Origin of the sequence: Xanthomonas hortorum (assembly GCF_024339125.1) — a bacterium.
GTDB classification, from domain to species: Bacteria; Pseudomonadota; Gammaproteobacteria; order Xanthomonadales; family Xanthomonadaceae; genus Xanthomonas; species Xanthomonas hortorum.
Genome location: NZ_CP101417.1, coordinates 115,343 through 230,685, shown reverse-complemented (window position 1 = coordinate 230,685; position 115,343 = coordinate 115,343). Strand labels below are relative to the sequence as shown.

The 115,343-nt window shown below is 63.8% G+C and carries 88 protein-coding genes, 2 other RNA genes and 1 riboswitch (1 of these 91 cut by a window edge); of the genes, 53 read left to right on the top strand and 37 right to left on the bottom strand.

What is annotated here, in order from left to right; genetic code table 11:
* The first annotated feature begins 423 nt into the window (after positions 1 to 423).
* Both ggt and NMB96_RS00935 read left to right on the top strand, forming a co-directional pair.
* Entirely contained in the window at positions 424 to 2,133 is a 1,710-nt protein-coding gene (ggt, locus tag NMB96_RS00940; RefSeq protein WP_255085950.1) for a gamma-glutamyltransferase, read from the top strand.
* Between the two features lie 80 nt (positions 2,134 to 2,213).
* Positions 2,214 to 4,052, top strand: a complete 1,839-nt coding sequence (locus NMB96_RS00935) for a methyl-accepting chemotaxis protein (RefSeq protein ID WP_023905028.1) — start codon at positions 2,214 to 2,216, stop codon at positions 4,050 to 4,052.
* A gap of 9 nt (positions 4,053 to 4,061) precedes the next feature.
* On the opposite strand, the gene NMB96_RS00930 is transcribed toward NMB96_RS00935, so the two are convergent.
* Complete coding sequence (locus NMB96_RS00930) at positions 4,062 to 6,023, bottom strand: S9 family peptidase (protein WP_255085948.1); 1,962 nt, start codon at positions 6,021 to 6,023, stop codon at positions 4,062 to 4,064.
* A 199-nt stretch (positions 6,024 to 6,222) separates the two neighbouring features.
* Between NMB96_RS00930 and NMB96_RS00925 the strand changes: the two genes are divergently transcribed.
* Positions 6,223 to 7,203 carry an IS5 family transposase gene (locus tag NMB96_RS00925; RefSeq protein ID WP_183086593.1) on the top strand — a complete coding sequence of 327 codons (981 nt, stop codon included), beginning with the start codon at positions 6,223 to 6,225 and terminating at the stop codon, positions 7,201 to 7,203.
* 284 nt (positions 7,204 to 7,487) lie between these two features.
* Here NMB96_RS00925 and NMB96_RS00920 read toward each other — a convergent pair whose 3' ends face one another.
* Entirely contained in the window at positions 7,488 to 10,259 is a 2,772-nt protein-coding gene (locus tag NMB96_RS00920; RefSeq protein ID WP_043889871.1) for a TonB-dependent receptor, read from the bottom strand.
* A 304-nt stretch (positions 10,260 to 10,563) separates the two neighbouring features.
* Positions 10,564 to 10,661, top strand: a riboswitch (TPP riboswitch).
* A gap of 116 nt (positions 10,662 to 10,777) precedes the next feature.
* On the opposite strand from NMB96_RS00920, the gene thiC reads away from it, so the two are divergent.
* From thiC to NMB96_RS00900, 4 genes are all read left to right on the top strand, one after another.
* The gene (gene thiC, locus NMB96_RS00915) at positions 10,778 to 12,655 is read left to right on the top strand and encodes a phosphomethylpyrimidine synthase ThiC (RefSeq protein WP_023905023.1); all 1,878 of its coding nucleotides are present in this window, start codon (positions 10,778 to 10,780) and stop codon (positions 12,653 to 12,655) included.
* A 424-nt stretch (positions 12,656 to 13,079) separates the two neighbouring features.
* Positions 13,080 to 15,416 (top strand): winged helix-turn-helix transcriptional regulator, encoded by a 2,337-nt coding sequence (locus NMB96_RS00910; protein WP_255085946.1) that lies wholly within the window; start codon positions 13,080 to 13,082, stop codon positions 15,414 to 15,416.
* A 110-nt stretch (positions 15,417 to 15,526) separates the two neighbouring features.
* The gene (locus NMB96_RS00905; RefSeq protein WP_255085944.1) at positions 15,527 to 16,420 is read left to right on the top strand and encodes a helix-turn-helix domain-containing protein; all 894 of its coding nucleotides are present in this window, start codon (positions 15,527 to 15,529) and stop codon (positions 16,418 to 16,420) included.
* Between the two features lie 48 nt (positions 16,421 to 16,468).
* On the top strand, positions 16,469 to 19,357 hold the full coding sequence (locus NMB96_RS00900) for a TonB-dependent receptor plug domain-containing protein (protein WP_255085942.1): 2,889 nt from the start codon (positions 16,469 to 16,471) through the stop codon (positions 19,355 to 19,357).
* Positions 19,358 to 19,678: 321 nt separating this feature from the next.
* Here NMB96_RS00900 and NMB96_RS00895 read toward each other — a convergent pair whose 3' ends face one another.
* On the bottom strand, positions 19,679 to 20,827 hold the full coding sequence (locus NMB96_RS00895) for an HDOD domain-containing protein (RefSeq protein ID WP_043889416.1): 1,149 nt from the start codon (positions 20,825 to 20,827) through the stop codon (positions 19,679 to 19,681).
* A 113-nt stretch (positions 20,828 to 20,940) separates the two neighbouring features.
* On the bottom strand, positions 20,941 to 21,477 hold the full coding sequence (ppa, locus tag NMB96_RS00890) for an inorganic diphosphatase (protein WP_006449843.1): 537 nt from the start codon (positions 21,475 to 21,477) through the stop codon (positions 20,941 to 20,943).
* A gap of 196 nt (positions 21,478 to 21,673) precedes the next feature.
* On the opposite strand from ppa, the gene NMB96_RS00885 reads away from it, so the two are divergent.
* Positions 21,674 to 22,156 (top strand): hypothetical protein, encoded by a 483-nt coding sequence (locus NMB96_RS00885; RefSeq protein WP_023905018.1) that lies wholly within the window; start codon positions 21,674 to 21,676, stop codon positions 22,154 to 22,156.
* 195 nt (positions 22,157 to 22,351) lie between these two features.
* On the opposite strand, the gene NMB96_RS00880 is transcribed toward NMB96_RS00885, so the two are convergent.
* Complete coding sequence (locus NMB96_RS00880) at positions 22,352 to 24,379, bottom strand: sodium-translocating pyrophosphatase (protein WP_023905017.1); 2,028 nt, start codon at positions 24,377 to 24,379, stop codon at positions 22,352 to 22,354.
* Positions 24,380 to 24,630: 251 nt separating this feature from the next.
* Here NMB96_RS00880 and NMB96_RS00875 point away from each other — a divergent pair, with 251 nt between their 5' ends.
* Complete coding sequence (locus NMB96_RS00875; RefSeq protein ID WP_023905016.1) at positions 24,631 to 25,155, top strand: hypothetical protein; 525 nt, start codon at positions 24,631 to 24,633, stop codon at positions 25,153 to 25,155.
* A 288-nt stretch (positions 25,156 to 25,443) separates the two neighbouring features.
* Here the strand turns inward: NMB96_RS00875 and NMB96_RS00870 are convergent, their stop codons facing one another.
* Positions 25,444 to 26,700, bottom strand: a complete 1,257-nt coding sequence (locus NMB96_RS00870; RefSeq protein ID WP_023905015.1) for a 6-phosphofructokinase — start codon at positions 26,698 to 26,700, stop codon at positions 25,444 to 25,446.
* 157 nt (positions 26,701 to 26,857) lie between these two features.
* Between NMB96_RS00870 and NMB96_RS00865 the strand changes: the two genes are divergently transcribed.
* The 4 genes from NMB96_RS00865 (at position 26,858) to NMB96_RS00850 (ending at position 30,768) form a co-directional block, all read left to right on the top strand.
* Positions 26,858 to 27,421, top strand: coding sequence for an adenylate kinase (locus NMB96_RS00865; RefSeq protein WP_255085939.1), 564 nt, complete (start codon positions 26,858 to 26,860; stop codon positions 27,419 to 27,421).
* 352 nt (positions 27,422 to 27,773) lie between these two features.
* On the top strand, positions 27,774 to 29,141 hold the full coding sequence (gene mpl, locus NMB96_RS00860) for a UDP-N-acetylmuramate:L-alanyl-gamma-D-glutamyl-meso-diaminopimelate ligase (RefSeq protein ID WP_255085938.1): 1,368 nt from the start codon (positions 27,774 to 27,776) through the stop codon (positions 29,139 to 29,141).
* A complete protein-coding gene (locus tag NMB96_RS00855) occupies positions 29,141 to 29,737 on the top strand; it encodes an LON peptidase substrate-binding domain-containing protein (RefSeq protein WP_023905012.1) in 597 nt (198 codons plus the stop codon). The genes mpl and NMB96_RS00855 overlap by 1 nt, the downstream gene beginning before the upstream one ends.
* A 146-nt stretch (positions 29,738 to 29,883) precedes the next feature.
* Positions 29,884 to 30,768, top strand: coding sequence for a bestrophin family protein (locus NMB96_RS00850; RefSeq protein WP_043889870.1), 885 nt, complete (start codon positions 29,884 to 29,886; stop codon positions 30,766 to 30,768).
* 646 nt (positions 30,769 to 31,414) lie between these two features.
* Here the strand turns inward: NMB96_RS00850 and NMB96_RS00845 are convergent.
* The gene (locus tag NMB96_RS00845) at positions 31,415 to 33,502 is read right to left on the bottom strand and encodes a bifunctional DedA family/phosphatase PAP2 family protein (protein ID WP_023904997.1); all 2,088 of its coding nucleotides are present in this window, start codon (positions 33,500 to 33,502) and stop codon (positions 31,415 to 31,417) included.
* A 161-nt stretch (positions 33,503 to 33,663) separates the two neighbouring features.
* Between NMB96_RS00845 and NMB96_RS00840 the strand changes: the two genes are divergently transcribed.
* From NMB96_RS00840 to NMB96_RS00825, 4 genes are all read left to right on the top strand, one after another.
* Positions 33,664 to 34,323, top strand: coding sequence for a serine/threonine-protein kinase (locus NMB96_RS00840; RefSeq protein ID WP_006448836.1), 660 nt, complete (start codon positions 33,664 to 33,666; stop codon positions 34,321 to 34,323).
* Positions 34,324 to 34,451: 128 nt separating this feature from the next.
* Positions 34,452 to 35,267, top strand: coding sequence for an SDR family oxidoreductase (locus NMB96_RS00835; RefSeq protein WP_115040904.1), 816 nt, complete (start codon positions 34,452 to 34,454; stop codon positions 35,265 to 35,267).
* A 221-nt stretch (positions 35,268 to 35,488) separates the two neighbouring features.
* Complete coding sequence (locus tag NMB96_RS00830) at positions 35,489 to 36,469, top strand: YiiG family protein (RefSeq protein WP_255085936.1); 981 nt, start codon at positions 35,489 to 35,491, stop codon at positions 36,467 to 36,469.
* Between the two features lie 109 nt (positions 36,470 to 36,578).
* A complete protein-coding gene (locus NMB96_RS00825) occupies positions 36,579 to 37,523 on the top strand; it encodes a YiiG family protein (RefSeq protein WP_225970124.1) in 945 nt (314 codons plus the stop codon).
* 578 nt (positions 37,524 to 38,101) lie between these two features.
* Here the strand turns inward: NMB96_RS00825 and NMB96_RS00820 are convergent.
* Positions 38,102 to 38,974, bottom strand: a complete 873-nt coding sequence (locus NMB96_RS00820) for an ion transporter (protein ID WP_006451203.1) — start codon at positions 38,972 to 38,974, stop codon at positions 38,102 to 38,104.
* A 72-nt stretch (positions 38,975 to 39,046) separates the two neighbouring features.
* On the opposite strand from NMB96_RS00820, the gene NMB96_RS00815 reads away from it, so the two are divergent.
* Positions 39,047 to 40,273, top strand: coding sequence for an acetylornithine transaminase (locus NMB96_RS00815; protein WP_043889413.1), 1,227 nt, complete (start codon positions 39,047 to 39,049; stop codon positions 40,271 to 40,273).
* Positions 40,274 to 40,381: 108 nt separating this feature from the next.
* Here NMB96_RS00815 and NMB96_RS00810 read toward each other — a convergent pair whose 3' ends face one another.
* Positions 40,382 to 40,999, bottom strand: a complete 618-nt coding sequence (locus tag NMB96_RS00810; RefSeq protein ID WP_023904991.1) for an HAD-IA family hydrolase — start codon at positions 40,997 to 40,999, stop codon at positions 40,382 to 40,384.
* A gap of 284 nt (positions 41,000 to 41,283) precedes the next feature.
* Between NMB96_RS00810 and NMB96_RS00805 the strand changes: the two genes are divergently transcribed.
* From NMB96_RS00805 to azu, 6 genes are all read left to right on the top strand, one after another.
* Positions 41,284 to 43,578 carry a TonB-dependent receptor gene (locus tag NMB96_RS00805; protein WP_023904990.1) on the top strand — a complete coding sequence of 765 codons (2,295 nt, stop codon included), beginning with the start codon at positions 41,284 to 41,286 and terminating at the stop codon, positions 43,576 to 43,578.
* Between the two features lie 88 nt (positions 43,579 to 43,666).
* The gene (locus tag NMB96_RS00800) at positions 43,667 to 45,274 is read left to right on the top strand and encodes a flavin monoamine oxidase family protein (RefSeq protein ID WP_043889412.1); all 1,608 of its coding nucleotides are present in this window, start codon (positions 43,667 to 43,669) and stop codon (positions 45,272 to 45,274) included.
* On the top strand, positions 45,271 to 45,696 hold the full coding sequence (locus tag NMB96_RS00795; RefSeq protein ID WP_023904988.1) for a c-type cytochrome: 426 nt from the start codon (positions 45,271 to 45,273) through the stop codon (positions 45,694 to 45,696). Before NMB96_RS00800 ends, NMB96_RS00795 begins: the two co-directional genes overlap by 4 nt.
* Positions 45,697 to 45,724: 28 nt before the next feature.
* Entirely contained in the window at positions 45,725 to 46,228 is a 504-nt protein-coding gene (locus NMB96_RS00790; protein WP_023904987.1) for a RidA family protein, read from the top strand.
* A gap of 30 nt (positions 46,229 to 46,258) precedes the next feature.
* A complete protein-coding gene (locus NMB96_RS00785; RefSeq protein WP_023904986.1) occupies positions 46,259 to 47,461 on the top strand; it encodes a pyridoxal phosphate-dependent aminotransferase in 1,203 nt (400 codons plus the stop codon).
* Positions 47,462 to 47,551: 90 nt separating this feature from the next.
* Entirely contained in the window at positions 47,552 to 48,001 is a 450-nt protein-coding gene (gene azu / locus NMB96_RS00780) for an azurin (RefSeq protein WP_255085933.1), read from the top strand.
* Between the two features lie 84 nt (positions 48,002 to 48,085).
* Here azu and NMB96_RS00775 read toward each other — a convergent pair whose 3' ends face one another.
* A complete protein-coding gene (locus NMB96_RS00775; RefSeq protein WP_255085931.1) occupies positions 48,086 to 50,857 on the bottom strand; it encodes a winged helix-turn-helix domain-containing protein in 2,772 nt (923 codons plus the stop codon).
* Between the two features lie 250 nt (positions 50,858 to 51,107).
* Complete coding sequence (hemL, locus tag NMB96_RS00770; protein ID WP_255085929.1) at positions 51,108 to 52,397, bottom strand: glutamate-1-semialdehyde 2,1-aminomutase; 1,290 nt, start codon at positions 52,395 to 52,397, stop codon at positions 51,108 to 51,110.
* A gap of 307 nt (positions 52,398 to 52,704) precedes the next feature.
* Here hemL and NMB96_RS00765 point away from each other — a divergent pair, with 307 nt between their 5' ends.
* The gene (locus NMB96_RS00765; RefSeq protein WP_255085928.1) at positions 52,705 to 55,884 is read left to right on the top strand and encodes a TonB-dependent receptor domain-containing protein; all 3,180 of its coding nucleotides are present in this window, start codon (positions 52,705 to 52,707) and stop codon (positions 55,882 to 55,884) included.
* Positions 55,885 to 56,864: 980 nt separating this feature from the next.
* On the opposite strand, the gene thiE is transcribed toward NMB96_RS00765, so the two are convergent.
* Entirely contained in the window at positions 56,865 to 57,488 is a 624-nt protein-coding gene (thiE, locus tag NMB96_RS00760) for a thiamine phosphate synthase (protein WP_043889409.1), read from the bottom strand.
* Between the two features lie 23 nt (positions 57,489 to 57,511).
* Between thiE and NMB96_RS00755 the strand changes: the two genes are divergently transcribed.
* Entirely contained in the window at positions 57,512 to 57,751 is a 240-nt protein-coding gene (locus NMB96_RS00755; protein WP_023904980.1) for a rubredoxin, read from the top strand.
* A gap of 97 nt (positions 57,752 to 57,848) precedes the next feature.
* Here the strand turns inward: NMB96_RS00755 and NMB96_RS00750 are convergent, their stop codons facing one another.
* The 8 genes from NMB96_RS00750 to NMB96_RS00715 form a co-directional block, all read right to left on the bottom strand.
* On the bottom strand, positions 57,849 to 58,730 hold the full coding sequence (locus NMB96_RS00750; RefSeq protein WP_023904979.1) for a SirB1 family protein: 882 nt from the start codon (positions 58,728 to 58,730) through the stop codon (positions 57,849 to 57,851).
* A 40-nt stretch (positions 58,731 to 58,770) separates the two neighbouring features.
* On the bottom strand, positions 58,771 to 59,220 hold the full coding sequence (locus tag NMB96_RS00745; protein ID WP_043889868.1) for a DUF192 domain-containing protein: 450 nt from the start codon (positions 59,218 to 59,220) through the stop codon (positions 58,771 to 58,773).
* Positions 59,221 to 59,380: 160 nt separating this feature from the next.
* Positions 59,381 to 60,028 carry a ribose-5-phosphate isomerase RpiA gene (rpiA, locus tag NMB96_RS00740; protein ID WP_023904977.1) on the bottom strand — a complete coding sequence of 216 codons (648 nt, stop codon included), beginning with the start codon at positions 60,026 to 60,028 and terminating at the stop codon, positions 59,381 to 59,383.
* A gap of 101 nt (positions 60,029 to 60,129) precedes the next feature.
* A complete protein-coding gene (locus NMB96_RS00735; RefSeq protein ID WP_023904976.1) occupies positions 60,130 to 60,600 on the bottom strand; it encodes an EVE domain-containing protein in 471 nt (156 codons plus the stop codon).
* Entirely contained in the window at positions 60,597 to 61,187 is a 591-nt protein-coding gene (locus tag NMB96_RS00730; protein ID WP_043889408.1) for a 5-formyltetrahydrofolate cyclo-ligase, read from the bottom strand. The genes NMB96_RS00735 and NMB96_RS00730 overlap by 4 nt, the downstream gene beginning before the upstream one ends.
* 81 nt (positions 61,188 to 61,268) lie before the next feature.
* Positions 61,269 to 61,453, bottom strand: a non-coding RNA gene (ssrS, locus tag NMB96_RS00725) — 6S RNA.
* A gap of 95 nt (positions 61,454 to 61,548) precedes the next feature.
* Complete coding sequence (locus NMB96_RS00720) at positions 61,549 to 61,848, bottom strand: cell division protein ZapA (RefSeq protein ID WP_006451377.1); 300 nt, start codon at positions 61,846 to 61,848, stop codon at positions 61,549 to 61,551.
* Entirely contained in the window at positions 61,845 to 62,066 is a 222-nt protein-coding gene (locus NMB96_RS00715; RefSeq protein ID WP_043889867.1) for a TIGR02449 family protein, read from the bottom strand. Before NMB96_RS00715 ends, NMB96_RS00720 begins: the two co-directional genes overlap by 4 nt.
* 237 nt (positions 62,067 to 62,303) lie before the next feature.
* Between NMB96_RS00715 and NMB96_RS00710 the strand changes: the two genes are divergently transcribed.
* Together NMB96_RS00710 and NMB96_RS00705 are read left to right on the top strand one after the other, a co-directional pair.
* Positions 62,304 to 62,846 (top strand): YecA/YgfB family protein, encoded by a 543-nt coding sequence (locus NMB96_RS00710; protein WP_023904973.1) that lies wholly within the window; start codon positions 62,304 to 62,306, stop codon positions 62,844 to 62,846.
* Between the two features lie 13 nt (positions 62,847 to 62,859).
* Positions 62,860 to 64,191, top strand: coding sequence for an aminopeptidase P N-terminal domain-containing protein (locus tag NMB96_RS00705; protein ID WP_255085924.1), 1,332 nt, complete (start codon positions 62,860 to 62,862; stop codon positions 64,189 to 64,191).
* Between the two features lie 506 nt (positions 64,192 to 64,697).
* Here the strand turns inward: NMB96_RS00705 and NMB96_RS00700 are convergent.
* The 8 genes from NMB96_RS00700 to rph all read right to left on the bottom strand — a co-directional run bounded on the left by NMB96_RS00700 (position 64,698) and on the right by rph (position 72,360).
* Positions 64,698 to 65,096, bottom strand: coding sequence for an XVIPCD domain-containing protein (locus NMB96_RS00700; protein ID WP_255085922.1), 399 nt, complete (start codon positions 65,094 to 65,096; stop codon positions 64,698 to 64,700).
* 28 nt (positions 65,097 to 65,124) lie between these two features.
* Entirely contained in the window at positions 65,125 to 66,450 is a 1,326-nt protein-coding gene (gene pepQ / locus NMB96_RS00695; protein ID WP_255085919.1) for a Xaa-Pro dipeptidase, read from the bottom strand.
* A 69-nt stretch (positions 66,451 to 66,519) separates the two neighbouring features.
* Positions 66,520 to 66,867 carry a PilZ domain-containing protein gene (locus NMB96_RS00690; RefSeq protein WP_006451372.1) on the bottom strand — a complete coding sequence of 116 codons (348 nt, stop codon included), beginning with the start codon at positions 66,865 to 66,867 and terminating at the stop codon, positions 66,520 to 66,522.
* Positions 66,864 to 69,296 carry a DUF1631 domain-containing protein gene (locus NMB96_RS00685; protein ID WP_255085918.1) on the bottom strand — a complete coding sequence of 811 codons (2,433 nt, stop codon included), beginning with the start codon at positions 69,294 to 69,296 and terminating at the stop codon, positions 66,864 to 66,866. The genes NMB96_RS00690 and NMB96_RS00685 overlap by 4 nt, the downstream gene beginning before the upstream one ends.
* 179 nt (positions 69,297 to 69,475) lie before the next feature.
* Positions 69,476 to 70,633 carry a radical SAM family heme chaperone HemW gene (gene hemW / locus NMB96_RS00680; RefSeq protein WP_023902567.1) on the bottom strand — a complete coding sequence of 386 codons (1,158 nt, stop codon included), beginning with the start codon at positions 70,631 to 70,633 and terminating at the stop codon, positions 69,476 to 69,478.
* 16 nt (positions 70,634 to 70,649) lie between these two features.
* Positions 70,650 to 71,249, bottom strand: a complete 600-nt coding sequence (gene rdgB, locus NMB96_RS00675) for an RdgB/HAM1 family non-canonical purine NTP pyrophosphatase (protein WP_255085917.1) — start codon at positions 71,247 to 71,249, stop codon at positions 70,650 to 70,652.
* Positions 71,246 to 71,638, bottom strand: coding sequence for a VOC family protein (locus NMB96_RS00670; protein ID WP_023902569.1), 393 nt, complete (start codon positions 71,636 to 71,638; stop codon positions 71,246 to 71,248). Before NMB96_RS00670 ends, rdgB begins: the two co-directional genes overlap by 4 nt.
* Positions 71,635 to 72,360, bottom strand: a complete 726-nt coding sequence (gene rph / locus NMB96_RS00665) for a ribonuclease PH (RefSeq protein ID WP_005996762.1) — start codon at positions 72,358 to 72,360, stop codon at positions 71,635 to 71,637. Before rph ends, NMB96_RS00670 begins: the two co-directional genes overlap by 4 nt.
* 109 nt (positions 72,361 to 72,469) lie before the next feature.
* Here rph and NMB96_RS00660 point away from each other — a divergent pair, with 109 nt between their 5' ends.
* The 9 genes from NMB96_RS00660 to NMB96_RS00620 all read left to right on the top strand — a co-directional run bounded on the left by NMB96_RS00660 (position 72,470) and on the right by NMB96_RS00620 (position 82,468).
* Positions 72,470 to 73,330, top strand: a complete 861-nt coding sequence (locus NMB96_RS00660; protein ID WP_168958750.1) for a YicC/YloC family endoribonuclease — start codon at positions 72,470 to 72,472, stop codon at positions 73,328 to 73,330.
* A gap of 112 nt (positions 73,331 to 73,442) precedes the next feature.
* Positions 73,443 to 74,054 (top strand): guanylate kinase, encoded by a 612-nt coding sequence (gene gmk, locus NMB96_RS00655; protein ID WP_043888920.1) that lies wholly within the window; start codon positions 73,443 to 73,445, stop codon positions 74,052 to 74,054.
* A gap of 291 nt (positions 74,055 to 74,345) precedes the next feature.
* Positions 74,346 to 74,645, top strand: coding sequence for a DNA-directed RNA polymerase subunit omega (gene rpoZ, locus NMB96_RS00650; RefSeq protein WP_002812428.1), 300 nt, complete (start codon positions 74,346 to 74,348; stop codon positions 74,643 to 74,645).
* A gap of 127 nt (positions 74,646 to 74,772) precedes the next feature.
* On the top strand, positions 74,773 to 76,944 hold the full coding sequence (locus tag NMB96_RS00645) for a RelA/SpoT family protein (RefSeq protein WP_006451365.1): 2,172 nt from the start codon (positions 74,773 to 74,775) through the stop codon (positions 76,942 to 76,944).
* A gap of 72 nt (positions 76,945 to 77,016) precedes the next feature.
* A complete protein-coding gene (locus NMB96_RS00640) occupies positions 77,017 to 77,397 on the top strand; it encodes a RidA family protein (protein WP_006451364.1) in 381 nt (126 codons plus the stop codon).
* A 30-nt stretch (positions 77,398 to 77,427) separates the two neighbouring features.
* Complete coding sequence (recG, locus tag NMB96_RS00635) at positions 77,428 to 79,572, top strand: ATP-dependent DNA helicase RecG (RefSeq protein ID WP_176339179.1); 2,145 nt, start codon at positions 77,428 to 77,430, stop codon at positions 79,570 to 79,572.
* Positions 79,573 to 79,695: 123 nt separating this feature from the next.
* A complete protein-coding gene (locus NMB96_RS00630; RefSeq protein WP_023902575.1) occupies positions 79,696 to 80,634 on the top strand; it encodes a nucleoside hydrolase in 939 nt (312 codons plus the stop codon).
* Positions 80,635 to 80,706: 72 nt separating this feature from the next.
* Positions 80,707 to 80,949, top strand: coding sequence for a type B 50S ribosomal protein L31 (locus NMB96_RS00625; RefSeq protein WP_043889669.1), 243 nt, complete (start codon positions 80,707 to 80,709; stop codon positions 80,947 to 80,949).
* Between the two features lie 229 nt (positions 80,950 to 81,178).
* Positions 81,179 to 82,468 carry a citrate synthase gene (locus tag NMB96_RS00620; protein WP_023902577.1) on the top strand — a complete coding sequence of 430 codons (1,290 nt, stop codon included), beginning with the start codon at positions 81,179 to 81,181 and terminating at the stop codon, positions 82,466 to 82,468.
* A gap of 103 nt (positions 82,469 to 82,571) precedes the next feature.
* On the opposite strand, the gene NMB96_RS00615 is transcribed toward NMB96_RS00620, so the two are convergent.
* Together NMB96_RS00615 and NMB96_RS00610 are read right to left on the bottom strand one after the other, a co-directional pair.
* Positions 82,572 to 83,222 carry a hypothetical protein gene (locus NMB96_RS00615; RefSeq protein WP_023902578.1) on the bottom strand — a complete coding sequence of 217 codons (651 nt, stop codon included), beginning with the start codon at positions 83,220 to 83,222 and terminating at the stop codon, positions 82,572 to 82,574.
* Between the two features lie 207 nt (positions 83,223 to 83,429).
* On the bottom strand, positions 83,430 to 85,856 hold the full coding sequence (locus tag NMB96_RS00610; protein WP_074058177.1) for a penicillin-binding protein 1A: 2,427 nt from the start codon (positions 85,854 to 85,856) through the stop codon (positions 83,430 to 83,432).
* Between the two features lie 215 nt (positions 85,857 to 86,071).
* Between NMB96_RS00610 and NMB96_RS00605 the strand changes: the two genes are divergently transcribed.
* The 13 genes from NMB96_RS00605 (at position 86,072) to tkt (ending at position 102,568) form a co-directional block, all read left to right on the top strand.
* On the top strand, positions 86,072 to 87,130 hold the full coding sequence (locus NMB96_RS00605; RefSeq protein WP_043888921.1) for a pilus assembly protein PilM: 1,059 nt from the start codon (positions 86,072 to 86,074) through the stop codon (positions 87,128 to 87,130).
* Positions 87,130 to 87,897, top strand: a complete 768-nt coding sequence (locus tag NMB96_RS00600) for a PilN domain-containing protein (RefSeq protein WP_023902581.1) — start codon at positions 87,130 to 87,132, stop codon at positions 87,895 to 87,897. The genes NMB96_RS00605 and NMB96_RS00600 overlap by 1 nt, the downstream gene beginning before the upstream one ends.
* A complete protein-coding gene (locus NMB96_RS00595; RefSeq protein ID WP_006451354.1) occupies positions 87,894 to 88,559 on the top strand; it encodes a type IV pilus inner membrane component PilO in 666 nt (221 codons plus the stop codon). Before NMB96_RS00600 ends, NMB96_RS00595 begins: the two co-directional genes overlap by 4 nt.
* Positions 88,556 to 89,089: a pilus assembly protein PilP gene (locus NMB96_RS00590; RefSeq protein ID WP_023902582.1), complete on the top strand. Its 534-nt coding sequence runs from the start codon at positions 88,556 to 88,558 to the stop codon at positions 89,087 to 89,089. The genes NMB96_RS00595 and NMB96_RS00590 overlap by 4 nt, the downstream gene beginning before the upstream one ends.
* A gap of 19 nt (positions 89,090 to 89,108) precedes the next feature.
* Entirely contained in the window at positions 89,109 to 90,986 is a 1,878-nt protein-coding gene (locus NMB96_RS00585; RefSeq protein WP_043888922.1) for a type IV pilus secretin PilQ, read from the top strand.
* 160 nt (positions 90,987 to 91,146) lie between these two features.
* Complete coding sequence (locus NMB96_RS00580) at positions 91,147 to 92,166, top strand: AAA family ATPase (RefSeq protein WP_023902584.1); 1,020 nt, start codon at positions 91,147 to 91,149, stop codon at positions 92,164 to 92,166.
* Between the two features lie 22 nt (positions 92,167 to 92,188).
* Positions 92,189 to 93,151 carry a DUF58 domain-containing protein gene (locus tag NMB96_RS00575; RefSeq protein WP_183086667.1) on the top strand — a complete coding sequence of 321 codons (963 nt, stop codon included), beginning with the start codon at positions 92,189 to 92,191 and terminating at the stop codon, positions 93,149 to 93,151.
* Between the two features lie 2 nt (positions 93,152 to 93,153).
* Entirely contained in the window at positions 93,154 to 93,615 is a 462-nt protein-coding gene (locus NMB96_RS00570) for a DUF4381 domain-containing protein (RefSeq protein ID WP_023902586.1), read from the top strand.
* On the top strand, positions 93,612 to 94,619 hold the full coding sequence (locus NMB96_RS00565; RefSeq protein WP_183086668.1) for a vWA domain-containing protein: 1,008 nt from the start codon (positions 93,612 to 93,614) through the stop codon (positions 94,617 to 94,619). The genes NMB96_RS00570 and NMB96_RS00565 overlap by 4 nt, the downstream gene beginning before the upstream one ends.
* A complete protein-coding gene (locus NMB96_RS00560) occupies positions 94,616 to 96,454 on the top strand; it encodes a tetratricopeptide repeat protein (RefSeq protein WP_023902589.1) in 1,839 nt (612 codons plus the stop codon). Before NMB96_RS00565 ends, NMB96_RS00560 begins: the two co-directional genes overlap by 4 nt.
* Positions 96,451 to 98,208, top strand: a complete 1,758-nt coding sequence (locus tag NMB96_RS00555) for a BatD family protein (RefSeq protein ID WP_183086669.1) — start codon at positions 96,451 to 96,453, stop codon at positions 98,206 to 98,208. The genes NMB96_RS00560 and NMB96_RS00555 overlap by 4 nt, the downstream gene beginning before the upstream one ends.
* Positions 98,209 to 99,023: 815 nt before the next feature.
* Entirely contained in the window at positions 99,024 to 100,304 is a 1,281-nt protein-coding gene (locus tag NMB96_RS00550) for a dicarboxylate/amino acid:cation symporter (RefSeq protein WP_183086670.1), read from the top strand.
* Positions 100,305 to 100,567: 263 nt separating this feature from the next.
* Entirely contained in the window at positions 100,568 to 102,568 is a 2,001-nt protein-coding gene (gene tkt / locus NMB96_RS00545; RefSeq protein ID WP_115040865.1) for a transketolase, read from the top strand.
* Between the two features lie 107 nt (positions 102,569 to 102,675).
* Here the strand turns inward: tkt and NMB96_RS00540 are convergent, their stop codons facing one another.
* Entirely contained in the window at positions 102,676 to 103,734 is a 1,059-nt protein-coding gene (locus NMB96_RS00540; RefSeq protein WP_425520901.1) for an alpha/beta fold hydrolase, read from the bottom strand.
* Positions 103,735 to 104,218: 484 nt separating this feature from the next.
* Here NMB96_RS00540 and fhuE point away from each other — a divergent pair, with 484 nt between their 5' ends.
* Positions 104,219 to 106,408 carry a ferric-rhodotorulic acid/ferric-coprogen receptor FhuE gene (gene fhuE / locus NMB96_RS00535; RefSeq protein WP_023902594.1) on the top strand — a complete coding sequence of 730 codons (2,190 nt, stop codon included), beginning with the start codon at positions 104,219 to 104,221 and terminating at the stop codon, positions 106,406 to 106,408.
* A 139-nt stretch (positions 106,409 to 106,547) separates the two neighbouring features.
* On the opposite strand, the gene NMB96_RS00530 is transcribed toward fhuE, so the two are convergent.
* Positions 106,548 to 107,525: a LysR family transcriptional regulator gene (locus NMB96_RS00530; protein WP_255086911.1), complete on the bottom strand. Its 978-nt coding sequence runs from the start codon at positions 107,523 to 107,525 to the stop codon at positions 106,548 to 106,550.
* A 158-nt stretch (positions 107,526 to 107,683) separates the two neighbouring features.
* Between NMB96_RS00530 and NMB96_RS00525 the strand changes: the two genes are divergently transcribed.
* Entirely contained in the window at positions 107,684 to 108,445 is a 762-nt protein-coding gene (locus NMB96_RS00525; RefSeq protein ID WP_255085911.1) for an SDR family NAD(P)-dependent oxidoreductase, read from the top strand.
* Between the two features lie 60 nt (positions 108,446 to 108,505).
* Positions 108,506 to 108,582, top strand: a non-coding RNA gene (locus NMB96_RS00520) — sX9 sRNA.
* A gap of 64 nt (positions 108,583 to 108,646) precedes the next feature.
* Here NMB96_RS00520 and NMB96_RS00515 read toward each other — a convergent pair.
* The 5 genes from NMB96_RS00515 to NMB96_RS00495 form a co-directional block, all read right to left on the bottom strand.
* On the bottom strand, positions 108,647 to 109,366 hold the full coding sequence (locus tag NMB96_RS00515) for a peptidoglycan DD-metalloendopeptidase family protein (RefSeq protein WP_115040863.1): 720 nt from the start codon (positions 109,364 to 109,366) through the stop codon (positions 108,647 to 108,649).
* A gap of 2 nt (positions 109,367 to 109,368) precedes the next feature.
* Positions 109,369 to 110,286, bottom strand: coding sequence for a L,D-transpeptidase family protein (locus NMB96_RS00510; protein WP_183086788.1), 918 nt, complete (start codon positions 110,284 to 110,286; stop codon positions 109,369 to 109,371).
* Positions 110,287 to 110,656: 370 nt separating this feature from the next.
* Positions 110,657 to 113,371, bottom strand: coding sequence for a TonB-dependent receptor (locus NMB96_RS00505; RefSeq protein WP_255085910.1), 2,715 nt, complete (start codon positions 113,369 to 113,371; stop codon positions 110,657 to 110,659).
* A 137-nt stretch (positions 113,372 to 113,508) separates the two neighbouring features.
* Positions 113,509 to 114,684 carry a phosphatidylinositol-specific phospholipase C1-like protein gene (locus NMB96_RS00500; RefSeq protein ID WP_255085908.1) on the bottom strand — a complete coding sequence of 392 codons (1,176 nt, stop codon included), beginning with the start codon at positions 114,682 to 114,684 and terminating at the stop codon, positions 113,509 to 113,511.
* A 140-nt stretch (positions 114,685 to 114,824) separates the two neighbouring features.
* On the bottom strand, positions 114,825 to 115,343 hold the end of the coding sequence (locus tag NMB96_RS00495) for an acetyl-CoA hydrolase/transferase C-terminal domain-containing protein (RefSeq protein WP_255085906.1). Its footprint extends 1,440 nt past the window's final position; only the last 519 of its 1,959 coding nucleotides appear in the window; the start codon falls outside the window, past its right edge — the gene reads right to left on this strand; it ends in the stop codon at positions 114,825 to 114,827.

The window sequence follows — 115,343 nt, the reverse complement described above, 5'->3', positions numbered from 1 at the left end:
CCGGTGCGGGGTCTGATCGAAGCCTTGTGTGTCTGTTGCCTACACGAAGTCTCGTCCCGCAGCGGTTGGCGAGGTAATAAGTACGAGCACGAGAAGCGACGCTGCCGTCGCGCCGAAGGGCGCGGACACTGGGGCGTTCGAGGTGGTGTGGCGGTGCGGCATGGACTGAGATAACCATCGCCGCAGGTGAGGTGTCAACCCTTGCGCGTGAAACGGCCGCGTCCATGTGCAAGTTGCCGTGGGAAACCCCATCGCAGCAGCATGGTTACCGCTGAAACCGGATCGATGCAGGGCAGTGAGGATCGATGCAGGTCACTAAATGCGCGGCATTCGGCGCTGCCGCGCGATGGTGATCGAACGAGGCGGCATGCGCCGCTGGTATGGTTGGCGACTCATTCTGCTGTGTCATGGAGGCCGCCTGTCATGCGTCGCGTACCTGTCCTGTTGGTGTCTGCTCTGGTGCTGCTCGCGCCGCCTCTCATCGCCGCCGACCGCATCACCGGGCAGCCGTTTGCGACCCGTTCGGAAGTCATCGCCCCGCATGCGATGGCGGCGACCTCGCAACCGCTGGCCACCCAGATCGCGCTGGATGTGATGAAGAACGGCGGCTCGGCGGTGGATGCGGCGATTGCCGCCAACGCCGCGCTGGGCCTGATGGAGCCGACCGGCAACGGGGTGGGCGGGGATCTGTTCGCCATCGTCTGGGACCCCAAGACCAACAAGCTCTATGGCTACAACGGCTCGGGCCGCTCGCCCAAATCGCTGACCCTGGCCGAGTTGCAGCGCCGCGGGCTGAAGGACATCCCGCCGACCGGCCCGCTGCCGGTGTCGGTACCGGGCGCGGTGGATGGCTGGTTCGCGCTGCACGAGCGCTTCGGTCGCAAGCCGATGGCACAGAACTTGGCCCCCGCCATTCGCTATGCCCGCGAAGGCCATCCGGTGGCCGAGACCATCGCCTATTACTGGGACCGCTCGGTGCCGCGGCTGTCGCAATACCCCGGCATCAAGGAGCAGTTCACCATCGACGGCCACGCACCGCGCAAGGGCGAGCTGTGGAAGAACCCGAACCTCGCGAACACGCTGCAGCAGATCGCCGACGGCGGCCGCGATGCGTTCTACAAGGGCGACATCGCGCGCACCATCGGAAGCTATTTCAAGGCCAATGGCGGCTACCTGAGCTATGAAGACCTGGCCAGTCATCAGGGCGAGTGGGTGGAGCCGGTGTCCACCAACTATCGCGGCTACGATGTGTGGGAGTTACCGCCCAACAGCCAGGGCATCGCCGCGCTGCAGATGCTCAACATCCTGGAAGGCTACGATTTTTCCAAGATTCCCTTCGGTTCGGCCGAGCATGTGCACCTGTTCACCGAGGCCAAGAAGCTCGCGTTCGCCGACCGCGCGCGTTTCTATGCCGACCCGGCCTTCCAGCCGGCGCCGCTGGCCAGGCTGGTCTCCAAGGACTACGCCGCCCAGCGCCGCGCGCTGATTTCCATGGACAAGGCGCTCAAGGAAGTGCAGCCGGGCACGCCTAAACAACTGGAAGAGGGCGACACCATCTACATGACCGTAGCCGATGCCGACGGCATGATGGTGTCGTTGATCCAGTCCAACTACCGCGGCATGGGCAGCGGCATGGCCCCGCCGGGGCTGGGCTTCATCCTGCAGGACCGCGGCGAGATGTTCGTGCTGAAGAAGGACCACCCGAACGGCTACGCGCCGGGCAAGCGGCCGTTCCAGACCATCATCCCCGCCTTCGTCACCAAGGACGGCAAGCCATGGCTGAGCTTCGGCGTGATGGGCGGGGCGATGCAGCCGCAGGGGCACGTGCAGATCGTGATGAACTTGGTGGACTTCCATATGAATCTGCAGGAAGCCGGCGATGCGCCGCGCATCCAGCATGAAGGTTCCACCGAGCCGACCGGCCAGGCCACCGCGATGAGCGATGGCGGCGAGGTCAATCTGGAAACCGGCTTCTCCTACGACACCATTCGCGGGTTGATGCGCAAAGGCCACCGGGTGATCTTTGCCGACGGGCCGTACGGCGGCTATCAGGCGATTGCGCGCGACCCGGCCAACGGGGTGTATTACGGCGCCTCGGAAAGCCGCAAGGACGGGCAGGCTGCCGGTTACTGAGCAAGCGCTTGCGGGTGCGTCGCGCTGCTCAACTCCAGCCGCAGCGGGCCGCTAATGATCGTGATGGATTAGGAACTGCCATGAGCTCGATGCAACCGCCTGACCTGCCGTCGCAAACCCGCGCGGCGCTGCTCCCCGATGCGCCGGTCGCCCTGCTGCGGCTATCGGCCGAGGCGTGCGTGGTGGCCTGCAACCGCGCCGGCCTGGACGTCCTGGGCAAGACCGCCAGCGAGCTGCAAGGCGTGCCGGCGTCGGTATTGTGGGGCTTGAGTGCAGCCGATCTGGTCGGCGAAGAGGGCGTGTGGGCCGCCCCAGGGGACGATCCGGCCCGGCGCGTGCGCTATGTGCGCGACCGCGAGCACGGCGGCTGGATGCTGTCGCTGCCGCATGTGGAAACGGCCATTTTGCTGCGCGAAGCCACCCGCCTGGCCGAAGACAGCCGGCCGGTACCCATCTCGCCACTGCTGCAGCCGCTGGTGGCGCGCCTGCAGGCCGAACACGAAGACCGCACCGTGCTGGAGCGCACCGCCCAGGCGCTGGCCGGCTGCGAGCTGGAACTGTTGTTGCCGCCCGGTCTGGCAGAGACCGACATGGGTCGCCGGCTACAGGCGGGCTTCGGCAATCTGGCCGAGGCGATCCGCCAGGCAGTGGCGTTGTCGGTGCAGATCGCCGCCGAAGTGCCGCCGCTGGTGGCCGAGAACGACGAGATGGTGCGCCAGTCGCAGGCACAGACCGAAGCATTGGACGGCGCCCGCACCGCAGTGGAACGGCTGTCGGCTAGCCTGCAGGACGTCAACGCCGATCTGGCACAGGTCATCGCGCTGGCCGCCAGCGCCGACGAAAGCGCACGTCAGGGCATGGCCGCCGCACATGCGCTGGGCCAGGCCATGCACGAAGTGGAGCGCCGCGCCGCGCGTGCCGGCGAGGTCATCGAAGTCATCGACTCGGTGGCATTCCAGACCAATATCCTGTCGATCAACGCCAGCATCGAAGCGGCGCATGCCGGCGATGCCGGACGCGGGTTTGCGGTGGTCGCCACCGAGATCCGCCGCCTGGCCGAACGCGCCGCCGCTGCAGCGCGCGATGTGCGCGCGATCCTGGCCGAAACCAGCGCCGCAGTGGGCGAGGGCGCCGCCTCCGCACGCGGCACCGAAGCGGTGCTCGATGGCATCACTCGCGTGCTCGGCCAGGCCAGCAGCGCGATGACCACGGTGGCCGGGCGCATCCAGGCGCAGGACAGCGAGATTCGCGGGATCGAAAGCGCCGTGGATGGCGTTGTCGCGTTGGGGCGCAGCAACTTGCAGCACGCCGCACATGTGGCCGAACGCAGCGAAGCGTTGGAGCGCGGTACCGAAACCCTGCGCGATTGCGTGGGCCTGTTCCGCTTGCCGGCCGACCCGCTGAAGGTGCCCAGGCACGCCCGCGTCAAGGAACTCGCCGTGGCAACGGCTGGCCGCATCGGCACCGCATTGGCGCAGGCCATCGCACGCGGTCAGATCGATGAAGCGTCGCTGTTCGCACGCAGCTACACGCCGATTGCCGGCGTGGAGCCGCCCAAGTTCAGTACCGATTTCGACGCGCTGTGCGACGAGGTATTACCGGCCTTGCAGGAGCCGCTGCTGGATGCGCATCCGTGGATCGTGTTCGCCATCTGCGCCAATCCCGACGGTTACGTGCCCACACACAATCTGCGCTTCACCCAGCCGCTGACCGGCGATCCCAAGCGCGATCTGGTCGGTAACCGCACCAAGCGCAAATTTACCGACCGCGTCGGCCGCAGCGTGGGCGCGCACACCGACCCGTATCGCCTGCAGGTGTATCGCCGCGACACCGGCCAGATCATGTTCGACCTGTCGGCGCCGATCTTCGTCGGCCGCAAGCACTGGGGCGGTCTGCGGGTGGGCTACACGCTGGAATAGCTCGCCTCGCTACTGGGGCGCGGCCGAAACAGCGGAAGCCGCTGCCGCGCCACCCAATTGCTCGCCGAGAAAGCGTTCGAGAGTGCGATAGAACGTCACCTGGTTGGCGTCCTTGTAGAAACCGTGTCCTTCCTTGGGAACAGCCATCCATTGCGGCGCGTTGCCGCTGCGGGTCAGTGCCGCGCGCAAGCTCTTGGCCTGGGCGAATGGTGCGCGCTCGTCTTCTTCGCCGTGCACCAGCAGCACCGGCACCTTGATGCGATCGGCCAGCATCACCGGCGAGTGCGCGGCCAGCTCGGCAACGTCGCGGCCGATGGCGCGTTCCAGATAATGCATGCCGTAGTCGCTGCGATTGATGTCGCCCTTGCTGTACATCATCTGCAGATCGTAGATGCCGGCAACACCGACAGCGCAGCGGAACGCCGGTGCCTTGACCTGCACCATCATTGCCGCATACGCACCGAAGCTGGCGCCATAGCTGCAAATGCGCGACTGATCGGCGAGCCCCTGGGCAACCGCCCAGCGCACGCCGTCGATCAGGTCGTCCTGGATACGTTCGCCCCACTGGCGATAACCAGCACGCTCGAACCGATTGCCGCGGCCAAGGCCGCCGCGGTAATTGACCTGCAGCACCAGATATCCGCGGCTGGCCAGGAACTGGGCGTCGGTATCGAAGGCCCAGCCATCTCCCTCGGCATGCGGGCCGCCGTGCGGCAGCAGGATCATCGGCAATGGCACACCCTTGGCGGCAGCGCTGGGCACGGTGAGTACGCCGTCCAGGGTCAGGCCGTCGCTGGCCTGAAACGTCACCATGCGGCGCTCGCTCATCTGCGCCGGCTGCAATGCGTTGCGTGCCCTGATGACGAGTTTCAGCGTGTTGCTCGGCCGGTCGAACACGTACCACGCTCCTGCATCGCGATCGCTGTAGGCCTTGAGCAACAGGCCATTGCCGTCCTCGGTGAAGTTGATGAAATCCACGTACTGACCGGACAAGGTCTGGCTCAGGCTACGGTGCAGTTGCGCTTCGGCAGCGTCCTGCTCGACATACCGCAGCGTTGGCCGCCCCGGTCCCAGCCGTGCGGCAAACGGCGTTTGCGGCGCCGAGCCCCATTGCAGGTCGTCCACGTCGTAGAACGGGTCCGAGGCGAGCACGCTGCGTTGCTGGCCATCGGGGTCGCTGGCGACCAGAGCCGTAGGGCCACCAGCCTCGTTGTACCAACCATAGACGCGCCCCGGCTGTCGCGCAAAGGCGATCGGGCGCCAGCTCGCCTGCACCTGGGGCATCGGCGACCAGCCGTTGCCTGCACGCCGGAACAACAGCGAGTTGTCGTTGTCGTCGGTGCCATATGCGTACTGCGGCACGCCATCGTGGTCGAGGACGAACCTCAGATCGGGCACGTCGATGTCGGCCATCAAGCGATGCGTGGTCGTGGTCGCGTCGACGTCGTAGAGCATCGAGTGGCGCGAATCCAGCGACAGACGCCGCATGTAGAAGTGGCCGTTGCGACGACTGGGCAGGCCCTCGATGTAGCCGAACCCGCGCTCCAGCCCCGCGTTGCGGGTGCTCTGCAGATAGCCGTAGACATAGCGCTGATTGCTGCCGTCCAGGTCGGTGGCGATGATCTCGCCCATCGGCATGGGCTCTTCCAGCGAGCCGAGTTTGCGCCCCTTGCCGATCACCAGGCGACGCTCACTGACCCAGGCGATGCGCACCGGCAGTTCGTAGCGCGGCAGGCGCAGCATCGTGGTGGATTGCATGTCGGCGATGCGGTAAACCACCAACGCGTAATTGCCGTCCCCTAGATCCGCACTGACCGCCAGATGCTTGCCATCGGGCGACATGGAGGGCGAGGAGATCGGGCCCGACTCGACGAAAGCTTCCACCGGCGGCGGGGACGCAGCCAGTGCGCCATCGCTCAGCACTCCCAGCAGCATTGCCGCTGCCCAGGCACACCATTGCATCCGTTGCATTTGCATCGTCCGTTTTATTTCACTGAACGATAACGAAACGGCACTGGCGGTGACAAGTGGGCAACGAAAAAAAAGCCGCCGAAAATCGGCGGCAGGGAGAGAGAGCAGGTTTCTTGTTTTAGTGACTGCAGGCTAGGGAACCTCTGAACAACGCACCACAGATACGCGACACTACCCGCCTGATGTTGAGGAGTGATCCATGCAACTGACGTTCGGTGACGCTGAGGGCCTGGGCAAGCGCAAGCAGACCCGGCGCGAGATCTTTCTGGCCGAGATGGAGCAGGTGGTTCCGTGGCAGCAACTGCTCGGTCTGATCGCGCCGCACTATCCGGTATCGGGCCGGCCAGGTCGGCAGCCGTACGCACTGGCGACGATGTTGCGGATTCATCTGCTGCAGCAGTGGTATGCGCTGAGCGATCCGGCGATGGAAGAAGCACTGCACGAGATCCCGACCTTGCGGCGGTTTGCCCAGCTCGGTGGCTTGGACAACGTTCCGGACGAGACCACGATTCTCAACTTTCGGCGCCTGCTGGAGACCCATGGCCTTGCCGCGCGGATGCTGGAAGCGGTCAACGCGCATCTGGCGCGCAAGGGCCAGAGCCTGCGGTCGGGCACGATCGTCGATGCGACGCTGATCGCGGCGCCCAGTTCGACCAAGAATGCCGACAACGCGCGCGACCCTGAGATGCATCAGACCAAGAAGGGCAATCAGTGGTATTTCGGGATGAAGGCGCACATCGGCGTGGATGAATTTTCCGGGTTGGTGCACCACGTCCATTGCACAGCCGCCAACGTCGCCGATGTCACGGTGATGCACACGTTGCTGCATGGCAAAGAAGACAGCGTGTTCGGCGATAGCGGCTACACCGGTGCGGACAAACGCGAAGAACTGCAGGCCTGCAAGGCTGCATTCTTCATCGCCGCCAGGCCCTCGACGATGCAAGCCCTCGGCAACAAACGCGAGCGTGCTCGGGAAAGACGTTGGGAACACTTCAAGGCCAGTGTGCGCGCGAAGGTGGAGCATCCATTCCGGGTGATCAAGCGCCAGTTCGGCTACACCAAGGTCCGCTATCGCGGCCTGGCCAAGAACACCGCGCAGGTGCTGACCTTGTTTGCGCTATCGAACCTGTGGATGAAGCGAAAGCAGTTACTGCCGACGATGGGGAACGTGCGCCTGTAACCCGGGCAACACCCTGCAAACGCGCCGGAAACGGCAAAAAAATCGAGGATCTGAGCGCCGTCAGCCTGGTCGATGTGGTTAGGCTCATCCTCCGATGCCGTTGATCAGACCATCCCTAGCGGTGCGATGTGCCGTGGAAATGTCCTCGCATGCCGCCATCGCCGTGCTGCGTGCCAAGCGGCCGGGTACGTGTCAGCACTGGCATAAACACAACGACGCCGGAAGGCGGCCGTTGTGACGACACACATGTCCAGACAGCGGATTAGCGCATCAACGACGGCGGATCAGAAGCGCTGGGTGTATTGCAGGTAGCTGTAGTGCCCCGGAATGGCATAGGCCGAATCGAACGAGTTGGCAGAGGCGCTGAGCGCTACCGGCGGGTCGCGGTCGAAGACGTTGTTCAAGCCCACACGCACGGTGGCATTCCACGGCAATTGATAAGACACCTGCATGTCGTTGAAGGCAGTGGCCGCGACGTGGCGATAGTTGCCGTTGTCATCCAGCTCCGAGCCGTCGTCCTGCATGCCCGAGTAGTAACGCACGGCCCAGTTGGCGGCCAGATTGCCGTAGCTCCAGTCCAGGGTGAGCGTGCCGCGCGTGCGCCAGTTCGGGTTGTCGGTGTGATAGATGCCGTTGTAGCTTTCCCACGCCGAGGTGTCGTCCTGCTTCTGCTCGTTGACGGCCACGTAGGTCGAATCCAGCGTGAGCATGAACTGGCCGATCGCCGTTTCCGGCAACTTGTAGCGCGCGGTGAAGTCGTAGCCCTGCATGCGCTGCTCGCCGACGTTCACCGGCTGGATCACCAGGCCGGTGATGGTGCCGGTGGCATCGCGTGTGACCAGATCGCAGAAGGCCGAGACGTTGAACTCGTAGCATTGCGACAGGATTTGGTTGGCGCTGAATTCGGTGATGGCATCGGTGATCTTGATCTTCCACCAGTCCAGCGACAGATCCAGGCCTTGCACCGCGGCGGGGCTGTAGACGAAACCGAGTGTGGTGTTCTTGGATTTTTCCGGCTGCAGGTTGGCGTTGCTTGTGTAGGTGAACGGATAGATGGTCTGGCCGGAGTTGCCGTTGGCGCTGTTGTATTCGGCGACGTAGTTCGCCGGCACACCACCGCTTGCACATGCCGCGGCAATCGCGCTGGTATATGAAGTGCTGTTGGTCGAGCAGGGATCCGAATACGTATCGAAGCTGTCCGACGCGCCCAGGTAAAGATTTTCGATCGATGGCGCGCGGAAACCGGTGGCGTAGTTGCCGCGAATCAACAGGTCGGCGACAGGTTTCCACTTGAAACCGAACTTGCTGTTGGTGGTGCTGCCGAAGGTGTTGTAGTCGGAGTAACGCACCGCTGCGCTCAACTCCAGCAATTGCGCACCGGCCATATCTTTCAATAGCGGAATCGCCACTTCGGTGTAGTAGTCGTTGAGCGTGTACGCGCCGGAAGTCGGGGTGAACGCATTGCCCGAGGTATAGCCGGCCGAGATCAACGCATCGGGCGAGGAGAAGCCGCTCTCTTCGCGGTGTTCGACGCCGGCCGCAAAGCGCATCCAACCAGCGGGAAGTTCGAACAAGTCGCCGGTGATGTTGGCGGTCACGCTGCTGTTCTTGTACTGATAGGTGTTGTGGGCGGTGAACAGGATGTAGTCCAGCATTTCCTGGGTCACGCCACCGGCCGGCGACAAGGGATTGAACGGCACGCAGCCGGTGATCACCGCGCCACCACTGTCCAGGCACGACAAGGTGCCGTTGACGATGCCGGATGCACCGAGTGCATTGCCGAGGTTGAGCAGATTGACATCGCCATACTGCGTTTCGGTCTGGTCGGTCTGGTTGTGTGCAAAGCCCACGTCCCAACTGAACTGCCTGTCCGCGAATTGGAAGTCGCCTTCCAGTCCGGTATAGACGTGCGAGGTCTTGACGTCCTGCTGATAGGTGCGCGCGAACTCGGTCAGCCGGTGCGACCAACCCACAGCGCGGCCATCGCCGTCATAGGCGCTGTTGTACGGGTTGTAGTAACTGTCGCCGCTCATCAGGATGCCGGTGTTGACCGAGGCCAGCGGAAAGCCGGCCAACTGCTGCGAGGATTGGCGGCGGTTGTAGAGCCCGTCGAACTTGAAACGCACGTTGTCGGTGAGTGCGTAGTTGCCTTGCACATAGAGCGCATCGCGCTTCTGCGGCGTGACCAGATAATTGTCCTTGGCGTAGTTGTAGCCGTACTCGGAGGTGTTGAAGGCGGTGTATTGATCCAGTCCGTAGCGTGGGTAGTTGCTATCGCCGCTGGCGGTCGCGCTGCCGGGGAGCACCGTCCACGCACCGCTGTTGCCATCTGCACGTAGACGGCCGCTGGCCGAATAGCTGCTGTAGGCGGACGAACCGGCGCCGTACACCGGCTCTGCCGAGATCTCGCGGTCGCCTGCCATCACCGCATCTTCGGTGACGCTGGACAGTCCGATCACCAGATTGCCGCGCTCGCTGGTGGCGCCCACGGTGGCATCGAACGAGGTGCGCTGACCGTCGCCCTGGCCGTACTGGCCGACATAAGCATTGACTTCGGCACCATCGAAATCGCTGCGCGTGATGATGTTGACCACGCCCGCAATCGCATCGGAGCCATAGATCGACGAGGCACCGTCCTTGAGCACCTCCACGCGTTCGACGATTGCCGAGGGAATGGTGTTGAGATCTACCGAGCCGGACAGGCCCGACACCCAGCGCCGCCCGTTGACCAGCACCAAGGTGCGCGATGCGCCGAGATTGCGCAGGCTCACCGTGGCCGAGCCATCGCCGCCGTTATTGACGGTGGAGTTCATCGTCGCGCCGTTGGAGGCAATGCGCTTGAGCACATCGGCCACCGAGGTCAGGCCCTGTTTTTCGATGTCCTGTCGCGTGAGCACCAGCACCGGTTGCGAATTTTCCACATCGACCGAGCGGATGCGCGAGCCGGTGACCTCGATCTTGTCCAGGTTGGTCGGACTCTTATCGGTCTCTTCCTGGGCCACCGCACTATTGGTGACGCACAGGCCAATGGCGATCGCGAGCGAGCCCCGACGCAGGGTCGGGTGGAGCATGGGCATATTCATGTGTACGGCGGTTCCCAGTAGAGGAAGAGGCGAGGCGATTCCCGTTGAATGACACCGCCGTGGCATGCGATTTCATCTGCATGACACGAAGGCTTAGCGGGAATTTAACGAGCGGGTGTCACCACCGTTTTTCGCGAATCGGCGCCTTGTTGCGGCGCAACGCGCGCAATGCGTGGACGCGCCATGCAGTGCCGGCGCATCGATGCGCGTGTGCCGTGTTGACTTGCGATGACGGGCGCGGACACATGCCGCGAGCGGGTGCGATGTGGTTTAATCGCCGCCGAAGTGGGGGTACCGCAGCGCGCTGCGGTTGAGATAGTCCCTTCGAACCTGATCCGGTTGATACCGGCGTAGGGAAGCTTCGTTAGATGCGATGGTCCGTGCGCTGCACGGGCACTCTGCCATTGAGCGCCGCCGCTTCGTCCGCACTGCGAATCCTTCGCAGAGCCAGCGCCGTTGGTGCTGGTTTTCCAGCACACAGGACGAACGCCATGAATGCCGCGCCCACCGTTTTGCAGCAACAAGCCCAGTCGCTGTCCGAGGCTGTGACCCAGCCGATTCCCGGGTCCCGCAAGATCTTTGTGCAGGGCTCGCGCGCCGACCTGCAGGTACCGATGCGCGAGATCGCATTGACCCGCACACCGACGCTGTTTGGTGGCGAAGACAACGCGCCGCTCAGCGTCTACGACACCTCCGGGCCGTATACCGACCCGCACGCCGCGATTGATCTTGCCGCCGGCCTGGCACCGCTACGCGCGCGCTGGATCGCCGAACGCGGCGATACCGTGGCGCTGGATGACCTGAGTTCCAGCTTCGGGCGCGGCCGTGAGCACGATGCGCGCCTGGATGCAGTGCGCTTTCCTGCGCGGCACTTGCCGCGGGTGGCGCGCGAAGGTGCCAATGTCACCCAGATGCACTACGCACGGCGCGGCATCATCACCCCGGAGATGGAGTTCGTGGCGATTCGCGAAAACCAGCGTCTGGAAGCGGTGACCGACGCGATCCTGCGCAAGCAGCATCCAGGCGAAGCCTTCGGTGCGGCGATCCAGCAACGCATCACACCGGAATTCGTGCGCGACGAAATCGCCCGTGGTCGCGCGATCCTGCCCAACAACATCAATCACCCGGAAAGCGAGCCGATGATCATCGGTCGCAATTTCCTGACCAAGATCAACGCCAACATCGGCAACAGCGCGGTGTCTTCGGGCATTGCCGAAGAAGTGGAAAAACTGGTGTGGTCGATCCGCTGGGGCGGCGACACGGTGATGGACCTGTCCACCGGCAAGCACATCCATGAAACGCGCGAGTGGATCATCCGCAACTCGCCGGTGCCGATCGGCACGGTGCCGATCTATCAGGCGCTGGAAAAAGTCGATGGGCGCGCCGAAGAACTCACCTGGGAGATCTTTCGCGACACCTTGATCGAGCAGGCCGAACAAGGCGTGGATTACTTCACCATCCATGCCGGTGTGCTGTTGCGCTACGTGCCGCTCACGGCCAAGCGTGTCACCGGTATCGTCTCGCGCGGTGGGTCGATCCTGGCCAAGTGGTGCCTGGCCCATCACAAGGAAAACTTTCTCTACACCCATTTCGAAGACATCTGCCAGATCATGAAGGCCTATGACGTGGCGTTTTCGCTGGGCGATGGCTTGCGCCCGGGCTGCATTGCCGATGCCAACGATGCGGCGCAGTTCGGCGAGCTGGAAACGCTGGGCGAGCTGACCAAACTGGCGTGGAAGCACGAGGTGCAGACCATGATCGAAGGGCCTGGGCATGTGCCGATGCAGCTGATCAAGGAGAACATGGACAAGCAGCTGCGCGAATGCGGCGAAGCGCCGTTCTATACCCTGGGGCCGCTGACCACCGATATCGCGCCCGGCTACGACCACATCACCAGCGCGATCGGCGCGGCGATGATCGGCTGGTTCGGCACCGCGATGCTCTGCTATGTCACGCCCAAGGAGCATCTTGGATTGCCCAACCGCCAGGACGTGCGCGACGGCATCATGGCCTACAAGATCGCCGCGCATGCGGCCGACCTGGCCAAGGGCCATCCCGGTGCGCAGGTGCGCGACAACGCCTTGAGCAAGGCGCGGTTCGAATTCCGTTGGGACGACCAGTTCCATCTTGGCCTGGATCCCGAAAAGGCCAAGGAGTTCCATGACGAAACCCTGCCCAAGGATGCGCACAAGCTGGCGCACTTCTGTTCGATGTGCGGCCCGCACTTCTGTTCGATGAAGATCACCCAGGATGTGCGCGATTACGCGGCCGAGCATGGCGTGGGCGAAGCGCATGCCTTGTCTGCTGGCATGGAAGAGAAGTCGGTGCAGTTTCTCGCGCAGGGCGCGCAGGTGTATCGCGCTTTGTGACACCTGTGTGCAGTGAGTTTCGGCGGCGTAATCTGAAGGCTGCTTAAGAAAAATTCAGCTTCGCATTAGACAGAACGCGTCGCGGTACGCAAGTGCCGTGGCGTGGCCTGCCTGCAAGCGGTTACAGCGAATCAACATTTCAGGGCATTTACCTGAACCGCAGATAAAAAAATCGCGCCAGAGGCGCGAAGGGGAACGTCGTAATTATTTGAATTCGTCGGCGAGAGAGAGAGAGCCTGACGTCGCCACCTGTCGTAGGAAGCAACGAGGCATAGCGTAAAATTTGCACCAATTGGATGCATGACACAGTTGGTCGTGGTCCTTTGCTGAATTTGGCGTTTCGCGCGATATGCGTGATGCGTTCTTTGTCGTCCTTGCATGCCGATGCGTTCTGTTGCCGATGAGTGTTTCTTCCGCTAATGCAATGTCATCGGGCCGGCTGCGTGTCGGTCAGTGCGTGGTCGATATCGCCTCGCGCGAAGTGCACGCTCCTGGTGCGAAGAGGCCGCCACGTCTGGCGCCGAAATCCGTGGCGGTGTTGCTGACCCTGGCCCGGCAGCCAGGGCAGGTGGTGACGCGCGAGCAGTTGCTCGCCGAGGTCTGGCCCAACACCTTGCCGAGCAACGATGTGGTGACCCAGGCAGTCACCCAATTGCGCAAGGCACTCGCCAGTCACGGGGGCCAGCGCTCCGAGCATATCGAGACCATCGCCAAGACCGGCTATCGCCTGATGGCGCCGGTGGTGTGGGAAGCGCCCGAGGATGTTCCAAGGCATGCGGTTGCAAGCGCGCTTGCTGCAGTGCCGTCGAGCGGTCTACAGACCGATGTCGATGCGTGCCCTGCGGTCAATGACATGGCCTCGTCGCGGCAACCTGAGGCTATCAGCGAGCGCTACGCAGCACCGTCGGCCATAACGCCAGATGCATCGCGCAAACGCCGCCGGATAGCGTTGCTGATCGCCGCGGTGGCCGTGGTGGTGCTGCTTGGACTGGTTGCGCACACGCTGTGGCTGCGAGCGCCAGCGGAGGGCGCCACGGCGGCGTCCGCCGTGCTGGGCAGCCCAAAGCGCCCGTACCAGATCATCACCGCAGGTGGCGGTTTCGATCTCACCCCAAGCTTGTCGCCGGACGGCGCGATGGTGGCCTACGCCTCGCTGACCAGCGACCGCGCCGGCACCTCGATCCTGGTCAAGACCACCAATAACGCCTATCCGCGGGTGCTGGACACGCCGGCAGCGGGCATCTCCGATCGACTGCCGGCCTGGTCGCCGGATGGTCGCGAAATCGCCTTCTCGCGGCAGGCGCCGGATGGCAGCTGTCGCATCATGATCGCCGCCGCAAACGGCCCGGCTGCCGCACGTGAAGTGGTGCGTTGCGATGGTGCCGACATGCTGAGTTTCAGCTGGTCGCCAGACGGCCGCGGCTTGTTGTTCGGCAGCATGACCGGCGCGCAGGGCGCACCGCGCATTCGCCGCCTGGATCTGGAAACCGGGCAGTGGCAGCCACTGGTCTACAGCGCGCAGCCGCAGGATTTCGATTACGCACCGCGCTATTCGCCGGATGGGCACTGGATCGTGTTCCTGCGGAATCCACAACTGGGCGATCTATGGCGCATCCCCGCAACCGGCGGCACCGCCGAGCGCCTCACTCACGACAACGCCGATATCCGTGGCTGGAGCTGGTTGCCGGATGGAAGCGGATTGATTTTCGGTCGCCGTGTGGACAGCGAGGCGCGCTTGTATCGACTCGACCTGCGCGACCGCAGCCTGCACGACCTGGGCGTGGACGATGCCCAGGCGCCGGACGTGGCACACAACCATCTGGTGTTCGTGCAACGCAAACCGCAGTTCGGCGTCTACCAGGTCATTCGCGACCCGATGAATGGCGGTTACATCCGACGCCGCCTGTTCCCCTCCAGCGGTCGCGATGACCAGCCGATGATCGCGCCGGACGGACGTCAGCTGATCTTCGCCTCCAATCGTTCCGGGGCGTATGGGCTGTGGTGGGGCGATGTCGGCAAGCCCGGTTCGGTGCGTTTGATCGAAGGGCTGCGGCCGGATTCGCGCCAGGCCGCCGATTGGTCGGCCGATTCGCAGCACGTGCTGGTCAGCGGTAGCGATGCGGACGGGCATGCGGCGTTGTTCGAGGTCACCCCGAGCAGCGGCAAGGTGGTGCGTCTGCCGGTGCCGCAACCGCGGCCGTTGCAGGCGATCCACCTTCCCGATCCCAATCAATTGCTGGTGCTCGCTGCGGCAGAAGACGGGCACACCTTCGCCACCCTGTACGACAGACGCAGCAGTCCGTGGCGTGCGATCGCATCGCTGCAGGACGTCTCGCAGTTGCGCCTGGACCGCATCACCGGGCAGGTGCTGCTGACGCGCCTGACCGGTGGCGGCTTATGGCAGATCGCGCCCACCTTGGCAGCCCAGACCTTGCAGTCGATCGATCCCCGACAGCCATCGCGCTGGCGTTATCGCAGTTGGGCACCGGGAGCGCACGGCCAACTGCATTACCTGTCGTCCAACGACAGCTGTGCCACGCATGACAGCGACTTGCGCAGCGGGCACGGGCAGTGTCTGGATGTGAGCAAGTTCACCACCATCAACGGCTTCAGCGTGGACCAGCGCAGTGGCGCGATGTACGTGACGTTGGCAGAAGAAGACGGCAGCGCGATCGCCTTCATGCCATTGCCGCAACGTACGGCGGTGACCACCGGTTTCATCTCCAACGCATTGTTCTTACTCAGGAAACTGGCTTCGTAAGTTTTTCGGAAAGGCTTCGTGTCAATTTCGGCACACCTTCGTCATAACTTCCTGACTCGCGCCAGATTCGGCAAAACACTACGCCCTCTTTCGTACAGGGGGCTGCCAGCATGCAACAGGTCATCACCGCAGATCGCGGGCTCGCACTTTCACTGGATGGTGCCAGCGAGTCGACATCGACGACCTGTTTGGCGGTCTCGCGTCTGGGCAGCATCCGCACGCTGGCCACCACCTTTACGTTGTGGGTGCAGTTGCGTGGCCGTGCATGGGTGGAATCCAAGGAAGGGCGCTTCCGTCTGCGCGCTGGCGACTGGATCGCCTTCGACAAGGACTCCCATCCCACGGTACAAGCGGACCGCAACGCACTCTGTGTTGGAGTCAGCCTAGATAGTGAAAGCCTGCAATCGTTGTCCGAGTTGACCGATGCGACCTTGTATCCAGGTCGCAGCCAGCTCTCGCGTAGTGATCTGCGCATTGCATTGCGTCTATGGCGCAATGCGTCCGCACAAAACGGCAGTGCGCCGGCGCGTCCGTTGCTGCTGCACTTGGCGGCGATGCAGCGCGATTTCATCGAGCAGGAGCAGCGCTGCCCGGGTCGCTCGCGTAGCCGTCGCCGTCAGGTGTTTGGCCGCATGCAGCGCGCACGCATGTATCTGGAAGGCAACAGCGACCGCGTGGTGCGCATTGCCGAGCTGGCGCAGCTGACCAATTTCTCCAGTTGGTATGTCTCCAAGACGTTTCAGAGCCTGTACGAAGAGAGTCCGCAGGCCTTGTCGGCACGTCTGCGCCTGGAGCGTGCATCCGATTTGTTGCGCGATACCTCGATGATGATCGGCGAGGTTGCGGCGGCAAGCGGCTTCGACAATTGCTGCAGCTTCGCACGTGCGTTTCGTGCGCGCTTCGGTGTCTCCGCATCGCGTTATCGCGACCAAACGACAAATCCGCCAGATTCGGCAAACCCACGGAACGTGACGCGCAAAGCGACGATGTTCACGCAATCGTAATTTGCACGGGGGCGCTTAACGCGCCACTAACGAACCCTGGAGAGATTGATGAACCTTCGCACCTCCGCAGTGCGGCTGGGCCTGTTGCCCGCCGGTATTGCGATCGCGTTGACGCCGGCTTTTGCCGCCAATGCACAAGAGCAGTCCGCCCCGTCGACCACGACGCTGGACCGCATTGAAATCACCGGCTCGCGCATCCGCTCGGTCGACGTTGAAACCGCACAGCCGGTGTTCACCGTCACCCAGCAGGACATTCAGAAGTCGGGTCTGGTCAGCGTTGGTGACATCCTCCAGAACCTGTCGATTGCCGGCACCCAGACCTACAGCAAGGCTGCAGTGCTGACCTCCGACCCGGAGCAGGGCGGCCAATACGTCAACCTGTATAACCTTAACGAGAACCGCACCCTGGTGTTGGTGAACGGCAAGCGTTGGACCAGTAGCCTGAACGGCCTGACCGACATGTCCACCATCCCGAGCTCGTTGATCGAGCGCATCGAAGTGCTGAAGGACGGCGCCTCGGCGATCTACGGCTCCGACGCCGTGGCTGGTGTGGTCAACATCATCCTGCGCCAGAACTACGACGGTGCAGAAGCCTCGGCGTATTTTGGCCAGAACGGTCGTGGCGACGGTTCCAAGGAGCAGTACTCCTTCACCGCCGGCACCACCACCGACCGTGCGTCGCTGGTGTTCGGCGCCAACTACACCAACGAAGATCCGGTGTGGGCCAAGGATCGCGCGCTGACCCGTTACTCGGCCGGCCCGAACCACATCGAAGACAGCCTGAGCGCGACCGGCCCGTGGGGTCGTTTCACCTCCAATGGTGAAACCTACATCCTCAACCACACCGGTTCGTTCGACGGCCGTGGCGTGGGTGCGGATTCGCGCAACATCGCCAACTACCACAACGACATCACCACCGACGACTATTACAACTCCGTCGACCAGATGATGTTGCAGCAATCCAGCCGCAACAAGTCGATCTTCACCACCGGCAGCTACAACATCACCGACAGCATCACCTTCAAGTCGACGGCGATGTACTCCGAGCGCGACTCGAACCGTCAGATCGCCGGTTACCCGCTGCAGGCCTCTTCGCAGCCGCAGTTTCCGGTGGCGATCAGCGGCAGCAGCTACTACAACCCGGTCGGCCAGGACATCACCAGCTGGTTCCGTCGTACGGTTGAATTGCCGCGCACCACCGAAAGCAACGTCAAGACCCTGCATTTCGATGCAGCGCTGGAAGGCGTGTTCGACGTGGGTAGCCACGGCTGGAACTGGGACGTGGGCTTCAACTACAACAAGTACGATGTGACGCAGGTTTCGCGCGGCAACATCAACCTGTTGGCGTTGCAGAAGGCGCTGGGCCCGTCGTTCCTCAATGCACAGGGTCAGGTGCAGTGCGGTACGGCTGCCAGCCCGCTGCCGCTGGGCACCAGCAACGCGTTGGGCCAGTGCACCCCGTTCAACATCCTGGGTGGCCCGTCGGCCTCCACACCGAACGCGCTGCAGTACATCAATGCATTGGGCCAGTCGACGCAGCAGAGCCTGAGCAAGCAGTGGACCGCCAACGTCACCGGTGGTCTGTTCGATCTGCCGGCCGGTGAGCTGGGCTTCGCCGCAGGCGTCGAGCACCGCGAAATCAGTGGCTACGACTACCCGGATCAGCTGTCCAGCGCCGGTTACACCACCGACCTGGCTGCGCAGGCCACCGAAGGTCGCTACCAGACCAACGAAGCCTATCTGGAGCTGTTGATCCCGGTGTTGAAGGATCTGCCGGGCGCCAAGGAACTGTCGTTCGACGTGGCCGCGCGTTACAGCAACTACAGCCGCTTCGGCGATACCACCAACAGCAAGTTCAGCTTCACCTGGAAGCCGATCGACGACCTGCTTGTGCGCGGTACCTACGGCACCGGGTTCCGTGCGCCGACCCTGTCGGACACCTTCGGTGGCGGCTCGCAGACGTTCGATACCTTCACCGATCCGTGCGATGCGACCTTCGGGTCGCTGGGCAATGCGGGTGTGGCAGCACGCTGCGCCGGCGAAGGCCTGCCGGCTGGTTTCCGTCAGACCGACACCGCAGGCAATCCGGTGACGCGTCGCGACGTGCAGGGCAATGCGCCGTTCAATTCGGGCGTGGGTAATGCCGAGCTTGAGCCGGAATACAGCATCACCCGCACCGTGGGTATGGTGTATAGCCCGCATTGGGTGCAGGGCCTGGACTTCTCGCTGGATTGGTACCGCATTTCGATCTCCAACATCATCACGTCGCTGACGGCCAATGATGTGTTGAACAACTGCTACCTCAACAGCCTGGCCAGCTACTGCGCCGACTACGGTCGCGACGCGGTCACCGGGCAGGTCACCACGCTGAGCCGCGGCAACGTCAACCTGGGCCGTCTGGAAACCGAAGGCTACAACTTCGGTGTGCGTTATCGCATGCCGGAAACCGCGTACGGCAAGTTCGCTGTCAACCTGGACACCAACTACCTGGCGACCTACAAGTCGCAGGCAGAAGCCGGTGCCGAGTGGGCAAACTCCGCCGGCTACTGGAACTTCCCGCGCGTGCGTGCCACCTTGGGTCTGGACTGGTCGCTGGGTGCGTTGTCGGCCAACTGGAACCTGCGTTACTACGGTGGTTTCCGTGATTACTGCTGGGATGCAGCGGCAGGCATCGAGTGCAACAACCCGAACTACCAGACCCCGAATCCGGGCTGGGGCGGTGGCACCGGTTCCAACAAGAAGGGCTCGATCTCCTACCAGGACGTCTCTGTCACCTGGCAGGCTCCGTGGGATGGCAGCGTGACCGTTGGTGCCCGCAACATCTGGAACAAGCAGCCGCCGGTGACCTACTCGATCACCAACAGCAGCACTGCGGCGATCGATCCGATGCTGGATTACGACCGCTTCCTGTTCGTGCATTACAACCAGCGCTTCTGATCATCGAAGCGTCGTAAGGTGAAAAAAAGACGGGCCGAAAGGCCCGTTTTTTTGTCTATCGTTTGTCGATTGCCTTGTCTTGACTGCAGGTAGCGTGAGGCCTGCGATGCAGGCAACTACGTGAGTCATGGAGTGCGTATGGATGTGTTTCGATGCGCGAGCAATGCGCGGCGAGCGACAGCTATATTCGCTGTGTTTTGTAGCCAGTTGTTCAAGAAAATGGCCTGGGAAAACAGCTGGAAACAGCCAAAGAAAAAGGCGCGACCATGTCGCGCCCTTCTTGTTATATCGGCTTGCTACATCAGCAGTAGCGCCTTGGTTTTAAGCCTCGGCGAGCCCCAACAACGTCTCAGCCTGCTCGCGCCACTTCGGCAGGCGCGTGATCACGCCCACCTTGGACAGATACTCTTCGTCTACGGCTTCGCCGCTGGCCAGTGCCGTGGCGACATGCACCGCGCCGGTCACCCAGAAGCTGCGCAGGCTGGAACGCTGCGGGTGGCGATGGAAGGCCACCGCTTCGATGATCGGCATCGGCAGGCCCCACAGGCCGAGCAGGTACGCACCGGCTTCAGTATGGCCCAGGCGCTCGTCGCCGCCTTCGGCCGGCGGTTCGCGCTCGTCGCGCACGCCGGGCAGCAACAGGCCGATATCGGCCAGCAGCGCGGCGGTGGAGCCGAGTTCTGCACTGGTCGGTGGCAACACTTTTGCAGCCAGACGCGAAGAGAGCAGGGCGCGGCGCTGCATCGCATTGCGCTCGGCCGGGGTCAGGGTCTGCACCGAAAATACTTCGCTGGCCAGCACCAGATCGCGCAGCGTCGCCACGCCCAGACGGGTCACCGCCGTGCGCAGATCGGTGATGCTGCGGCCACCGGAGAAAAACGCCGAATTGCACAACTGCAGCACTTTTGCCGCAATCGCCGGGTCGCCGGCGATCAGCTTGGCGATATCGGCCGCGTCGGCGCCTTCGTCTTCTTCCAGCGCGTGCATCAGGCTCAGATACAGATGCGGCGGCGACGGTAGCTTCTCGATCCGCCCGATCGCGGCGCGCAAGCGCGGATTGGTGAGCAGGTCGCGCAGCTCTTCCAGGCTGGTGACCGCCTCAAGCAGGACTTCCGGCGCCAGCGGCATCGGCAGGAAGCGATGGGCCACCCCGATGATGCGGGCCGGCGGGGTGCGCTGGCCATCCTGCGCATCGATCAACGCAATACGAATGGTGTCCGGGCGCAACGTACGGATTTGCCCCAGCAACGTGGCGGCAGTGAGATCGGGCAGCACCGGTGCAACGATGACGGCATCGAACGGCGATAACGCGGCAGCTTCGATCGCCGAATTTCCGTCGGCCACTTGCTGCGCCTGCCACTGATCGCCCAGATCAGAGACATAGTCGCTCAGGTCGGACGGAAGACTGGCTTCGTCCCCAACAAACAGAATACGCAAGACACTTCCCCAAGAGTCACCGGCGACAGACACCGGCCATACGCTGTCGGCAATGTACCCAATCTGCCGACGGCGGTCACCGGGATCACGCGGAAAGCGTGATCCCGATCGCCCTGCGTTTGCAGGACTGCATCACGCTCGATCGATCAGGCTGCGTCGGAATTGTAGCGTTCCACCGACTCCACCAGGATGCGCTTGGCCTCGGCCGCGCCGCCCCAGCCATCCAGCTTGACCCACTTGCCCTTCTCCAAGTCCTTGTAATGCTCGAAGAAGTGGCCGATGCGCTCCATCCAGTGGCTGGACACCTGATTGATGTCCTCGATGTGCGCATAGCCGGAGAAGATCTTCTCGATCGGCACTGCCAGGATTTTTTCGTCGCTACCGGCTTCGTCGCTCATGCGCAGCACGCCCACCGGACGGCAACGCACCACCGAGCCAGGCACCAGCGGCAGCGGCAGCACCACCAGCACATCGGCCGGGTCGCCGTCGCCACACAAGGTGTTGGGCACGTAGCCGTAGTTGCAGGGGTAACGCATCGGGGTCGACAGGATGCGGTCGACGAAGATCGCGCCGCTGGCCTTGTCCACTTCGTACTTGACCGGCTCGGAATCCTTGGGGATCTCGATGACGACGTTGATTTCGTCCGGCAGATTCTTGCCGGCGGTGACCAGTTCCAGTCCCATGCGCGTAGCTCCGAGGCTTCAGCAGTGTGTGGAGCGCGATTCTACGCGTTCGGCTGTTGCGGTGCAGCGACACTGAATGGGCAATGCGCCGACCCCGGCACGCGGCATAGTCCGCATTCATCATGAGCAGCTCCCCGATCGTTGCGGCCAAAGGCGCGGCGCACGCTGCAGGCTCATCCACTGCAAGGGAATTGCCATGTCCAAGCTCGCACGTTTGCTCGTTGTCCTGCTGCTGTCTGTGTTCGCCCAGGTTGCCGCCGCGGCAACACCGCCGCCGACCTTCGTCGACGCGGTGGACTGGCCCGCCAATGGCGAAGGCTGGGAGGCGTTCGTCGATCTGGAGCAGCGGCTGGAACGCGATTTCGACAATATTTGCGGCGACACCTTTTGCGGTGGCGAATTCAGCGACTACCAGCCGCTACGCTTCCGCTGCTCGGTGCATCGGGTGACCGGCGTGGTGCGCAGCTGCATCTGGACCTTCGGCGCCAGTGAGGTCAGCGTCGATCCCCGCAGCGGGTACCTGCGCTCCGATAGCCGGGTCTGGCGTTGCACGGCGCCGTTGAAGGCCGGGACCGGTCTGGACGAGATGTATCGCACCTTGGCGGTGACCAACCCGCTGTTCGAGCCGCTGCCGAACGGCGCGCCGCCGATCTATGACGGCCTGATCGGCTGCCTCTGAGCATGTGACAGGTGGAGCTGCGCATCTCGCGCAGCTCCACCTGTCGCCGGCCCGGCCGCATGCCAATGGCAGCGGAGCGCGCTGCGATGACCGCATCAGCCGCGCTCTACTCCGTCATCCGTCGTCACCGGCCGAGATGCTGGCGGCCTGCGTGCTTGACGCCGGGTCGCACACGTTCAGAAGGCATGGAACGCATCAAAGCAGGGGCACCAGCAGCAAGGCCACGATGTTGATGATCTTGATCAACGGATTGATCGCCGGCCCTGCGGTGTCCTTGTAGGGGTCTCCCACTGTGTCGCCGGTGATCGCGGCCTTGTGGGCTTCGCTGCCCTTGCCGCCAAAGTGGCCGTCTTCGATGTACTTCTTGGCGTTGTCCCAGGCACCGCCACCGGTGGTCATCGAAATCGCCAAGAATAGGCCGGTGACGATCGTGCCGATCAACAGACCGCCCAGCGCACGTGGCCCGAGCAGCAGGCCGATCACGATCGGCACCACGACCGGCAGCAGCGAAGGTACGATCATTTCGCGGATCGCCGAGCGGGTCAGCATGTCGACTGCGCGGTCGTATTGCGGTTTGGCAGTGCCGGCCATGATTCCCGGGATCTCGCGGAACTGGCGGCGGACTTCCTCGACCACTGCGCCTGCCGCACGCCCCACCGCTTCCATCGCCATCGCCGCGAACAGGTAGGGGATCAACCCGCCGATCAACAAGCCGATGATCACCGTGTGGTCGGACAGATCGAAGGCGAAGACTTCGCCAGGATTGGCCGCCTGCAGATTGTGGGTGTAGTCGGCAAACAGCACCAAGGCAGCCAGCGCTGCCGAGCCGATCGCATAGCCTTTGGTCACCGCTTTGGTGGTGTTGCCCACCGCATCCAGCGGGTCGGTGATGTTGCGCACTTCCGGTGGCAGCTCGGCCATTTCGGCGATGCCGCCAGCGTTGTCGGTGATCGGCCCATACGCATCCAGCGCCACGATCATGCCAGCCATCGACAACATCGCCGTCGCTGCGGTCGCAATGCCGTACAGCCCGCCGAAATAAAACGCACCCCAGATCGCCGCACACACCGCAATCACCGGCAGCGCAGTGGATTTCATCGAGATGCCAAGCCCGGCGATGATGTTGGTGCCATGGCCGGTGGTGCTCGCCGCTGCCACGTGCTGCACAGGCTTGTATTGGGTGCCGGTGTAGTACTCGGTGATCCAGACGATCAGGCCGGTGAGCACCAGGCCGATCAATGCGCATACATACAACGACGTCGCGCCATGGATGTTGTCGCGCATCAGCGTCTGGGTGATTGGCCAGTAGGCGAGTGCGGCCAGCACGCCTGAGACGATCACGCCTTTATAGAGCGCGCCCATGATCAAGCCACCGGCTTTGACCTTGACGAAGCCCGCGCCCACGATCGAGGCGATGATCGACACGCCACCGAGTACCAGCGGATACAGCACCGCATGCGGCCCGGTGTCGGCCAGCGTCAGACTGCCCAGCAACATCGTGGCGATCACGGTGACGGCATAGGTTTCGAACAGATCCGCCGCCATGCCTGCGCAGTCGCCGACGTTGTCGCCAACGTTGTCTGCGATGACCGCCGGATTACGCGGGTCATCCTCGGGAATGCCGGCTTCGACCTTGCCGACCAGATCCGCACCCACGTCCGCGCCTTTGGTGAAGATACCGCCACCCAGGCGCGCGAAGATCGAGATCAGCGAAGACCCGAATGCCAGACCCACCAATGCGTGGAGGTTTTGCTCCAGCGGCAGGCCCATCGCCTGCAGCACCGCGTAATAACCGGCCACGCCGAGCAATCCCAAGCCCACCACCAGCATGCCGGTGATAGCGCCGCCGCGGAAGGCCACATCCATTGCCTTGCCGATGCCATGCCGCGCGGCCTCGGCGGTGCGCACATTGGCGCGTACCGACACGCTCATGCCGATATAGCCGGCCAGCCCCGACAGCACCGCGCCGATCGCAAAACCCACCGCGGTGTACCAGCTCAGAAACAGCCCGACCAACACGAACAACACGCCACCGGCGATTGAAATCGTGAGGTATTGCCGGTTGAGATAGGCGCGTGCGCCTTCCTGGATCGCGGCAGCGATCTCCTGCATGCGTGCGTTGCCACTCGGCTGCGCGATCACCCAGCGTGCCGACACAATTCCATAGACGATTGCCAGGACCGCACAACCCAGTGCAAGCAGTAATCCGTAATGTTCCAGCATGACCCCTCCCAAGAGAATGGATGTCGTCCGGTCGGGACGAACCAAGGGCGATGCACGCAGCGAGTGGACTGGCGAATACGGACTCGACGGTCACAATGACCGTAACGCGCGTCGCGATGTTCATGTGGCCGGATCGCGGCCGAGTATGCGCCGCACCTTGTGAGGCTGCCACCACTACGGCTTTGGCATGTTGTTCAGTCGCGGCGTGACAGCCTGCGGCCCAACGTGATCGACCCGATCCAGGAGTGTGTATGTCGAACTATGCCGCGTCGAAGTCTGCCGTGACGATTGCAGCCTTGTTGCTCACCAGCTACGCGCTTGCTGCTGAGCCAACGCCGGAGTTGAAACAGCGCGATGCCGGCACCGCGCAAGCGGTCGGTGCCGTGCACACCTTGCGCCAGATTCCCGAAGCCTGCGCTCGCCTAGAAGGCGTGTTCACCGGTAACGCTGCGCAGCCATACACCTTCTCGGTCGTGCGTAGCAGCCCGACCTGCCAGCCACGCGCGCGCTTCGTGGATTTCGCCAAGGCCACGCCCAGCGTCGCATCGGGTTGGATCTTCAACGACGTGATCCGCGTCCCGAGCGCCGCCTGCCCGGCGCAGCAGGCCGTGGTGCGCATCTGGCGTAAGCCTGTGGAGGCCAAACCGCAACTCGATGGCCAAGGCCAGTCGCGCATCTATCTGGAAGACGCCAAGCAACAGGCCGCAGCCGGAAAGATGCCGCAGGTGCCGATGTTTGCTGCGCAGATGACGGTGGAAGGCAAGGCTTGTCAGTAAACGAGCCATTCTGTTTCGTTTCGAGATATTAAAAACAGCGCACCCCGGCAATGTTGGGATGCGCTGTTTTGTCTTTTAGTCGACCTCGAAAGCCGACGATGTAGCGCTTAAGTGATTGCACAATCAAGCGAGTTCTTGCTGCCAGGTTGTATTGGCGGAATCAGCTAATCCACCATGCCTTTTGCTCTCGGCTATCTGCAACAGGATGCTGAGAAGGCTAGGGACGGGTTGCGCATGCGGTCCTCTCGATGGAAGCGACGGATTCTTCTGCCTGGCAATACCTGAAGCTCAGCCCTCCCAAGCCGGCAACTTCTTCGCCACCGCCACATTCTTCAAGGTCACATACTTCGGCAACCCATCGCTGCCGTAGGCCAGCGGCGCTTCGCCCTTGATCAGTGGGGCGAAATAGCGGCGGGCGCGTTCGGTGATGCCGAAGCCGTCCTTGCGCAGGAAGCTGGGCGGCATCTTCTTTTCGTGGTTGGCCACCTTGTGCAGCGGGGCGGGCACGATCTTCCAGCGATAGGGGGCGTCGCTGACGCGTTCGATCACCGGGATCACCGCGTTCATGCCCTTAAGCGCGTATTGCACGGCGGCCTTGCCGACGGCCTGAGCCTGCTCCCAGTCGGTTTTGGAGGCCAAGTGACGTGCGGAGCGTTGCAGGTAATCGGGCAGTGTCCAGTGCACCTTGTAGCCGAGTTCCTGCTTCACTTGCGCGGCGAGGAATGAGGCGACGCCGCCGAGTTGCGCATGCCCGAACGAGTCGGTGGCGCCGCCTGCGTCGGCGACGAACGTGCCCTGTGCGTCCTGGATGCCTTCGCTGGCGACCACCACGCACCAGCCGACTTTTTCCACTACCTGCTTGACCTTGGCCAGGAATACCGCCTGGTCATAGGCGCGTTCGGGCAGCAGGATGATCTGCGGTGCATCGTCCGGACCTTGACCGGCCAGACCTGCCGCGGCGGCGAGCCAACCGGCGTGGCGGCCCATCGCTTCGTAGATGAAGACTTTGGTCGAGGTGTCGGCCATCGCGGCGACATCCAGTGCGGCTTCGCGCACCGAGACCGCGGTGTATTTCGCCGCCGAGCCGAAGCCGGGGCAGGTGTCGGTTACTGCGAGGTCGTTGTCGATGGTCTTGGGCACGCCGATGCAGTGCAGCGGGTAGCCGTAGGCCTTGGCCAGCTGCGAGACCTTCCACGCGGTATCGGCCGAGTCGTTGCCGCCGTTGTAGAGGAACCAGCGCACGTCGTGCGCACGCAGCACGTCGAGCAGGCGCTCGTACTTGGCGCTGTCTTCTTCCAGCGACTTGAGCTTGTAGCGGCACGAGCCGAATGCGCCGCCGGGGGTCTGCGCCAGCGCGGCGATCGCGGCGGCGGATTCTTTCGAGGTGTCGATCAGCTCCTCGCGCAATGCGCCCAGGATGCCGTTGCGTGCGGCCAGCACCTTGATCTTGCGCGCGCGCGCTTCGGTGATCACACCGGCGGCGGTGGCATTGATGACGGCGGTAACGCCGCCGGATTGGGCATACAACAAGTTGCCAGTAGACATAGGGGGACGGGCTCCTCAATGGGACATGGCGCAGGGGACAGTGCCGGGACATTCCCCGGATGCGGTAAGCTGCACGACCAGACGGTCAGCGCTGGCGAAGACCTGAGTCTAACGCCGCCAACCGCAACGCGTTTTTATTCGAAAGTGGAGTCCACTGATGCGATTGGTTCTGTTGGGACCGCCCGGTTCGGGCAAGGGCACCCAGGCGACACGGCTCAAAGACACCTTTGAGATCCCGCATATTTCCACCGGCGATCTGCTGCGCGCCGAAGTGGCTGCTGGCTCGCCGCTGGGCCTGAAGGCCAAGGAAGTGATGGCACGCGGCGATCTGGTGTCCGACGAAATCCTGCTCGGCATGTTGGAGGCGCGGCTCGGTCAGGCCGACGTTGCGAAGGGTTTCATTCTCGATGGCTATCCGCGCAACGTGGCGCAGGCCAATGCGCTGGATGGGCTGCTCAGCAAGATCGGCCAGCCGTTGGACGCGGTGGTGCAGTTGGATGTCGCCAGCGAGTTGCTGGTCGAGCGCATCGCTGGTCGTGCCAAGGCCGAGGGCCGCGAAGACGACAATCCCGAATCGGTGCGCAAGCGCCTGCAGGTCTATACCGATTCCACCGCACCGGTGATCGGCTTCTACGAGCAGCGCGGCAAGCTGGCGTGCGTCGATGGCGTGGGTTCGCTGGACGAAGTGCTCGAGCGCATCAGCAAGGCGCTCGGTCGCTGAGTCAACTGGGCCGGGCGCAACGTCCGGCCCGGCGACAAAAGCCGCGCGCCATCAGGCAGCGCGGCTTTTTTTCGCGTTTGCGATGCCGCAAAGAAAAACCCCGGTCATACAAGACGACCGGGGCGGAATAACGCCAGTGATGGGCTTGCTCAGAGCCCCGACAGCATGAGCTCCCTGGGGATTTTGGCCACTTGGGGAGTAGGACCAAAAGGGTGCTGCGACTGGCGTTCAGCATGGTGGGATATGTGACGAAGTTCGCATATAGGGAAATTCCCGACAGTACGGTAGGAGTTTCCTGACAGCGCCGTTGGCGATGGATCGGAATGTCCCGTAACTCCGGCGATCGGCGACAATGTGCGGCATGACCAAACTCCACATCCTCGGCATCGCCGGGACCTTCATGGGCGGTGTCGCCGCTCTTGCGCGCGAGCTGGGCTGGCCGGTAGAGGGCAGCGACCAGGCCATCTATCCGCCGATGTCCACGCAGCTGGAAACGCTCGGCATAGCGCTGGCGCAGGGCTACGCGCCGTCCAATATTTCGGCCGATACCACCGATGTGGTCATCGGCAATGCCTTGTCGCGCGGCAACCCCGCCGTGGAAGCGGTGCTGGACGCGGGGCGTCGCTACACCTCCGGTGCGCAGTGGCTGGCCGAGCAGGTGCTGCCGGGCCGCGACACGCTGGCGGTCGCCGGCACCCATGGCAAGACGACCACCACCACCATTTTGAGCTTTTTGCTTGAGGCGGCCGGGCGTGCGCCGGGCTTTTTGATCGGCGGGGTGGCCGAAGACTTCGGCGTGTCGGCGCGGTTGGGGCAGGGGCGCGAATTCGTGGTGGAAGCCGACGAGTACGACACTGCGTTCTTCGACAAGCGCAGCAAGTTCGTGCACTACCGGCCGCTGGTGGCGATCCTCAACAACCTGGAATACGACCATGCGGACATTTTTCCCGACGTGGCGGCGATCCAGCGCCAGTTTCATCATCTGGTACGCACGGTACCGGCACGCGGGCGGCTGATCGTCAACGGCGAAGATGCGCGCCTGGCCGAGGTGCTGGCGATGGGCTGCTGGACGCCGGTGGAGCGCTTCGGTTTCGATGCGGCGTTGGAGTGGAGCGCACGCTTGATCGCCGCCGATGGCAGCATGTTTGCAGTGCTGCATCGCGGTGTGGAGATCGGCCAGGTGCACTGGCCGCTGGTCGGGCGGCATAACGTGCTCAACGGGTTGGCGGCGCTGGCCGCCGTGCATGCAGTGGGCGTGGATCCGGCGAGTGTGATGCCGGCGCTGGCGCGCTTCCAAAGCGTCAAACGGCGACTGGAAGTGCTGGGGCAGGCGCGCGACATCACCGTGTACGACGATTTTGCGCATCACCCCACCGCGATTGCGACCACGCTGCAGGGCTTGCGTGCGAAGGTCGGCGCTGCACGCGTGCTGGTGGCGATGGAGCCGCGCAGCAATTCGATGCGGCTGGGCGCGCATGCGCAGGCGTTGGCGCCATCGTTACAAGATGCCGATGCGGTGGTGTTCCTGCATCGGCTCGAATTGGCCTGGGATGCGACGCCGATCGTTGCGCAGGTGCGCGGTGATGCACATGTGGCGCACGACGTGGATGCATTGCTGCACACGCTGGGCGAGATTGCGCAGCCCGGCGACCATGTGGTGTTTATGTCCAATGGCGGCTTCGACGGCGCGCCGCGTCGCTTTCTGGCGCAGCTGTCCTGATGAACGAAATGACCACCACTGCCGACAGCAGCGCATTACCGCTGTTTCCGCTGCACAACGTGCTGTTGCCGGGCGCCGCGATGGGCTTGCGCGTGTTCGAGCGCCGCTATCTGGATCTGGTGCGCGAGTGCGGCCGCACCGACACCAGTTTTGGGGTGTGCCTGATTCTGGATGGGGCAGAAGTCGGCGTGCCGGCGACACCGGCGGCGTTCGGCACCGAAGTGCGTATCGAGGATTTCGACGTTGGTGCCGACGGTGTGCTGGTACTGCGTTTGCGCGGGACGCGGCGCTTCCATGTGCAGCGTTCGCGTATCCGCGACAACGGGCTTGTCGTGGGCGAGGTAAGTTGGTGCGAGCCCGACAGCGATGACGAGTTGCGCCCCGAGCACAGCCTGCTGGCCACCGTGCTCGAGCGCATGCTCGAACAGGTGGGTGGCGAATTCGCATCGGCCGGACCCGGCCTGCTGGATCAAGCGGCTTGGGTAGGTTGGCGGCTGGCCGAGTTGCTGCCGCTGACCGAGCAACAACGCCTGTCGTTGTTGCAGCAGGACGACCCGCATCGGCGCATGGATCAGTTGCTGGCGTGGATGCCGTAACGCGGTGATGCTGTGGCGTGGGTGACCCATCACCGCGCTTGCACCGCTGCAGCGGCACACTCGCCATGCTTGAGTGCGCTGACGATGGCATCCATGCACTGGATGCGCGCAACGGCGTCACTCGTTATCGATCCATGGAGTGTGCCTTGATCATCGATGTCAAACCGCGTGTATCCGATGTGTTCGACCAGGTCTGGCGGACCCTGGCGGTGTTGTTCGTCTGGGACGTGTTGATCACGATCATCTACTACGTGCTGCCGTTCCGCGCGCCTGCGTTGCCGCTGACCATCTTCGGTTCGGCGTTGGCGTTGTTTCTGGGGTTTCGTGCCAACTCGACCTACCAACGCTGGTGGGAAGGGCGCGTGCTGTGGGGCCAGATGATCAATGCATCGCGCAACCTGGTACGTCTGAGCATCAGCGTGTTGTCTGCGCCGGAAGCCGCAGCGCTGGGGCGCACGATCGCGTTGCGCCAGGTAGCGTACGTGTATGCGTTGCGCTGCCAGTTGCGCCGATTGCCAGTGGATGCGGTGCTGGAATCGCGGCTGGATGCCGATGAGGTGGCTTCGGTGATCACGCGTACCAATGTCGCCAATGGCCTGCTCGATAACACCGGGCGCAGCGTGGAGCAGGCGCGTCGCGATGGCTGGATCGACAGCATTCAGCAGGCCAGTGTCGAGCGCATTCTGGTGGACATCGCCAACGCACAAGGCGGTATGGAACGGCTGAAAAATACGCCGCTGCCGTATCAATATCGCTTCTATCCGAACCTGTTTACGCGGCTGTTCTGCGTGTTGCTGCCGATCGGCCTGGTGGAAACGCTGCAATACGCCACACCGGTGGGTTCGACCGTTGCGGGCTTGATGTTTTTGGCAGTGCTCAAGATCGGCGACGAGTTGGTCGATCCCTTCGCCAACACCATCCACGATCTGCCGCTGGATAGCATGTGCCGCACGGTGGAAATCGATGCATTGCAGGCGATTGGCGAGCAGGCGCCGGAGCCGATGCAGCCGGTGGATGGTGTGTTGTGGTGAGTGCATCGCGCCTTTGACCAATGCGGCTTGTGCACATCCAAACGGCGCTAAACACCCGGAATCTTGTTTATCTTGAAGTGATTGGACAGGGTGGATAGATCACTTGCGGGGCGACTGATCTGTGGCTTGGCTGCAGGGCCCTTGCCCGCCCACCATCGCAGGACACGCCGCAAGTACGTCCGTGTAGGCTCTTACGCGGCATCCATGCCGCGTAAGGTCCCGCGACGGTGGGCGGGCAAGGACCGGCCGAGATGGTCGGTGTGCATGGTGCAAGCAATGCATGATGTGCCTCTACTTCGCTAGCTCACTTGTAATTCTGCGACCCGCATCAGCAGGCCAATGCAACTCGCAAGACGGCCAGCTTTTACGCAGCTACCGACCAACTGTCTGGCGCGGTGGCCTCACCGATTGCGGGACCGTGTGGCGGCATGGATGCCGCCACCGAGCCTCCACGGACGGATTCACGGCGTGTCCCGCGAGCGGTGAGGGCACCGCGCACTCGACCAATCAGGCTGTTGACCTAAACATTCGACTGCGTCCAAGTGACGCGAACGCGTTGCCGCCATCGATACAGCGTTCAAGACGTTTTATTAGCAGCTCTTATCTACAGGACTGCGCGTTCGCCGGACGCTGACCAATCGATCGATCAACGAGGCTGTTGTGACGGATCCGATGCAGTCGAATCGGACCCTGTGGTTTCCGTCTGTGGTGCGGCGTTGTCTTTGTCCTCTCGTCGCACCGCATTTCCGGAAGTGCTGTCGATCAAGATCACTGGTACCTGTGAGCGCCGACGCTGTTCGACGCGATGCGGCAATGGGCCGAGTGCTTCACGCAAAGCGCTCAGCGCCGGGTCCACGCCACGCAGCGGATACCACAGCCCGATCAGGCTGAAATGGCGGCTGTAGCGCAGCGTCTGGGTGCTGCCTACCCACAGCGGTTGTGCACCTGGTTGCAGGCGAGCCGCTGCCGGCCACAGGCGCAGCACATGCACATGGCCGGGCGCGGCATGACGCACCATCAGCAGCGCTTCGACCTGTGTATCCAGGGTGGCCGGCAGGATCGGCACCTCATCCGGGCGGCCGCTGACGTCGAGCAGATGCAGCGCTTGCTCCCAACCGGCCTGCGGTTGCACCCGCCACCCGCGCGCTTCGAGTTGGCGCTGCAGGGGTGCGAGCGGGCCGGCCAGTTGCACGTCCAGCGGCCAGCGCTGGTCGTCGTCGAATTCGTTGCGGCGCGCCGGCAGCAGGCGCCACTGGCCATTCCACCAGTCGCTGGCCGGCAACTCCATCAGCAGCGGCGGCGGCGGTTCGAACTTGGCCAGTTTGGCTTCCAGATTGCGCGGGGCAAACACGATCGCGCAGGTCAGGAACACGCCGTAGAACATCCACGACACCGGCTTGACCCAGAACGCGCGCGTGGCGCGGCGTCGGTAAGCGATGCCCAGCACCAGCAGCCAGAAAATGCCGAACAACATGCCGCCGACCACGTCGCTGAGCCAATGCGCGCCCAGGTACAACCGTGCAAATCCAATGAGCGAGACGATTGCGCCGCTGACCAGATACGGCCACACCCGCCGCCGGCCGGGCAGCTCGCGCGCGATCAGCAATGCGAAGAAGCCGAAGCCAATCGTGGCCATGGTGACGGCCACCGACGGAAACCCGAATCCGCTGCTGGCCGCAGGCGGGCGCACCACCTGCACGGTGGCGCCCAGCAACTGGGTCAACGCCAAGCCAAAGGCCAGCGCGATCACCCAATGCGCCACCGCCATCCAGCGTCGGCGCCAGGCCAGGTAGCTCATCGCTGCGGCGATCGCCGGCAGCAGTACCTGCCAGTCGCCCAGCGAGGCCAGCGCCACCATCGGGTAGTCGGCCAGCGGGTTGCGCAGCGCCAGCATCAGATCGTGCACGGCCAGGTCCACGCGCAGCGGCTCGCCATGCGCCAGCACCACCATCAACAGCACGAACCAGCCCCAGCCCAACAGCAGCAGCATCAACGCCATCATCGCCAGCGGCACCGACTCGCGACGGCGTGGGTCGAACACGCCCACCGACCAGTTGCCCAGCACCGGATGCCGATGCGACCACTCCAGCAGCCGCGCAAGCAGCGCATCCAGATGGCCAGCCGACCAGCGATACGAGTACAGCACCACCGCCCAGGCCAGCCCGATCACCGCGACCAATAGCGTAACCACCACGAACAAACGCCCGGCCACTGCCGCAACCGCATCGTAAGCGGTGCCCAGCACCCAGCCCGGCACCAGAAACAGCAGCGCCCACGAGATGCAGGCCAGGCCGCTGGCAAACAGATAGCGCTTGAACGGCATGTGCGACATGCCGGCGATGGCCGGCACGAACGGCCGCACCGCGCCCACGTAGCGGGCGATCAGAATGCTCTTGAAGGCATTGCGCCGGAACAGCAGCTCGCCGCGTTCCAGCAATTGCGGGTAGCGGCGAAACGGCCAATAGGTGTGCAGCTGGTGACCCCAGCGATGGCCCACCCAAAAGCTCAGCGCGTCGCCGACGAAGGCGCCCAACGTGGCGCAGACCACCGCATACGGCCCGTTGATCTGGCCGAGCCCGATCAACACGCCGATGGCGAACAGCAACGGCAGCGCCGGCACGATGGCGCCGAGCACGATCACCGCATCGCAAAATGCGATGGCAAAGATCACCACGCCAGCCAAGGTGGGGTGGTGTCCGATCCACTCCAGCGTGGCGTCGATCCATGAGTTCATTGCCGAATTATAGGTGGGCATGGCGACGAGGGGACTTGCGCCGTCATCACATCGGCCTGCCTGCTTCACCTCAGGTTGCGAGCGGGCAACGTTGACGCTTGTGTGACACGCAGGCAACGCGCGCTGTGTGGCGAGGCGGACGGCCCGCCTACAATGCAGGGATGAGTGACGATCCCGCCGGCCATCTGCCGCTGAAGTCCGATACCTTCGGGCGCATCCTGTTGATCCGCGAAGGCGATCGCGTGTTCGTGCGGCGCGACCTGAGCGTGGCGCCGTGGTTGTTGCGCGGCGTGGCCTGGTGGTTGGCGCGACGCGAAGCCCTGGCCTTGCGTCAGCTGGATGGCTTGCCGCGGACGCCACGGCTGCTGCGCTGGGATGGACGCCAGCTGGATCGCAGCTATCTGGCCGGCGATGCGATGTACCAGCGCCCGCCGCGCGGCGATCTTGCTTACTTCCGTACCGCACGCAAGTTGCTGCAGCAGCTGCATCGCTGCGGGGTGGCGCACAACGACTTGGCTAAAGAGGCCAACTGGCTGGTGCAGGACGACGGCAGCCCGGCGGTGATCGATTTCCAGCTCGCGGTGCGCGGCAATCCTCGCGCGCGCTGGATGCGTCTGCTTGCACGCGAGGATCTGCGCCATCTGCTCAAGCACAAGCGCATGTATTGCCCGGCCGCCATCACCCCGGTGGAACGCCGCGTGCTCAAGCGCACCTCCTGGGTGCGCGAGCTGTGGTTCGCCACCGGCAAACCGGTCTATCGCTTCGTGACCCGCCGCGTATTGCATTGGGAAGACAACGAGGGGCAGGGGCCGAAGCCTTGAAGTGCTGGTAATCGGGAATCGGGAGTAGGGAATCGGTAGGGCGCATCGCAGCAGCTGATCGTGCGTCGGCTGCTGAACGTTCAAGGCGCTAAGCTTTTGCGATTCCCCATTCTCGATTCCCGATTCCCATGACCTTAAACGGCAAAACCCTGTTCATCACCGGTGCCTCGCGCGGGATTGGCCTGGCGATTGCGTTGCGGGCGGCGCGCGATGGCGCCAATGTGGCGATTGCGGCCAAATCGGCGGTGGCTAATCCCAAGTTGCCGGGCACCATCCATAGCGCTGCCGAGGCGGTGACTGCGGCCTGTGGGCAGGCGCTGGCGCTCAAGTGCGATATTCGCGAAGAAGAGCAGGTGCGTGCGGCGGTGGCCGCGACTGTCGAGGCGTTCGGCGGTATCGACATCCTGGTCAATAACGCCAGCGCGATCTGGTTGCGCGGCACGCTGGACACGCCGATGAAGCGCTTCGATCTGATGCAGCAGGTCAATGCGCGGGGCAGTTTTTTGTGCGCACAAGCGTGCCTGCCGCATCTGTTGCAGGCGGCCAATCCGCACATCCTCACCCTGGCGCCGCCACCGTCCTTGAACCCGGCGTGGTGGGGCGCGCATACCGGCTACACCCTGGCCAAGATGGGGATGAGCCTGGTGACGCTTGGGCTGGCCGCCGAGTTCGGCCCGCAAGGCGTGGCGGTCAACGCGCTATGGCCACGCACCGTGATCGCCACCGATGCGATCAACATGATCGATGGCGTGGATGCCGCTGCATGTCGCCGGCCGGAGATCATGGCCGACGCGGCGCATGCAGTGCTTACGCGCGAGGCGGCAGGATTTCATGGCCAGTTCCTGATCGACGACGAGGTGCTGGCCCAGGCCGGCATCACCGACCTGAGCGGCTATGCGGTCGACCCGTCGCGTGCGTTGCTGCCGGATCTGTTTCTCGACTGAGTGCGGCGAACATCGCAGCGCGCTTGGCTGGATACGGAGGGCGGCCGGGGAATCGGCGTGCGGGGTACCGCGATTCGAAGGATGGTGGATGTGGCAGACACGCGGTCGCGTTTTGGAGTGTCAGCCAAGGCATGCGCGTCCTGTCAGTGAGCACAAAAAGTTCACAGTAGGGTTTGTTATCGTGCGCGGCTGAAAACGTTTCCAACAGGGATGTACCGCGCGTGTCTCCGAAGTTCCGTGTGCTTGTCCTGGTGGCTTGCGTGTCCGTGCTGGCGACCGCCTGTGGCGGCAAGTCGCAGCAGCCTGCAACCGGTGCCGATACCAAGACGACCGAAAGACAGCTGGATTCCTTGCAAGGCGTCAACGCCAAGCTCGGCGCCTACATCGACTGCTTCAACCGCGTCAACGCAAAAGTGCACGCCGGCGCCAGGTACTACACCGGCTGGATGCAGGACCCGTTCGCCGGCCCGACCGGTCGCGAATCCGGCATGACCGGTCCATACGATATCGACCACGACGACATGAAGCAGTGCGATGCGCCGGTCAGTGCGGCCGCTGCGGCGAAACCATCGCTGTCTGCGTTGGACAAGGCGGCACGCGACTATCGCGCGGCATTGAAGGCGCTGCAGCCGATCAGTCACGCGGTGGCCGATTACTACACGCGGCAGGACTACGAAGACGACCAGTTCGCCAAGGGCAAACAGCTGCATCCGGAGTTGATGGATGCGCTGGCGACCTACGCCGATGCCAGTACCACCTTCAGCGCCGAACTGGACCTGCAAAACGACGCGGCGCAACGCGAAAAACTCAAGATGCTGGAGCGAGGCGAGGGCCGCACGCGCGAGTACTACCGGCTGGCGATGATGCTCGACGCCAAGAAGATTGCCGATGCACTGGAAGAGGATCAGTTCGACGTGCTACGTGTCACCGCGCTGCTGGACGGCTTCAACCGTCTCTCCGATGAGGCGCATGCCAAGGTGGCCGACCAGGAGCCGGGCAGGCTGACCTGGAACAGCTTCGAAACCGCTGCAGAAACCTTCCGCAGACAAGCCAAGGCGCGGGTGAAACGCGTAGTCGAAAAAACGCCCTATAGCAAGCTGGAACAGGGCTGGTTGAATAGCCCCTCGCTGGCGCCCGAAGGCTCGTCGCGCAAGTTGCTCAACACTTACAACGCACTGGTGTCCGAAAGCAATCGTGAGTAAGCACTGCTGTCCTAAGCCATCGTTCGTGTGCCGGGCGATCGGCTGCGCCAGATGTCATTCGGCCGCACGCTGCGGCGCCACCTTCTTCAACCCATCAATGGAACGCAAGATGACCCATCAACTTCGTTATGCGCCGCTCGCCGCGGCGATGGCTTTCGCTGCGCTGCTTGCCGGCTGCCAGAAAAACGCACCCGCCGCCGCCGCGGTGGAAGGCGCCGACAAGATCAACGCCTACATCACCTGCTTCAACGGCGTCGAGCAGCCGATCCATGAGAGCTATCAGCAATATATCGGCTGGATGCAGGACCCCGAGGCTGGTCCGACCGGCAAGGAAAGCGGTATCCATGCACCGGGCACGGTGCTCTCGCATCACGTGGACGAATGTGGCGCGCCGATGACTGCGGCGTTGGCGCAAACGCCGGCCAACCCCGAGCTCGACCCGGTGGCCAAGACCTATCAAGAACGTTTCACCACGCTCAACGAACGTATCGGGGAAGCGGTGCGCTACTACGACCGCGAGGATTATCTGCGCGACGACGGCAAGGGCATGAAGGCGCTGCACGCGCCGCTGATGCAGGCCTATCAGGCATTCTTCGAAGCCGGCGCAGCCATGAATACCGCGCTTGAACATAATGAAGACACGCGTCGCCAAGCCCAGATCGATGCGATCGAAAAGGAAGAAGGCCGCAGCGCTTCCTGGTATCACTTGAAGATCATCGGCGAAGGCAAGCAACTGGTGCAGGTGCTCGACAACGACACGCCGGACCTTGCCGCAGCGCAGTCCCAGCTCGCGCGCTACCAGGGCATTCTGGAAGAGGCGCAGAAGGCCAAGATCGGGCAGGGCGATGCGATGTGGGGCCATATGGAACGTTCCGCCGACAAGCTTGCGCGCGAGTCGGGGCGGCTGGTCGAGCGTATCCGCACCAAGACACCATTGAACAAGAGCGAGCAAATGCTGCTGGAAAGCGGCTCGATGCCGCCGGGTGGCACACGCCAGGCAGTGCTGGCCAGCTACAACGATCTGATCGACATGAGCAACCGCATGTCGCATTGATGCTGTGCACGCGTCTCTGTCGCGTTGTGGAAGCGCATCGAACAGGTGATTGTGCAAGTTCCGAAGGCACCGCTATTTCGAGTGGTAGCTGAATTCAGATGTAGTCAAAAGTCCAGTCGGTCGAGAGCGCGGTGTCCTCACCGCTCGCGGGACACGCCGTGAATCCGTCCGTGGAGGCTCGGTGGCGGCATCCATGCCGCCATACGGTCCCGCAATCGGTGAGGACACCGCACCAGGACATTGGTCGGTAGCTGCGTAAAAAGCTGGCCGTCTCGCGAGTTGCATTGGCCTGCTGATGCGGGTCGCAGAATTACATGTGAGCCAGCAAAGTAGAAGCACGCCATGCATTGCTTGCACCACACACACCGACCATCTCGACGGGTCCTTGCCCGCTCACCGTCGCGGGACCTTACGCGGCATGGATGCCGCGTAAGAGCCTACACGGACGTACTTGCGGCGTGTCCCGCGCCGGTGAGCGGGCAAGGACCCTGCAGCCAACCTACAGATCAGCCGCTCCACACCTGATCCACCCGCACTGCCCAACCACTCCAAGCCACTCCAAACTACTCCAAGACACTTTAGCCGTTGGAGAGTTCCGGCAGCGGCTCTGCACATTGCCGGCAATACCGCGCATCCGGCGCATGGCCTTCCAGCCCGCAACGCGGGCAATTGCGGACATCGCGCTTGCCGGCGTGGCCGCCTTCGCGCAGCGTGCTGGCCAGTTCGGCGGTGTAGATGCCGGTGGGCACCGCGATGATGCTGTAGCCGATCAGGATCAGGGCCGAGGTGACGAAGCGGCCCAGCGTGGTCTGCGGCACCAGATCGCCGAAGCCCACCGTGGCCATCGTCACGATGGCCCAGTACATGCTGGTCGGGATGCTGGTGAACCCGTGTTGCGGGCCTTCGATCACGTACATCGTGGCGCCGGCGATCACGGTGATGGTGAGCACGCTGAACAGGAACACCAGCACCTTGCGCCGGCTGCGCCACAGCGCGTCCACCAGCTGCCCGCTCTCTTCGATGTAGCGGGTGAGCTTGAGGATGCGGAACAGGCGCAGGATGCGCAGCACGCGCACGACCAGCAGCGTCTGCGCACCGGGCACGAAGAACGACAGATAGCTGGGCAGGATCGACAGCAGATCGATCACCCCCCAGATGCTGAGCGCGTAATGCAGCGGGCGCCGTACCACTGCCAGACGCAATGCGTATTCGACGGTGAACAGCACCGTGAACGCCCATTCCAGCGGCACCAACCAGTGCGCCGAGTGCGAGTGGATGCGCGGCACGCTGTCGATCATGATCACCACCACGCTGGTGAGGATCGCCACCACCAGCATCAGATCGAAATTGCGCGACGGGCGGGTGTCGTGACGATAGATGATGTCGAACCAGTGCCGGCGCCAGCCGTCGTCGGTGGCAGGGGTAAGCTGAGGATCGGAGAAAGGGCGCATGCGCGCATTGTGCCGCAGGCCGGCGAATGCGCGAGAATGCGGGTTCTCCCTCCGCTTCTGCGACCCACCATCATGAGCACCGCTGCCGATTCGCCCCTGTCCTTCGCGCATTACTACCTGCCGGTCTACCGCCCGCGCCAGGTGGTGCTGGAGCGTGGACAGGGCAGTCGCGTGTGGGACGACCAGGGCCGCGAATATGTGGATCTGTCCGCAGGCATCGCGGTCAGCGGGCTGGGCCATAACGATCCGGATCTGATGGCTGCGCTCACCGAGCAGGCCGGCAAGTTGTGGCACACCAGCAACGTGTTCTTCAGCGCACCGCCGCTGAAGCTGGCCGAGGAACTGGTCACTGCTTCGCGTTTCGCGCAGAAGGTTTTTCTCTGCAACTCGGGCACCGAGGCCAACGAGGCGGCGATCAAGCTGGTGCGCAAGTGGGCCAGCAATCAGGGCCGCCCGGCCGACAAGCGCGTCATCGTGACCTTCCGCGGCAGCTTCCATGGGCGCACCCTGGCCTCGGTCACTGCGACCGCACAGCCCAAGTATCAGGAAGGCTACGAGCCGCTGCCCGGCGGCTTTCGCTATGTGGATTTCAACGATGTGGCGGCACTGGAAACGGCCATGGCGGCCGGCGATGTCGCTGCGGTGATGCTGGAGCCGATTCAGGGCGAGGGCGGAGTGATGCCGGCCGAGCCGGGCTTTCTGAGCCGCGTGCGCGCGCTGTGCGATCAGCACGATGCACTGCTGGTGCTCGACGAGATCCAGTGCGGCATGGGCCGCACCGGCACGCTGTTTGCGCACTGGCAGGAGCAGGTGACGCCGGACATCGTGACGCTGGCCAAGGCGCTGGGTGGCGGCTTCCCGATCGGTGCGATGCTGGCCGGCCCCAAGGTGGCCGAGACCATGCAGTTCGGCGCGCATGGCACCACCTTCGGCGGCAATCCGTTGGCCGCGGCGGTGGCGCGCGTGGCGCTGCGCAAGCTGGCCTCGCCGCAGATTGCAGAGAACGTGGCGCGTCAGTCGGCTGCGTTGCGCGCCGGTCTGGACGCGCTCAACGACGAGTTCGGCGTGTTTGCGCAAATCCGCGGGCGCGGCTTGATGCTGGGCGCAGTGCTGGCCCCGGCGCATGCCGGGCAGGCCGGGGCGATCCTGGATTTTGCAGCCAAGCATGGTTTGCTGTTGTTGCAGGCGGGGCCGGATGTCTTGCGTTTTGTGCCGGCGCTCAATTTGACCGATGCCGAGCTGGCTGATGGGTTGGAACGTTTGCGCCTTGCGATTGCCGAGTACGTCGCGCAGCAGTGATGCAGAGCTGCGCTTTCTGCGCCATCATGGCCGGCACCGCGCCGGCCATGATGGCGAAGGAAGATTCGCCGGCGATTCCCGATTCCCCAATCTCGAATCCCGGCTCTCCTACGCCACCCCATACCGCTTCAACACCCGCCGCAACGCACGCGCATCGCGCACCGTATCCGCGTGCAGGCCGGCTGCACGCGCGCCACGCACGTTGACGAACAGGTCGTCGAGAAACAAGGTGCGCGCGGCAGTGGCGTCCAGCTGTGCAAGCGCGCGCTGATACACCTGCACGTCGGGCTTGCGGCCGCCGAGTGCGCCGCTGCACAGCACGCGGCCCTGCAATAGCGGGAACAACGCAGGCACGATCCGCTCGATTGCCTCCACCATCAACGGCCCATTGTTGGTGAGTACCGCCACGGCCGTCGTCGCCGATACCGCCAGCACCTGCGCCACCACGGATGGATCTGCGCGGCATGCCGCCACGCGCGCGTCGATCCAGGTGGCGTGATCGATTACGCCGCCCAGCCCCCCGCTCAACTGCGCCAGGTAGTCCTGCGTGTCGATAAGCCCAGCATCGTAGGCAAGTTCCAGACCTTGCTCGAACAACACCTGCTGCACCCGTTGCGGCGTGCAGGCAGCTGCTGCAGCAAGTGCAGCCACGCGGCGCGGCCGTGAGTAGCTGGCCAATACGCCATCGAAATCGAGCAGTAACAGAGAGGGTGCTGCAAGCGGCATGCGCGGACTCGTGATGCGGCTGCGCAGCGTTGTCGATCTGCGACGTCATGGCAAGCATGCGAGAGCTGGTATGACCGTATGTGCGCAGGTGGGTGGGGACAGTACCTATTCAGATCGTTGAATTCGGCGGCAACCTACCCACCCGCGCTGCCCCTACCCTCCGCGCGGGGCTTGCGGCGGAACTGCGCTGGTTATGGTCGATGCATGCCGCATTTGCGGTGTCAGCCGGTCTGGGGGAGCGGCCCGGTCACTCAGCACGCCACACGCATCCAGGGGTCGATTGCATGCCTAAGCGCTTCAAAACCGATCAGCTGGCGGCCTCGGTCGCCGCCATTCTCACCACCGCCACGCGTCGCCACACGCTTGCCTCGATGACCTTGTTGCTGGCCGGCGCACACAGCCTGCCTGCACTGGCACAGGAAGCGCGCACGCTCGATGCGGTCAGCGTGGTGGGCACCGGTTCCACACGCACGACCGCGTCGATCTCGGTGGCCGAAATCCAGGCCCAGGTGCCCGGCGTGGCGCCGCAGCAGTTACTGGCGAGTCTGCCCGGGGTGAATGTGCAGACCACCGATCCGTTCGGGCTGTACGAGTTCGGCGACTCGATGACCATCCGCGGCTTCTCTGCCAACCAGATCGGCGTGACCCTGGACGGCATTCCGATCGAAACCTTCGACACCCGCGAAGGCGGGCCGATCACCCGTTACGTGTCCAGCGAGAACCTGCTCGACGTCACCGTGTCGGCAGGCTCCGGAGATGTCACCCAGCCCTCGTATCACGCACTCGGCGGTGCGATCCGCTACACCAGCCTGCCACCGAAGGGGGGCGATAGCTGGAGCGGCAATCTCACCCAGACCATCGGCTCGGACGATCTGGTGCGCAGCTTCGTGCGCCTGGATACGCCGGATTGGTGGGAAGGCGGCCCCAGCGCGTACCTCTCCGCATCGCGCACGCAGGGCGGGGTGTGGGACATGGAACCGGCCACGCAAAAAAGCGACCACTTCGAAGCCAAGATCCGCCAGGCCTGGGATGCGGGCAGCCTGACGCTGGGCTGGATCTACAACAACCGCAAGGACTATGACGTGCAGTCGTACAACTCCGACGGCTCGGTGTCGTGGGATCTGCACGAACGCATCACCGGCAATCCGGAAGTGGATGCAGAGCACTACAGCGAATGGCAGAACGGCCGACGCGATTCGTTGCTCAGCCTGCACGGCGATTTCCTGTTCAACGATGCGATCGGCTTCACCTTCACCGGCTACTACGAAAACAAGCATGGTTACGGCGTCGGCGGCACCCCGCCAAGCACCGCCACCGGTTTATACAACGATGCCATCGCCGGCACGCCGGGGCGTACCGATATCGCAATCAACGACCCCCAGATCGTGGATGCCAACGGCAATGTCACCAGCGTCGGGGCGATGACCCGGCGCGAAGAAATCATGGGCGGCGATCGTTATGGTGTGACCACCGCAGTGTCGTGGGAGACCGAGCACAACAAGCTCGAAGTGGGCGCCTGGTACGAGAACTACGACTTCGATCAGGTGCGCCCGCTGTACAACCTGGACCCGGCCACTGGCGCGTTGCTCAAGGGCTCGCTGCCGATCGTCATCTACTACGACAACCACTTCTCCACCGAGGTGAAGCAGCTCTACATCAAGGACACGCTGCGCCTGCTCGATGACCGGCTCACCATGGAATTCGGCGCCAAGGGCCTGGATGTCAAACGCGATTACAACGGCATCGCCAATCTGGACGACTTCAATGTCGGTGTGCGCCGCGATGTCACCATCAAGAACAGCGACTGGTTCCAGCCGCAGGTCGGCGCCAGCTTCCAGCTTGCCGAGGGCGTACAACTGTTCGCCAACTACGCAGAAAACTTCAGCTCCGCCCCGCGGCTGGCGTTGACCTCCGGTGCGTTCAATCCGGATATCGCGCCGGAAGAATCCACCAACATCGACATCGGCATCCGCGCCGAATCCAGCCAGTGGAGCGGCTATATCGCCGCTTACAAGATCGATTACGAAAACCGCATCATCGCGCTGACCGATCCGGATCCATTGGTGGTGGCACCCACCGTCTATGCCAATGTCGGCGACGTGCAGACCTATGGTGCGGAAGTGTCCGGCATGTGGAAGCCGGCGCCGGGCTGGCGGCTGGGCGCCTCGTTGACCTGGAACAAATCCGAATTCCAGGACAACTATTTCGGCCCAGTCAGCGGCAACCTGGTGCAGGTGGAAGGCAACGAAGTGCCGGATTCGCCCAAGGTGATGTTCAGCGTCAACGGCGGTTGGGAAGGCGAACATTTCTTCGTCAACCTCGATACCAAATACACCGGCAAGCGCTACGGGGACACGCTCAACACCGATCAGGTGGATGCCACCTTCATTGTCAACGGCAGCGTGGGTTATCAGGGCGAGGATGCAGGGTTTCTTGCCGGTGGGCGACTACAGTTGTCGGTCTACAACCTGTTCGACAAGGACGATGCGATCGGTGCGGTGTTCCCGAACGAAAGCTCCGGCTCGTATCAGTTGATCGCACCACGCCAGCTGTTCGCCAGCCTGGCCTACAAGTTCTGAGCCAGTGATGCGGCCGGCGTCGCTGCCGGCCGCGCCACTGTTTTTTGTCGGTCGTACTTGATCCATGACATGCAAGGACTACGCGTTGATGCAAGGCAACCACTCTGGGGCGATGACGCGGCGGCAATTGCTGGCGCGTATCGGCATGACCGCTGGCGGCGCGATGATGTATCAGGCGATGAGCAGCCTGGGCATGGCAGCCGAATCAAATTTCAAAGGGCCGCTGCAACTGGATGGCGACCCGAAGGGCGCCTCCGTGCTGATTCTGGGCGCGGGGCTGGCCGGCATGGCGGCGGCCTTCGAACTGCGCAAGGCCGGGTATCGCGTGCAGTTGCTGGAATACAACGACCGCCCCGGCGGCCGCAATTGGACGCTGCGTGGCGGCGACCGTTACACCGAACTGGGCGGGGCAACGCAGCACTGCCAGTTCGACCAGGGGCTGTATCTCAATCCCGGGCCGTGGCGCATTCCGCATCACCACAAGGCGGTGCTGAGTTACTGCAAGCAATTCGGCGTGGCGCTGGAAGCCTTTAATCAGGTCAACTACAACGCGCTGCTGCATAGCGAAAAGGGCTTTGGCGGCAAACCGCAGCGCTTTCGCGCAATCGATGCCGATTACAAAGGCCACGTGTCCGAGCTGCTGGCCAAGTGCACGCAGCAGCAGGCCCTGGACAAGAGCGTGAGCCGCGAAGACCAGGAAGTGTTGCTGGAATCCTTGCGCACCTGGGGCGCGCTGGATCACAAGTTCGGCTACGTCAAAGGCAAGGACAGCAGCGAGCGCCGCGGCTTTGCGCGTTATCCCGGCGGCGGTCTGTCCGGCAAGCCGGAATTCTCCGATCCTTTCAGCGTGCAGGATGTGCTGCGCTCGCGCCTGTGGACCACGCTGGCGGCCGGCAACAACTACGAAATGCAGACCACCATGTTTCAGCCGGTGGGGGGCATGGACCAGATCGGCAAGGCATTCGCGGGCCAGCTCGGCGATGCCATCACCTACAACGCCAAGGTCACCAAGATCGATCAGGACGGCAGCGGCGTGCGCGTGTCCTGGCAGGATGCCGCGCACGGTGGTGAAGAACGCATTGCCAGTGCCGATTGGTGCATCTGCACGATTCCGTTATCGGTGCTCAGCCGGATTCCAGTCACCGCCAGCGACGCAATGGCCACCGCGATCGGCCAGGTGCCGTATGCGGCATCGGTGAAAGTGGGCCTGCAATTCAAGCGCCGCTTCTGGGAAGAGGACGAAGCCATCTACGGCGGCATCAGCTACACCGATCTGCCGATCACCTTGATCAGCTACCCCAGCACCAACTATCACAGCCCAGGCAAGGGCGTGCTGCTCGGCGCCTATGTGTGGGGATTGGACGCTTACCAGTTCACCTCGATGACCCCGGAGCAGCGCGTGCGCAAGGCGGTCGAATACGGCACGCAATTGCATCCGCAATATCCACGCGAATTCGAGAACGGCATTTCGGTCGGTTGGCACCGCGTGCCGTTCACGCATGGCTGTTTCGGCATGTGGAGCGAGCAGGCGCGTGCCGAGCACTACACGCCGTTGTGCCAGATCGACGGGCGCCTGGCGCTGGCCGGTGAGCACGTGTCCTATATTCCGGCCTGGCAGGAAGGTGCGATCTTGTCCGCGCACGATGTCGTGGGCCGTCTGCATCGCAAAGTGCTGGCCGGAGGAGGGCGCGCATGAGCCTGTTGTCACGCTTGGCCGCTGCCACGTTCGCCGTTGCGATGGCTGCATTGCTGCTGCCACCGGGCGCGTACAACGCGCAGGCGCAGAGTTCCGATGCCACGCAGTTGTTTCCGCAACAAGGGTTTGCCAAGGCATCCGGCCAGGATGTCTATCAGGCGATCTGCCAGGGCTGCCATATGCCGGCCGGGCGCGGCGCGCAAGGTGCCGGCGAGTATCCCGCGCTTGCAGGCAATCCCAAGCTCGCCGCCGGCCCCTACGTCACCATGATGGTGCTCGACGGCCACGCCGGCATGCCCGGTTTCGGTGAGATGCTCAACGACCGCCAGGTGGCCGAAGTGGTGAGCTATGTGCGCACCCACTTCGGCAACGATCACGCCGAGGTCGTCACCGCCGACGACGTCAAATTGCTGCGCCATTGATTCTTTCTTTCTCATGCAAGGAGTTGCCATGTTCCGTCCAGTGACCGCCGTTCTCACCGCCGCCATGCTGTGGTCCGCAGGTCTCACCGCCGCGCATGCTGCAGAGGTGATCCGCCACAAGATTCCCAATAGCGATTTCCCCATCGCTGCCGCAGTGGAAATTCCCGCCGGCAAGGCCACCGTCTACGTCAGCGGCAAGGTGCCGGCCGTGGTGGACACCAGCGCGCCGAAAGACTCGGCCGCTGCGTATGGCGACACCAAGGCGCAGACGGTCAGCGTGTTGAATCAGATCAAGCAGCAACTCGCAGCGCTGGGCTTGGGCATGGGCGATGTGGTGAAGATGCAGGTGTTTCTGGTCGGCGATCCAGCGATGGGCGGCAAGATGGATTTCAACGGTTTCATGGAAGGCTACCGCCAGTTCTTCGGCACCAAGGAGCAGCCCAATCTGCCGGCGCGCTCGGCATTCCAGATCGCCGCGCTAGGCAATCCGCTGTATCGGGTGGAAATCGAAGTGGTCGCCGTTCGTCCTTGAATCCGCATTGCCATTTTGTTGGAGGTTGTCATGAAAACTGCTCTTTCGCGCCGCACGTTTCTACGTGACTCCGCGCTGTTTGCCGGCGCTGCAGGCGCAAGTGCGCTGCCGCTGTTGGCCAGCGCCGCCGAACGCTCCGCCGCCATCGTGCCGACACCGGCGAGCGCGTTGTCGCCGGTGATGATCGGCTCCAATGAATTCCCGGATGGCCCGTCGGCGGCAGCGGTGAGAGCCATTGCGCAGATCGCACCGCAAGGTGGACGCTACCTGCGCGATGTGCAGATGGAACTGATGAATACCTTGGCCGCCGAGCTCAAGCTGCCGGTCGATCACCTGATGGCCTACGCCGGTTCCACCGAGCCGCTGGACTACACGATGCTGGCGTTCACCTCGCCCAGCGCCGCGCTCGTCACCGCAGATCCCACCTACGAATCCGGTTGGCGCGCCGCCACCCGCAATGGCGCCAATCTGATCAAGGTGCCGTTGCGCAAGGACTTCTCGCACGACGTGCAGGCGATGTGCGCCGCCGACGCCAGCCCGGGCGTGATCTACATCTGCAATCCCAACAACCCCACTGGCTCGGTGACTGCGCGCAAGGATCTGGATTACGCACTGGCGCACAAGCCCAAGGGCAGCGTGCTGGTGGTGGACGAGGCCTACATCCACTTTGCGAACAGCACCAGCAGCGTGGTCGACATGGTCGCCGCAGGCGAAGACGTGGTGGTGTTGCGCACCTTCTCCAAACTTTACGGCATGGCCGGCATTCGCCTGGGCTATGCAGCTGCACGCCCGGACCTGCTGGCCAAGCTGATGTTCTACAGCGTCAACAGCCTGCCGGTGACTGCCGCTGCTGCAGGCCTGGCCAGCCTGCGTGATCCGGCATTGGTGCCGCAGCGCCGCGCACGCACGGCGGCCACGCGCAAGGATGTGATGGCGTTTCTCGCCAAGCAGGGCTACGCCTGCACCGCATCGGAGAGCAACTGCTTCATGGTCGATGTGAAGCGCCCGGCTGCCGGCTTCAAGGACGACATGGCCACCCATGGCGTGTTCATCGGCCGCAGCTGGCCGGTGTGGCCGACCTGGTCGCGGATCACGATTGGCACCGAAGCGGAGATGGCACGCTTCAAGCAGGCGTTCGTGCAGGTGATGGCCGGCAAGCGCGGCCCATTGCCGCTGACGGAAGCCACCGCCGATGTGCAGGATCCGATGGATGCTTTTTTCCGGTACGCATGAGGCGTTACTCTGGTCACACCGGCGCATGCGAACGCGTTGGGGTGACCAGGCGCGCTGGGTGTCGCGCATCTTTATCGCAGGAGTGTTCCTTTGAAGCTGTTTTCGACGATTGCGGTGCTTGGACTGGTGCTGCTGGCACCTTCGGCATGGGCGCGTACTTGCGCGGTGACCATCACTGGCAACGATCAGATGAAGTTCGACCAGAACGCGATCAAGCTGGCGCCCGACTGCACGCAGGTGGACCTCACCCTCAAGCACTCCGGCAAGATGGCCGCCACAGTGATGGGCCACAACTGGGTGTTGACCAAGGCTACCGATTTTCAAGCCGTCGCCAATGCCGGCGTACGCTCCAGCATCGCCGACAGCTATCTACCCAAAGCCGACCCCCGCGTGATCGCGCATACCAAGGTCATCGGCGGCGGCGACAGCACCACGGTGAGCTTTGCGACCAGCAAGTTGAGCAAGGGCGGCGACTACACCTTTTTCTGCTCATTCCCGGGTCATTGGGCAATGATGAAAGGCACGCTGAGTTTTGGCTGATGGGGTCTGCGACATCGCCTGACAGGCGATGTCGCAATGCGCGCAGATGCGCGTGCAGCGCAGGCAGTGATACGCGCGCTCGGATCAGTTCGGTGCCGCATCCGAGCCAGTATGCGGATCGGCCGCCCGCAATAATCCGCGCTGCAAGGCCTGCGCCAAGGCGCTTTCGCGACTACGCGCGTCGAGCTTGCGATAGAGGTTTTTCAAATGGAACTTGACGGTGTTTTCTGAGAGGTGCAAACAGCGTGCGATCTGTTTGTTGGAATAACCACGCGCCAGTTGTGCCAGCACTTCCAGTTCGCGTTCGCTGAAAATATCGCCGGCCGGGTCTTCGTCGCCACTGAGGCGTTCGAGCAAGGCTTGAATGGTGAGCGCACGCGTGGTGCCGCCAACGGTATGCGGGTCGTGTTGACGCAGCGAGCGCAGCATCGCCTTTGCCGGCAGGCCGAGTTCGACGATCGCCTGCCAGCTTTGCGTCAGCGCCACATGATCCAGCGCGCTGTACAGATGCGGCAGGGCGGCGACCAGTTCGCCGCGCTGCTGCAGCACCAGGGCGATGCGCGCACGGGTGCGGGCGAGATGACACAGGTTGTCGTTGGCGAGGCAGGCGTGTTCGATCTGGCCCAGGATGGTCAGCGCCGCGCTGCTGCGGCCGGCCAGGCGATGCCAGCGTGCCAGCGCAAAGCCCATCGCCGCGCGGTCGCGCCAACGGTGCGCCGAGCGCAGGGTATGCGCCAATCCGGATTCACCGCCGGTGCGCGCGATCAGGACGTCGATGGCGGCATTGCCTGGATGCTCCAGCAACAGCATCAGGCGCCAGGCTGCGGCCAGTTCCGATAGCCGCATCAGCTTGCGCCCATGCGCGATCTGTTCGATGTGCTCGAGCAGCGCCAAGGCACTGCGCCCGCTGTGATCGCGCACGCGCTCCAATCCCAGTGCGGTGTCGTAAGCGGCCGCCAGCACATCCATTCCGCCGTCGTGTTGCTCCAGCAATTCCAGCGCCGGATGCAGCAGATCGGCCGCATCGTCGTGATGCCCGCGTTCGTAATGCAGTTGCGCCAGCAGGCAGTTTGCGGTTGCTTCCAGCACGCGATCCAGTTGCGGCGTGCGTGCGCAGCCACTCAGTGCCTGTTGGTAACAGGCCTCGGCGTCGCTGAGGCGACCGCGATAGAAAAAACTCTGGCCCAACGACAACAGCGCCTGGCTCGCACCCAGTTCGCTGCCGCCACGCTGCATCGCATCGCGTGCATTCAAGGCGTAGCGTTCGGCTAGTACAAAGGCGCCTTGCGCAATGGCGGTGGTGGCACAGATGCACAGCAGCATGCCGCGTCCGAGATGGTCGTCTTCGTCCAGCGCGGAGGCTTGTGCGGCGATCTGGGTCAGGCCATGCGGATTGCCGCAGATCTCATCGAGGCGATCGCGCAGTGCCGCCACCACCACGGTGTAATCGCGCTGCAAGGGCTCACGCAGTGCAGCGGGAAAGTCGCGGAAACGTTCCAGCAACAACCGCGCGTGGCTGAATTCGCCAAGCTTCGCATGCAGATGCGCTTGAGTGAGATTCAGCGCCGGGGTGTCGCGGATGGTGCGGTGTTCGAAGTGACGCAGCAGCGCGCGCACTGCATGCGTGCCGTGGGTCAGCAACAATTGCCAGGTGCCGGCGCGCGCGATGTAGCTGGCCGCCAGGTCGCCGCAATCGCCGCGCGATGCGTGCCGCACCGCTTCGGCCAGATACTGATGATCGCCGAACCAGCGCGCGGCGCGTTGATGCAGTTGCATGGCCTGGCCGGGATGCTCGCGATCGAGCAGCTGCTGCAAAAAGTCGGCGAACAACGGGTGATAGCGAAACCACTCGCGCTCGCCATCCATGGGCACCAGCAGGCCGTGGAAATGTTCCAGCCGCGCCAGCAGCCGGCCGCTGTCATCGCGCTGGCGCACCGCATCGGCCAGCGCGGCGTTGACGCGCTCCAGCACACTGGTGCGCAACAACAGATCGCGCGTGTCGGCATCCAGATCGTTGACCACCTGCTCGGCCAGGTACGCGGCGATCTGCGCGCTGCGCCCGGAGAAACGCGCGGCTACTTCCTGCTGACGTTGCGCGCCGCCTTCCAGCCACAGTCGCGCCAGATGCAGCGCCACCGGCCAGCCTTCGGTGTAACGCAGCAATTCTTCCACGACCGGCGCGGGAACCTGCGCCCCCAGCAATGCCTGCGCTTCGCGCTCGTCCAGCGCCAGTTGCGCGCTGCCCACGCGGCTGAGCAGCGCCTGCAGATCCAAGCGCGCCAATGGCAGCGCCGGTATGCGTCGGGTAGCCAGCAACAGGTGCAGACGTCCGCCGCTGTGTTCGACCAGGCGCAACACCAGCTCGTCGACGATGCCGCTGCCGAGCCGGTCGTAGTCGTCGAGAATCACGCTGATGCGCCGTGGCGCGGCGCGCAGCGCGCGGATCAGCACCGTCACCGCCTCGCGCGGGTCCTGATCGCGGTTATGCAGCACCGCTGCGCACAGTGCCTGATCCGCCCCTGCGCTCTGCAGCGCCAAGGCCAGATGGCCGAGGAAGCGCGCGGGGTCGGCGTCTTCTTCATCCAGCGACAGCCACGCCACAGCGGCGTGATCGCGCCCGCACAGCTGCGCATGCCACTGCGTCAGCAGGGTGGTCTTGCCAAACCCTGGCGGTGCCAGCAACAGCGTGAGCGGGCGGGCGTGTGCCTGATCCAGCGCAGCCAGTAACGCGCCACGCACCACCGCACCAGGGCGCGACAGCGGCGGCTCCAGCTTGCTGGCAAGCAGCCAATCGGGAAGAACGGAATCGCGCGACGGTGACGGGCGCGGAGTAAGCAACGCAACAGGCTTGAGCATGAGGCGAGGGCGGCCGTGGCAAGCGTCGGCAGCGCGCCGACTCGACGCACTGCAGATCGTGATGAAACAGCGGCGACGCACTAGCCGTCACCGTGACCGGCGACGACGACACATCCGCTGCTTCGAGGGTCCCCACCCATGCCCGTCCGTGGACACCTTTCAGAAAGGTATGACAGCCACAAGACAAAAGCAAAGTTTGCGGTGGTCGCTGCGCAAAATCACATCCAGCAGCGACCCGCATGAATGCGCCTCAGCGCGCCACTTCCGCAAATGCCTCGCGTGCCGCTGCAAGCGTGGCTTCGATCACCGCAGCGTCGTGCGCGCTGGACATGAAGCCGGCCTCGTACGCCGACGGCGCCAGATACACGCCCCGCTGCAGCATCGCGTGGAAGAAACGGTTGAAGGTGGTGATATCGCAGGCGGTGGCTTGCGCGTAGCTCTCCACGATCTCGTCGGTGAAGAACAGCCCGAACATGCCGCCGACCTGATTGGTGGTGACCGCGATGCCGGCCGCGTGGGCGGCATCTTCCAGGCCTTCGCACAGCGCGCTGGTCTGCGCGCTCAGACGTGCGTGGAAGCCCGGCTCCTGCACCAGCTCCAGCATCGCCAGGCCCGCCGCCATCGCCACCGGATTGCCCGACAAGGTGCCGGCCTGGTAGATCGGGCCGGAAGGTGCGATCTGCTCCATCAAGTCGCGCCGGCCGCCGTATGCGCCCACCGGCATGCCGCCGCCAATGATCTTGCCGAAGGTGCTCAGGTCCGGGGTCACCCCGTAATGCGCCTGCGCGCCACCGAGCGCGACGCGGAACCCGGTCATCACTTCGTCGAAGATCAGCAGCGCGCCGTGCCGCGTGCACAGCGTGCGCAGGTGCTGCAGATAACCGGCCTGCGGCGGAATGCAGTTGGCGTTGCCCACCACCGGTTCGATGATCACCGCCGCCACATCGGCGCCGATCTCGTCGAACAGCGCCGTGGCGCCTTCGAAGTCGTTGAAGGTGAGGGTGGCGGTCAGCTCGCTCAGGCCGGGCGGCACGCCGGGCGAGGTCGGCACGCCCAGAGTGAGCATGCCGCTGCCGGCCTTGACCAGGAACGAGTCGCCGTGGCCGTGGTAACAGCCTTCGAACTTGACGATGCGATTGCGCCCGGTGGCGCCGCGCGCCAGGCGCACCGCCGACAGCGTGGCTTCGGTGCCGGAATTGACCATGCGCACCATTTCGCAGGAGGGCACCAGTCGATTGATCGTCTCGGCCATGGTCACTTCGGCCGCACACGGCGCACCGAACGACAGCCCATCGCGGATCGCACGCTCCACCGCCTCGCGCACCGCCGGGTGATTGTGGCCGGCGATCATCGGCCCCCACGAGCCCACGTAGTCGATGTAGCGGTTGTCGTCCACGTCATACAGATACGGGCCATCGGCGCGCGCCACGAAGAACGGCTCGCCGCCCACCGACTTGAACGCCCGCACCGGTGAGTTGACGCCGCCGGGCAGCAGGGTCTGCGCCTGGGCGAACAGGGCGTGGGAGCGGGAGTGGTTCATGCGCGTAGATCCTTGAGTGATGCCGATGGGGCGGCGCTGCCCAACCACGGGCAGCGCACGCGCCATTGTCAGGCTTGCGGCCCCTATCCGCCTACCCACCGTGTGCCTGCCTACCCGTCGGAGCAGGCGGGTAGGGCAACGCAGCTGCCTATGATCGAACGGGACGGTATCGATGGTTTGGGGCATGAGCTGATGGCGGGTGGTCATTGGCGCTTCGATCCGGATGTTCAGAAAGTGTGATTCCGGTAGCCATTGGCGCCGTTCATTTTTGTCGCGTTGCCGACAGTTCCAGACTTGGGGAGAAAGCATGAACCGTAGTATCCAGAAGCGTGCCTTGGCGTTGGCGCTGGTCGTGGCGATGGGGAGCGTCCACGCGCAGTCCACCAGCGGCAGCATCGTCGGCAGCGTGGGGCAGAGCAGCGGCACCAGCGTGCTGGTGGAAAACAACAGCGGTTTTACCCGCGAGGTGCCGGTAGATGCGCGCGGCCGTTACACCGCCGGCAATCTGCCGCTGGGTACCTACAAGGTCACGGTCAAGCGCGATGGCACAGCGGTGGAAACCCGCGAAAACGTCGCGATCACCGTTGGCGCCAACACCGATGTGTCGTTCGCCGCCGCTGCGGGGAGCGGGATGCAGACCCTGGATAGCGTCACCGTCACCGCCGCGGGCCTGACCACCATCGACGTCAGCAGCGTGGACACGCGCACCGTGGTCACCGCCGAGCAGCTGCAGCAACTGCCGCTGGGCCGCACTGCCGAAGCCATCGCCTTGCTGGCGCCGGGCGTGGTGGTCAACAGCGGTGGCTTCGACAACGGCCCGCTGGGCGGTTCGCTGCCCAGCTTCGGCGGCTCGGCCGCCAGCGAAAACGCCTATTACCTCAATGGCTTCAACACCACCACCATCAGCAACAATCTTGGCGGTCTGACCCTTCCGTACGGCGCCATCGACCAGCAGGAAATCTTCACCGGCGGCTACGGCGCGCAATACGGCCGCGCCAACGGCGGCGTGATCAACCAGATCGGCAAGCGCGGTACCAACGAGTGGAAGTTCGGCGCAGCGGTGATCTGGGAGCCGAACGGCCTGCGCGCCAATCAGCGCGACATCTACTGGCGCCCGGATGCGCAGGCCAGCACCGTCAACAACGCCGCCTATCGCTATGCGCGCGCAGCCAACGGCCTGTACCAGCCGGCCAGCGAGGCCGAAGCCAACCAGACCACCTACAGCGCCTATGTCGGCGGGCCGATCATCCAGGACAAGCTATTCTTCTTCCTGGCAGCAGAGCAGGTGGATTCGGACGGCGTGCGCGTCGGCACCAATCGCGACACCGACAACGGCCGTACCGGTGGCCTCACCGACTACGACTACAAGCAGAAGCGCTGGTACGCCAAGGTGGACTGGAACATCACCGACAATCATCTGATCGAGGTGACCGGCGCCAGCGACGAGGCCGAAACCAACGGCTCCATCTACCGCTACGATTACCTGGCACGTGAGCGTGGCAGCTATATCACTAACGACGCGACCTGGAAGACCGGCCCGACCCTGTTCACCGGCAAGTACACCGGCTATCTCAGCGACAACCTCACCGTGACCGCGCTGTACGGCAAGATGAAAACGCCTGACGAGCTGACTCAGTACAACTACAACGCTGAGGATGGCCCGTTCATCGACAGCACCGCATTGCAAAATCCTGCCTACACGGGCGGTACTCCCATAGAAGGACGGCAGCCGGTAAATACGGCGATCACGTCGCCTGACCGTGCCTACAAGAAGGACAATCAGCGTCTGAACCTTGAGTGGCGCATCGGTCACCACACGCTCAACTTCGGTATCGACAACCAGAAGTCCGAGGGTATCGATGTTGGTTCCCAATTACGTGGCCCTGGATACTCGTGGACTTACGGCCAGACCGATGATCCTAACGGTGTAGGGACGGGCGGACTGGTCAGCCAGTCTGCCAACGAAGCTGGCGGCATCGGTGCGCCGAGCCCGGGCCTGGTCGATCCGGTCAACGGATCGAGCGGTTATTACGTGGTGCGCAACATCAATACCAGCCTGTATTCGTACGAGGCCAAGCAACGCGCCTATTACATCGAAGACAAGTGGCAGGTCACCGACAACGTGTTGCTGAGCATCGGTCTGCGCAAGGACGAGTTCACCAACTACACCCCGTCCGGCGACCCCTACATCGAAGTGGACAATGCCTGGGCGCCGCGCTTGGGCTTCAGCTGGGACGTCAACGGCGATTCCAGCCTGAAGGTGTTCGGCAACATCGGCCGTTATTATCTCGGCCTGCCGCTGTCGGCAGTAGGTCTGTTCACACCTCAGATCACCACAGATACCTATTTCACCTACAGCGGCATCAACGCCGACGGCACGCCGATTCTTGCGCAGCAGCTGGGTTCGGCCGTGTCGGCCAACTCGCGCTTCGGTCGCATCGCCGATGTACGTACCGCGGTGGTCAAGGACATCGAAGGCGAGAACCAGGACGAGATCATCCTTGGTTTCACCAAGCAGCTGGATACGGGCTGGGTGCTGGGCGTGCGCGGCACGCATCGCCGCCTCAATGCGGGTATCGACGATCAGAACTACGACGTCTCCAACACTGCGTTGATCGCTGCCGCCGCCGCGCAGGGCGTGACCATCGACTTCTCGCAGGTTGCCGGTGCATCGCTGATCAATCCCGGCCAGACCAACACCTGGGGCGTGATCGGCACCGATGGCCAGTTCCATGAAGTGGCGGTAAGCCGCGAGGCGGCGGGTTTCCCGAAGTTCAAGCGCAATTACTCGGCAGTCGAATTCAACCTGGAGCGTCCGTTCGACGGCAAGTGGTACGCCAAGGTCAACTACGTCTGGTCGCATAGCTACGGAACCACCGAAGGTCAGGTACGTTCGGATCTGTGGCGCACCGGCGGAGCACTCGGCAGCTATCAGGGCCAGGCGTCGGTCTCCACCACGCAGAGCTGGGATCATGCGGCGCTGATGGAACACTTCAACGGCGATCAATCCAACGATCACCGCCATCAGCTCAAGTTGTTCGGCTTCTACCAGTTCAATCCGCAATGGGGCGCGTCGGCCAACTTCAGCCTGATTTCGGGCGCGCCGCATAACTGCCTGGGCAACTACTACGGCGACAACTACCCCGGCACGGATCCGGCCGGCTACGGTGGCAGCGCGATCACCGGCGGGCCGTACCACTACTGCTACAACCCGGAAACCGGTACCGGCGTGGCATCGCCTCCGGGTTCGCAGGGGCGTCTTGGCTGGATCGCGCAGCTCGACATGGGGGTGACCTACAAGCCGGCATTCGCCGCCGGCAAGCTGGCACTGCGCTTCGACGTGTTCAACATCACCAACGAGCAGACGGCAACCAACATCTACCCGTTCTCGCAGCTGCCCGACAACACCACTAACCCGCTATGGGATCAGGTCGTCGCCTATCAGGCACCGCGCTCGGGCCGGGTGACGCTGAGCTACGACTTCTAATCGCGTTGGGCGATGGAGTCAAAACCGGCAGCGACGCGTGATGGCACGCGTCGCTGCTTTTTTGGGTGATCGGGCTCTAACCAGCTTCAATCGTCTGAATAAGGCGCGCGACCCGCGCGACTTTTTACCGGATCACGGCCAACGCTCTGGTGCAGCGAGGGCAGCGCGCCCTCGGCCCACTGAGCTTTTGCCTGCATCTATCCGATGCGACGACTCGATCACTCGGTTGTCTTGAGTGGGGTGGACGATGCGGATAGATCAGGTGTAGAGCGGCTGATATGCGGCTTTGCTGCAGGGCCCTTGCCCGCCCACCGTCGCGGGACACGCCGCAAGTACGTCCGTGTAGGGCTCTTATGCGGCATCCATGCCGCGTAAGGTCCCGCGACGGTAGGCGGGCAAGGGCCAGTCGAGATGGTCGGTGTGCATGTTTTCAAGCAACCAGCAAACTGTCTGGTGCGGTTTCCTCGCCGATTGCGGGACCGTTGGCTGCAAAGATGCCGCCATTGAGCCCCCAGGGACGGGGTCACGGCGTGTCCCCCGAGGGGCGAGAGCAGCGCGCACTTGAGTTCTTTGCGTTTGCTGCAGGGTCCTTACCCGCCCACCATCGCGGGACACGCTGCAAGTACGTCCTTGTAAGCTCTTACGCGGCATCCATGCCGCGTAAGGTCCCGCGACGGTGGGCGGGCAAGGACCAGTCGAGTTGGTCGGTGCGCATGGCTTTTAACAAAGCAGCCAGGAAACTCTCTGGTGCGGTGTCCTCACCGATTGCGGGACCGTGTGGCGGCATGGATGCCGCCACCGAGCCTCCAGGGACGGATTCACGGCGTGTCCCGCGAGCGGTGAGGGCACCGCGCCCTCGACCAAACAAGCTTTTGACCTGAGCTTGCGACTGCATCAAACATCGCTACGACTCGAAATCCTGATGGTCTTGCGTCTTGGACAGCACGTGTCGCCGGCAACTCTGTCGTCTGCCAGCAGCGCTACTGCGCAAACCCGGCCCGATATGCCTGCACTGCTGCGACCGGATCCGGCGCGGCGTACACGCCACTAACCACCGCAATCAACTCGGCGCCTGCTGATACCAACTCCGGCACCTGCGCAGCCGCGATGCCGCCGATCGCCACGCGTGGCACTCCCAGCGCAGCGGCCTGCTGCAACAGCGCAGGCGAGGCGCGACGTGTCGTCACCTTGGTCGTGGTCGGGAAGAACGCACCGAAGGCCACATAGCTCGCACCGGCCGCCACCGCCGCCTGCGCACGCGCGATCTCGTCGTAGCACGACACCCCGATGATGGCTTGTGCGCCCAACAACGCGCGTGCCGCTGACACCTCGCCATCGTCTTCGCCCAGATGCACGCCCTGCGCGCCCACCTGTAACGCCAACTGCGCATCGTCGTTGATGATCAACGGCACACCGTGCGCAGCGCAGGCCTCGCGCAGCGCGCTGGCCTGTTCCAATCGTAGCGGTGTGGTGGCCTGCTTGTTGCGGTACTGCAGCCAGGTGACGGCAGGCAGCAGCGGCCGCGTGCGCGCGAGCAGGCGCGCAGTGTCGGGCTCGTCTGGAGTGATCAGGTAGACGCCGCGGGCGTTGTGCAGGTCGGGCATGGCAGCGCTTCCGGAAGCGGTGGGTGGGATGGGACAATGCAGTCCCACCGTTGCGTGACCGCGATTATCCGATGAGCGAGACATCCACGACCACCTACCGCACCTGGATGTGCGTCGTCTGCGGGTTTCTCTACCACGAGGCTGACGGCATCCCCGAAGAAGGCATTGCCCCGGGCACCAGCTGGCAAGACGTCCCGGAGACCTGGACCTGCCCCGATTGCGGCGTGACCAAGGACGACTTCGAGATGATCGAGATCGGCTGAGGCGCTTGCAGCGCAGTTGAGTGACTGCGTTTTTCGCGCCAGAACCTCGCCTGCGCCCGCTCGCGCGACGCCGACGAACGCGCAGTTGGCAGTGATTTCAGTGCGCGTGCGCGCGCTGACCGTTCAGCTCGACCAGATGCTCATGCAGATTGCCCGCATCCTGCGCACCGGGATTGAGCACCAGATAGCGCGACAGATCGTGGCGGGCGCCGTTGCGGTGGCCCAGATGCAGATAGGCCATGCCGCGGTCGCGCAGCGCTTCTGGCTGATCCGGCACCAACTTCAATATGCGATCTGCGCTACGGGCGGCACGGTCCCAGTGCTCGGCATCGGCGTACACACCGTGCAGATTGCGCAGGATGCGGATCAGGATCGCGCGGTGCGGCGCCGGGTCGAGAATCTGCGCCAGGGCGCGGTCGTCGGGAACCTCGCCACCCAGATGCGGACGCGCACGCTCGCGCAACTCGTCCACACCCAGCGGGCGACCGCCGTTGAACGGGTCCATGACCAGCACACCGTCGTCCACCGGCAAACGCACCAAGAAATGCCCGGGAAACGACACCCCCGCCAGCGGAATGCCCAGCCGGCGCGCGACTTCGATCTGCACCATCGCCAGCGAGATCGGGTTGCCCAGGCGGCGCTCGAAGACCTGATTGAGGTAGCTGTTGCGCGGGTCGTAATACTCGTCGTGATTGCCCGAGTACCCCAGCTCGTCGAACAGATAGCGATTCACGGCGGCCATCTTCAGCGGCCACAGATCGATCGCCTCTACCTCGCGGCGCAGGTGCTCGACGTGGCTTTGCACCAGCGTGTCGTACAGCTCGGCATCCAGCTGCGGATACTCGTCGCGCGCGATCAGCAGCGCGGTGGACATCAACGGCACTGCGTCGTCGTCCAGGCTGGCGAGCGCGGTCCAATGGGGAAGTGGGAGCATGTCGACCATGCTGCCAAGAGTGTCGGCAAGCGGCGCGTGGTTCAAGTCCGGTGCTTCCTGACAGGAATGGCCTGTGGGGTGAGATTTACTTGAGCTTCGGGATGTCCGGGCTGACGTTCAGCGTGGCGCCGTCCTGCAGATTGAGCTTGGCGGCCTGGCCGGCATTGAGCTCCAGCACGTAACGGGCGGGCTGCTTGCTGGGGTAGGGCGGGCAGGCATCGCCGGCCGAGCAGGGCGGCACGTCGCGCTGCTGCGATACCAGCCGGCGCTGGTTGTCGAAATACAGGATATCCAGCGCGATCTTGGTGTTCTTCATCCAGTACACCAGCGGTTCCTGACGGTCGTGAATGAACAGCATGCCGTGATCGTCGGCCATGGCATCGCGGAACATCAGGCCCTTTGCGCGATCGGCGTCGTTCTGCGCCAGTTCCACCTGGTAGCGCGTGCCGGCCAGTTCCACCCACGTGCTGCCGGCGCTGGCGCAGCCGCTGAGCAGGATCAGACAGGCGAGGGCGAGAAAGCGAACATGGCGCATGCGGCGTACCAACGGACGGGAATGGCGCACCATCTGCCAAGCGGCCGCGTGCGTCAAGCCGGCGTGGTGGGGCCGGTCATTGCGTGCAATAGGTGGCCGGCCCGCAGTGGCTTCGCGCCGCAGGCCGGAAATGCGCGCGCGAACGCGCGCTTGTCACCGCTTAGATCACGCGCGGCGGTTCGCCACCGACGATCACCACATCGGCCGGGCGACGCGCGAACAGGCCCACGCAGACCACGCCAGGAATCTGGTTCAAACTGCGCTCCAGCGCCACCGGGTCGGTGATCTGCAGGTTGTGCACGTCCAGCACCACATTGCCGTTGTCGGTGATTACGTTATCGCGCCACACCGGCTGGCCACCGGTGAGCGCCAGGATCTGACGGGCCACCAAACTGCGCGCCATCGGAATCACTTCCACCGGCAGTGGGAAAGTGCCCAGCACCGGCACCTGCTTGCTCGGGTCGATGATGCAGATGAAGCGCTCGCTGGCCTCGGCGATGATCTTCTCGCGCGTCAACGCCGCGCCGCCGCCCTTGATCAGGCAGCGGTTCGGGTCGCACTCGTCGGCGCCGTCCACATACAGCGACAGGTTGCCGGTGTGATTGAGATCCAGCACCTCGATACCGTGGCGCTTGAGCTGCGCGCTGCTCTGCTCGGAGCTGGACACTGCCCCCTTGATGCGATGGCCGATGCGGCCCAGTGCGTCGATGAAGTAGGCCACCGTCGAGCCGGTGCCCACGCCGACGATCATGCCGTCTTCCACGTAATCGATCGCTTTTTCGGCAGCCAGGCGTTTTGCTTCGGACATGGGTGAGAGCTCGGGATTGGGGAATCGGGATTGGGGAATCGCGAGAGCGGCTGGGCTGAGCCGGGATTTGCAAATCTCAAATCCCGAATCTCTACTCCCGGCTACTCCATCGCCAGCAACAATTTCCACTGCGCGGCGGTCACCGGCAGGATCGACAGGCGGTTACCGCGGGCGATCAGCGGGAAGCCTTCGCCCAGCGCACCGGCCTGCTGCTTGATTTCGTCCAGCGCAATCGTGCGCTTGAGTTTGCGCTCGAAGGCCACGTCCACCAGCATCCAGCGCGGATCTTCGCGGCTGGCCTTGGGGTCGTGGTAATCGGATTTGGGGTCGAACTGGGTGTCGTCCGGGTACGCCGCGCTGGCGACCTTGGCGATGCCGACAATGCCCGGCACCTTGCAGTTGGAGTGGTAGAAAAACACCCCATCGCCCACATGCATGCCGTCGCGCATGAAATTACGCGCCTGGTAATTGCGCACGCCGTTCCACGGCTCGGTGCCGACGCGCTCCAGATCATCGATGGAAAACGTGTCCGGCTCGGACTTCATCAACCAATAGCGCTTGCGGGCAGTCATACGGACACGGTGTCGTCTTTCAGGAAGATGGCGCGTTCGGTGCAGACGGCATCCACCGCCACGTCCCACGATTCTGCGGGCAAGGCGGGAACCTGTTGCGCAGCGAAGCCGACGCCGACCAGCCAGGGCGGCGGCGCCTGGCGATGCCGAAACGCGAAGCTGCGATCATACCAGCCGCCTCCCATGCCTAGCCGCCGGCACTGCGCATCGAAGCCGGTCAGCGGCGTGATCACCAATGCCATCTCTTCGGGTGCAAGCAGCTCGGCGCGCTCCACGTCCGGCTCGGGGATGCCGTAGCGGTTGCTGACCAGGCCCTGGCCTGGCCGCCACGGCGCGAAGCGCAGCACGCGGCCGTCCAGCACCGGCAGGCAATAGCGCACGCCGGCCGGCAGGCTCAGTTGCCAGCGGTGCAATGCGATTTCGCCATCCATCGCCCAGTACCCGGCCACCGCACCGGTCTGCGGCGCGAACGGTAGCGCCAGCAAGCGTTCGGCCAGCGCATCGGCGGCCGCCAATCGCTGCGTCGCCGGCAGGCTGCGGCGCTGCGCACGCAACTGCTGGCGCAATGCATCTCGGTCGTCGGTCATGGGTGTCTCATGGCGGAAGGGATGATGCATTGTTTCAGACACACAAAAAGAAACGACGCCCGAAGGCGCCGTTTCAGATTTGCATTCTCCGCCATGAACGATGCGGGCGAAACGACCTTGAACCCGGGGTTCAAGTGGGGACGTTGTGAGGCCATCGGGCTTCCCGCTACAAGGCGGACTTGCACTCCCGGCTTCGTCGCGCCCCCGTGGTCGTAATTAAGGGACAAGGCGAATGTTTTGCACGCTGTCGTTTACAGCAGAGAACGCAGGTGAAGTATAGACCTCTGCTGCGCGTTGGCTAGCCCATTCGTCGGTCGGCACGATTGAAAATTCATATTTGCGACGACAGTGCGAATTGCACTCAACGCGGTGTGTCGGCCACGCTGTCGAGACGACGATTCAAGTTGTCCAGCGTGTTCGCCAACTCACGCTCGTAGAGCGCTTGCTGTTCGCGCAGTTGCTGCAATTCGTGCGCCAGATTGAGCGCAGCCAGAACTGCAACGCGATCCACCGCCGCCATGCGATTGCTGCCGCGGATCTCGCGCATGCGCAGATCCAGCAGGCGTGCCGCGGCAGTGAGACTCTCGCGTTCGTCTGCGGTGACGCCAACCGTGTATTCACGATCCAGAATACGCACGCTGACCGGCTCGTTGTTGCTCACGTGTGTTGCTCCAGTGACTTCAAGCGCACGATCATCGCTTCCACGCGCGAGCGCGCCTGTTCGTTCTTGGTCAACAACTGCGCACGCTCGCCGATCAACTGCTCCTGCTGATGACGCAGGCTGCGGTTCTCGTCGGTCAACCGTTGGGTGCGCTCGACCAACGCCTCCACGCGGGCGGTAAGTGCGCGGAGTTGGGCGAGGGCGGCAGCGTTGTCCATGCGCTCACGATAGGGGCGCGTGCGCGCGGCGGTCAAGCGCGCGATCACGGCCCGCTCACCCGCCGTCAGGCCAATCCAGACAAGGGCTGTCGCTGACCTGAGCTAAGCCGGCGTCGTGCGCGTGGAACGCTGCATGGAACGCGGCAGTAGCAGCCGGGGCGGGGTGCCTTGATACACTGGGAAGTCTGATCGCCGGCCGGTGTGCCGGACCCTTCTGTTCTTAGCCTGGATGACCTGATGGATTTGCCTGACGTAACCGCTGTGCAAAACGAGAGTCGCCAGTTGGCGCTGGCGTCCTCTGCGGCGGAGTTGCACGGTGGGCTGTGCGGGTGGCTCTCCGGTGGTGGCGCCGACAGCAGCGACTGGCTGGGGCACGTGCTGGCCGACGTGGCGCAGGTGCCGCCCAAGCAGGGCGGCGCACTGGACCAGATGCGGCAGGCCACGGTGGCGCAGCTGGAAGACCGCGATTTCGCCTTCGAGCTCCTGTTGATCGACGACGGCGCACCGCTGGCGGCGCGTACCGATGCCTTGTTCGACTGGTGTCGTGCCTTCCTGGGCGGGTTCGGCCTGGCTGCAAAGCAGCGCCCGGCACTGACCGAAGAGGGTGAAGAAGCCCTGCAGGACCTGGCGCGGCTGGCGCAGGCCTCCAGCGACGATTTCGATGCCGCCGACGAAGACGACACCGCGCTGGCGGAGATCGAGGAGTTCGTGCGCGTGGCGGTGCTGTTGCTGCATGGCGACTGCGTGATGGGGCCGCGTTTCCGCCAACGTTTGAACTGACCGCACGACCGACATGAAAAAGCTCACCGGGATCGGCGCGGCCGAATACGCTCGCCGGCGCAAGCAGTTGATGCAGATGGCCGGCGAGCAGGCGATTCTGATCCTGCCGGCCGCACCCGAGCGGGTGCGCAGCCACGACACCCATTACCCGTACCGGCAGGACTCGGATTTCTGGTATCTGAGCGGCTTTCCGGAGCCTGAAGCGGTGCTGGTGCTGGTGCCCGGGCGCAAGCATGGCGAGGCGATCCTGTTCTGCCGCGAGCGCAATGCCGAGCGCGAAGCCTGGGATGGCCCGCGCGAAGGTCAGGAGGGCGCGGTGGCGCATTACGGCATGGACGATGCGTATCCCATCGACGATGTCGACGAGATCCTGCCGGGGTTGCTGGAGGGCCGTAGCCGCGTCTACTACCACTTCGGGCGCGATGTCGATTTCGATCTCAAGTTGATCGGCTGGCTCAAGCGCGTGCGCGAGCAGGTGCGCCACGGCGCGCAGCCGCCGCACGAATTCCTGGAATTGGGGCATCTGCTGCACGAGCAGCGGTTGTTCAAATCGCGCGATGAAATCGCGTTGATGCAGCAGGCCGCCGACATCAGCGTACGTGCGCATCGCGCCGCGATGCGATTGGCACGGCCGGGCGTGCATGAGTACGAATTTCAGGCCGAGGTCGAGCGCGAATTTCGCGCCGCCGATGCGTGGCCGGCGTACGGCAGTATCGTCGGTACCGGCAGCAATGCCTGTGTGCTGCACTACCGCGCCAACAATGCGCGCAGCCGCGATGGCGAGCTGGTGCTGATCGATGCTGGCGCCGAATATCGCGGCTATGCAGCCGATATCACCCGCACCTTTCCGGTCAATGGCCGCTTCACGCCGGCACAGCGCGCGCTGCATGATCTGGTCGGCGCGGCGCAGGCTGCCGCACTCGCGCAGGCGCGCCCTGGCGTAGCGTACGAAGCCGGGCATCTGGCCGCAGTGGAAACCTTGACCGAAGGATTGCTGCGCCTGGGGTTGCTCAAGGGCACGCTGGAACGCAACATCGCCGATGGTCATTACAAGCGCTTTTATCGGCACAAGACCGGCCACTGGCTGGGCCTGGATGTGCACGATGTAGGCGACTACCGGCTGGCGGGCGACTCGCGCCTGCTCGAGCCGGGCATGGTATTCACCATCGAACCGGGGCTCTATATTTCCGCCGACGACACCACGGTGGAGGCCAGGTGGCGCGGCATCGGCATCCGCACCGAAGACAACGTGCTGATCACCGCCGAAGGCCATCGCGTGTTGACCGATGCGCTGGCGCGCAGTGCCGACGAGATCGAAGCGGAGATGGCCGGCAGCGTTGCGTAATGTTGCGTCCAACGCGTGTCTCATCGACGACGCGTCGAATCGGGTTTATCGCCTTACTTAGAACAGCTAACAGAACGACTTCATGCTGGCCTACTGCGGTGCGGCTGATCTGCGGCCTGACTGCAGGGCCCTTGCCCGCCCACCATCGCGGGACACGCTGCAAGTACGTCCCTGTAAGCTCTTCTGCGGCATCCATGCCGCATAAGGTCCCGCGACGGTGGGCGGGCAATGACCAGTGGAGATGGTCGGTGTGCATGGTTTTCAACAAAGCAACCGACTGACTTCTGGTGCGGTGTCCTCGCCGATTGCGGGACCGTGTGGCGGCATGGATGCCGCCACCGAGCCTACATGGAGGTACTTGCGGCGTGTCCCGCGAGTGGCGAGGGCACCGCGCCCTCGACCGACTCAGCGGTTGACCTGGGCTTCTGACGGCAATCACCAAGATGCGGCTGACAAAACCCTGCGCTCACTGTTAGGCATCCGCTCAGTCGTTTTATTAGCCGATCTTACTGCCCCAACCGCGGTGTCTGAGTGGGTTCGGGTGGCTGAACCTGCTCAGCTGGCGATGCAAGCTGCTGTGTGCGCGCGAACGACTGCTCTTCCGGCGTGCTCAATGCCTGTTCGGTCTTCATATGCGCGCGCAGATGCGCCGGGTTGGCAGGATCGCCTTGCACCACGAACACATTCTCGCCGCCATGCACACCTTTGTTGTTGGCCTCGCTCATCAGTACGTGATCCACGCGCGACAAGCCGCCTTCCTTGGCCAGCGGCAGCAACGCGGCAGTCAGCCGCGCGCTGGTCTGGTCGGGCTCGCGCCCATGTACGGCATCGATCGCGTGCACACCGCGTTCGATCTGCTGATACATCGGATGGTCCGGGTGCGAGGGTTTACGTGGATCGTTCATGGCGATGCTCCGTGCTGTGCAGAATAATTTATGGTGCGGCAAACACCGGCCGGGTGAGATTTTCGGGAGCGCCATCAGTGCACACCACTTCGTCTTCGATGCGGATGCCGCCGTAGAGTTTGAAGTGGTCGACGCGTTGCCAGTCGATGCTGGCGGCGTGGCCGTTCTTCTTCACTTCGTCCAGCAGCATGTCGATGAAGTACACGCCCGGCTCGATGGTGACCACCATGCCCGGTTCGAGCACGCGAGTCAGGCGTAGGTACGGGTGACCGGCTGGGCGCTCGATGCGGCCGCCGCGGTCGCTGGCTGCGAAGCCGGCGACATCGTGCACCTGCAAGCCGATCAGATGGCCCAGCCCGTGCGGGAAGAACGCGGCGCTGACACCGGTGGCGAGCGCGGCCTCCGGCGACACGGCGAGAATGCCGAAGTCCTTGAGGATGCCCATCAACGCCAGATGCGCCTCCACATGCAGCTGCTTGTAATCCACGCCCACGCGCACGTTCTGGCCCATGCGGATCTGTGCGGCGTCGACTGCATCGATGAATGCCTGGAATTCGCTGCCCGGGTCGGCGGCATAGGTGCGGGTGATGTCGCTGGCGTAGCCGTAGGCCGAAGCGCCGGCATCGATCAAAAAGCTGCGTAGCGGTTGCGGCGGCTGCTGGCCGAGTTCGGTGTAGTGCAGCACTGCGCCGTGTTCGTTGAGCGCGATGATGTTGCCGTACGGCAGTTCGTTGGCGTCCTGGCCCACGGCTGCGCAATACGCCATGTGGATGCCGAACTCGCTCTGGCCTGCACGGAATGCCGCTTCGGCGGCGCGATGGCCGCGCACTGCCAGCTGCTGGGCAATGCGTAGCAGTGCGAGTTCGTACGGGGTCTTGAAGGCGCGCTGGTAGTCCAGGTAATCGATCACCGGCTGCGGATTGTTGGGCACATAGGCGCCGAGCGCACTCTGCGCTTCGCCGAGAATCGCGCAGCGCTCGGGCTGTTTGGACAGCAGCGTCAATGCTTCGTCCGGGGTACGGATGATGTGGATGTCGCAGTGCTCCACCCACCAGCCGCTGGGGGCGTCGGGCACCACATGCCAGTAGTCGAACGGCTGGTAGAAGATCACTGTCGGGCGCCTGCCCGGGGTGTAGATCAGCCAGCTGTTGGGCACCCGCGTCAGCGGCACCCAGGCCTTGAATTGCGGGTTGACCGCGTATGGGTAATCGCGGTCGTCGAACACCTGGTAATGCAGGCTGCCGCTGGGCACGACCAGGTGATCGAAGCCGCCGCGTTGCAGCGCCTGATCGGCGCGTGCGGTCAGCGTGCGCAGGTGGTCGGAATACAGGTGGCTCAAGGACGGCTGGGTCATGCGGGGCTCGATCGGCAATGCAAAGGCAATGCGCAATTTTGCCGCAATCCTGGCAGCGGCGCTGTGCCTTCAGCCGGCCATGTGTTCCTCGGCGATCCAGGCGCGCAGGCGTCGCCGATGCGGCTCCGACATGGTCAGAAAGCGGAAACCGGCCCAGGCCTGTCCGGGGGCGTGCGCGGCTTCGGACCACAGCAGGTGCACGCCGACATCGATCTCGGTGGCGCGGCCTACGCGCTCGGGCAGGGTGAAGCGCAATTGATACAAGGCGTCGTCATGCAGCGGAACCGAAGCCAGCAGCAGCATGCCGGTTTCCGACACATTACCGACCCGGCCGATCTGCGCCTCGCTGAGCATGTCGGTGACCGGCACCAGATCGGTCGGTTGACGGCGCGGTGCGCGACGGGTGTCCTGGATCATGGGGCGACCTCTGCAGCAGGCGACTGGCCGGCAAGGTGACGTAACGTGCGCACGGTGGCATGCCAGGCGCGGTCGATCAGACGCGATTTTTCTTCGACCAGCAAGCGCGCCTGGCCGCCGGCCATCAGCCGCGCCAGACCATCCAGCGATTGCTCGCCGATCTTTTGCCCACGCTGATTGACGAATAGCGCGTTGTCGGTCATCGGGCTGTACCAGGACAGCCGTTGCCGACGCAGGTCGCCCTGCTGGTTGACCACGAATTCGAACCAGGTACCGAATGGCAGGCTGCGCAACTGCGTGTAGCACGCCTCTTCGGCCGGCGAGCGCGGTGTGGCGATGTCCTTGCGCGGGGCGTTGTCGCCCTGGTCGCCCAGCCGCGTGCGCGCCCTGAGTTTGGCGGTGAGTTCGGTGCGCGAGGTCATCTCGTCTTCGCCACCGGGCGTGGACAGGCGCCGCGCGATCGCCGCCGCTTCGTCCTGGTGATAGCCGATCTGCAGCAGTGCGGTTTGGACATCGCCACCGAGCGCGGTGTCGGTGGGCTGACCCTTGCTCAGACAGGTGACCTCGGCGATACGCGCCGTCAGCGCCTGGCGCTCATCCCATTCGGGCGATTGCTCGCCTTGCCGCAGCAGCGTGAGCGTGAGCACGTCCGACCACGCCTGGCGCAGCAGTGATTGCACGAAACGCGGTGGCGCGCTCTGCTCGCACAGATCTTCGATGCGCTCGGCGGCCTGTTGCTTGGCCGATTCCAGCCGCTCCTTGCCGCGTGCGGCATCCACATGGCGCCGCTCGGCGACCTCGGCCTTGCGCGCCAGTGCGCGTAGATGCGTCTGGATCTCGTCGTTGGCCGCAGCGAAGACGCTTTCGTCGCCGTGATAGTCGTTGACGATCTTGTCGACCGCAGTGCCCAGCTTGTGCAGCAACTGCGGGTCGACATCGTCCTCGCCCAGCCATACCGCACCGGACTCGGCCACGGTGTTGAGCAATTCGCGCACCGGATGCTGATCGCGCACGAAAAAATGCGTGTCGGCCAATGCCGCGCGCACGACCGGTACCTGCAACTTGGCAAGCAAGGTCTGCGCCGGGGTCTGCTCGCGCACTTCGCGTTGCATCTGCGCGTAGAGCAGGCCGAGCAGGTCGAAGGTGTCGGTGTCCTGCGGCGATAGCGCCGCGTCCGGGCCGTGCTGGGCGCGCAGCAGTTCCAGCACCTGCCGCTGCACCGCATCGATGCCGGCCGCTGCAGTCGATTGCACGGCTAACGCGCCTTGCAGGCTGGCCAGCGCGTCGCTGAGCGCGGCTTTGGGCACTGCCGTGGAAGCCAGCTGGGGAAATGCTCTTTCAGCTGTTGCCTGCGAGCCTGTTGCGGGCGCTGTGCCGTGATTGGCAGCGCCGTGATTCGATGCACTGTGAGGCGCAGATGGGCCTGTGTTGCCGGCCGCCTGCGACTGACGTGCCGACGACATCAGGCCGCCAAGCGCCTGCATTGCATCGCTCAATGCAGGTGTTGCCTGCTCACCGTATGTAGCCGCAGCTAATGTCATCGGAGAATCGGACGGATCCAGCAAGGCGCTCTGCCACGGTGTCGGTGCGGACTGCCCGCTCCAGCCGGTCGCCGGTTGCCCGCCACGCGGCGGCATCGCGCGCGCGTTGGTTGCCGCAGCATCCTGCGATGCAGTGGCCGATGCAGGCAGCGCACGCCGCGTCTGCACCTGCGTGGGCTTGACCAGATACGGGTGATAGATCAGCCCCGGCAGGATGCCTTCCTGTGCGAGGACGCTGTTGACACGCTCATACAGATCGTTCGAACGCTCGATCAGCTGACGCTCGAACACGCGGTACAGCGTGAGTTGCCCATCCAGGCTCAGCCCCAGCGTTTCGCCGCATTGGCGCAGCAGGCGGCACAGCGCGTACGGACCGAGCGGGACTTCTTCGAGTTCGAATTCGGCAACGACGCCGATCACCGCCAACCGTTGCGCCAGCAATTGCAGCGCATCGGCACGGCGCGAGGTTTCGCGGCGCGCGATCTCGCTGAGCACGATGTCGCGGTCGATATCGGTGTCTTCCACCAGTGTGAGCATCTGCGGATGCGCCGGCGCATCGGCCAGCGGTGTCAGCGACGGGCGCTCGCGCAGGTTGGCCAGATCCTGCGCCAGCTGCTGCAGAAAGGCTTGCGGAAACCGATCGATATGATCGCGCAGGCCACGCGTCTGCGCGTAGGTTTCGGCCTGGATCTGGCTGTTGCGCGCATGTTCGGCCTGATGCAGCAACTCGCGTTCCAGCTCGACGATGGTCAGTCGCAGCGGCCCGCTGAGCGCCTGCACGCAGAGCGCGTGCAGTGCCGCGAGCAGATGCCGGCCGCGCGCGGAAACCGGCGCATCGGCAATCGGGCCGCTGAGTGTGTGCTGCAGGGAAGAGGCGGGCGTGGACATCCGTGGAGGTGTGCTCGGTTCGAAGCGTGAGCTATGTAGCATGTTTTCCGCGTTGCCGCGCGACATTGGAGCGGCCAGGCGCGGCCATTGCTCGGTGCGATGGACCCCTCGAACACTCCAGACCTGCCGTGCCGGTCACGCGTGGATGACGGGCGCTCGCGAGGGTTTGCTGACCAGCGTCAGGTCAGGAATAACTCGACCACGTCGTTGGTGAAGCGGCGGCCCAGTTCGGTCGGTATCACGCGTCCGTCCTGCTCGGTCATCCAGCCCTGCGCGACCGCGCGCGCCAACGGCGCTGCGATCTCTGACGCCTCCAGACCGGTGGAGGCTTCGAAATCGCTCAGCCGGAAGCCTTCGTGCAGACGCAATACATTGAGCATGTATTCGAATGGCAGCCGCGCGCGCGGCACGACCTCATCGCCGCCGATCGACGCGGCGTTGCCGGCGCTGGCCAGATAGCTCTGCGGATGTTTGTGCTTCCACCGCCGCAGTACGTGCTGCTCGGCGCCGGAACTGATCTTGCCGTGCGCACCGGCGCCAATGCCCAGATAATCGCCAAAGCGCCAGTAATTGAGGTTGTGCGCACATTGCCGCCCGGGCTTGGCGTAGGCGCTCACTTCGTACTGCGCGTAGCCGGCCTCGGCCAGCAGACGCTGGCAATGTTCCTGGATATCCCAGGCCGCATCGTCGTCGGGGATGCCTTTGGGCGGCCGCGCGAAGAACACCGTGTTCGGCTCCAGCGTGAGCTGGTAATGCGACATGTGCGTAGGCTGCAACGCAAAGGCGCGCTCGAGATCGCGCTCGGCCTGCGCCAGCGTCTGCTCGGGCAGCGCGTACATCAGGTCGATATTGAAATTGTCGTAGCCGGCATCTTGCGCGAGTTTGATCGCGCGCTCGGCCTCGGCACTGTCGTGGATGCGACCGAGCCGCTGCAGCGCCACATCGTCGAAGGTCTGCACCCCGAAGCTCAGGCGGTTCACGCCGGCGGCGCGATAACCATCGAAGCGGCCATGCTCGGCGGTACCTGGATTGGTTTCCAGGGTGATCTCGAGATTTGGTGCAAAGCGCAGCCGCGCAGCCGCCGCTTGCAGAAATCTGTCGATGGCTTGGGGCGGAAACAAGCTCGGCGTGCCACCGCCGAAGAACACCGAATGCACCACGCGCCCCCACACCAGCGGCAAATCGTTATCCAGATCGCGGATCAACGCATCCACGTACTCCTCGAACGGCAGCACGCCCTTGGCCGCGTGCGAGTTGAAATCGCAGTAAGGGCATTTGCGCACGCACCAAGGCAGGTGCACGTACAGCGACAGCGGCGGTGGAATCAGGTCGGGCACTGCATCAGGCCATCGTTCACAACGACAGGGCGTGCAGCTTGTGCTGCAACGTAGCCAGCGCCACCGCACGGTGACTCAGCCGGTTCTTCAACGCAGTATCCATTTCCGCAGCGGTCAGGCCGTACACCGGGTCCAGAAACACCGGGTTGTAGCCGAAGCCGCCATCGCCGCGCGGTTCGGTGGTGATCACCCCTTCCCAGCTGCCTTCGGCGATCAGCGGTTGTGGATCTTCCGGGTGACGCAGCAGCACGATCACCGAATAAAACCGCGCGCTGCGGCGCTCGGCCGGTACATCGCGCATGGCCTCGATCAACTTGGCGTTGTTGGCCTGCGCATCGGTCGGGCTGCCGGCATAGCGCGCGCTGTACAAGCCGGGCGCGCCGCCAAGGGCATCGACGATCAGGCCGGAGTCGTCGGCCAGTGCCGGCAGACCGGTGACCGCGCTGGCATGACGCGCCTTGATCAAGGCGTTCTCGACGAAGGTCAGGCCGGTTTCCGGCACGTCTTCGACACCCAGTTCGCCCTGCGCCACGATGTGCAGCGGCAGGTCGCCGAGCATGGCGCGCAGTTCTTCCAGCTTGCCGGCGTTGCCGCTGGCCAGGACCAGTTGTTTCATTGCTTGGGCTCCAGCAGATCCCACTTGGTGCCGTACAGGTCGCGGAATACAGCGACCGTGCCGTACGGTTCCTCGCGCGGGGTTTCCAGAAATTTCACGCCAAACGTCTGCATGGCCGCGTGGTCGCGCCAGAAGTCGTCGGTGTAGAGAAAATGATCCACTCGCCCACCGGTCTGGTCGCCGATACGCGCCTGCTGCGCGGCGTCGGCCGGCTGCGCAAGCAGCAAGCCGGCGTCCTGCGCGCTGCCCGGGCCGATCACCACCCAACGCTTGCCGTCGCCAAGTGCGCGATCCTCCAGCACCTGGAAACCCAGCGCGCCGGTATACCAGGCAATCGCCGCGTCGTAGTCGGCAACCAGCAGCGTGGTCAGGGCGATGCGACGGCTCATCCGGCCAGCGCAGCGCGTTGCAGGGCGAACAATTCGCCCATGCCCTTTTCGGCCAGGGCGAGCAGTGCGTTGAGTTCGTCGCGGCGGAACGCGTGGCCTTCGGCGGTGCCCTGCAGCTCGATGAAGCCGCCACCATCGTTCATCACCACATTCATGTCGGTGTCGCAGTCGCTGTCTTCGGGGTAATCCAGATCCAGCACCGGCTCGCCGCGATAGATGCCCACCGACACCGCGGCCACCGCACCGATCAGCGGATGCTTCTTGATGTCGCCGCGCTTGAGCAGCAGGTTCACCGCATCGGCCAGCGCCACGTAAGCACCGGTGATCGCAGCGGTGCGGGTGCCGCCATCGGCCTGCAGCACGTCGCAGTCCAGGGTGATGGTGCGCTCGCCCAGTGCATTGCGGTCCACGCAGGCGCGCAATGCGCGGCCGATCAGACGCTGGATTTCCAGCGTGCGCCCGCCTTGCTTGCCACGCGCGGCTTCGCGATCGGAACGGGTGTGGGTGGAGCGCGGCAGCATGCCGTATTCGGCGGTCACCCAGCCTTCGCCCTTGCCGCGCAGGAATCCGGGGACGCGGTTTTCCACGCTGGCGGTGCACAGCACGCGCGTGTCGCCGAAGCTGACCAGCACCGAGCCTTCGGCGTGACGGGTGAAAGCGCGTTCGATGCGCACCGGGCGCAGCTGGTCGGCCGTGCGGCCGCTGGGACGGGAAAAGGTCATGCGATGAGTCCGGAAGTCGGGAGGTGGGTCTGGGTCAGCGCGTGGCGAGGCGGTCAGCCAGCGCGGGCGGCTAGGGTACCATTCGCGCTTTGAAGGCACGGGACTGACGATGATTCGAAGCATGACCGCGTTTGCTGGCGGCGAACGCATCACGCCCTGGGGCACGCTCGGTTGCGAGCTGCGCTCGGTCAACCACCGGTTTCTGGAAATAGGCGTGCGCCTGCCCGAAGAACTGCGTGCGCTGGAGCCGATGCTGCGCGAACGCGTGGCGGCAAAAAACAGCCGCGGCAAGCTGGATCTGGCACTGCGCCTGCGCGCGCCGGACAACGCGCAGACCCTGGCCGTCAACGAATCCCTGCTGCAGGAACTGGGCGCACTGGCCACGCGGCTCGACGGTGTGTTTCCCAAGTTGCAGGTCGGCTTTACCGATCTGTTGCAGCTACCCGGCGTCCTGCAGGTGCAGGACGTGGACGCACCGGCGTTGCAGGCGCAGGCCCTGGCATTGCTCGATGAGGTGGTGGACAGTTTCGTCGCTGCGCGCGAGCGCGAAGGCGGCAAGCTGGCCGAGGCGATCAGCGAGCGGGTGGATGCCATCGAACGCATCGCCGCCGAAGTGCGCACGCTGATTCCGGCCATTCGCGAAGGCCAGCGCGCCAAGCTCGCCGCACGCCTGGCCGATCTGCCGCATCCGGTGGACCCGGGGCGCGCCGAGCAGGAACTGGTGCTGTGGCTGCAGAAGCTGGACGTGGACGAGGAACTGGATCGCCTGTCCAGCCATATTTCCGAGATCCGCCGCGTGCTCAAGCAGCGCGAACCGGTCGGCCGTCGATTGGACTTCCTGCTGCAGGAATTCAACCGCGAAGCCAATACGCTCGGCTCCAAGTCGGTGGACAGCCGCACCTCAAATGCCGCGGTGGATCTGAAGGTGCTGATCGACCAGATCCGCGAGCAGGTGCAGAACATCGAATAGCCGTGAATAGGCAATCGGGAATGGGGAATCGTCAAAGCAGGTACGATTCCCCTCGGCCTGCTTGCTCCGCGCGGTGCCCCATTCCCTATTCTCGACTCCCTATTCCCTAAAAATGCGCGGCACCCTCTATATCGTTGCGGCTCCCTCCGGCGCCGGCAAGAGCAGCATCGTCAACGCCACCCTGGCGCGTGACCCCAAGATTGCCTTGTCGATCTCGTTCACCTCGCGCGCGCCGCGGCCCGGCGAGCGGCATGCCGAGCACTACCACTTCGTCTCCGCCGACGAGTTCCAGGGCATGATCGAAGCGGGCGACTTCTTCGAATACGCGTTGGTGCATGGCGACTGGAAGGGCACCGCGCGGCAGTCGGTGGAGCCGCAGCTGGCTGCCGGCCATGATGTGCTGCTGGAAATCGACTGGCAGGGCGCGCGCCAGGTGCGCCAGAAAGTGCCCGACGCGGTCAGCGTGTTCATCCTGCCGCCCTCGCGCCAGGCGCTGGACGAGCGCATGCGCAAGCGCGGCCAGGACAGTGAAGACGTGATGGCGCAGCGCCTGGCCGCCGCACGCGAAGAGATGCTGCACTTCGAAGAATTCGATTACGTCATCATCAACGAGACCTTCGAGACGGCGGTGTCGGAGATGTGCGCGATCTTCACCGCCAGCCGGCTGCGTCGGCAGGCGCAGCAGCAGCGGCATGCCGGCCTGATCCAGGCGCTGCTTGACTGAGTTCTGGTGTGGTGGGGGAGCGGCGGTCCTCAGGTGTCACGGTGCGACGACGCCGTAGCTGAAGATCGGCATTCTGCCCGCATGTCGCCGCGGCTTGCGTGAAACGGCCGGCCAGGCCTGCGTGGCTGTTCTGCGCACCAGGACGGCGCTGCGTCTCGATCGATTTGCTCCAAGTGGCTGATTCCAAAGCAAACTGAATGACTGCCGGTTGCCCGCCCAGCGGCCCCGGCGTACACTCCGCCCCCTTTCCCTCATTCGATGCGCGGCCGTTGCTGGTCGCCGGGAGCCCGCATGGCCCGCATTACCGTAGAAGATTGCCTGGAAGTCGTGAACAACCGTTTTGAGCTGGTCATGATGGCCTCCAAGCGCGCCCGTCAGCTCGCCAACGGCGTGCAGCCGTTGATCGAAAACGCAGACGCCAGCGACAAGCCCACTGTGATGGCGCTGCGCGAGATCGCCGCACGCCGGATCGACAACGCGCTGATCGATGAAGTCGAGAAGGCCGAACGCGAGCGCGCCGAGCGCGAAGCGCTGGAATGGGCCGCCGCCGAAGTGGTCGCCGACGAAGACATGTCCAAGAACGACGATTGATTGCTGGCATCGCTGCGATCGATCCGAACAGCCCGCCTTGTGCGGGCTGTTTTCGTTTGCGGGCCGCTTTCGCGCGCGTAGTGCGCAAACGTTTGCCGTGACTGCGCCGCTGGCATAGTCTTCCGCCATGAACCCAGGCCCCACTGCCCAGGCGACCGTCGTGACGTCCTCGTCTCCCGACCCGGCCATCCCCGATTACGTCCTGCACCTCGAACGCGCTGCCAGCTACCTTCCCAAGGAGCAGCTGCCGATCCTGCGCCGTGCCTGGGAAGTAGGGGCCACCGCGCATGCCGGCCAGACCCGCAAGTCGGGCGAGCCTTACATCACCCATCCGGTCGCCGTGGCCGGCGTACTCGCCGAACTCGGCCTGGACATGGAATCACTGATCGCCGCGATCCTGCACGACACCATCGAAGACACCCCGCTGACCCGCGAAGAGCTGGCCTCCGAGTTCGGCGAAGCGGTGGCCGAGCTGGTCGATGGCGTCACCAAGCTGGACAAGCTCAAGTTCCGCGACCGCCAGGAAGCGGCGGCGGAAAGTTTCCGCAAGATGCTGTTGGCGATGTCGCGCGACTTGCGTGTGATCATGATCAAGCTGGCCGACCGCCTGCACAACATGCGCACGCTGGGCGCGCAGAGTAGCGAGGCGCGCAGCCGCATCGCGCGCGAAACGCTGGAAATCTATGCGCCCATCGCACAGCGCCTGGGCATGAGCCTGATCAAGTCCGAGTTGCAGAACCTGGGCTTCCGCGCACTGTATCCATGGCGTCACGCCATCATCGAAAAGCACATCCGCAGCCAGCCGGTGGTGCGGCGCGAATCGATGGCGCAGGTGGAAGTGCAGCTGTCGCAGCGGCTGGCCAAGGAAGGGCTGGAGCATCGGCTGGTCAGTCGCATCAAGACGCCCTGGAGCATCTATTCGAAGATGCACGAAGAGAACAAATCCTTCGACCAGGTGATGGATGTATTCGGCTTCCGTCTGGTGGTGCGTTCAGTGGCCGATTGCTATCACGCCCTCGGCGCGGTGCATGCCACGTTCAAGCCGCTGGACGGGCGCTTTCGCGATTTCATCGCCATCCCGAAGGCCAACGGCTACCAGTCGCTGCACACCGTGTTGTTCGGCCCCTACGGCTCGCCGATCGAAGTACAGATACGCACCGAAGAGATGGACCTGATCGCCGAACGCGGGGTGGCCGCGCACTGGACCTACAAGGTCGGTTCCACCTCGCCCAACAGCGCGCAGAGCCGTGCGCACGACTGGATCGTGGAGCTGATCGATTCGCAGCGCGCCGCCGGTTCGTCGCTGGAGTTTCTGGACAACGTCAAGGTCGATCTGTTCCCGGACGAGGTCTATCTGTTTACGCCCAAGGGCAAGATCCTGGCGTTGCCGCGCAATTCCACCGCGCTGGATTTTGCCTACGCGGTGCATACCGACGTGGGCAATCGCGCGGTCGCCTCGCGCGTGGACAAGAAGCTGGTGCCCTTGCGCACGAAGCTGGTCAGCGGGCAGGCGGTGGAAATCATCACCGCGCGCTCGGCCACGCCCAAACCGCAGTGGCTGGAATTTGTGGTCAGCAGCAAGGCGCGCACCGCGATCCGCCACCAGCTCAAGCAACTCGAACACGAAGATGCCGTGCAGCTCGGTCACCGCATGCTCGACCGCGCGCTGGAAGCGATGGACAGCTCGCTGGAACGGCTGCCCAAGGGCCGCCTGGACGCCTTCCTCAGCGAGCACCGCTATCCGCGCCTGGAAGCCTTGCTGGCCGACGTGGCGCTGGGCAATTGGATGCCCAACCAGGCCGCGCAGGCCTTGATGGCCTATGCCGAACTGCGCGGTGGCGGTCACTCGAAGCATTCGCACGAAAAGATCCTGATCGACGGCAGCGAGCGTGGCGTTATCAGCTTTGCCAACTGTTGTCAGCCGATTCCCGGCGACGAAATCATGGGCTACCACACCGCCGGCAAGGGCATCGTGGTGCACCGGCTGGATTGCACCAACCTGGCCGAACTGCGCAAATCGCCCGAACGCTGGGTGCCGATCGATTGGGATTCGGGCGTCACCGGCGATTACGACACCGCCTTGGTGGTCGAGGTGGAAAACCGCACCGGCGTGCTGGCGCAGCTTGCCGCGGCGATTGCGCAGAGCCAGTCCAACATCGAGCGTGTGGATTACCTGGACCGCGATTTCAATGCAGCGGTGCTGCGTTTCAACATCCAGGTCCGCGACCGCCGCCATCTGGCCGAAGTGATGCGCCGGTTGCGGCGCTTGCATGTGGTGCAAAGCGTGGGTCGTCAGTAAAACGCGCGCAACAGTCGAGCAAATCCGCACAAACGCCTAAACTGCTGCACACACCTTTGCAGCGGAGTTTCCATGTCCCAGATCATCCATACCGACCAGGCGCCTGCCGCCATTGGCCCGTATTCGCAGGCCGTGCGTGCCGGCAACACGGTGTATTTCTCCGGGCAGATCCCGCTGGATCCGGCCACCGGCGAGATCGTGCCGGGCGACATCGGTGCGCAAGCACGTCGCTGCTTCGACAACCTCAAGGCGGTGGCCGAAGCAGCCGGCGGCTCGCTCGACAAGATCGTGCGCCTGGGCCTGTACCTGACCGATCTCGGCCAGTTCGCCGCCGTCAACGCGGTGATGCAGGAGTATTTCCAGGCGCCGTTCCCCGCGCGTTCCACCATCGAAGTCTCCGGTCTGCCCAAGGGCGCCGGTTTCGAAGTCGATGCGGTGATGGTGCTCGAGTGATCCAGTTCGACTGATCCGATTCGATCTGCCGTGCCACGCGCGCTCACCGTCACGCCGAGCCTGGCCGTTGCAGGCCAGGCGTCGCTGTCCAGCTTGCCCGGGGTCGGCCCGAAAGTGGCCGAGAAGTTCGCTGCGCGTGGCATTTTTACCTTGCAGGATCTGTGGCTGCATCTGCCGCTGCGGTACGAAGACCGCACGCGGCTGACCACGATCGCGCAGTTGCAGGGTGGCGTGCCGGCGCAGATCGAAGGCCGCGTCGATGCGATGGAGCGCGGCTTCCGCTTCCGGCCGGTGCTGCGGGTAGCGGTGTCGGACGACTCGCACGGCACTTTGGTGCTGCGCTTCTTCCACTTCCGCGCGGCCCAGGTGGCGCAGTTCGCGCCGGGCACGCGGGTGCGGGTGTTCGGCACGCCCAAACCGGGGCAGAACGGTTGGGAAATCGTGCACCCCAGTTACCGTGTGCTGGCGGAGGGCGAAGACGCCGGGCTGGGCGATAGCCTGGATCCGGTCTATCCGGTATTGGAGGGCGTTGGGCCGGCCACGCTGCGCAAGCTCATCGGCCAGGCGTTGGAGCGGTTGCCGCCGGAGGCCGCGCTGGAATTGCTGCCGCCGCATTGGCTGCAGGACGAACAACTGCCCTCCTTACGCGAGGCGCTGCTGACCATGCATCGCCCGCCGGTCAACACCGACCCGCAGCAACTGCTCGCGGGCGGCCATCCGGCCCAGCAACGCCTGGCGATCGAGGAACTGTTGGCGCATCAACTCAGCCTGCGCCGCCAACGCATCGCCTTGCAGCGCTTTCATGCGCCCAGGCTGCCCGGCAATGGCAACCTCGTGCAGCAACTGCGCGCGGCATTGCCGTTCCAGCTCACCGGCGCGCAGCAGCGCGTGTTCGAGCAGATTGCGCGCGATCTTGCCAAGCCATCGCCGATGCTACGGCTGGTGCAGGGCGATGTCGGCAGCGGTAAAACCGTGGTCGCCGCGTTGGCGGCGATGCTGGCGGTGGAGCAGGGCAAGCAGGTGGCGCTGGCCGCGCCGACCGAACTGCTGGCCGAGCAGCACCTCACCAACCTGCGTGGCTGGCTGGAACCGCTGGGCGTGCGCATCGTCTGGCTGGCCGGCAAGGTCACCGGCAAGGCGCGTGCTGCGGCGATGGCCGAGGTGGCCTCCGGCCAGGCGCAGGTCGTCGTCGGCACGCATGCATTGATGCAGGAGGCGGTGGTCTTTCACGACCTCGCGCTGGCCATCATCGACGAGCAGCACCGCTTCGGTGTGCATCAGCGGCTTGCCCTGCGCGACAAGGGTGCGGCTGCCGGCAGCGTGCCGCATCAATTGGTGATGACCGCCACCCCGATCCCGCGCACCCTGGCGATGTCGACCTATGCGGATCTGGATGTTTCGGCTATCGACGAACTGCCACCGGGGCGCACGCCGGTGCAGACGATTGTCTTGAGCGCAGAACGTCGCCCGGACCTGGTAGAGCGCATCCGCGCCGCCTGCGCCGAAGGGCGTCAGGCGTACTGGGTGTGCACCTTGATCGAAGAAAGCGAAGAGCCCGGCAAAGGCGCGCCGCCTGGCCCGCCAAGGATCGAAGCGCAGGCCGCAGAAGTCACCTTTGAAGCGCTATCGGCACAGTTGCCGGGCGTGCGCGTGGCGCTGGTGCACGGCCGCATGAAGCCGGCCGAAAAACAAAAAGCCATGCTGGATTTCAAGCAGGGCCACACCGATCTGCTGGTCGCCACCACTGTGATCGAAGTGGGTGTGGACGTCCCCAACGCCTCGCTGATGATCATCGAGAACGCCGAGCGCCTGGGTCTTGCCCAGTTGCATCAGTTGCGTGGCCGGGTCGGGCGCGGTGCGGCCGCGTCCAGTTGCGTGCTGCTGTATCAGGCGCCGTTGTCGATGATGGCGCGCCAGCGTCTGGAAACCATGCGCCAGACCAACGACGGCTTCGTGATCGCCGAAAAGGATCTGGAGTTGCGTGGCCCGGGCGAATTGCTGGGTACCCGGCAGACCGGCCTGGCGAGTTTTCGCATTGCCGATCTGGCCCGCGATGCCGGGTTGCTGCCGCGCGTGCAGGTGCTCGCCGAACGCTTGCTGGCCGAAGCGCCTGAGATCGCCGATCGTGTCGTCGCGCGTTGGATCGGCAGTGCGGTGCGTTACGCAGCTGCGTGAGCGGCGGGGATTGGGCATTCGTAACGCCAGGTCGCTGCGATCTGGGTGTGTAACGGATTCGCGTGCCTCGCCGATCCTTGCGAAGATGCGGCAACGAATCCCGAATGACCAATCCCGAATCCCATGACAAAGAAGATACCGCTGCTGATCGACACCGACCCGGGCGTGGACGACGCGCTGGCGCTGCTGATGGCGTTCAACGACACGCGTCATGAGGTGGTCGGCCTGACCATCGCCGCCGGCAACGTGGGCCTGGAGCACACCGTGCGCAACGCCTTGAAGGTCTGCGAGATTGCGGGCCGCGACGATGTGCCGGTCTACGCGGGCTGCCCGCAGCCGCTGTTGCATCCTTCAGTGGATGCGGCGCATGTGCATGGCATCGATGGCTTTGGCGATGTCGGCCTGGCGCCGGCCAGGCGCACCGCCGAGGCCGAGCATGCCGCGCTGGCCATCCTGCGCCTGTCGCATGAGCACGCGGGCAAGCTGTTGCTGGTCGCGCTCGGCCCGCTGACCAATCTTGCCCTGGCACTCACCCTGGATCCGACCCTGCCGCAGCGCGTGGCGCGGCTGGTGGTAATGGGCGGGGCGCTGACCGGGCACGGCAATATCACCGTGGCGGCCGAATTCAATATCGGCTTCGACCCGGATGCGGCGCATATCGTGTTCCGCGGTTTTCCACAGTTCGACGTCGCCGACTGGGAGGCCACCATCGCGCACGGCCTGCTGCATCGCGATGTCGAGCAATGGCTGGCGACGGACTCTGCACGCGCGAAGTTCTACGAGGAAATCTCGCGCAAGACCCGGCTGTGGTCCGAAGACAGACGTGGCGAGCACTGGTACGCCGCCGATGCGCTGGCGATGGCCTTCGCGCTGCATCCAGAGGGCGCGCAGCGGCTGGAGCGGCGGCCGGTCCATATCGAGCTAACTGGCACCCACACCCGTGGCATGACCGTGGTGGACTGGAATCGCCGAGATGGCGCGCCCGACAACGCAAACCTGCTGCTGGACTACGACCGCCAGCGGTTCTATGGCCTGGTCGAGGCGGCGTTGGCAGCGGGTTAGGACGCAGCTTGCGCTGGGCAAAGGTAGATCGCTATAATGATCGGCTTATCCAGGCAGCCCGGCGCCAAGTCCATGAAAGATAACGTTCATCCCAGCTACAACGACGTCGTCTTCCACGACGTGACGTCCGATTTCAAGATTCTGACCCGTTCCACCATGAGCTCGAAAGAGACCGTGAAGTGGGAAGACGGCCAGGACTATCCGCTGATCAAGGTGGATATCTCCTCGGCATCGCACCCGTTCTATACCGGCAAGCACAAGGTGATCGACACCGGCGGCCGTATCGACAAGTTCCAGAAGCGCTACGCGCGCTGAACTTGCAGGACGGGCTGTACCGGCAACGGCCGCGCATTGCGCGGCCGTTGTTTTTTGCGCGGTGACAACTTCGTTTTTACGCCCCGGACGGGTGCGTCTACGACTTCTGTCCAAGCGACGGCCAAAATGTTGCTGTGCGATAATGACGTGATCCGGGGCGATGCCCTGGACTTCCATCACGTGCCTGCCCATTTGGTGACAGGCGCCTTCCACTGAAGGAGCGTACACAGTGTCCGATCTTGATCAGGTCACGCTCAACGCCGGCGACAAGTCGGTTGTTCTGCCGGTACTCAAGCCCACGCTTGGCAATGATTGCGTCGATATTTCAAAGCTGACCAAAGAAACCGGTCTGTTCACTTACGACTCGGGCTTCACCGCCACCGCCAGCTGCAAGTCGGCCATCACCTACATCGATGGCGACAACGGCGTGTTGTTGTATCGCGGCTACCCGATCGAACAGTTGGCCGAGAAGTCCAGCTTCCTGGAAGTCTCGTATCTGCTGATGAACGGCGAACTGCCGACGGCGGATGAGTTCCAGAAGTTCGACCACGAAGTCACGCATCACACGATGATGCACGAGTCGCTGAAGAACTTCCTCGGTGGCTTCCGCCACGACGCGCACCCGATGGCCATGCTGGCCGGTTCGGTCGCCTCGCTGTCGGCGTTCTATCACGACACCCTGGACCTCAACGATCCGGAGCAGCGCCGTCAGGCTGCCATCCGTCTGATCGCCAAGGTGCCGACGTTGGCTGCTGCTGCGTATCGCTATTCGATCGGCTGGCCGATCCGCTACCCGCGCAACAACCTCAACTACGTCGATCGCTTCCTGCACATGATGTTCGAAGTGCCGAGCGAGCCGCTGGAGATCAATCCGGTGGTCGCCAAGGCGCTGGATCTGCTGTTCATCCTGCATGCCGATCACGAGCAGAACGCCTCGACCTCGACCGTGCGTCTGGTCGGTTCGACCGGTGCCAATCCGTATGCCTCGGTCGCTGCCGGTATCACCGCGCTGTGGGGCCCGGCACATGGCGGCGCCAACGAAGCCGTGCTGAAGATGCTGGAAGAGATCGGCACCGCCGACAACGTCGAGTCCGCCGTGGCCAAGGCCAAGGACAAGAACTCCTCGTTCCGTCTGATGGGCTTCGGTCACCGCGTCTATAAGAACTTCGACCCGCGCGCCAAGATCATCCGCGAGATGACCCACAAGGTGCTGGGCGAGCTGGGCGTCAACGACCCGCTGCTGGAAGTGGCGCTGAAGCTGGAAGAAGCCGCGCTGAAGGACGACTACTTCGTGCAGCGCAAGCTGTACCCGAACGTCGACTTCTACTCGGGCCTGATCTACAAGGCGCTGAATATCCCGGTGGAAATGTTCACCGTGATGTTCGCCATCGCACGCACCGCCGGCTGGGTGTCGCATTGGCTGGAGCAGCAGGTCGATCCGGAAATGAAGATCGGCCGTCCGCGCCAGATCTACACCGGCTACGACAAGCGCGAGTATAAGGACGCCGGCCAGCGCTAAGCGCTTGCGGTTGTCTGCTTGAACCAGCGCCCCGCATTGCGGGGCGTTTGCTTTGATGGGTGGGGCGTTGCGGTCGGTCGCCGATCGTTACGGCGAGCTGCGGTCAGCGCAGCTGTTGCAAAGAGTCGCGACCGTCCTCGTCGGCCAGCAGCTGACGTACTTGAGCGGCCGATGCGCGCGGCATCGGTTTTTCGTCCAGCTGGGATAGCGGTGCCTGGCGCAGCGCGTCGTAGGGCAGCACGGTCAGGTCGAAAGTCAGATCCTCGGCACTGAATAACCACACCGGAAACTCGCCATTGCGTTCGCGATCCAGGCGCAGCCGGCGCGTACGTAATTCGGCCGGGATGCGGTGTTCTTCGAGAAACCGCTGCACTGCGTCGGCATCGTCGCTGTGCAGCTGCAATTGCACTGGCGCGTTGGCGTCGGCGGTGCCATCGAGCACCGGGCCGGTCAGTCGCGGCTGGAACGGGCCGAGAAACTCCAGTGCACGCAATGCGGCTTCGCGCCGCTGGCGTAGTCGCACGCCATGCGCGGGGCCGGCAAACAGGCGTTGATATTCGCGCAATGCGTCTTCGATCTCGCGGTTGCGTGGCAGCGATGCATCGTCATGGATGCCCAATCGGCTGGCCGCCTTGAGCTTGGCTTGATGAAAATCGCGGATGCCGCCTTCGGCCATCAGCCGGGCTGCTTCGTGCGCCAATCGATGGCGACGCTCTCGGGTTCGCGTATCGGCGTGCTCGCGCGCGTGGTGCATGACCGGGCTCCCCTAATGAACCTGGTCGACTCTACAACAGCCGCATGACGGCGTGGCGAATGCGGCCTGTCTTCCCTTGAAGGGAAATCACGCAACGGTGATTGCCCAGTGCCCTCTACTGCGACTGGAGGCAGTCGATGCCGCTAAGCCGATTGGGGAACCGAACTGGCGATGCCGTTGCGATTCCCCAATCCCCAATCCCGGCACTCAAAAAATATCGAACGCCTTCTCGTCCTGCTGTTCCTGCAGGCCGTAGTCGTAATCCTGCAGACGGTCCAGATCTTCGTTCTTCACCCACTCCACCGCGCCATTGATGGTGGCCTGGGTCATGCCGTCGGGCGGGTCATTGGCGGCGATCGGCTTGTCCTTCAATGCCACGCGCATGTAGTCGATCCAGATCGGCAGTGCGGCCTTGCCGCCATACTCGCGATAGCCGAGCGAGCGGAAATCGTCGCGACCCACCCATACCGTAGTGGCGTAGGGGCCGCCGAAACCGGAGAACCAGGCGTCGCGGTGATCGTTGGTCGAGCCGGTCTTGCCGCCCACGTCCTCGCGCCCCAGCACCTTGGCCGCGGTGCCGGTGCCGCGCTGGACCACGTCGCGCATCATCGAGACCAACTGATACGCAGTGCGCTCGTCGATGGCGCGCGGCGCGATCTTGGTTTCGGCAACGGCTGCCGGGGTGGTCTCCGCTGGTGTGGCCGGCGCTGCGGTAGCCGGTTCGATCGACTTGGGCAACGCAGGCGCGCCGAAGTTGAAGCCGTCCACCACCTGGCTGACCGGTGCGGCGGTGCCGCCCTGCGTCGCGCAGGTGCGGCAGGCCACGGCCGGCACTTCCTTGAAGATGACGTTGCCATCGCGGTCCTTGACCTCGTCCACGATCCAGGTCTCCACCCGTGAGCCGCCATTGGCGAACACCGCATAGCCACGCGCGACCGACAGCGGAGTCAGCGACGCGGTGCCCAGCGACATCGACAGGTTGGGCGGCAGCTCCGCTTCCTGGAAGCCGAACTGGCTGATGTACTTGCGTGCGAAATCGACGCTGATTGCGTCCAACAGCCGCACCGAGACCAGATTGCGCGATTGCACCAATGCCTCGCGCAGGCGCATCGGGCCGCGGAAACCGCCGCCGTCGTTCTGCGGCGACCAGGTCTTGCCGCGGCGGTCGCGGAACACCACCGGCGCATCGAGCACGATCGAGGCCGGATTGAAGCCCTTCTCGAACGCGGCCGCATACACGAACGGCTTGAAGCTCGAGCCCGGCTGGCGACGCGCCTGGGTGGCGCGATTGAACTTGTTGCCGGCAAAGCTGAAGCCGCCGACCAGTGCGCGCAGGGCGCCGCTGTTGGCGTCCAGCGATACCAGCGCGGCCTGGCCGCGTGGCAACTGGTCGATGATCCACTCGCCGTCTTTTTCGCCGGCGCGGATGCGGGTCAGGTCGCCGCGCGTCAGCAGCTTGGCCGGCGTCTTGTTGGTCCAGCGGCTGGCGCTGGCCGGTAGGGTCAACTCGGTCTTGTCGCTCTGTACCACGGTCACGCCGCCGTCGGCGTTGGTGCGCGCCACGATCACCGCGCGCAGGCCGCCCTGGGTGAACACGCCCGACAGATGCTTGGCCAGGGCCGGCGCATCGGCATCGGCGGCCACATCGAAATGCTGCTCCACGCCGTGCCAGCCATGCCGGTGGTCGTACAGGCGCAGGCCTTCCGCGATCGCCGCATCGGCGCCGGTCTGCAGCGTCGCGTCGATGGTGGTGGTAACGTGGTAGCCCTTGTTGAGCACGTCGCCGCCGTACTTGGCGATCATTTCCTGGCGCACCAGCTCGGCCACATAAGGCGCATAGACCTCGACCGGCGGCTCGTGCGGCTTGGCGTGCATCGGTACCGCCTTGGCGGCGTCGGCTTCGGCCTGAGTGACAAAGCCCAGCTCGGCCATGCGTTGCAACACATAGTAATCGCGCCGTTCCTGCGCACGCTCCGGGTTGCTGATCGGGTTGCCGCTGGACGGGAACTTGGGGATACCGGCCAGCGAAGCCATCTCATCCAGGCTCAACTCGCTCATCTTCTTGCCGTAGTAGTACTCGGCCGCGGCACCCACGCCGTAGGCGCGGTTGCCGAAGAAGCTCTTGTTGAGATACAGCTCGAAGATTTCGTCCTTGCTCAGTTCACTCTCGATTTTGCGCGCCAGCAGGATCTCGGCGAGCTTGCGGGTGTAGCTGTACTCGGAACTGAGGAAGAACTGGCGCGCCACCTGCTGGGTGATCGTCGAACCACCCGGCACGCGCTTGGCGTCGGTGGTGGCCAGCAGCCAGACCGCACGGCCGATGCCTTTGTAGTCCACACCTCCGTGCTGGTAGAAGCGCGCATCCTCGGTCGCCAAAAAGGCCTGCTTGAGGCGCAGCGGCACGTCCTTCATCTGGATCGGGTAGCGCCGGGTCTCGCCATACACGGCCATCAGGCGGCCGTCGCTGGCATAGACGTACATCGGCTCCTGCAGCTCGACCTGCTTGAGCGACTGCACGTCCGGCAACTTCGAGGAAATGGCGTAATACAGGCCGCCGGCAGCAATAGCGCCAAGCAGTGCGAGCACGACGAGCGTGGCCAGGATCCAGCCCAACCAACGGCGAATACGGGGCATGTAAGAGAGATTCCGATTGCAGATTTCTTGGTCACAGAGTATAGATGACGCCGGGTTTGGCTGGGGCCGAACTCTGGGGATCGCAGAAGATAGCGCTGGGGATCACGTCGCGGGGCCATTGCTTTGCGCGTGAAGGGCTTGTCAACTGTTAAAATTTGATTATTAATACGCGGGCGCAGACATGCGTCCAAGTGCCCGTCGGCAGGGGAGTTTCCGTGGGGCTTCTACCCAAGAGTCAATCGCCACTGATTGGTGTCGATATCAGTTCCACTGCGGTCAAGCTCTTGCAGCTGTCGCGTAGCGGGAATCGTTTTCGCGTGGATCATTACGCGGTGGAACCGTTGCCGCCGAACGCGGTTGTGGAAAAGAACATCGTCGAAGTGGAGGCGGTGGGCGAAGCCATTCGCCGCGCCATCAATCGTTCCGGCAGCAAGGCCAGGAACGCGGCTGCGGCCGTGGCCGGGTCGGCGGTGATCACCAAGCTGATCCCGATGCCGGCCGATCTGGACGACAGCGATATGGAAGCCCAGGTCGAACTCGAGGCCACCAATTACATTCCGTACCCGATCGAGGAAGTGAATCTCGATTTCGAAGTGCTTGGCCCGATGCCCAACAGCCCGGACATGGTCCAGGTGCTGCTGGCTGCCTCGCGTTCGGAGAATGTGGAACTGCGCCAGTCCGCGCTGGAACTCGGTGGCCTGGTTGCCAAGGTGATGGACGTGGAGGCCTTTGCGGTCGAAAACGCATTTGCCCTGGTCGCCAGCGAGCTACCGGTGGCCGCCGATGCAGTGGTTGCGCTGGTGGACATCGGCGCGACCATGACCACGCTGAGCGTGCTGCGTTCCGGTCGCAGTCTGTATAGCCGCGAGCAGGTGTTTGGCGGCAAGCAGCTCACCGATGAAGTGATGCGCCGTTACGGCCTGACCTATGAAGAAGCCGGCCTGGCCAAGCGTCAGGGCGGGTTGCCGGAGAGCTACGAGGTCGAAGTGCTGGAGCCGTTCAAAGAGGCGACGGTGCAGCAGATCAGCCGCCTGTTGCAGTTCTTCTACGCGGGCAGCGAATTCAATCGCGTCGACTGCATCGTGCTGGCCGGCGGTTGCGCCGCGCTGTCGCGCCTGCCGGAGATGGTGGAAGAGCAGCTCGGCGTGACCACCGTGGTCGCTAACCCGCTTGCACAGATGACGCTCGGCCCGAAGGTTCAGGCCCATGCGCTGGCGCTGGATGCGCCTGCATTGATGATTGCCACCGGCCTGGCCCTGAGGAGCTTTGACTGATGGCAAGAATCAATCTATTGCCCTGGCGCGCCGAGCGCCGGAAGGCGCGTGAGCGTGAGTTCTATTCGATGCTCGGCTTTGCAGCGCTTGCTGGCGTGCTGCTGTCCGGACTGATCTGGTTCTATTACGACGCGCAGATCAGTGGCCAGACCGAACGTAATGCGTTCCTGACCACCGAGATCGACAAGGTCAAGGCGCAGAACGAAGAGATCAAGGAACTCGACAAGAAGAAGGACCGCCTGCTTGCGCGCAAGAAGGTCATCGAGGAGCTGCAGGCCAATCGCTCGCAGATGGTGCATCTGTTCGATTCGCTGGTGCGCACCATTCCAGATGGCGTAGCGCTGACCAACATCAAGCAGGACGGCGACATCCTGACCCTGGAAGGCCGCTCGCAATCCAATGCGCGCGTCAGTGCCTACATGCGCAACCTGGAAGGCTCGGGCTGGATGACCAATCCTGATCTATCGATCATCGAGGCCAAGAGCCAGGACAAGGCCGGGCAACCTGCGGGATCGTCGATGGAAACCAAGGCGCTGCCGTACGTGTTCACGCTCAAGGTCAAGTTGGCCAATCCGAACGAGGCCGACAAGAACGGCACCGCGCCCGCGGTGGTGGATCCGGCCGCGCCGGGTGCGACGCCTACTGGTACCGCGCCTGCTGCTCCTGCAGCGGCGCCTGCGCCTGCAACGCCGCCGAGCGCACCTGCGGCAGCACCGCAGCCAGCGCCGGCGCCCGCCAATCGGCCGCAGCAGGGGGCAGCGTCATGAGCAAGAAATCCTTCAAGCTCAGCGATCTGGACTTCAACAACATCGGCGGTTGGCCGCAGCAGGCACGCATCGTGTTCTGCGTGGTGGTTGGTCTGTTCATTCTGGTGCTGGCCTGGTTCCTGTTGATCAGCGGCAAGCGCGATGAACTCGAAGGCCTGGAAGGCACCGAAACGCAGCTGCGCACCGAGTTCGAGACCCAGCAGGGTCGCGCGGTGAATCTGGAGCCGCTCAAGCAGCAGCTCGCGCAGATGGAACAGGTGCTGCAGCAGATGCTGCGTCAGCTGCCCAGCAAGACCGAGATGCCGGATCTGATCATCGACATCTCGCAGACCGCGTTGTCCAGCGGCCTGTCCAACGAGCTGTTCCAGCCTGGTCCGGAATCGCCGAAGGAGTTTTACGCCGAGAAGCCGATCGCGCTGCGCATGGTGGGCAGTTACCACCAGTTCGGTGCCTTCGTCAGCGGTGTCGCCTCACTGCCGCGCGTGGTGATCCTGACCATGCACGACATCAACCTCAAGCCGAAGGACCCCAAGGCTGGTATCACCCCGCGCGGGGCGCTGGAACTTTCCGGTACGGTCAAGACCTATCGTTATCTGGACGATGAGGAAATGGCAGAGCAGGAGAAGGCTGCGGCCGACGCTGCGAAGAAGGGCGGCCAATGACCATGAAACTGCTCAAGATCCTGTCCTGCGTGGCGTTAACTGCTGTATTGCCGGCGTGCACGCGCGGTGTGACCAGCACACCGGGCGATGCGCCGAATCTGGAAGCCTGGGTCGCCGAGGTGCGCGCACGTCCGGCGCCGCCGTTGGAGCCATTGCCGGTGATGCAGCAGTTCGAGACATTCGAATATGCCGCGCAGGTGATGCGCGACCCATTCAGCGATGCCTGGGTCACTGCGGAAGGCAGCAACGGTACGCGTCCGGATCCGAACCGGCGCAAGGAACCGTTGGAAGCCTATCCGCTCGACGCTCTCGACATGGTGGGGACCATTGGCGGTGGGTCGGGCTTGATCGCGCTGGTGATGGCGCCTGACAAGGTGACTTACCGGGTGCGGCCGGGTGTGTATCTGGGACAGAGCGATGGCCGGGTGACCGGGGTCTACGAAGACCGCATCGAGCTGATTGAACTTGTGCCGGACGGTGCGGGTGGATGGCTTGAACGGCCGGCCGCACTCGCATTGGATGATCAATAAAGTGATAGGGGATAGCACGATGATGTTTTCCAATGCCCGGCGGCTGCGTCTGGTTCGACGCCATGCGATGTTCCAGGCCTGCGCGTTGGGGTTCGCGCTGGCAGTGGCGAGCGGCAGCGCGTTCGCAGCGGCGGCGCTGAAGCAGCCTGCGCAGGATCCGGCCAAGGTCGCTCCGGCGAGCCTGGCGGTGTCCAAGATCGATTTCAAACGTGGCGAGGATGGTTCTGGCCGCCTGATCCTGCAGTTCGACGGCCAGGGCGCCAGCCCGGATCTGCGCACGCAGGGCGACAGCGTGCTGGTCGACATCAGCAACGCCCGGTTGCCTGCCGAACTGCAGCGCCCGCTCAACGTCACCGACTTCGCAACGCCGGTGCAGCGCGTCGAAGTGAAGCCGTCCGGTTCCGGTTCGCAGCTGGTGCTGTCGACCAAGGGTGCGTTCGATTCGCTGGCCTATCAGACCGGCAACGAATACGTGGTCGAGATCACCCCGCGCAAAGGCCAGCCGGCGGTTGGTGGCGTGAGTCCCGCAGCGGTCACCCAGGCAGCAGCGCAGATCGCTGCGCGCGGCTACAGCGGCCGCCCGGTGACGTTCAACTTCCAGGACGTGCCGGTGCGCACCGTGCTGCAGCTGATCGCCGAGGAATCCAACCTCAATATCGTCGCCTCCGACACGGTGCAGGGCAATGTCACGCTGCGCCTGATGAACGTGCCGTGGGACCAGGCGCTGGATATCGTGCTGCGGGCCAAGGGCCTGGACAAGCGCCGCGACGGCGGCGTGGTGTGGGTCGCCCCGCAGCCGGAGCTGGCCAAGTTCGAGCAGGACAAAGAAGACGCCCGCATTGCGATCGAGAATCGCGAAGAACTAATCACCGATTATGTGCAGATCAATTACCACAATGCGTCGTTGATCTTTAAGGCGCTGACGGAGGCCAAGGGGATTGGTGGCGGTAGTGGTGGGCAGGGTGGTGGTGGACAAGGCCAGCAGGACAACGGCTTCCTGTCGCCGCGCGGTCGTCTGGTTGCCGACGAACGTACCAACACCTTGATGATCAGCGATGTACCGAAGAAGGTCGCGCAGATGCGCGAGCTGATTTCGCACATTGATCGCCCGGTGGATCAGGTGCTGATCGAGGGCCGTATCGTCATTGCCACCGATACGTTTGCACGTGACTTGGGCGCCAGATTCGGACTAGGTGGCACGCATACTTACGGCGATAATGTTGCAACTGTTGGCAGTAATGTCAGCGGTGGTGGGGCTTCTGCAGGACGTGGTCTGAACGTCAATTTGCCAACGGGCGCTTTCACAAGCGGAGCCAATGCCCCTAGCCTTGCTTACACGCTACTCGGCTCGAACTTCAATCTGGACCTTGAATTGTCCGCCTTGCAACAAGAGGGACGTGGCGAAGTCATCTCGAATCCTCGAATTGTCACATCCAATCAACGCGAAGGTGTCATCAAGCAAGGTCGCGAAATTGGTTATGTCACGGTTACAGGTGGCACTGCAGGTCAGGTAGCAACGCCTAACGTCCAGTTCAAAGAGGTGCTTCTGGAGCTGAAGGTAACGCCTACCATCACCAACGACAATCGCGTCTTTCTTAACATGAATGTCAAGAAAGACGAGGTTGATCAATTAATTGAACTTCCAAACTACGGTACGGTTCCGTCGATCAATCGTCGCGAGATCAACACTGCTGTACTGGTGGATGACGGCCAAACTGTTGTGATTGGTGGCGTCTACGAGTTCACCGACCGTTCCAGCGTGAACAAGGTTCCTTTTTTGGGTGACGTGCCCTTTCTCGGCAATCTCTTCAAGAGCCGCGGTCGTAGCAAAAGCAAAGCCGAACTGCTGATCTTCATCACACCGAAGGTGCTACGTGTGGCGTCAGCGGTGCGCTGATATTACGCGTAGCCAATGCCACGTACAAAAAAGTCAGGCATGTCATGTGCCTGGCTTTTTCTTTGCCCCGCTGCGCAGGCTGGTACAAACTCGGGCATTGGCTGAACTTCCTGATGCCCCTCATTGAACCAATCGCGCTCGAATCGGTCACACTGAGCCTATGAACGCACCGCCGCTGCTACCCCCAGAAGCCGCCGCCGCGCCCACCGAGGACCGGCTGCATCGTCAATTCACCTTGCTGCGCGAGTCGCTGACGCAGCGCATCGTGGGCCAGTCTGCGCTGGTCGAACGGCTGCTGATCGCCTTGCTGGCCGATGGTCATTTGCTTGTCGAAGGCGCGCCCGGGTTGGCCAAGACCACTGCAATCCGGGCGCTGGCCTCGCGGCTGGAAGCGGATTTCGCGCGGGTCCAGTTCACCCCGGACTTGTTGCCTTCCGATCTGACCGGCACCGAGATCTGGCGCCCGCAGGACAGCCGTTTCGAGTTCATGCCGGGGCCGATCTTCCATCCGATTCTGCTGGCCGACGAGATCAACCGTGCGCCGGCCAAGGTGCAGTCGGCGCTTCTCGAGGCGATGGGCGAGCGCCAGGTCACTGTGGGTCGGCACACCTATGCGTTGCCGCAGCTGTTTCTGGTGATGGCAACGCAGAATCCGATCGAGCAGGAGGGCACGTTCCCGCTGCCCGAGGCGCAGCTGGATCGCTTCCTGATGCATGTGCGTATCGGCTACCCGCAGGCGGATGCCGAGGCGGAGATTCTGCGTCTGGCGCGCGAAGCCGCACGCGATACGCTGGAAAAGCACGAGACGGTGCCCGACAAGATTCCGCTGGAAGACGTCTTCGCTGCGCGACGTGTGGTGCTGGATGTGCATCTGGCGCCGCAGCTTGAGCGCTATCTGATCGAGATCGTGCTCGCGTCGCGCGATGCGCAGCGCTACGACCCGGCATTGGCGCGGCGGATTGCCTGGGGCGCGAGCCCACGCGGTTCGATCGCGCTGGAGCGTTGCGCGCGTGCGCGTGCATGGCTGGCGGGGCGCGACTACGTGACGCCAGACGATATCCGTGCGATTGCGCCGGACGTGCTGCGTCACCGCGTGCTGCCTAGCTACGAAGCCACCGCCGAAGGCTGGGATGGCGAACGCCTGGTCGCCGCTTTGCTGGAAAAGATTCCGCTGCCCTGATCGGGTAGCGTGTCGCTGAGGTATGCCGCCCTCTCGCCAGAATCCGATGTCTTCGATGCCGTCCTCGCCCCCTGCAATTGTTCCGTCGTCCGTCGCCGGCGATGGTCTGCGCCCAACGCTTGCCGAGTTGATCGCGCTGCGCGGCACCGTGACCCATCGCGGTCAGCCAGGCCGTGGCCGGCATGGCTTGGTGGGGCCGGTGCCGGCGGCAACGCGCGGGCGTGGGATGGAATACGCCGAATCGCGCGAGTATGTCGCCGGCGACGATGCGCGGCATATTGACTGGCGCGTCACCGCACGCACCGGGCGAGCGCATACCAAACTCTTCCAGGCCGAGCGCGAACGCTTGAGTCTGATTGTGGCCGACACCGCGCCATCGCTCTTTTTCGGCACGCGGGTGCGCTACAAATCGGTGCAGGCGGCGCGCGCGGGGGCCGTAGCAGCGTGGTTGGCGCAGCGGCAGGGCGACCGCATTGCCGCACTGCGTGGCACTGGCAGTGAAGCACCGATCGCGCCGCGTTCGGGCCAGCGCGGCGTGCTGCCGGTACTGGACGCATTGGCGCGCTGGTATGCGCAGCCGCCGTCGGGCGATGCCGGGCTGGATGTTGCGTTGGATCATGCTGCACGCTTGCTGCGCCCCGGTGCGCGGCTGACCGTGTTGGCCGATGCACGTAGCGCCAGCAAGATCTCCGAGGCGCGCTGGTCGGGCTTGGCATTGCATCACGAAGTCGTGGTGATCGTGCTGGTCGACCCGTTGGAACTGGCACCACCTGCACGCGCACTCACCTTCGATGTGCGTGGCGAGCGCATTGCGATCGATCTCTCCACGCAGGCCGGACGCGCGCGCTGGAAGGCCGAATTCGTCGCGCCGCTGGAACAACTGACGTCGATATTGCAGGCACGCGGTGTGCGCTTGCATCGCCTGTCCACCGACGATGCCAGCGATGCCTGGTTGGGCGGCAGTAACGCCGTGCGGGGTCGATGACGATGGCACCGCAATCGCTCCCGCTACGCGATGTCCATCTGCCGCCGTCGCCGTCGTGGTGGCCGTTGGCGATGGGGTGGTGGTTGGTACTCGCTGCAGTGGTGCTGGTGTTCGGTGCCGCATGGTTCTGGTGGCGTCGTCGTCGTCGGCAGCAGCGCCGATGGTTGGCGGCATTTGATGCCGAACTGCAGAACACGACAACTCCCGCGCAGCGCTTGGCGACGCTGTCGGTGTTATTGCGGCGTGCGGCGCGCAGCGTCGATGCGCAGGCCGATCGGTTGCAGGGCGAGGCGTGGTTGCAGTTTCTGGATGGCCGCAAAAGCAAGACCCATGCGTTTTCGCAAGGGCCGGGCCGCGCGGTGCTGGATGGCGGATTTCAACGCGCGCCAGCGGTTGCAGATCTGGATGCCGTGCAGGCACTGGCGCGACAGCGTTTTCTGAGTCTGATGCGGGGCCAGCGATGAACTGGCTGCAGTGGTCGCAATGGCAGGACGCGCTCGCGCACTGCGCGTGGCCGTGGGCATGGTGGTTGATGCCGCTGCCGTTACTGATGTGGTTCTGGCCGCAACGGCGTGCCGATGCGGCTGCGCTGCGCGTGCCCTACGCCGATCAATTGCAGGCGGTTGCACAGGCGCAACGTGTACCGGCATTGCGGATGCCGCGCTGGTTGGCATGGCTTGGCTGGTTCTTGTTGTGTGCGGCGCTTGCGCGTCCGCAACAACTGGGCGAGGTGATCCAGCCGCCGCGCGAGGCGCGACAGATGATGCTGGCGGTGGATCTGTCCGGCAGCATGAGCGAGCCGGATATGGTGCTTGGCGGCAGCGTGGTCGATCGCCTGACTGCTGCCAAGGCGGTATTGTCGGACTTTCTGGATCGCCGCGAAGGCGATCGCGTCGGCTTGTTGGTATTTGGCCAACGCGCCTATGCGCTGACGCCATTGACCGCGGATCTGACCTCCGTGCGCGACCAGCTAGCCGACAGCGTGGTGGGCTTGGCCGGGCGCGAAACCGCGATCGGCGATGCGATTGCATTGTCGGTCAAGCGGCTGCGCGAGCAGAAGCAGGGGCAACGCGTGGTGGTGCTGCTCACCGATGGCGTCAACACCGCTGGCGTGCTCAATCCGCTGAAAGCCGCCGAACTTGCCAAGGCCGAAGGCGTGCGCGTGCACACCATCGCCTTCGGTGGCAGCGGTGGTTACTCGTTGTTCGGCGTGCCGATTCCGGCCGGTGGCAATGACGATATCGATGAAGCCGGGTTGCGCAAGATCGCCGAACAGACCGGCGGGCGCTTCTTCCGCGCACGCGACACCGAGGAACTGGCCGGCATCTATGCCGAACTGGATCGGCTGGAACCGGTGAAGGCAATGGGGCCATCGGTGCAACCGCGCGTGGAGCGCTATTACTGGCCGTTGGGTGCTGCCATCGTGATTGCGCTGCTTGCCTACGTGCTGCCGCGGAGATGGCGATGAACGCGCTGACCGAGCTGACAGCGGCATTGCAGTCGTTGCATCTGCTGCGCCCGACCTTGCTATGGGCGCTGCTGGCCATCGTGCCGGCCGCGCTGCTCTGGCACCTGCGCCGACGCGATGCGGAGGTATGGCGGCACAGTGTGGATGCGCATCTGTTGCCCAAGTTACTGGTCTCCGGTGGTCAGCGCGGATGGCTCGGCTTCGTGCTGGCTGCGTTGACGTATGCGCTTGCGGTGGTGGCAATGACCGGGCCGAGTTGGCGGCAGGTCGAGCGGCCGGTGTATCACTCCAGCATGCCGCTGGTGGTGGCGCTGGATCTGTCCTCCAGCATCAATGCCAACGATTTGCCGCCATCGCGCTTGCTGCAGGCGCGCGCGAAACTGGCCACGCTGTTGCGCAAGCGCGCCGGTGGCGAAGTCGCGCTGCTGGTCTATGCAGGCGAAACCTTCACCGTTGCACCGCTCACTGAAGACACGGCCAATGTGGCGTTGTTTCTGGACGCGTTGTCGCCATCGGTGATGCCGGTGGATGGCAAGCGCGCCGATGCGGCGATCGATGCGGCCACGCAGTTGCTGGTGCAGGCGGGCTTCAAACAAGGCGACATTCTGTTGGTCAGCGATAGTGCGGATCGTGGGGCCGGCAGTTCTGCACGGCTGGCGCATTCGCGTGGATTCAGCGTATCTGCGCTCGGTGTGGGTAGCGAGCGCGGCGCTGCCTATCGCACAAGTACCGGCGAAATCGCACAGGCGAAACTGGACGAAGCCAGCCTGCGCGATCTGGCCGGGCAGGGCGGTGGGCGGTATGCGCGCATTGCAGCGGATGATTCGGATTTGCGTGCGCTGGGGGTGCTCGATCCTACGCAGCAGCCCTTGGCCGATGAAGCGGCCGAGTCCAATGGCGGCAAGACCTGGCTGGACGAAGGCTACTGGCTGCTGCTGCCGGTGATGCTGTTGGCGCTGCTGGCGTTCCGCCGTCGTGCGGTTGTGGCGGTACTCGCGTTGGTGTGTGTGTTGCCGTTGGCTCGGCCCGCGCACGCAGCAGAGAGTACGTTGTGGCAACGCGCCGATCAGGTGCAACAACAACGTCTGGATGCAGGCGTGCAGGCGTATCGCAAAGGCGATTTCGCTGCGGCACAGAAAGCGTTTGAAGGTGTGCCCACCGATGAGGGCCTGTACAACCTTGGCAACGCGCTGGCCCGGCAGGGGCAGTACGACGAAGCGATTGCGGCGTACGACCGTGCGCTGAAGCAACACCCCGACCAGCAGGACGCCATCGCCAATCGTGCGGCGGTGGATGCGGCGCGCAAGCGTCAACAGCAGAACAACAAGGACGGCAAGGGCCAGTCCAAAGACCAGAAGCAATCCGGTCAGAACAAGCCCGGCCAAAATCAGTCCGGGCAGAACAAACAAGACAACCAAAACGCTGGCCAGGACGGGCAGGATAGGCAGGGCGCCCAAGGCAAACAGGACAGCAAGGATCAGCCCTCTCCGGCGCAGACGCCGCAGGATGGAAAGTCGCAAGACCAGCAATCCAAGAATGGGCAAGGCGAGCAGAGCAAGCAGGACGCGCCGCCGCAATCGGCCGATGCGCAGGCGCAGCAGCAGGCCGATGCCGCGCAGCGGCAAAAGATGCGGCAGGCGATGGCGCAGGCCGGCGACAAGAGCGCCGATGCAAATGGCAAGCAGGAAGCCGCAGCCGTCAGCGAGACGCCGGAACAGCGCGAGCAACGCCAGGCGGTGGACGCCTGGTTGCGGCGCGTTCCGGACGATCCGGGCAGCTTGCTGCGCACCAAATTCAGGCTGGAACACGAACGCAGGCAACGGGACGGACGATGATCGGCACACACCACTTACGCCGCGCGGCGATCGCGATGCTGGCCAGCATCGCGATGCTCGCTTCCGCACCCGTCGGTGCGGTGACGCGCGCCTGGCTGGACCGCGACAGTGCCAATGCCGGCGACGTGGTGATGTTGAATATCGAAACCGATCAACGCGGCGTCGATCCGGATTACACGCCGTTGCGCAACGATTTCGCACTGGGTGCCAAGAGCGCCAATCAACAGATGCAGGTGACCAACGGATCGGTCACGGTGCGTGCGTTGTTCGGCGTGGTGTTGACGCCGCGCAAGAGCGGCGAGCTGATCGTGCCGGCGATACGTGTCGGCAACGAGCGCACCGAGCCGCTGCGGTTGCAGGTGGTTGGGGCGGCAAACAATGCGGGCACCGGCAGCACCGGCAGCGCTGGTGGCAGCGCGCCAGTCGGGCCGAGTGCGGCCCAGGGCAATGAAGACGCCTTCGTCGAAACGCAGGTGGACGACCCGCAGCCCTACGTGCAGCAAAGCGTGGGCGTGGTGGTGCGTTTGTACTTCGCTACGCAGCTGGCCTCCGGCGAGCTGGATCTGGAAGCGCCCGATGGCGCATCGCTGCAGCGTATTGGCGATGACGTCAGTTCGGTCAAGCTGGTCAACAATCGTCAATACAACGTGGTGGAGCGGCGCTACTTGCTGGTGCCCGAGCGCAGTGGGCGCTTGCTGTTGCCGTCGGCGCGTTTCAATGGGCGTTCGGTCGGTGGTTTTTTCGATGATTATTTCGGTCGCGGTAATGGCGAGCTGACCGCGCGCAGCGCCAGCATTCCGCTGCAGGTGCGTGCGCAGCCGGCCAACGCGCCGCAGCCGTGGTTGCCGCTGCGCAGTCTGCAACTGCGTTACACCACCACGCCGCAACGTGCGACTGCTGGTGAAGCGGCGCAGATCGTGGTGGAAGCCAGCGCACGCGGCGCCACCCAGGCGCAGTTTCCGGAATTGCCTACTCCTAGCGTGCCCGACGCGCAGGTGTTTGCCGAGCCGGCGCAGTATGAGGAACGCTTCGTGGACGGTTCGCCGCAGCTGCGGCTGACCCGGCGCTATTCGATCGTGCCCAACCGCGCCGGTCCACTGGTGGTGCCGGGTTTGCAGGTGGCGTGGTGGGATGTGGGCGCAGCGGCGGCCAAGACTGCATCAGTGCCGGATCTCACGTTGGATGTGGCTGCGGGCAGTGGCGCATTTGCGGCGCCCGCGCCCGCGCCGGTGGCGAGCCCATCGCCTGACAACGCTGTGCCGGCCCCAGTGGCTAGCACGCTCAGCCTGCAGCAACCCGCCGCTGCACAGCAGCCGTGGGGCTGGATCGGCGCGGCAATCGGTTTTGCACTGTTATGGATTGCCACGCTTGCGTGGGCCTTGCTGCGGCGTCGCGGTGGTGTGCGCAGTGCGCTGGTGGCCAATGGCAGAGATACGCCTGCCTCTGGCCGGCGTGCGACACATGGCGTGGCCGAATTGCGGCGCGCGCTCGATACCGGCGGGATGGACGATGTGGCGGCGGTACTCTGCGGCATGGCCGGTGTTGCCGACATCGACAGTGTGCTGGCCGCGTTGAGTGATCGGGCCCAGCGCGCAGCAGTGGCGCAGATGCAGCGCGCGCGCTGGGGCGGCGATGGTGATGTGGCCGCCGCGCGTACAGCGTTGCGCGAGGCGTTTTCCAAAGGCCCGCGTTGGCGCCATGCAACGGCTGCGGAACCGGAGGTATTGGCGCCGCTGTATCCGCCGGCGCGTTGATCGGCTGCGCTGTATCGGCAGCGGTTGGCAGGTTCTGGATAGTTGCAAAGCCGTGTATTGCTGTGGCGCGTTGATTTCGGTTACACGTGGGTTGCTGACTGTGTTGGTGAAAGCAGAGCGCTGGGGCTGCGGCTTGGCTGCAGGGGCCCTTGCCCGCCCACCATCGCGGGACACGCCGCAAGTACGTCCATGTAGGCTCTTACGCGGCATCCATGCCGCGTAAGGTCCCACGACGGTGAGCGGGCAAGGACCCGTCGAGATGTTCGGTGTGTGTGGTCCAAGCAATGCATAGCGTGCGTTTTCCGATAACGGCGCATCCTGCCAACTTTCCAACACAACGCGATCAACAGGCTTGCTTTCATCCAGTCACCGACCAACTTTCTGGTGCGGTGTCCTCGCCGATTGCGGGACCGTGTGGCGGCATGGATGCCGCCACCGAGCCTCCAGGGACGGATTCACGGCGTGTCCCGCGAGCGGCGAGGGCACCGCGCAATCGACCAACCAGGCTTTTGATCTAAAGCTATAAGGCACCGTGCCCTCGACCAACCAGGCTTTTGGCTGCATCTAGCAATGGCAAGACTCGAAATCTTTGCCACTTCAAGCTGATTAGATGATGTGGATGCGCCAATTGCAGATCGATTAGGGCAGCAGACGGTTGCAGGACTCTCGCCCGCTCCCGCGCCAACGCCTGCATCACCTGACGTCGAGAGGGACACCTACCCTCGGGCAGGCGGGTAGCGGCACGCCGGGTAGGTGGCCGCATCGATGGCGTTTGTTAAGCTCCGGCCTTTGTGTACAGATCAAGGCCCGACCAGATGACTGCATCCCCAGCCGCACGCCGCCCGGGCCTGCCCCTGCATTGGAAGATGGGCATTGGTTTCGCCGTCGGCCTGGTGTTGGGGTTGGCCGTCTACTACCTTGCCGGCAGCGATGCCGACTGGGTGCGCACGGTGACCAGGTACGTCACCACCCCGTTCTCGCAGATTTTTCTCAATCTGATCTTCATGCTGATCGTGCCGCTGCTGTTCTCGGCATTGGTGATGGGCATTTCCGAAATGGGCGACATCCGCGCGCTGGGGCGTGTGGGTTGGCGCACCTTGGGCTACACCGTCGTGCTGTCCGGTGTGGCGGTGTTGCTCGGCCTGGTATTGGTGAATGTGCTCAAGCCTGGGGCTGGCGTGGATCCACAGCTGGCCAACCAGTTGATCCAGGAAAACGCCGAGCGCACCCGCGAGATCATTTCCAGCTCCGGCACCCAGCCGCAGGGCATGGACATGCTGTTGTCGATCGTGCCCAGCAATGTGATCGCTGCGGCGTCCAGCAATGGCGCGATTTTGTCGCTGATGTTTTTTGCGGTGATGTTCGGCGTGGGCATGGTGCTGACCGCGGATGAAAAAGTCGCCACGCTCAAGCGCGGCATCGAGGGCATCTTCGAAATCTCGATGACCTTGATCGGCTTGGTGATTCGCCTGGCGCCGTATGCGGTGGCCTGTTTCATGTTCAATCTGGCTGCGCTGTTCGGCTTCGATCTGTTGATCCGCCTGGGCGCCTACGTGGGCGTGGTGGTGTTGGCGCTGGGCCTGCACATGGTGGTCAGCTACGGGCTGGCAGTGAAGTTCGCCGGGCGTTCGCCGATCGGCTTCTTCAAGCAGACCCAGGAGGCCACGATGATGGCGTTCTCCACTGCGTCCAGTAATGCGACCTTGCCGACCGCGTTGCGCGTGGCCGACGAAATGGGCCTGCCGCCACGCGTGTCGCGCTTTGTGCTGACGGTGGGCGCCACCGCCAACCAGAACGGCACCGCGCTGTTCGAAGGCGTGACGGTGATCTTCCTGGCGCAGTTCTTCAATGTGGACCTGAGTATCGGCCAGCAGTTCATGGTGATGCTGGTCTGCATCCTGGGTGGCATCGGCACCGCGGGTGTGCCGTCGGGCTCGCTGCCGGTGGTGGCGCTGATCTGCGCGATGGTCGGGGTCAACCCGGTCGGCATCGGCATGATCCTGGGCGTCAATCACTTCCTGGATATGTGCCGCACGGCGTTGAATGTGACCGGCGATCTGGCGTTGACGACGTTGGTGGCGAAGGGCGAGGAGTAGGGATTCGGGAGTCGGGATTGGGGATTCGTTGGAGCGGGCTGTTGCGACCGGCAGGTGCCAGGTCAGGTCTTGCGGTGTCGTGGCAGCGTCTGCGCCGCCTGCTGCACTGTTGCACTGCGGACGAGGCTGCAGAGGCTCCGGCTCCGGCTCTCGCTTCACCAATCCCGAATCCCGCCTCCCCAATCCCGGCTCCCTAACGCGCTCTGTGGGAGAATAAGCGGCTCCGCTTCCAGCGGTGTTCCCCTCCGCTTCCATAGACGCCCATGACCCAGCCCACCCGCCGCCAGCTGGCCAACGCCATCCGTTTTCTTGCCGCAGATGCGGTCGAAGCCGCCAAATCCGGCCATCCCGGCATGCCGATGGGCATGGCCGATATCGCCGAAGTGCTGTGGAACGATTTCTTCCGGCACAACCCGAACAACCCGCAGTGGTTCAACCGCGACCGCTTCGTGCTGTCCAACGGCCACGGGTCGATGCTGCAATACGCATTGCTGCACCTGTCCGGCTACGACCTGCCGATCGAACAGCTCAAGCAGTTCCGTCAGCTGCACAGCAAGACCGCCGGCCACCCCGAGCGCAGCGAGACCCCCGGGATCGAGACCACCACCGGTCCGCTCGGGCAGGGTTTTGCCAATGCGGTCGGGTTCGCGCTGGCCGAGAAGTTGCTGGCGCAGCGCTACAACCGCCCGGAGCTGGAAATCGTCGACCACCGCACCTGGGTGTTCATGGGCGATGGCTGCATGATGGAAGGCATCTCGCATGAAGCCGCCTCGCTGGCTGGTACCTGGGGCCTGGGCAAGCTGGTCGCGTTCTGGGACAACAACCACATCTCCATCGACGGCAACACCGATGGCTGGTTCAGCGACAACACTCCGGCGCGTTTCGAGGCCTATGGCTGGCACGTGATCCGTGATGTGGACGGGCACGATGCCGAGAAGATCAAGGCCGCCATCGAAGCCGCGCTGGAGAACACCGACAAGCCGACGCTGATCTGCTGCCGCACCAAGATCGGCTTCGGTGCGCCCAGCAAGGCCGGCAAGGAATCCTCGCACGGCGCGCCGCTGGGCAAGGAAGAACTGGAAGGTGCGCGCAAGGCGCTGGAGTGGCCGTACGGCCCGTTCGAAATTCCCGAAGAGATCTACGCCGGCTGGCGCGCAGGCGGCACCGGCACGCTGCGTCAGGCCGAGTGGGAGCAGTTGTTCGACAAGTACGGCAAGCAATACGCGGCCGAAGCTGCCGAACTGACCCGTCGCTCGCACGCCGAGTTGCCGGCCGACTTCATCGCCCAGGCCGATGCCTACATCGCCAAGGCGCAGCAGGACGGCCAGACCATCGCCTCGCGCAAGGCCTCGCAGCTGGCGATCGAAGCGTTCGCCCCGCTGTTGCCGGAACTGATCGGCGGTTCGGCCGATCTGGCGCATTCCAACCTGACCTTGTGGAAGGCCAGCAAGTCGGTGGCCACCGACGACCCGGATGCCAACTACGTGTACTACGGCGTGCGCGAGTTCGGCATGACCGCCATTGCCAACGGCCTGGCGCTGCATGGCGGCTTTATTCCGTTCGACGCCACCTTCTTGGTGTTCAGCGACTACGCGCGCAACGGCGTGCGCATGAGTGCGTTGAATCCGGCGCATGCCATCCACGTGTACACGCACGACTCGATCGGCCTGGGCGAAGACGGCCCGACCCATCAGCCGGTGGAGCACCTGGCCTCGCTGCGCTACATCCCCAACAACGATGTGTGGCGCCCGGGCGATGCGGTGGAATCGGCGGTGAGCTGGAAGGCTGCGATCACCCGCAAGGACGGCCCGAGCTGCCTGGTGTTCAGTCGCCAGAACCTGCAGCACCAGCCGCGCAGCGACGCGCAGATCAAGCTGATCGAACGCGGTGGCTACGTGCTGGCCGATGCCGAAGGCGGCGTGCCGGACGTGATCCTGATCGCGACCGGTTCGGAAGTCGGTCTGGCGGTGGAGGCCAAGCAGACCCTGGATGCGGCCGGCCTGAAGACACGCGTGGTGTCGATGCCGTCCACCGATGTGTTCGATCGCCAGGATGCGGCCTATCGCGAGTCGGTGTTGCCGAACGCGGTGCGCAAGCGCGTTGCGGTGGAAGCGGGCGTGACCGGCTTCTGGCGCAAGTACGTGGGCCTGGATGGCGATGTGGTCGGCATCGACACCTTCGGTGCCTCGGCGCCGGCGGATCAGCTGTATGCGTACTTCAAGATCACTGCCGAGCATGTGGTGGCGGCAGCCAAGGCGCTGTAAGACCTGGCGTGTTGCGTTAAAGAAAAAGCCGGCGAAAGCCGGCTTTTTTGTTGAATCTCGTGAGCGATGCGCGGGTGCGTCATCGTTCAACGGAAGCGTGGCGTGCTTCAGTGCGCGTCGTTGGCCAGCGCCGAGGCGCGGATCCTGGCCAGCACCTTCAACTGTGCGTCCATCATCGGCGGGTTGGGATCGTGCCCCGTCCGTGGCAGCAGTAGGAACTCTTTAGTCGGGGCAGAAAGACCATCGAAATAGGCTTTGCTGATCTGGGCTGGGGTGACCAGATCCTGTTCGCCCTGGATCAGGTAGACCGGCATGGCGAACTGCGGCCCGAGTGTGCGCAGGTCGATCTGCGGGCCCATGCCATCGCCCGCCAGCCCGACGAACTGCAGGAAGGAATAGTCTTCCCCGGCCTCGTAGGCTGCACGGTAGTCGGGCGTGTCGTATTCCGCTGCGAAGGTGAACCAGTCTTCCGGTGCCGGGTCGGTGCTCAGGGCTTCGTACTTGCGCGTCAGGCGTCTCAGGACTCCGAAGTTGCGCGGGTTGGTCCATGGCGGCGGGCCGATCTTCTCCAGTTTACCGATGGCGTCTGCATCGCTGGCTGTGCGGGCCAGGCTCAGCGTCTTGGTGTAACTGGCCGCCATATCGTCCTGATAATTGACCAGCTGTGCGGTGCCCACATAGGCGTGGAACAGGTTGGGATTTGCCTTGGCGATGTTGACGGACAGTGCCGAGCCCCACGATCCACCCATCAGGATGAGCTTGGATTTGCCCAGCCGTTGCGTGGCATAGCGCGCGACCGCGCTACCGTCCTGGGTCAGGCGCTGCATGGTCAGCGTCTCGCCGTCTGCAGGCGCGTTCGCCGCGTAGGTCTTGCCCGATCCGCGCTGGTCCCACTGCACGATGGTGAATTCGCGCGTCCAGCTGCCGAACAGATGTTTTGCGAACGGCGTGTTGGGGTTGCCTGGACCGCCATGCACGATCAGCACCACCGGATTGCGGCAGTCCTGGCCTTCGATCGTGACCCATTGCTGGATGCCCCCGATCTGGACAAGACCTGCCTCGTGCACGGCGTTGCCGGGTACGAGGCAAGCCTCATTCAGTGAGGTTTTATCTGACTCTGCAGTGCTCACTCCCGGCGTGCACAGCAGCAATAGAGCGACAGCCATCCAGCATTTCTTCATGTGATCCCCGGTGCAGTGCCATCCATCGTTTCGTCAGCCGCCTGTCCGTGCGGTACCCGCTGCGAGTGTGGTGTTTGCGCAAGCTCGACTGCAATGGGTTTCATCAGAGGCACGATCTGTGGATGCAGATGCGGGCAGGTGCGGGACGTCGCGTCGGGCCCGGTATCTGGTGCGATAGCCGGCGTGCAGGCGACTGGCTTTTCACTGCTTTCGGCCGACTTGCCTCATGCGTTTTCGAGCCAAGACCGGTCAGCCTGATTCGACTGTCGAGCTCGCAATCGAAGTGATCGCTAGCGCTCGCTTATGTCAAGCAATTGCTAAAAATATGTCAATCGAGCTATTTAAAATGTGAATCATTCCCATTAAAATAGCGCGCTGCCGCTGGTACGGCACACCGCTTCCTCCCCCTTGTTGCCGGCGCGGCGTCTTCGCAGCGCGTGGTCTGATTCCGTCTGCGTTGGAGTTCCCGATGATCCGTAGTACCGAGTTGCGTCATGTTTCCATGGGCGCGCGTCGCCATGCCCTGCCGCGCGCGCTGTTCGCTGCGCTGTGCACGCTGGCCGCCGGCCAGGCCCTGGCCGAAGCGCCCGTTGCCGCCGCCGATGCCGAGGTCACCACGCTGGACCGGATGATTGTGCAGGGCGAGCAGGCCAAGGGCTATACGGTGGAGAAGACCACCGCCGGCACGCGCATGAATCTGTCGCTGCGCGAGATTCCGCAGTCGGTCACCGTGATCACCCGTGACCGCATGGACGACCAGAACCTGCAGAGCATCACCGACGTGCTCAACAACGTCACCGGCGTGTCATCGGCGCCCAGCGACAGCGAGCGCGTGGAGTTCTTCGCACGCGGGTTCTATATCGACAATTACCAGTTCGACGGTATTCCGGCCTACATGGATCAGGCCTGGAGCTACGGCGATTCTTCTCTGGACGTGGCACTGTACGACCGCGTCGAGGTGGTGCGCGGCGCAACCGGCTTGCTGACTGGCTCGGGCAATCCGTCGGCCTCGATCAACTTGGTGCGCAAGCATGCGCTCAGCCGCGACTTCACCGGCACGGTGTTGGTGGGTGGTGGCGATTTCAACAAGACCCGCAACGTGGTCGATGTCACCGTGCCGCTGACGCCCAGCGGCAACGTGCGCGCGCGCGTGATCGGCGTGTATCAGGACGGGGAGTCGGATATGGACCGCTACAGCATGCGCAAGAAGATTGGCTCGGCGATCATCGATGCCGACCTCACCGACAGCACCTTGCTGAGCGTGGGCTACGAGTACCAGAAAAAGGAATCGGACGATGTCACCTGGGGCGGCTTCCCGCTGGTTTATAGCGATGGCACGCGTACCAACTTCCCAATTTCGTTCAATCCGGCGACTGACTGGACCTATTGGGACACACGCATGGAGCGTGCATTCGCCAGTCTGGAGCATGCATTCGAGAATGGCTGGAACTTCAAGGCCAACGTGAGCCACGAAGAGACCACAGCGAATAACACGCTGTTCTATCCGTTCTACACGATCTATGGCTTCGACCGTCAAACCGGCGGTGGCGTAATACCGTATTCCGGCCACTACGAAACCAAGCGCAAGGTCGACGGTGCCGACACCTATGTGGACGGCCCGTTCCAGGCGTTCGGACGCGAACACCAGTTCATGGGCGGCCTGAGCTACAACCGTCGCGAATACCTAAATATTGGCCGGTCAAATTTCCCGGTCGCTTCGTTTGATCCGCTTGTGTACGAAACCATTCCCGACTATCGCGCCTGGAACGGCAATTATGCGCAGCCCGATTGGAGCACCGCAGACGTCTTCCCAAGCGGCGGCACCATCACCCAGAAGGCTGGCTACGCGGCAGTGCGTCTGTCGCTTGCCGATCCGCTGACCTTGATTGCCGGTGCGCGCTATACGGACTGGCAAAGCGAAGGCGAAGGCGCCAATCGTTCGCACAAGGTCACGGTGCCTTATGCCGGTCTGATCTACGACATTGACGACACTTGGTCCACCTACGTCAGCTACACCGAGATCTTTCAGCCGCAGAGCCTGCGTAGTCTCAACAACACGTTCCTGGATCCGATCGACGGCAAGAGCTACGAGGCTGGCGTCAAGGCAGCCTGGTTCGATGACCGGTTGAACGCATCGCTGGCTATTTTCCGCATTGAGCAAGACAACGTTGCACAGCCCACCAACATCCTGCTGCCCAATGGCGAGCAGGCGTATATCGCTGCACGTGGCACCATCAGCGAGGGCTTCGACTTCGAAGTGTCTGGCCGTCTTGCAGAAGGCTGGAACACCACCTTCGGTGCCTCGCACTACACTGCGCGCGATGCTAATGACACCTCAATCAACAAGCACCTTCCGCGAACCTCCATCAAGCTGTTCAACAGCTATACCCCGCAGGGCGCATGGAGCGACCTGACCGTTGGTGGCGGCATCAATTGGCAGAACCGCATCTATTACGTCGATGCGACCTACGGCACAGTGGAGCAGGACGCCTATGCACTGGTCAGTGCGTTCGCACGCTATCGGCTATCGCCGCAGTTCTCGGTGCAGTTGAACGTGGATAATCTGTTCGACAAGCGCTATTACTCGCAGATCAACTCCGGTTACGGCGCATGGGGCGCATCGCGTAATGGCATGCTGACCTTCAACTACACGTTTTGATCGAGTACACGGCCGGGACTGCTGAATCGCCCGACGATGTTACTGCTGTACCTCACCGGCACCTTGCAAAAGGTGCCTGTTTTTTTGAGATCGGGTGTTTTTTTCAATGAAGACAACAGCGATCTGGTGGCGCGCGGGCTTACCGCAACACCGCCTCAAGATGCGGCGCCATCACTTCTGCCACCCAATCCATGAACGCGCGCACGCGTTGCGGCAGGTGGCGACGCTGCGCGTAGAGCAGCGTGACCGGCATCGGTTCGGGCGCGATGGCGGCCAGCACCTCGATCAAGGCGCCGCTGTCCAGGTGTGGGCGCAACGGGCTGGCTGGTGCCTGGATGATGCCCAGGCCCGCCAATGCGGCAGCAAGATAGGCATCGCCGTTGTTGACCGTCACCGGGCCACGCATCGGCAGCAGTTGATAGGTCTGCCCGTCGTGGTACTCGAAGCCGGGCGACCGCTGGCCCAGCGTCGTGACGTAATGCACCAGATCGTGCTGCGCCAGATCGTCCAGACAGCGCGGTGTGCCACGCCGCGTCAGGTAATCCGCACTGGCGCAGTTGATGATGCGAAACGCGCCGAGCGGTCGCGCGACCAGGTTGGTGTCTTCGAGCGTGCCCACGCGCAACACGCAATCGAAGCCTTCGCGCACCACATCCACGCGGCGGTCGGTGCCGCTGATCTCCACTTCCAGTTGTGGATGCAGTGCCAAAAATACCGGCAAGGCGGGAATCACGAAATTGCGCGCAATGCCGGACGACATGTCCACCCGCAAGCGCCCTCGCAACTGGCTACGGTCGCGCTGAAACATGCCTTGCAACTCGTCCATGTCATCGAGCAAATCGCGGCCGCGCTGATAGAACGCGGTGCCGTCGCCAGTGAGTTGCACGCGGCGTGTAGTGCGATGCAACAGCTGGGTGCCGAGCGACGCTTCAAGCCGTTGCACGGCAGTGGAGACGCTGGCCTTGGGCAGGCCCAACATCTCGGCGGCGCGAGTGAAACTGCCGAGCTCGGCCACACGCAGGAATGCGCGCAACGACTCCATGGTGTCCATCGATTGGTCGATACTTTTGAACGGTGCAATCAGCCTGAGCTGATTTATGCGGCGCGGCAAGCGCAATAATCTTTGCAACGACGCGATACCCATACCGTCGCAGGCTGGCGCGCAAACGCGCGCTACAACATCACTGGCAGACACCCATGCCAAGCACCGACGCGCCCGACGTCCTTACAGGCGTGCGGTCGCTCTCGGCATCATCCCTCGCCCCGGAGTACAGCATGTCGAACACCACCCCCATCACGTTGATCACCGGCGGCAGCCGCGGCCTGGGCCGTAACGCCGCGCTCGCGCTCGCTGCCGACGGCAGCGACATTGTGCTGACCTATCGCAGCGAAGCAGGCGAGGCTGCTGCAGTCGTCGCAGATATCCAGACGCTGGGGCGTCGCGCGCATGCCTTGCAGCTGGATGTTGCCAATGTCGAGGGCTTCGCTGCATTTGCCGCTCAACTGAAGGAAGTGTTGACCAGTTGGGATCGCACCCACTTCGACGCATTGGTCAACAACGCCGGCACCGGTTTGCACGCGTCCATTGCCGAGACCACGCCTGCGCAATTCGATGCGCTGTTCAACATCCATCTCAAAGGCCCGTATTTTCTGACCCAGACGTTGTTGCCGCTGATTGCCGATGGCGGACGCATCCTCAACGTGTCCAGCGGCCTTGCACGTTTTGCACTGCCGGGTTCGTCGGCCTACGCGATGATGAAGGGCGGGGTGGAAGTATTCACCCGCTATCTGGCCAAAGAGCTGGGCGCGCGCGGCATCCGTGCCAATACGCTGGCACCGGGTGCGATCGAAACCGACTTCAATGGCGGCAGCGTGCGTGACAACGCGCAGGTCAACGCGATGGTTTCCTCGGTCACTGCATTAGGCCGCCCTGGGCTGCCGGACGATATCGGGCCGGTGGTGGCTGCATTGCTGGCGCCGGGCACCGGTTGGATCAATGCGCAGCGCATCGAGGTGGCTGGTGGGATGTTGATTTAGAGTGGCTAACAAGCCTACTGCGCAGCCGCCAGGCGGGCGCGGTCGGTGCTCGGAATCCTCATGTACCGCTCGTACACTCCGGTTCTGAGCGCGCCGCCCGCACCCACCTGACGACCGCTCGCTACGTTTTGTTAGCCGCTCTTAAATACAAAGGCCTGCGCATGACGCGCAGGCTTTTGTGTACGCCACAGTGTCAGTGCATCACTGCAGTGTCTGATCGCCATGCAAGACGGGATACGGATTCACGACTTCGCCCTTCCACCATTCTTTTTCCGGCCCGAGGCGATGGATCTCGAAATGCAGATGCGGTGCCGCAGGATCTGCGTTACCGGTGCTGCCTACATAGCCAATGATCTGACCACGTTTGATCGGCTGTTTTTCCGCCAGATCATCGGCGTAGCGCTCCAGATGCGCGTAGTAGTAGCAATACGTGCCACTCGGGTCGAACTGATACAGCGTCAGGCCGCCGCGTTCGCTGTTGAAGAGTTTCTCGACCGTGCCGTCTGCCACTGCGAGGACCGCTGTTCCGGTGGGTGCGAGGATGTCGATGGCATCGTGCACGCGGCCTTCGCTACGTGCGTCGGTGAAGGTGTCCTGCAGCTGGCTGCTGCTGATGCCTTGTACCGGAATCAACAAGCCAGGACCTGAAATTGCGGTGTCAGCTGGTGGCACGGGCGTTGCCGCCGCAGGCGTATTGACTGGCGCCGCAGCGGTTGCCGGCGCAGTGGCAACCGATGGCGGCGGCGCGAGTGCCGGAGCAGCAGATGCTGCCAGTTTGGTATGCGCCGCGTCGTGCTGTGTTGCCACGGGTGCAGCAGTGGGCGCTGGCTCTACTGTCGCCTGCGGCGCCTCACGTTCCAGCCACCAATAGCCGGCTGCACCCAGCAGCACACCTACCACCAGCATCATCAGCAGTTTCATGCTTACTCCTGCATCACCACCGGCATGGACGGGCCGACCACGCTGGCCAGATTGACCACGTCCCAGTTGGTCAGGCGCACGCAGCCATGCGATTCGGTCTTGCCGACATGGCCGGGTTCCGGCGTGCCGTGCAGGCCGTAATGCGGCTTGGACAGGTCGATCCAGACGCGGCCGACAGGATTGTTCGGACCCGACGGCAAGGTCGCCTTTTGATCGCCCTTTTTCGCGTCCCAGAACAGCTTGGGGTTGTACTTGAACACGGGATCGCGCGCCACGCCCAGGACCTTCCAGCGGCCGATCGGCAGCGGATCGTGCTTGCTGCCGGAAGACACCGGGAACTGCGCATAGACCTTGCCGTCGGCATCGAACAGGCGCAGCGTCGACTCGGACTTGTCGACCACCAGCTTGGCCGGCTTGGCCAACGGCGGGACACCGTCGATGTTGGGAACCTGGATCACGCCCCCGGCCTTGCTCAGGTCCACGCCGGGGTTGAGTTGGCGTAGCAGTTCGGGGTCGGCATGAAACCGCTCGCCCAGTGCCTCATCCACCGAGGTGTAGCCGAGCGAGGGCAGCTTGGCCTGCTCGGCCGGGCCCTTGGGAATCGGCTGGAACGGTCCGGCGACATCGGCAGCGGTGAGCGTGTATTGCACCAGCGCCGGCGTGGCGTCGGCCTGCAAGGCCTGCCAGGTCGCGTCATCCAACTCACCGGTCACCTTGATGTTGTGCGCGGCCTGAAACCCGGAGACGGCACGCTTTTGATTGGAACCGCGCTCGCCATCGATCTGCCCCGGCGAAAAATGCGCGCGATCCAGCAGTACCTGCGCGTGCAGATCCGAACGCGGGCCGCTCGGCACGACTTTCGCCGCAGGCGTTGCTGCAGGTGCAGGTGCAGGCTGCGGCGCTTGCGCCAGTGCAGACAATGAAGCGCTCAGGGCGAGAGTGAGCAGGCAGGCGCGAGCGTAGGAGCGTGAGGGCATGAGCAGGTCCGAGAGAGGCATGCGCGCACCTTGCCCGAGCTGCCTGCGTGGTCTGCGTGAAATGGCTGCACAGGGACTGACTGAAAACGCAGTATCGATGCGGGTCAGAAGTGGATACCTGCTATCTCGCCTCCGCGCAGTTGCCGATTCGACGCGTCAGCCGGCTGCTCATGCGTCTACCCGGGCGGCGGAGGGAGTCGTGCACCGCGCAATAATCGATCGCCTGTATGTCAGTCAGGCGATCGATTGGATCAGCGCAAACCTGGTCGTTGCAGCTGCAGCCATCGCGCCGCATCTGTCTGCATGTCTGCCGTCAGTAGGTATAGCCCAACGTCAGCATGTACACCCGGCCGGTCTGTACATACGCACCATCGGCGCCGGGATCGTAGGCCATGTAGCGTTTGGATTTGCCCTGCGTTTCGTAGAACGTTGCCGCATTGAGCAGGTTCTTGGCCGATACACCCACATCGATATGGTGCGGCAAATGGTAGGTGGCATTGAAGTCCAACGACTTCACCGGTTGCAGGTAGTAGTTGAGCCGGTCGCTGGTCAAGCCAAGCAATTGCAGGCCGGTGTAGTTGTAGCTCAGGTCGGTGCGCAGATGCGTATCGTCGTAGAACAGATCCAGGTTGTAGATACGCTCCGGCGCGCGTGGCAACCAGGTTTTTTCCGGTTGATCGCTGCGCTTGCTGTCTGCTTCGCTGTGTTGCAGCGTGAGGTTGGCGGTGACGCCGAAATTGCTCCAGATGCCCGGCAAGTCCTGCAGGCGCTTGCTCGCCGCCAACTCCAGGCCATAGAGCTTGGCGGTGCCACCGTTCTGCGGCATCGTCACCGGCACGCCGTTTTCGAACGTGGTGCCGGTCGGTACCAGGCCGCCCAGCGTGTTGTCGTTGCTGGTCGCCGATTGCGAGGTATAGATGAAGCCGGTGATGCGCTTGTAATAGGTCGATGCACTGAGTACGCCGCCGTTGTGGTCGTAGAACTCGGCGGAGAGATCGGCGTTGTCGGCTTTGCTCGGATGCAGATCGGGATTGGGCTTGGAGATGCCGACCACCTGCTGGGTGTCGTCGATGGTGTACACCGTCTCGCCGGAAATCAGGCCGAACGCCGGGCGGCTGAAACTGCGGCGCAATGAAGCGCGGTACACGGTGAGATCGTCTGGCCGATAGTTGACGCTGATGCCCGGTAACACTTGCCCATACGTGCTGCCGGTGCCGACGAAACGGCCGGTGCTGCCATCGCCGCTGGATTGCCAGGATTCGGCCGAGTAGCGCGTCAACTCGTAGCGCACACCGGGCAGCACGCTCACCGAGCCGATATGCAGCGCGGCCATTGCGTAACCGGAATAGATCGCCTCGGTGCTGGAGGTGGTGTTGGCGTTGTAGTCATTGGCCGTGTAGATGCCTGCGCCGTTGGGATCGTTGACGTACTTGTAAGGCAGCGCCTGCGCGAGCATCCAGTTGCGGTTGAGCAGTTTGAACGGGCCTGCGTAACGGCCATCGAACGCGTTATTGGTGACACGTCCCGGGATCGCGCTCAGCGGCGGGCCGCCGGCCGTGGGAAACGCGTAATTCGGCCCGCCAAAATAAGGCCCATTGGTGACGAAGTTGCCGTCCTTGTGGAAGAACGGATGATCGTAGGCGCCGCGGTCGGAGTGATCGGCAGACAGGCCGACTTTGACACTGTCCAGCACATCGCCATCGACCTGATAGGTGATATCGGTATGTGCGTTGACGCGGTTGTTGTGACTGCCGGCGTCATGCCCCTGCACTTTCCACAGCAGCGATGAATCCAGGTTGTAGAAGAAGTCCTTCAACGCAGGTGAGCTTGGCGCGATGCTCGGATAGCGCGGGTTGCTGAGGTCGAAGGCGAAGCTACCGGGCGTGAAACCATACAGACTGGCCGACACATAGTCCGGACGGCTGCGGGTGCCGCGACCGACCGAACTGCCATAGTCGAAACGCAGGCGATCCAGCGTGGTCTGGCCACCGAGTTGCAGCGTTGCCAGCTTCTCGTCGATATCGTGCGTGTTGAAGTAGCCGCCGCGCACGGCGGTTGGCTGGTTGCGATAGGTTTCCAGGCGCGCGCTGGACTGATCCTGCTGCCCGGTCACGCTGTAGCTGCCGTAGATGGCACGCGCATAGAGTGCGCTGTTGTCGCCCTGCCAATCGAGCGAGAGATTGCCGCCATAGCGTTCGATCTGACTGGTGTAGAGGCTGTACTTGTAGCGGGTGCTGATCAATGGACCGACATCGCGCAGGTCCGTTGCACTGGCGAATGCAGGATCGGCCGGCACGTACTTGCTGTTGGGCGCCGGCGCTTGCGCCATGTTGTTGTTCTTGCCGTAATAGGCCGATGCGTAGAGGCCGAAGGCATGGCCGTCGCCAAACTTCCAGGCCAGCTCCTGCTGGAAGGTGCCGCCAGTGTCCTTGCCGCCCAGGTCAGAGGCCAGCGCGTTGAACTGACCTTGCGCGGTGGTCTTGGCATAGACGTCGCGATCGAAGTCGAAGGCGTTGGGCGTGCGCATGTCGATCGCACCGCCGATCGAGTCGCCCGGCATGTCGGGTGTGGGCGATTTCGACACCTGCACCGACTGGATGCCGAACGGGGCCAGCATGTTCAACGAGATGGCGCGCGTGGACGAATCGGTCTCGGGCATGCCGAAGCCGTTGAGCGTGTAGGCGTTGTAGCTGGCATCCATGCCGCGGATGCTGACGTAGGCATTTTCGCCAGTGGTGGCCTGCCCCAGATGCATGTCGCTGTAAGCGGAAAGGCCCGGCATGTGCGACACGACATCGGCGATGCCGCCCGACGGGATGGCATCGATCTGCTGCTTGCTCATCACACTGTTGACGCTGCTGGACAGGCGCTGTTCGTTGAGCGATCCCGGTGTGGCAGCGTGCTTGGCCTGCACGTTGACCGAATCCAATGTGGTGGTAGCGGGCTCAGGAGTCTCGGCGAACGCGGGTGCCGACAGCGCCAGCGCAATGGCGCAGGTCAGACGATGGAAAGTGCGGGGGTGCTGCATGCAGTTGGCTCGCGTAGTTGGAGAACGTGGGGTGCCAGGCCCGATAACGCGGGCGCAGGCGTGCATCGCCGACGCCTTCCATTGCGACAGGTCTGTGTGGTGTGGCGTGGGTGGTGCGATTGCAGACGTGACCCCACTCAATGCGTGAGATCGACGCCCTTGCAATGCGCGTGCGCAAGCTGCGGATTGCAGCGTGCGACCGCATCGCCGTCGAAGCGCACCACGTAACCGTTGCTGGCTGGCTCGTGTGCGGGGAAGTCGGTGCTGAGCAATTGCGCACCACTGGCCAGCATGCTGTTGCGGCGCGTAGTGTCGTTGTGCAGCGCTTCTTTCAGGTCTGCGTCGGTCCGCGTGCGCACCAGATAGCCGGCTTTCACCAGCTGGTTGATCTTCTCGACGGGGCCATCGTTGAGTTCAGTAAACGCGGCATCGTCTTCGCCTGGCACGGCGTTGGTGAAGCACACGCGGCCGCGCAATGACGGATGCCCGGGCAGGTAGCTCGCACCGGCCGCGCGTTGGTCGAGCAGGAAGACGACCTTGCCGCGTGCTTCCTGCAAGGATGGCCAGCCATGCGCGAGCACAGCGGCGTTGAGCGTAGCTGCCGTGCCACGGACTTGGTCGGGGCTGAGGTACTCGCCGGGCTGAAACACCGAGCGCAGTTCGGCATCCAAGGCATCCAGCGCCACGGTATCGAACGGCTCCGGCTGCACGGTCGGAAAGCTCAGCTGCACCGCTGCCTGTTTGGTTTCCAGCAGGATGAAGATCGGCACGTGCCCGGGGTGCTGCTTGGACCACGCGCGCACTTCCTGCAGGCAGGCGATCAAGGGTTGGCAGTTGCTGCGCTGATCCACATCCTGCACATGCATGACCTTGAAGCCGGGCTTGTCCATTACGCCGGCTGGTGCGCTTGGCGGTGCGGGTGGCAAGCCGGCCTTGGCGATCTGCACGACGATCGCCGGATGCGCGTAGCGGCCGCCGTTCGCGTCGGCAAACACATCCAGTTCGAGCTGTCTGACGCCATCGTCCAGCTGTTGCGTCAGCGCTGGATGGCGGTAATCCAGTGCTGCGAACAATTCCGGGCTCAGTTGTTTCAGCAGTGCCGCTTCGCTGGGGGCGAAGCCGGCGTGGTAGCTGTTGTGGCTACCGATGTACTGCAGATCGGTGAGGCGAGGTGCGGCGTGTGAAGTGACGCTGGCCATCATCAACACGCCGAAAAATGCAACGTGTCTCGTAGTGCTTCGCTTGGCGCGCGATGGCTTCGCTTTGCTGTCATCTCCTGGATTCAAAGCCGAAAAAGCGTGTAGAAAGCGCATGCACCGAAGCCGGAAAGAAGGTGGTCGCCATCATCCCGGCCAAATTTGACGCAACGCTTTCCGCAGTGTTGCCGTCGTGGGTCACAATGCGATAAACGCGCCATGACATCGTTTCTCGGCACATCCCGGCAAAGCCGCTCTCAGTGCGATCTGGTCTTGCGCAATGCGTATGCCAGCAGCCGTGCATGCACGCGCTCACCGATGCCGCGTGGCGTGTCCAATGCCATGCGTTGCAAGCAGGCAGCGTCATTTGCATCGCCCGCATCTCGCGACAGCAGTGCGCGCCACACCGTCGTAAGTTTCGCGCTGTTGCTGGCAGTGGCGCGTTTGAGCCAGGTCAGGGCGCGTAGCACGCGTTGCTCGACCTCGGTGAAGTCGCTGCCGAGTGGGTAGTCCGGCAGGCTGCCGTCGCGGCGAAACGGCGCCAATGCCTGTTCCAGCGCTTGCGGTGTATTGCGTTGTGCGCGGGCAGGCAGTACAGGGTCGCCACGCAGCTTGCGCGATGCCTTTGCTGTGGCAAGCAATGCATCCTGAAAGCGCGCATCGCAGATGCTCGCCATCGCCAGCACGCAGTCCTGATCGGTCTGGTAACGCAGATCGGCGATGCCGTACTCGGTGATGTACAGATCGCGCAGATGGCGCGGGATGGTGGTGTGCCC

Coding starts and splice junctions, on each gene's coding strand:
- ggt (WP_255085950.1), top strand. CDS start 424: ATGCGTCGCGTACCTGTCCTGTTGGTGTCTGCTCTGGTGCTGCTCGCG.
- NMB96_RS00935 (WP_023905028.1), top strand. CDS start 2,214: ATGAGCTCGATGCAACCGCCTGACCTGCCGTCGCAAACCCGCGCGGCG.
- NMB96_RS00930 (WP_255085948.1), bottom strand. CDS start 6,023: ATGCAACGGATGCAATGGTGTGCCTGGGCAGCGGCAATGCTGCTGGGA.
- NMB96_RS00925 (WP_183086593.1), top strand. CDS start 6,223: ATGCAACTGACGTTCGGTGACGCTGAGGGCCTGGGCAAGCGCAAGCAG.
- thiC (WP_023905023.1), top strand. CDS start 10,778: ATGAATGCCGCGCCCACCGTTTTGCAGCAACAAGCCCAGTCGCTGTCC.
- NMB96_RS00910 (WP_255085946.1), top strand. CDS start 13,080: ATGTCATCGGGCCGGCTGCGTGTCGGTCAGTGCGTGGTCGATATCGCC.
- NMB96_RS00905 (WP_255085944.1), top strand. CDS start 15,527: ATGCAACAGGTCATCACCGCAGATCGCGGGCTCGCACTTTCACTGGAT.
- NMB96_RS00900 (WP_255085942.1), top strand. CDS start 16,469: ATGAACCTTCGCACCTCCGCAGTGCGGCTGGGCCTGTTGCCCGCCGGT.
- ppa (WP_006449843.1), bottom strand. CDS start 21,477: ATGGGACTGGAACTGGTCACCGCCGGCAAGAATCTGCCGGACGAAATC.
- NMB96_RS00885 (WP_023905018.1), top strand. CDS start 21,674: ATGTCCAAGCTCGCACGTTTGCTCGTTGTCCTGCTGCTGTCTGTGTTC.
- NMB96_RS00880 (WP_023905017.1), bottom strand. CDS start 24,379: ATGCTGGAACATTACGGATTACTGCTTGCACTGGGTTGTGCGGTCCTG.
- NMB96_RS00875 (WP_023905016.1), top strand. CDS start 24,631: ATGTCGAACTATGCCGCGTCGAAGTCTGCCGTGACGATTGCAGCCTTG.
- NMB96_RS00870 (WP_023905015.1), bottom strand. CDS start 26,700: ATGTCTACTGGCAACTTGTTGTATGCCCAATCCGGCGGCGTTACCGCC.
- NMB96_RS00865 (WP_255085939.1), top strand. CDS start 26,858: ATGCGATTGGTTCTGTTGGGACCGCCCGGTTCGGGCAAGGGCACCCAG.
- mpl (WP_255085938.1), top strand. CDS start 27,774: ATGTGCGGCATGACCAAACTCCACATCCTCGGCATCGCCGGGACCTTC.
- NMB96_RS00855 (WP_023905012.1), top strand. CDS start 29,141: ATGAACGAAATGACCACCACTGCCGACAGCAGCGCATTACCGCTGTTT.
- NMB96_RS00845 (WP_023904997.1), bottom strand. CDS start 33,502: ATGAACTCATGGATCGACGCCACGCTGGAGTGGATCGGACACCACCCC.
- NMB96_RS00840 (WP_006448836.1), top strand. CDS start 33,664: ATGAGTGACGATCCCGCCGGCCATCTGCCGCTGAAGTCCGATACCTTC.
- NMB96_RS00835 (WP_115040904.1), top strand. CDS start 34,452: ATGACCTTAAACGGCAAAACCCTGTTCATCACCGGTGCCTCGCGCGGG.
- NMB96_RS00825 (WP_225970124.1), top strand. CDS start 36,579: ATGACCCATCAACTTCGTTATGCGCCGCTCGCCGCGGCGATGGCTTTC.
- NMB96_RS00820 (WP_006451203.1), bottom strand. CDS start 38,974: ATGCGCCCTTTCTCCGATCCTCAGCTTACCCCTGCCACCGACGACGGC.
- NMB96_RS00815 (WP_043889413.1), top strand. CDS start 39,047: ATGAGCACCGCTGCCGATTCGCCCCTGTCCTTCGCGCATTACTACCTG.
- NMB96_RS00810 (WP_023904991.1), bottom strand. CDS start 40,999: ATGCCGCTTGCAGCACCCTCTCTGTTACTGCTCGATTTCGATGGCGTA.
- NMB96_RS00805 (WP_023904990.1), top strand. CDS start 41,284: ATGCCTAAGCGCTTCAAAACCGATCAGCTGGCGGCCTCGGTCGCCGCC.
- NMB96_RS00800 (WP_043889412.1), top strand. CDS start 43,667: ATGCAAGGCAACCACTCTGGGGCGATGACGCGGCGGCAATTGCTGGCG.
- NMB96_RS00795 (WP_023904988.1), top strand. CDS start 45,271: ATGAGCCTGTTGTCACGCTTGGCCGCTGCCACGTTCGCCGTTGCGATG.
- NMB96_RS00790 (WP_023904987.1), top strand. CDS start 45,725: ATGTTCCGTCCAGTGACCGCCGTTCTCACCGCCGCCATGCTGTGGTCC.
- NMB96_RS00785 (WP_023904986.1), top strand. CDS start 46,259: ATGAAAACTGCTCTTTCGCGCCGCACGTTTCTACGTGACTCCGCGCTG.
- NMB96_RS00775 (WP_255085931.1), bottom strand. CDS start 50,857: ATGCTCAAGCCTGTTGCGTTGCTTACTCCGCGCCCGTCACCGTCGCGC.
- hemL (WP_255085929.1), bottom strand. CDS start 52,397: ATGAACCACTCCCGCTCCCACGCCCTGTTCGCCCAGGCGCAGACCCTG.
- NMB96_RS00765 (WP_255085928.1), top strand. CDS start 52,705: ATGAACCGTAGTATCCAGAAGCGTGCCTTGGCGTTGGCGCTGGTCGTG.
- thiE (WP_043889409.1), bottom strand. CDS start 57,488: ATGCCCGACCTGCACAACGCCCGCGGCGTCTACCTGATCACTCCAGAC.
- NMB96_RS00745 (WP_043889868.1), bottom strand. CDS start 59,220: ATGCGCCATGTTCGCTTTCTCGCCCTCGCCTGTCTGATCCTGCTCAGC.
- rpiA (WP_023904977.1), bottom strand. CDS start 60,028: ATGTCCGAAGCAAAACGCCTGGCTGCCGAAAAAGCGATCGATTACGTG.
- NMB96_RS00735 (WP_023904976.1), bottom strand. CDS start 60,600: ATGACTGCCCGCAAGCGCTATTGGTTGATGAAGTCCGAGCCGGACACG.
- NMB96_RS00730 (WP_043889408.1), bottom strand. CDS start 61,187: ATGACCGACGACCGAGATGCATTGCGCCAGCAGTTGCGTGCGCAGCGC.
- NMB96_RS00715 (WP_043889867.1), bottom strand. CDS start 62,066: ATGGACAACGCTGCCGCCCTCGCCCAACTCCGCGCACTTACCGCCCGC.
- NMB96_RS00710 (WP_023904973.1), top strand. CDS start 62,304: ATGGATTTGCCTGACGTAACCGCTGTGCAAAACGAGAGTCGCCAGTTG.
- NMB96_RS00705 (WP_255085924.1), top strand. CDS start 62,860: ATGAAAAAGCTCACCGGGATCGGCGCGGCCGAATACGCTCGCCGGCGC.
- NMB96_RS00700 (WP_255085922.1), bottom strand. CDS start 65,096: ATGAACGATCCACGTAAACCCTCGCACCCGGACCATCCGATGTATCAG.
- pepQ (WP_255085919.1), bottom strand. CDS start 66,450: ATGACCCAGCCGTCCTTGAGCCACCTGTATTCCGACCACCTGCGCACG.
- NMB96_RS00690 (WP_006451372.1), bottom strand. CDS start 66,867: ATGATCCAGGACACCCGTCGCGCACCGCGCCGTCAACCGACCGATCTG.
- NMB96_RS00685 (WP_255085918.1), bottom strand. CDS start 69,296: ATGTCCACGCCCGCCTCTTCCCTGCAGCACACACTCAGCGGCCCGATT.
- rdgB (WP_255085917.1), bottom strand. CDS start 71,249: ATGAAACAACTGGTCCTGGCCAGCGGCAACGCCGGCAAGCTGGAAGAA.
- NMB96_RS00670 (WP_023902569.1), bottom strand. CDS start 71,638: ATGAGCCGTCGCATCGCCCTGACCACGCTGCTGGTTGCCGACTACGAC.
- rph (WP_005996762.1), bottom strand. CDS start 72,360: ATGACCTTTTCCCGTCCCAGCGGCCGCACGGCCGACCAGCTGCGCCCG.
- NMB96_RS00660 (WP_168958750.1), top strand. CDS start 72,470: ATGATTCGAAGCATGACCGCGTTTGCTGGCGGCGAACGCATCACGCCC.
- gmk (WP_043888920.1), top strand. CDS start 73,443: ATGCGCGGCACCCTCTATATCGTTGCGGCTCCCTCCGGCGCCGGCAAG.
- rpoZ (WP_002812428.1), top strand. CDS start 74,346: ATGGCCCGCATTACCGTAGAAGATTGCCTGGAAGTCGTGAACAACCGT.
- NMB96_RS00645 (WP_006451365.1), top strand. CDS start 74,773: ATGAACCCAGGCCCCACTGCCCAGGCGACCGTCGTGACGTCCTCGTCT.
- NMB96_RS00640 (WP_006451364.1), top strand. CDS start 77,017: ATGTCCCAGATCATCCATACCGACCAGGCGCCTGCCGCCATTGGCCCG.
- NMB96_RS00630 (WP_023902575.1), top strand. CDS start 79,696: ATGACAAAGAAGATACCGCTGCTGATCGACACCGACCCGGGCGTGGAC.
- NMB96_RS00625 (WP_043889669.1), top strand. CDS start 80,707: ATGAAAGATAACGTTCATCCCAGCTACAACGACGTCGTCTTCCACGAC.
- NMB96_RS00615 (WP_023902578.1), bottom strand. CDS start 83,222: ATGCACCACGCGCGCGAGCACGCCGATACGCGAACCCGAGAGCGTCGC.
- NMB96_RS00610 (WP_074058177.1), bottom strand. CDS start 85,856: ATGCCCCGTATTCGCCGTTGGTTGGGCTGGATCCTGGCCACGCTCGTC.
- NMB96_RS00600 (WP_023902581.1), top strand. CDS start 87,130: ATGGCAAGAATCAATCTATTGCCCTGGCGCGCCGAGCGCCGGAAGGCG.
- NMB96_RS00595 (WP_006451354.1), top strand. CDS start 87,894: ATGAGCAAGAAATCCTTCAAGCTCAGCGATCTGGACTTCAACAACATC.
- NMB96_RS00590 (WP_023902582.1), top strand. CDS start 88,556: ATGACCATGAAACTGCTCAAGATCCTGTCCTGCGTGGCGTTAACTGCT.
- NMB96_RS00585 (WP_043888922.1), top strand. CDS start 89,109: ATGATGTTTTCCAATGCCCGGCGGCTGCGTCTGGTTCGACGCCATGCG.
- NMB96_RS00580 (WP_023902584.1), top strand. CDS start 91,147: ATGAACGCACCGCCGCTGCTACCCCCAGAAGCCGCCGCCGCGCCCACC.
- NMB96_RS00575 (WP_183086667.1), top strand. CDS start 92,189: ATGCCGCCCTCTCGCCAGAATCCGATGTCTTCGATGCCGTCCTCGCCC.
- NMB96_RS00570 (WP_023902586.1), top strand. CDS start 93,154: ATGGCACCGCAATCGCTCCCGCTACGCGATGTCCATCTGCCGCCGTCG.
- NMB96_RS00565 (WP_183086668.1), top strand. CDS start 93,612: ATGAACTGGCTGCAGTGGTCGCAATGGCAGGACGCGCTCGCGCACTGC.
- NMB96_RS00560 (WP_023902589.1), top strand. CDS start 94,616: ATGAACGCGCTGACCGAGCTGACAGCGGCATTGCAGTCGTTGCATCTG.
- NMB96_RS00555 (WP_183086669.1), top strand. CDS start 96,451: ATGATCGGCACACACCACTTACGCCGCGCGGCGATCGCGATGCTGGCC.
- NMB96_RS00550 (WP_183086670.1), top strand. CDS start 99,024: ATGACTGCATCCCCAGCCGCACGCCGCCCGGGCCTGCCCCTGCATTGG.
- tkt (WP_115040865.1), top strand. CDS start 100,568: ATGACCCAGCCCACCCGCCGCCAGCTGGCCAACGCCATCCGTTTTCTT.
- NMB96_RS00540 (WP_425520901.1), bottom strand. CDS start 103,734: ATGGCTGTCGCTCTATTGCTGCTGTGCACGCCGGGAGTGAGCACTGCA.
- fhuE (WP_023902594.1), top strand. CDS start 104,219: ATGATCCGTAGTACCGAGTTGCGTCATGTTTCCATGGGCGCGCGTCGC.
- NMB96_RS00525 (WP_255085911.1), top strand. CDS start 107,684: ATGTCGAACACCACCCCCATCACGTTGATCACCGGCGGCAGCCGCGGC.
- NMB96_RS00515 (WP_115040863.1), bottom strand. CDS start 109,366: ATGAAACTGCTGATGATGCTGGTGGTAGGTGTGCTGCTGGGTGCAGCC.
- NMB96_RS00505 (WP_255085910.1), bottom strand. CDS start 113,371: ATGCAGCACCCCCGCACTTTCCATCGTCTGACCTGCGCCATTGCGCTG.
- NMB96_RS00500 (WP_255085908.1), bottom strand. CDS start 114,684: ATGCGCTTTCTACACGCTTTTTCGGCTTTGAATCCAGGAGATGACAGC.